Consider the following 112132-nt stretch of genomic DNA (forward strand, 5'->3'; position numbering starts at 1 on the left):
GGGGCGCCGCGGCTCAGGCCTACTGGCCTACCTCGCCGTATGCGGCCAGCAGCACCGCCGGGTCCGGGCCCTCCAGGACCGTCGGCTTCGCCAGGCCGTCGAGGACGATGAAGCGCAGCAGGTCGCCGCGGGACTTCTTGTCGACCTTCATCGTCTCCACCAGCTTGGGCCACTGGTCGTAGCGGTAGTGCAGCGGCAGCCCGACGGACTCCAGGATGGTCCGGTGGCGGTCCGCCGTCGCGTCGTCCAACCGGCCCGCGACACGCCCGAGTTCGGCCGCGAAGTGCATGCCGACCGCGACCGCGGCACCGTGCCGCCACTTGTAGCGCTCGTTCTTCTCGATGGCATGGCCCAGCGTGTGGCCGTAGTTGAGGATCTCGCGCAGCCCGGACTCCTTGAGGTCCGCGGAGACGACCTCCGCCTTCACCCGGATCGAGCGCTCGATCAGCTCCGCGGTGTGCGGGCCCGCCGGCGTGCGCGCGGCCTGCGGGTCGGCCTCGATGAGGTCCAGGATCACCGGGTCGGCGATGAAGCCGGCCTTGATGATCTCGGCGAGCCCGGACACGTAGTCGTTGACCGGCAGCGAGTCCAGCGCGGCCAGGTCGCACAGCACACCCGCGGGCGGGTGGAAGGCGCCGACCAGGTTCTTGCCCTCGGCGGTGTTGATGCCGGTCTTGCCGCCGACGGCCGCGTCCACCATCGCGAGCACGGTGGTCGGCACGGCGATCCAGCGCACCCCGCGCAGCCAGCTGGCGGCCACGAAACCGGCCAGGTCGGTCGTGGAGCCGCCGCCGACGCCGACGACGGCGTCGGAGCGGGTGAAGCCGGACTGACCGAGCGCCTTCCAGCAGTAGGCGGCGACCTCGGCGGTCTTGGCCTCCTCGGCGTTGGGCACCTGGATGGCGACGGCCTCGAAGCCCTGCTCCGCCAGGTCCGCGCGCAGCGCGTCACCCGTCTCGGCGAGCGCCTCGGGGTGGACGACGGCGACCCGCTTGGCCTTCGGCCCGATCAACGTGCCCAGCTCACCGAGGAGCTGACGGCCGATCAGGACCTCGTACGGCTCGCTCCCGGCCGAACCGCCGACCTGAATTCTTGTCACCTGGTTCGCCATGGTGTCCTCCGGCCGGGGGTCCGGGGGTTGGCCCCCGGGAATTACGGTCTTCAACTCCAGTGCGTCCAGGACGGCTTCGGTGACCTCTTCGGGCTCGCGGCCGTCGGTGGACACCACGGCGGTGGCCACCGACTCGTACAGGTTCCGCCGCGCGTCCATCAGTTCACGCCACTGCTTGCGCGGGTTGACGGCCAGCAGCGGGCGCGCGACGTTCAGGCCGGTGCGCTGGACGGCCGACTCCACGTCCATGGACAGATAGACCACACGGTGCCCGTCGAGCAGTGCGCGGGTGTCGTCGTCGAGGATCGCGCCGCCGCCCAGCGCCAGGACACCCTCGTGCCCGGCGAGCGCCCGCCGCACGAACTCCTTCTCCAGGGCGCGGAAGGCGGGCTCTCCCTCGTCGACGAAGATCTCCGCGATCGCACGGCCCTCGGCCACCACGATGTCCTCGTCGGTGTCCCGGAACCCGGTCCCGAGCCGCTCGGCGAGCCGCTGCCCGACGGTGGACTTGCCCACGCCCATCGGGCCGACCAGCACGACCACGGGGCGGGCGGTCACCGGATCTCCAGGTGGTCCAGGAAGGAACGGACATTGCGCCGCGTCTCCGGCACGCTGTCGCCACCGAACTTCTCCGCCACCGCGTCCGCCAGCACCAGCGCCACCATCGCCTCGGCGACGATCCCGGCCGCCGGCACCGCACACACGTCCGAGCGCTGGTGGTGGGCCTGGGCCTCCTCGCCCGTGACCACATCCACCGTGCGCAGCGCCCGCGGCACCGTCGCGATCGGCTTCATCGCGGCACGGACCCGCAGCAGCTCACCCGTGGTCAGACCACCCTCGGTGCCGCCCGAGCGGCCCGAGGAGCGCCGGATGCCCTCGTCGGTGGCGAGGATCTCGTCATGGGCCTTGGAGCCCGGCACCCGCGCCAGATCGAAGCCGTCACCGACCTCCACGCCCTTGATCGCCTGGATGCCCATCAGCGCCGCGGCCAGACGCGCGTCCAGACGCCGGTCCCAGTGCACGTGCGAGCCCAGACCCACCGGCACCCCGTACGCGAGCACCTCGACCACACCGCCGAGGGTGTCGCCGTCCTTGTGGGCCTGGTCGATCTCCGCGACCATCGCCTTCGACGCGTCCGCGTCCAGACAGCGCACCGGGTCGGCGTCCAGCCGCTCCACGTCCGCCGGGGTGGGGTAGACGCCGTAGGGCGCCTTCGCCGACGCCAGCTCCACCACGTGCGAGACGATCTCGATCCCCGCGGTCTCCTTCAGGTACGACCGCGCCACCGCGCCCAGCGCCACCCGGGCCGCCGTCTCGCGGGCGCTCGCGCGCTCAAGGATCGGCCGTGCCTCGTCGAAGCCGTACTTCTGCATCCCCGCGAGGTCGGCGTGGCCGGGGCGGGGACGGGTCAGCGGGGCGTTGCGGGCCAGTCCGGCGAGGATCTCGGGGTCGACCGGGTCGGCCGCCATCACCTGCTCCCACTTCGGCCACTCGGTGTTGCCCACCATGACCGCCACCGGGGAGCCGAGGGTCAGACCGTGCCGGACACCGCCCAGGAAGGTGACCTCGTCCCGCTCGAACTTCATCCGCGCACCGCGGCCGTAACCGAGCCGCCGCCTGGCCAGATGGTCCGCCACCATGTCCGTGGTGATCGGCACACCCGCGGGAAGACCCTCCAGTGTCGCCACCAGTGCGGGTCCGTGGGACTCCCCCGCCGTCAGCCAACGCAACCTGCTCAACGGTGCTCCTCGTGCTCGCGCCTCTACCTGCATCGGGCGCGACCGGGTGCGCGGCTCCGGCCCGCCACCTCCGATCCTCCCACGTCCGCGCCGCCGACCCGTCCGAGGTCCAGCAGACGGACGCGAAACCCGTGGTCAGCGCCGCGAGGGTCGGGCCCGGGCTCAGCGCTCCGCGAGCGCCCGCTCGCCGGCCCGGCGCATGACGTCGACGGGGGCGTGCGCACTGCCGGTCATCTGCTCGACCTGCAGGACGGCCTGGTGCACCAGCAGGTCGAGACCGCTGACGACAGCGCCGCCGAACATCGACCAGCGGGCCGCGAGCTCGGTCGGCCAGGGCTCGTAGAGCACGTCGAAGAGGGTGGTGGGACGCTCCGGCACGGCGGCCGCGAGGGCGTCCGTGGTGCCGGCCGGGGTGGTCGCGATCACCAGGGGCGCGCGCAGCGCCTCGGCCGCGTCGGCCCAGTCGGCCGTGCGCAGCTCGACGTCGAGGCGCTCGCCCCACTGGCGCATCTCGGCGGCCCGCTCCGCGCTGCGCACATAGGCGACGACCTCGCCGGTGCAGATGCGGGCGAGGGCGGCGAGGGCGGAGGAGGCGGTGGCGCCGGCCCCGAGGACGGCGGCCGATTCGACCTGCTCGATGCCGTGCTCGCGCAGGGCGGCGACCATGCCGGGGATGTCGGTGTTGTCGCCGAGGCGGCGGCCGTCCTCGGTGAAGACCACGGTGTTGACCGTGTCGACGGAGGCGGCCGTCTCGCTGATCTCGTCGACCAGGGGGATGACGGCCCGCTTCAGCGGCATGGTCAGCGACAGGCCCGCCCACTCGGGCCCCAGCCCGTCGAAGAAGGCGGGCAGCCCGCTCTCGTCGACGTCGAAGCGGTCGTACGTCCAGCCGGTCAGCCCGAGCTCCGTGTAGGCGGCGCGATGCAGCACCGGGGACAGCGAGTGGGCGATGGGCGAACCGAGGACGGCCGCCCGGCGGGCGTCAGTTGCCCGAGCTGTCATTGAACTTTTCCTTGAGCTTCTGGAAATCCGCGTAGGTCTTGGCGAACTCGGTCTTGTTCTGGCCGTCGGTCGCCACGAAGTAGATCCAGCCGTCGTGGGTCGGATTCAATGCCGCCGCCATCGCCTCTTCGCCGGGGTTGCCGATCGGCCCGGGCGGCAGGCCCTTCTGGGTGTAGGTGTTGTACGGGTCCTTGTTGCTGTTGATCTCGGACTCGCTGATGTTGATGCTGCTCTGGCCCTTCAGGTAATTGAAGGTCGAGTCGAACTGCAGCAACTGGTTGGTCTCGTGGTTGGTGGGTTTGAGACGGTTGTAGACGACCTCCGCCATCTTGCGGAAGTCGTCGTGGGTCTTGCCCTCGGCCTGCACCAGGCTCGCCACGGTCAGCAGTTGGAGCGGGGTGTCGAGCCCGAGCGTCTTCGCCTTCGCGGTCAGATCGTTCTTGTCGTACGCCGCCTTCGCGCGGCCCACCATCTGCTTCAGGATCTCCGCGGGCTTCTGGTTCTTCGCCGCGGGGTAGGTGCCCGGGTAGAGGAATCCTTCCAGCGGATCCTTTATGTCCTTGTCGGCGTTGGCCCAGCTGGGCAGCCCGAGGCTCTTGTACTCCTTCTTGGCGATCTTCTTCGTGCTGCCCGCGGACAGGTCGAGCCGTTTGTCGAGCGCCGCGTAGACGGCCGCGTTGCGCTCGCCGGGCGTGACGATCACGTTCGCCTGGCTCTTGGGGTCGAGCATCATCTCGACGGCGCTCGCCGCGGACATCTGCTTCTTCAGTACGTACGCGCCGGCCTGGATCTTCTTGCCGTCGGGGTTCTCCTGCTGGGCGGCGACGAACGCGTCGACGCTCTTGACCACGCCCGCGTCCTTGAGCCGGCGGCCGATGTCGTAGCCGCCCGCGCCCTTGGGGATCTCGACGCTCACGGTCTGCGAGATGCCGCCGCCCGCGTAGTCCGGCGCGGCGCCGTAACGATTTTGGTAGTACTTCCAGCCGACATAGCCGACCCCGCCGAGGCCGCCGCCGAACACCAGGACCACGACCAGGCAGGCGCAGCCGTTGCGGCGCTTCTTCTTGCCCTTGCCGCCGGCCGCCTTGCCGCCCTTGTCACCGCGGTCCCGGCGGGCCTTGGGGTCGTCGTACTCGTCGTCCTCGTCGTCGTCGCCGCCGTCCTTGAAGAAGGCGTGCTCCTCCTCGCCCTCCTCCGGGTCCGGGTCCCAGTCGGTCCGGGGCGCGGGCTCGGGTTCGGTGCGCCGGCGCTGCGGCGGCTCGGGCGGCGGATAGGCCTCGGGCGTCTGGTAGAGGTCGGGCTGCTCGGCTCCGTACCCGTTGGTCGCTCCGCCGTACGGGTCACCCTGTCCGGTCCCGTAGGAGGCGGGCATGGGCGTGCCCTGGCCGTCCCAGCCACCCTGCTGGTACTGCTGGGGCTGGGCGTGGCCCACGTAGTGCTGCTGGTCGTACTGCTGCTGACCCTGGGGATGCCCGTACTGCTGCTGGTCGTACGCCTGCTGGCCCTGGGGGTGTCCGTAGTGCTGCTGGTCGTACTGCTGCCGGCCCTGGGGATGCCCGTACTGCTGGGGGTACTGCTGCTGCCCGTACTGCTGCTGGTCATGACCGGCCTGCTGGCCCCAGTCGCCGTAGCCGTTCTGCTGCTGCGGCTGCTGCGGCTGGTGCTGCTGGTGGCCGCCGTAGGAGGACTGCTGGCCCGCCTGGGCCTGCTGTCCTGCCCATCCGCCGTCCCCGTACAACGGGTCCTCCGGATGCCACGGTTCGGAGCCTGGGCCCCGGCCATACTCAGTCATCGATCCCCTAGAGCCGCGAGGCGGCGCTCTGCCGACGTGCGGACCGGCTGCCGTTCCGCCTCTTACTGTGCGGCGGCTGTTCGAACACCGACGCTCGCGCGAGACGTTACCGTATCGCGATCAGATGACCACTTCGACGCCCTCGCCGGGTGCTTTACCTGACACCCGTTCGGATTCCAGGGCCTGCTGCAGAATGATGACTGCCGCCGCCTGGTCGACCACGGAGCGTCCCTTCTTCGACTTCACGCCGGAGGCGCGCAGTCCCTGATGGGCCGTCACCGTGGTCATGCGCTCGTCGACCAGGCGTACCGGTACCGGCTTGATGCCCTCCGCGAGCTCCTGGGCGAACGCCCGGACCTTCACCGCGGCCGGGCCCTCGCTCCCCTTCAGCGAGCGGGGCAGCCCGACCACGACCTCGATCGGCTCGTACTCCTCGACCAGCTGTTTGAGCCTGCGGTGGGCGGCCGGGACGTCCCGTCCCGGCACGGTCTCCACCGGTGTGGCGAGGATCCCGTCGGGGTCGCACGAGGCGACCCCGATCCGGGCGTCCCCGACGTCGACGGCGAGCCGTCGTCCTCTGCGCATGTCCGGCTGTCCTACTTCGCCGTCTCGTCGACCAGACGCGTGACGGCGTCCACGGCCTCGCCGACGGCGGCCGGGTTCTGTCCGCCGCCCTGGGCGACGTCCGGCTTGCCGCCACCGCCGCCGCCGAGCGTCTTGGCCGCGGTGCGGACCAGGTCACCGGCCTTCAGACCCCGCTCGCGGGCGGCGTCGTTGGTGGCGATGACCGTGAAGGGCTTGCCGTTGTTGACCGCGAACAGCGCGACCACGGCGGCCCGGCCGCCCTGGATGCGGCCCCGCACGTCGAGGACCAGCTTGCGCAGGTCGTCCGGCGTGGTGCCGTCCGGCACCTGACCGGTGACAAGTGCGACGCCCCGCACGTCCTTGGCGGAGTCGGCGAGCCCGGCGGCGGCCTGGAGCACCTTCTCGGCGCGGAACTTCTCGATCTCCTTCTCGGCGTCCTTCAGCTTGCCGAGCATGGCGGAGACCTTCTCGGGGAGCTCCTCCGAGCGGCCCTTGAGCAGCTCGGTCAGCTGGTTGACGACCGTGTGCTCGCGGGCGAGGAAGTTGTAGGCGTCCACGCCGACGAGGGCCTCGATCCGGCGCACGCCGGAACCGATGGAGGACTCGCCGAGCAGCTTCACGAGGCCCAGCTGGGCGGTGTTGTGCACGTGCGTGCCGCCGCACAGCTCCTTGGAGAAGTCGCCGATGGTCACCACGCGCACCCGGTCGCCGTACTTCTCGCCGAACTCGGCGATGGCGCCCTGCTTCTTGGCCTCGTCGATGCCCATGACCTCGGCGCGCACGTCCAGGTCGCGGGAGAGCACCTCGTTGATCTTCTGCTCGACGTCGGTCATCACGGCCGTGGGCACGGCGGACGGGGAGCCGAAGTCGAAGCGGAAGCGGCCGGGCTGGTTCTCCGAACCGGCCTGGGCGGCCGTCGGGCCGAGCGCGTCACGCAGGGCCTGGTGGGTGAGGTGGGTGGCCGAGTGGGCGCGGGCGATGGCCGTACGGCGGCGCTGGTCGATCGAGGCGTGGGCCTTGGCGCCCACGGTGATCTCGCCGACCTGGACGACGCCCTTGTGCACGTAGACGCCGGGGACCGGCTTCTGGGTGTCGCGGATCTCGATGACGGCACCGGAGTCGGACTTGATCCGGCCGGTGTCGCCGATCTGGCCGCCGCCCTCGGCGTAGAACGGGGTGCGGTCGAGGACGATCTCGACCTCGTCGCCCTCGGTGGCGGCCGGCGAGGAGACGCCGTCGACCAGGATGCCGACGACCGTGGACTCGCCCTCGGTGCCGTCGTAGCCGATGAAGTCGGTGGGGCCGGCGGCGTCGGCGATCTCGCGGTAGGCGCCGAGGTCGGCGTGGCCGGTCTTCTTCGCCCGGGCGTCGGCCTTGGCGCGCTCGCGCTGGTCCTGCATCAGGCGGCGGAAGCCGTCCTCGTCCACGGACAGCCCCTGCTCGGCGGCCATCTCCAGGGTGAGGTCGATCGGGAAGCCCCAGGTGTCGTGGAGCAGGAACGCCTTGTCGCCGGGGAGCACGGCGGAACCGGAGGCCTTGACGTCGGCCACGGCGCCGTCGAGCACGTTGGTGCCGGCGTTGAGCGTCTTGAGGAAGCGGGCCTCCTCGGCGAGGGCCACCTTCTCGATCCGGTCGCGGTCGGTGACCAGCTCGGTGTACTGCTGGCCCATCATCGCGATCACGACGTCGATGAGGTCCTTGACGACCGGGCCGGTGGCGCCGAGCAGGCGCATGTTGCGAATGGCGCGGCGCATGATGCGGCGCAGCACGTAGCCGCGTCCCTCGTTGCCCGGCGTGACGCCGTCGCCGATGAGCATCACGGCGGTGCGGATGTGGTCGGTGACCACGCGCAGGGAGACGTCCGAGTCGTGGGCGTCGCCGTAGGCCACGCCGGTCAGCTCGGTGGCCTTCTTGATGACGGCCATCGAGGTGTCGATCTCGTACATGTTCTGCACGCCCTGCAGGATCATGGCGAGCCGTTCGAGACCGAGACCGGTGTCGATGTTCTTGCTCGGCAGGTCGCCGAGGATCTCGAAGTCCTCCTTCGAGGTGCCCTCGCCCCGCTCGTACTGCATGAAGACCAGGTTCCAGATCTCCACGTAGCGCTCGTCGTTGACGGCCGGGCCGCCCTCGACGCCGAACTCCGGGCCGCGGTCGTAGTTGATCTCGGAGCAGGGGCCGCAGGGTCCGGGCACGCCCATGGACCAGAAGTTGTCCTTCTTGCCGAGACGCTGGATGCGCTCCTTCGGCACGCCGACGACCTGGTGCCAGATCTGCTCGGCCTCGTCGTCGTCCTGGTAGACCGTGATCCACAGACGGTCGGCCTCCAGGCCGTAGCCGCCCTTGTCCTGGGGCGCGGTGAGCAGCTCCCAGGCGAGCTTGATGGCGCCTTCCTTGAAGTAGTCGCCGAAGGAGAAGTTGCCGCACATCTGGAAGAACGTGCCGTGGCGGGTGGTCTTGCCGACCTCTTCGATGTCGGGGGTGCGCACGCACTTCTGCACGCTGGTGGCGCGCGGGAAGGACGGCTTGACCTCACCGAGGAAGTACGGCTTGAAGGGCACCATGCCCGCGTTGACCAGGAGCAGAGTCGGGTCGTCCGCGATGAGCGACGCCGAAGGGACGACGGTGTGCCCGCGCTCCTCGAAGAAGCTCAGCCAGCGGCGGCGGATCTCGGCCGACTCCATCAGTGGTCCTCATTCCGGTTGTACGAGTACGTCGTGTCGTCGATGACGTACGTCTTGGGCTTCGTGCGGTTCTCGATGGCGGCGTAGCGCCGGGGTGCGGGCAGCTCGGGGTCGGCGTCGATGCCCAGCGCGTTCTCCAGCTCGGCCTCGCGCCGGGCCATGTTCTCGCGGACGTCGAGCGCGAAGCCCACGGCCCGGTCCTTGAGCCGGTGACCCGCCTCGAGCGCCTTGTTCGCCGCACCCACGGCGAGGTTCTCGGGGGTCAGCTGCTTCAGCTTGCGATTGACCTTGGTGGTGGCCCAGACGCCGGCGGCGACGCCGGTCGTGAACCAGAACGTACGGCGGAACATCGCTAGGTCTCAGTCCCTCTTTCCGCGGAGGTTGCGCTTCTCGCGCCGCGTGGCCGGGACCGTGCGGCCCACGATCACGGTACGCCGGGGCGCCTTTGCGGGCCCGTCCTCCTTGCGGCCGCCGATGGCCCGGCGCACGCCGTAGCCGAAGGCCGCGACCTTGACCAGGGGGCCGCCGAAGGTGGAGGCGACGGTGGTCGACAGCGCGGAGGCGTTCGACGTGACCTCCTGGACGTCGGAGGCGATCGCGTCGACCCGGTCGATCTGGGTCTGCGCGGAGCGGACGGCCGTGGAGGCGTCGGCGAGGAGCGGGACGGCCTGGTCGGTCACGTCCGCGACAAGCTTGGTGGTCGCCTTGAGCGTCTGGGCCAGCCTCGCCAGCGCCACGGCGAGGAAGGACACCAGGATCGCCCAGAAGACGGCCACCAGGATCCCGGCCACCTCTCCACCGGACACTGTGTGCACCCGCTCCCTCGGACGTGCGGCCGCCGTGGCGGCCACGAAAAATCAGTGCACCGAGCCTATCGCGCCGACGATGGCGCTCCGTACCGGATTACCGGCGGCGGCGGGTGGTATTCCACCGGACTTCAGCGAAGCGATTGTACGGACTGATTACGGTTCAGTACGCTCCGTGTCCTATGCGAGGTTCACAGCCCCCCGACGCCGACGGCGGCGGCAATCTGCCCCTGGAACTCGACCCCTTCGTGGGCCGGGCCGCCGAGCTGGACGAGCTGCGGCGGGCGCTCGGCGCCGCGCGCCTGGTGACCGTCACCGGCCCCGGCGGCATCGGCAAGTCGCGGCTCGCGGCCCGGGCCGCGGTCCGCCACGCGCCCCGCGACGGCGTGTGGACGGTGGACCTGGCGCCGGTGCGCGACCCCGAACTCGTCGAGTACGCCGTCGTGGAGGCCCTGGGGCTGCGCGACCACACCACCCGCGCGCCGCGCGAGGCGCTGCTCGGGCATCTGGCCGGCCGCGAGCTGCTGCTGGTCCTCGACGGCTTCGAGCACCTGGTCGAGGCCACCGCGGCCCTGGTCCTGCGGCTGCTGCGGCGACTGCCGGGGCTCGCCGTGCTGGCCGTGGGCCGCAGGCCGCTGGGCGTCCCCGGCGAACGTCTTTTCCCGCTCGGGCCGCTGGCCGAGGACGAGGCGGTGGAGCTGTTCGCCGACCGGGCGGCCCGGCTCGGCGTGTCCGTCACGGACGGCCACGACGTGCGGGAGCTGTGCCGGCGCCTGGAGGGCATCCCGCTGGCGGTCGAGCTGGCCGCGGGACGGCTGCGCGCCCTTGCCCCCGCCCAGCTGCTCGAACGGCTCGACGACCGGTTCCGGCTGCTGACCGGCGGCCGGGAGCGGACCCTGCCCCGCCACCAGACGCTGCGTACGGCGATCGGCTGGAGCCACGAACTGGCCACGCCGACGGAGCGGCTGCTGTGGGCGCGGCTGACGGTGTTCGCGGGCTCCTTCGAACTGGAGGCCGCCGAGTACGTGTGCAGCGGCGACGGCCTGGAGGCCGCCCGGGTCCTGGAGGTGCTGGAGGAGCTGCTCGCCCAGTCGGTGGTGGCGCGCGAGGAGTCGGCGCGCGGGGTGCGCTACCGGATGCTGGAGACGGTCCGGGAGTACGGCGCCGACTGGCTGGCCGGCGCGGGGGACGCGGTCCGGCTCAGGCGCCGGCACCGGGACTGGTATCTGGGCCTCGCGACCTGGTGCGAGCTGGACTGGTTCTCCCCGCGGCAGCGGGAGGTCGCGGCCCGGATCGAGGCGGAGCTGCCGAACCTGCGCTGCGCCCTGGAGCACAGCCTGACCGAGCCGGACGAGGCCCATCTGGGCCAGTGCCTGGCGGGGTCGCTGTGGTTCTACTGGGCGGGCTGCGGACGCCTCACGGAGGGCAGGCACTGGCTGAACCGGGCCGTCGAGCTGGACTCCGGGCACGACGGGCCCCGGCTCAAGGCGCTGTGGGTGCTCGGCTATGTGGCGATCCTCCAGGGCGACTCGGTGCCGGCGCTGACCGCGCTGCTGGAGTGCCGGGAGGGCGCCGAGCGGACCGCGAGCGCGACCGCGGTGGCGTACGCGGAGCACCGCACCGGCTGCCTGGCGCTGGTCACCGACGACATGCCGCGCGCGGAGACGCTGCTGCGCTCGGCGCTGGAGCGGTACCGGGAGATCGGCGAGCTCAACAGCAATGTGCTGATGGCGCAGGTGGAGCTGGCGATGGCGCGCGCGTTCCAGGGCGATCTGGTGGACGCGGTGAACCTCTGCGACGACGTGCGCCAGGTCGCCGAGGACCACGGCGAGCGGTGGGCGCGGTCGTACGCGCTGTACGTGCTGGCGTACGCCGCCTGGCGCGAGGGCGAGCCGGCGCGGGCGCGCGCGCTGCTCGCGGACTGCCTGGGCCATGCGCACGCCTTCCACGACCTGCTCGGGTCGGTGCTGGCGGTGGAGCTGCTGGCCCTGGTCACGGTCACCGAGGGGGACGCGGCGGAAGCGGCGGTGCTCCAGGGCGCGGCGGCCGGGATGTGGCCGTCGGTGGGGCTGCCGCTGTTCGGTTCGGCGTACTACAACGCGCCGCACGCGCTGTGCGAGGCGACGGCGCGGGAGCTGCTCGGCGACGAGGTGTACGCGGCGCGGGTGCGCGACGGCGAGCGCCTCGGCCGGGAGGCGGGCGTCGCGCGGGCGCTCGGACGGGCCCGGACATGCGAGAGCCCGCCGCCCCGCCCGCCCGAAAGGGCGGGGAGACGGCGGGCCGACGCGGTACTAGTGCACCCGGCTGGTGATCAGCGGGCGTAGTACTCGACGACGAGCTGCTCGTCGCAGATGACCGGAACTTCCTTGCGGTTCGGCTCGCGGTCCAGGCGGAACGCCAGGGCCTTGAGGTTCACCTGAAGGTAGCGCGGGGTCTCGCCGTCGGGGGCGAAGCCACCCTCGCGGGCGACCTGGAAGAGCGTCTTGTCCTTGCTGCGGTCACGGACCTGGACGACGTCGTCCGGACGCACACGGAAGGACGGCTTGTCGACCTTCTGGCCGTTGACCTGGAGGTGGCCGTGGACGACCATCTGACGGGCCTGGTAGATCGTGCGGGCGATGCCCGAACGCAGCACCAGGGCGTCGAGACGGCGCTCGAGCTCCACGATCAGGGCCTCACCGGTCTTGCCCTGCACCTTGGAGGCACGCTCGTAGGCGCGGACCAGCTGGCGCTCGGAGATGTCGTACTGCGCGCGCAGACGCTGCTTCTCCAGCAGACGGACCTTGTAGTCCGAGTTCTGCTTGCGGCCACGGCCGTGCTCACCCGGCGGGTAGGGACGGGCCTCGAAGTACTTGACGGCCTTCGGGGTCAGCGCGATGCCGAGGGCACGCGACTTCTTGACCTTGGGGCGGGACTGGTTCGCCACTGTCCTATCTCATTTCCTTGATTCGGCTTGTCAGGGTGTGAGGGAGGTCGCATCCGCAGCCGGGGAAACCCTCCTGGTCCGTTGCCGGGCCGGGCGGGCAGCCGCTCCCCTGGTCTGGGCACATACGTGCAGCACGCGAGTGGCCCACCGACCGTGTCCGGAGATCCGGGTGGTGGTGGGCTGCCCGCGACACCATCGACGGTGCGCGACGCTCCTGGAGCCGGTCCGGGGACCGGACTCCGGCTGGTTGTCCCGCTCTGACGGCACGGGACTCAGCACTTCGGGCGATTCTACAGGCTGCTCAGGACCGCTTGCGACCGAGCCGGCCGCGGGTCCACTCCACCGCGTCCGCGTACCGCGCCTCGGCGCCGTGGCGGGTCGGCGTGTAGTACTCGCGGTCCTTGAGGGCGTCCGGCGCGTACTGCTGCTCCGCGATGCCCTCGGCCAGGTCGTGCGGGTAGACGTAGCCCTGCGCGTGGCCCAGCTTGGCGGCGCCCTTGTAGTGCCCGTCGCGCAGGTGCGGCGGGACGGTGCCCGCGTGCCCCTTGCGTACGTCCTCCAGGGCGGCGCCGATCGCGGTGGTCGCGGAGTTGGACTTGGGGGCCAGGGCGAGCGCGATGGTGGCGTGGCTGAGGGTCAGGGCGGCCTCGGGGAAGCCGATCATGGCGACGGCCTGCGCTGCGGCCACCGCGATCGGCAGGGCGTTCGGGTCGGCCAGCCCGATGTCCTCGCTCGCGGAGATCATCAGCCGGCGGGCGATGAAGCGGGGGTCCTCGCCGGCGTCGATCATGCGGGCCAGATAGTGCAGGGCCGCGTCGACGTCGGAGCCACGGATGGACTTGATCAGGGCGCTGGCGACGTCGTAGTGCTGGTCGCCGTCGCGGTCGTAGGTCACCGCGGCGCGGTCGACCGTCTCCTCCAGCGTGGCGAGCGCGATCTCCGTCCCGCCCTTGTCGAGGGCGGCGCCCGCGGCGGCCTCCAGCGCGGTCAGCGCACGGCGCGCGTCGCCGCCCGCGATGCGCAGCAGGTGGTCCTCGGTGTCCCGCGGGAGCGTGACCGCGCCCTTCAGACCCCGCTCGTCGGCGACGGCCCGCCCGAGCAGTCCGCGCAGGTCGTCGTCCGTGAGCGGTTCGAGGGTGAGCAGCAGGGAGCGGGAGAGCAGCGGGGAGATCACCGAGAAGTACGGGTTCTCGGTGGTCGCGGCGATCAGCGTCACCCAGCGGTTCTCCACCGCCGGCAGCAGGGAGTCCTGCTGCGCCTTGCTGAAGCGGTGGATCTCGTCGAGGAAGAGGACGGTCTCCTTGCCGTATCCCCCGGTGGCGCGGCGGGCGCCCTCGATGACCGCGCGGACCTCCTTGACGCCCGCGGTGATCGCCGACAGCTCCACGAACCGCTTGTCGGTGGCCTTGGAGACGACGTAGGCGAGCGTCGTCTTGCCGGTGCCGGGAGGGCCCCACAGGATCACCGAGGACGGGCCCGCGGGGCCGCCCGAGCCCTCGCCGACCAGGCGGCGCAGCGGGGAGCCGGGCTTGAGCAGATGCTGCTGGCCCACGACCTCGTCGAGCGCGCGCGGGCGCATCCGCACCGCCAGGGGGCTGCCGGCCGGGTCCTTCTCCTGGCGTTCTTCCGCGGCTGCGGTGAAAAGGTCGGGTTCCACGCTGAAACCCTAAATCACCGCACCGACAGCGCGGCCGGCGCCGTCGGCGCGGAGCCGACGGCCGCCCGCGGCGTCAGCTGGTCCAGAAGTCCCACCAGCGGGTCATGATCAGGACGCCGATGACGCCGATGTGCAGGACCGGCAGCACCCAGGTGAACTCCGACAGGAACCCCTTCACCCAGCGCGGGGCGGGCAGCAGGTCGTTGCGGACGTTGAACGAGGTCAGGAACCAGAACATGGTGATCGTGGCGACCCAGGCCAGGGAGCACCACAGGCACAGCGCGCCGATCCGGTACAGGGACTGGAACTGGAGCCAGGTGCAGAACCCGACGCCGAAGAGGGTGCCGAAGTTGAAGGTCAGCCAGTACCAGCGCGGGAAGCGGGCCCGGGTCAGCAGGCTCACGCCGACGCAGATCACGATGCCGTAGCAGACCAGGCCGAGCATCGGGTTCGGGAACCCGAAGGCGGCGGCCTGCTTGCTCTGCATGACGCTGCCGCAGGAGACGACCGGGTTGAGGCTGCACCCCGGGGTGTAGCTGGTGCCGTCGATCTTGGCCTGGAGAAGCTTGAACTTGTCGATCGTGATGACCCACGCGGCGAGCAGACCGGCCGCGCCGGTGATCACCAGCAGCAGGGCGAAGGCGCGGCTGCCGCCCACCGTCCGGGGCGCCGCATCGGCGCTTCGCGGCTCGGGGTCGGTGGAGACGTCCTTGACTGTCGTCTTGCTCATCACGCCGATTCCGTCACTTGAGAGTTGGACCATCTTCGGGCACGGGTCATTGTGCCGCACGCGCGGCAGTGTCCACCGTTCGGTGGACATAAGGAAGTACGCACGGTCGTCCCTGAACGTTCGGTTCCGGCCGACCCTCGGTACATGACGACAGACGGACTCGCGGTCGACGTACGGGGACTGCGCAAGCGGTACGGCGATGTGACGGCCGTGGACGGCCTCGACCTCACCATCGCGAAAGGCGAGGTCCTGGGGCTGCTGGGACCCAACGGCGCCGGCAAGAGCACCACGGTGGAGATCCTCCAGGGCAACCGCTCGCGGGACGCCGGCGAGGTGCGCGTGCTGGGGTCGGACCCGCAGACGGGCACGCGCGCGTGGCGCTCCCGCGTCGGGATCGTCTGGCAGGACGAATCGGCGCCCGCCGAGTTGACGGTCGAGGAGACCGTACGGCACTTCGCCCGCTACTACCCCGCCCCGCGCGACCCCGACGAGGTCATCGGCCTGGTCGGGCTCACGGCGAAGGCGGGCAGCCGCATCAAGGCGCTCTCCGGCGGCCAGCGCCGCCGCCTCGACGTGGCGCTCGGCGTGATCGGCGGCCCCGAACTGCTGCTCCTGGACGAGCCGACGACCGGCTTCGACCCGGCGGCCCGCCGCCAGTTCTGGGACCTCATCCGCAGCCTCGCCGACGAGGGCACCACCATCCTGCTGACCACGCACTACCTGGAGGAGGCGGAGGCGCTCGCGGACCGGCTCGCGATCGTCGCCCGCGGCCGGGTCGTCGCCGAGGGCGAGCCCGCCGCCCTGCGGGAGCTGCACGGCGGCGGCGCCACCGTGGAGTGGACCGAGCAGGACGGCACCCCGCGCGCGGAGCGCACGGACACCCCCACACGGACCGTCGTCGAGCTCACGCGCCGCTTCGACGGCGAGATACCCGGGCTGCTGGTGACCCGCCCCACCCTGGAGGACGTCTACCTCCGGCTGACCGGACAGGAGGAGGCGCGATGACCACGACCGCCGTACGGACCCGGACCGCGGCGCCCGCCGGACGGCTGCCGGGGGCCTGGACGCTGGGGCTGCGCCGGGGCGTGCTGGAGCTGCGGCAGTTCTTCCGCCAGCGCGACCAGGTCGTGTTCACCTTCGCCTTCCCGGTCGTCTTCCTGTTCCTGTTCGCGTCGATCTTCCACGACACCGTGCAGGGCACCGGGATCACCTCCTCGCAGCTCTACGTACCCGCGATGATGGCCTCCGGGATCATGTCCACGAGCTTCCAGTCGCTGGGCATCTCGATCGCCGTGGAACGCGACGAGAAGGTGCTGCGCCGGCTGCGCGGGACGCCGATGCCCCCGGCCGCCTACTTCCTCGGCAAGATCTGGCTGGTTCTGGTCACGGGCGTCCTGGAGACGGCGATCCTCCTGGCCGTCGGCACCACCGTCTACGGCGTCGACCTGCCGAGGGACGCGGCGCACTGGTTCGACTTCGCGTGGATCTTCGTGCTGGGCCTGACCGGGTGTGCGCTGCTCGGCATCGCCGTCAGCTCGGTGCCGAAGTCCGCGAAGAGCGCCAGCTCGGTCGTCGTGCTGCCGTTCCTCGTCCTCCAGTTCGTCTCCGGGGTGTACATCAACGTCAGCTCCATCCCCGACTGGATGCTGGACCTCGGCGCGCTGTTCCCGCTGAAGTGGCTGTGCCAGGGTCTGCGCGGGGTGTTCCTGCCCGACTCGGCACGCGTCCTGGAGCAGGCGGGCAGCTGGGAGTTCGGCAAGGTCGCCCTGGTGCTCGCCGCCTGGTGCGCCGGAGGATTGGTGCTGTGTCTGCTGACCTTCCGCTGGAAGACCCGGCGCGACGGGTGACCACCGTGCCGCGGGACCCCGTGCGCGCCGGGACCGGCCGGGACGGATCGCCCTCCCGGGACGGCGTGACCGGCCGGGACGCGGCGCCCGGCGCCCACGCCTGGGACCGGTCGATCCGGCTCTGGGACGCGTACTTCACGGTCGCCTGGGCGGCGACCGTGGTGTTCGTGCTGACCGCCGCGCACCCCGGATGGCCCGTACGGGCGCTCGCGGCCGGACTGCTGCTGCCGCTGGTGCCCTGGTACGCGGCGGTGGGCCGCGCCCTGGTGCAGGAGGACCCGCCCGCGCAGGGGCGGGCGCTGCGCTACCTCGCCGTCGCCACGCTGCTGTTCCTCTCGGCGTCCGTCCTGGTCGGCGAGACCCGGCTGATGGCGTTCGCGCTCGTCCCGCAGTGCTACATGACGCTGCGGCTGGGCTGGGCGCTGCCGGTGGTGACCGTCATCAACGTGGCGCCCGTGGTGGGCTGGGGGCTCGCCTGGCGCCCGGACGCCGAGGACCTGTTCGACCAGTCGCTGTTCGCCCTGGTGACCCTGGTGTTCTCGCTGGCCGTCGGCAGCTGGATCATCCGGATCATCGAACAGAGCCTGGAGCGCGCCGAGTTGATCGCGGAGCTGGAGGCCAGCCGGCACGAGGTGGCCCGGCTGTCGGCGGCGCACGGCGCGCTCGCCGAACGCGAGCGCATGGCACGGGAGATCCACGACACCCTCGCCCAGGGCTTCACCAGCCTGCTGATGCTGGTCCAGGCCGTCGAGGCGGAGATCGACCACGACCTGCCCGAGGCCCGCCGCCATCTGGCCCTGATGGGCGAGACGGCCCGCCAGAACCTCGCCGAGGCCCGCGCCCTCGTCGCGGGGGCCGCGCCCGCCGACCTGGACGGCGCGAGCCTGCCGCAGGCCCTCGCCCGGCTGGCCGCCCGGCACGGCGCGGCCCTGGAGGTGACCGGCCCGGCGCGGACGCTGCCCCCCGCGGCCGAGGTGGTGGCACTGCGCGCCTGCCAGGAGGCCCTGGCCAACGCGCGCAGGCACGCCGGCGACGGGGCGACGGCCGGCGTCACGCTCGCGTACACCCGGGACACCCTGACGGTGTGCGTGCGGGACGACGGCTCCGGATTCGACACGGGCGCGGCGCACGGCGGTTACGGCCTGGCGGGCCTGCGGGCGCGGGCGCGCGAGGCGGGCGGCACGGCGCTGGTGCGCAGCGCCCCGGGCGGCGGCACGACGGTGACCGTGTGCCTGCCGACGCCACTGGGAAGTGAGGTCTCGTGATCCGGATCGTGCTGGCCGACGACCACCCCGTCGTACGGGAGGGCCTGCGCGCCATGCTGAGCGCGGAGCCGGACCTGGACGTGGTCGCCGACGCCGCGAGCGGCCCGCAGGCCGAGGCCCTGGCCGCCGAACTGCGGCCGGACATCGTGCTGATGGACCTGCGGATGCCCGGCGGGGGCGGTGTCGACGCGATCGAGCGGATGACGGCGGCCGGACTGGCGTGCCGGGTGATCGTGCTCACGACGTACGAGACGGACCGCGACATCCTGCGCGCGGTCGAGGCGGGCGCGGCGGGCTATCTGCTCAAGGACCTGCCACGGGCCGAACTCGCCGACGCCGTACGGGCGGCGGCGCGCGGCGAGACCGTGCTCGCGCCGACCGTGGCGGCGCGCCTGGTGGACCGGCTGCGCGCGCGGCCCGAGCGGCCCCGGCTGTCCGAGCGGGAGACGGCGGTGCTGCGTCTGGTGGCCGAGGGCTGCACCAACGCGGAGATCGGCCGCCGGCTGTTCATCGGGGAGTCCACGGTGAAGACCCATCTGCTGCGCGTCTTCGGCAAGTTGGGCGTGGACGACCGGACGGCGGCGGTGACGTGCGCGATGCGGTTCGGGCTGCTCGACCCGTGACGAAGGGCGCCGCACACCGTCCGGGTGTAGGGCGCCCTTCGCTTCGGGCCGGGCCGGCTCAGACCACCCGGGTGAGCCGCGACTCCAGTTCCGCCACGATCTCGTTCACACCGATCGCGCTCTGCTCGCCGGACTCCATGTCCTTGAGCTGGACGACGCCCTCGGCGAGGTCGCGGTCACCGGCGATGACCGCGTAGCGGGCACCGCTGCGGTTGGCGTCCTTCATCGCACCTTTCAGCCCCTTGGAGCCGTAGGAGAGGTCCGCCGCGACCCCGATCCGGCGCAGCTCGGTGACCTTCGCGAACAGCAGCCGCCGGGCCTCGTCGCCCACCGGTACCGCGAACACCGAGGTGGCCGAAGGGAGTTCCAGCTCGACGCCCTCCGCCTCCAGGGCGAGGACCGTGCGGTCGACGCCGAGCGCCCAGCCCACCGACGGCAGCGCGGGGCCGCCGATCATCTCGGAGAGGCCGTCGTAGCGCCCGCCGCCGCCCACCGCGGACTGCGAGCCCAGACCGTCGTGGACGAACTCGAAGGTCGTACGGGTGTAGTAGTCCAGGCCGCGGACCAGCTTGGCGTCGTCCTCGAAGGCGACGCCGGCGGCCGTGATCAGGTCACGGACCTCCTCGTGGTACGCCTTGCACGCGTCGCACAGGTAGTCGCGCAGCAGCGGGGCGTCGCCGAGCTGCTTCTGCACGGACTCGCGCTTGTCGTCCAGGACGCGCAGCGGGTTGATCTCCGCGCGCCGCAGGGTGTCCTCGTCGAGGTTCAGGCCGCGCAGGAACTCCTGGAGGGCGGCCCGGTAGACGGGACGGCACTCCTTGTCGCCCAGGCTGTTGAGCAGGATGCGGAACTGGCGCAGTCCCAGCGAGCGGTAGGCCTGGTCGGCCAGGATGATCAGCTCGGCGTCGAGGGCCGGGTCCTCGGCGCCGATCGCCTCGGCGCCCACCTGGGAGAAGTGGCGGTAGCGGCCCTTCTGGGGGCGTTCGTAGCGGTAGTACGAGCCCGAGTACCAGAGCTTGACCGGGAGGTTGCCCGCGCGGTGCAGGTTGGCCTCCAGCGCCGCGCGCAGCACGGACGCGGTGCCCTCGGGGCGCAGGGCGAGCCGGTCGCCGCCCTTGGTCTCGAAGGCGTACATCTCCTTGGTCACGATGTCGGTGGACTCGCCGACGCCGCGTGCGAACAGCTCGACGTTCTCGAAGCCGGGCGTCTCGACGTAGCCGTAGCCGGAGTTGCGCAGCGGCGCGGCGATCGCCTCACGGACGGCGAGGTACTTGGCGGAGTCGGGCGGCAGCAGGTCGTAGGTGCCCTTGGGGGCCTTGAAGGTGCTCACGGAAGTACTCGTCACATTCCTCGTCGGGGGGCCGGGGAGGCTCCCTGGCCGGCGCCCACCTGCCGCAGATACGGGTTGGTGGCGCGCTCCTGGCCGATGGTCGTCTGGGGGCCGTGGCCGGACAGCACCACGGTCGAGTCCTCGAGCGGCAGGCACACGCGGGCCAGCGAGTCGAGCATCTCGGCCATGTCACCGCCGGGCAGGTCGGTGCGTCCGATGGAGCCGGCGAACAGCAGGTCGCCCGAGAAGAGGATCGGCGGGATGTCCGCCGCCTCGGGCAGGCCGAAGGTCACCGACCCCTTGGTATGGCCGGGCGCGTGCGCGACGGTGAGCTCCATCCCGGCCAGCTCCAGCCGCGCGCCGTCGGTCAGCTCCTTGACGTCGTCGGGCTCCCCCACGGTCAGCTCGCCCATGAGCGGCATCCCGATGGAACGGCCGAGCGCCTTCTCCGGGTCGCTCATCATGTACCGGTCCCGGGGGTGGATCCAGGCCGGTACGTCGTGCGCGCCGCACACCGGGACGACCGAGGCCACATGGTCGATGTGGCCGTGGGTGAGGACGACGGCGACGGGCTTCAGCCGATGCTTCCTGAGCGCGTCCTCGACTCCCTCGGTGGCCTGGTGGCCCGGGTCGATGATGACGCACTCCTCTCCGGCGGCGGGGGCGACGAGGTAGCAGTTCGTCCCCCAGGCCCCGGCGGGGAAACCGGCAATGAGCACGATCGTCCTTGGTTGTGTCGATACGGGCGGGCTTAAGACTGCTTCGGCAGTGGTCAGAGCCTACCGGCGGTGCCGTTTACTCAGCCAACCCATATACGGTACGGGGCTACACGCAGCGATCGGCTCACAGGACGCACGCGTACCGTTCGGCCAAACGACACGCATGAGGAGAGAACCCGGTGGTCACCCAGGAGCAGCGGCGGCGTCAGCTCGCCCGGGAGAAGTTCTTGCGGCAGCAGCAGCGGCGCACCGCCGCGCGGCGCAAGACACACGTGCGCAACTCGGTGGTCGCCGGCGTCCTGGGGGTGGTGGTCCTCGGCAGCGTCGCGCTGTACACGACCGGTGTCCTCAAGAACGACGACAGCAAGGCGAACGCCAGCGCGGACACCACGCCGAGCGCGTCGGCCACCAGCAAGGCGCCGGACCCCTGCGACAAGGCCGCCAAGGGGTCGGTGAAGAAGCTGAGCTGGAAGAAGGAGCCGGCGATCACGATCGACAAGTCGGCGAAGTACACCCTGAAGCTGGACACGACGTGCGGCGAGATAGACATCGCCATGAAGACGTCGGCCGCGCCGCACACGGTGAACTCGTTCGACTTCCTGTCGACGAAGGGCTTCTTCGACCACACGAAGTGCCACCGCCTGACCACGAGCGGGATCTACGTCCTGCAGTGCGGCGACCCGACCGGCCAGGGCAGCGGCGGACCGGGCTACACCATCCCGGACGAGAACCTGAAGGACAAGAGCCTCAAGAACAACACCTACCCGGCGGGCACCGTCGCGATGGCGAACACCGGGCAGAAGCACACCGGCGGCAGCCAGTTCTTCCTCGTGTACCAGGACAGCCAGCTCTCGCCGAACTACACGCCGTTCGGCACGATCTCGTCCGCGGGCATGAAGGTGCTGAAGAAGATCGCCGCCGCCGGCGACAACAGCGGTGGTCAGGGCGACGGCGCGCCGAACGCCACCGTGGTGATCAACAAGGCGACCGTCACCAAGGGCTGACGCCCCGGGCGGCCGGTCGGGATAATTTCGGTGTCGCTGCATGCGGACAGGAAACCCGCCGGTCGCCTATGTTGGCGGTGACGAAACTGTGGACGATGCCCGGGGGCGCAAAGGCCCCTCGCAGGCATCATGTGGAGGAGGCGCTGTGAGCAGCGACCCGTGGGGCCGCGTCGACGAGACGGGGACCGTGTACGTGCGTACGGCCGACGGCGAGCAGGTCGTCGGATCCTGGCAGGCCGGCACGCCTGATGAGGCGTTGGCCTACTTCGAGCGCAAGTACGAGGGCCTGGTTGTCGAGATCGGCCTCCTCGAGAAGCGAGTACAGACCACCGACCTGTCCGCCAAGGACGCGCAGGTCGCGATCGACCACATCAGGGAGCAGGTCGACGCGCACCACGCCGTCGGTGATCTCCAGGCGCTGAAGGCCCGCCTCGACCACCTGGTGGCGACCGTCGAGTCGCGCCGCGAGGAGCGCAAGCAGCAGCGCGCCAAGCAGTCCGAGGAGGCCCGGCACTCCAAGGAGGCGCTGGTCGTCGAGGCGGAGGAGCTGGCGCAGTCGGACCAGTGGCGGGCGGCCGGTGAGCGGCTGCGGGCCCTGGTGGACACGTGGAAGGGCCTGCCGCGGCTCGACCGCAAGTCGGACGACGAGCTGTGGCACCGCTTCTCGCACGCCCGTTCGGCGTTCTCCAAGCGTCGCAAGGCCCACTTCGCGCAGCTGGACGCGCAGCGCGAGGAGGCCCGCCGGACGAAGGAGCGGCTGGTCGCGGAGGCCGAGGCGCTGTCGGGTTCGGCGGACTGGGGTCCGACGGCGGCCCGCTACCGCGAGCTGATGGCGGAGTGGAAGGCCGCAGGCCGCGCCCAGCGCGAGCACGAGGACGACCTGTGGAACCGCTTCCGCGGCGCCCAGGACGTGTTCTTCGCCGCCCGCAGCTCGGTCTTCGCCGAGCGGGACGCGGAGCAGACGGAGAACCTGAAGCTGAAGGAGGAGCTGGCCGAGGAGGCCGAGCGGCTCCTGCCCATCACGGACCTCAAGGCCGCGCGGGCCGCCTTCCGCTCGATCAACGAGCGCTGGGAGGCCATCGGTCACGTGCCGCGCGACGCCCGTCCGCGGGTCGAGGGCCGGATGCACACGGTCGACCGGGCGCTCCAGGACGCCGAGGAGACCGAGTGGCGCCGGACCAACCCGGAGGCGCGTGCGCGTGCCGCGGGTCTGACCGGGCAGCTCCAGGCGGCCGTGGACAAGCTCCAGGGCCAGATCGAGACCGCGCGCACCCAGGGCAACACCGCGCGTGCCGACAAGCTCCAGAAGGAGCTGGAGGGCCGCCAGGCCCTTCTGGACCAGGCCCTGAAGGGTCTCCAGGAGTTCGGCGGCTGACCGCTGGCTCCCCGTCTGACGACCACGACCCCGTCGCCCTCCGCGGGCGACGGGGTCGTGTGCTTCCGTCATGACGTGCGGATGCTGCGTTCCAGCGTGTCGAGGGCGTGCCGGAGCACCTCGCACGCCTGACTGTGGTTGCCTGCGGACTGAAGCAGTTCGGCCAGGCGCCTGCACACGGTGATCGCCTCGGGGCCGAACCGTTTGTGGGTCAGCTGGAAGGCGCTCTCCAGCACTTCGATGGCCTGCCGGTCCTGGCCCGATTCGGTGAGCAGTTCGGCCAGTTCGAGATGGACGATGACGCTGTCGCCGTCGGCGTCCCGGGTGCCGCTCTGAAGGATCATGCGCAGCACGGGAAGCGCGTCGCGGGTGCGGCCGGCGGATCTGAGCAGCCGGGCCAGCTGAAGCCCGGAGGAGATCATCGCGGCCTCGACGTCGGCGTCCATCACCGGGCCTGCCGGGGCGCGCCGGGAGGCGCGGGCCCGGTTGCGCACGAGGGGCAGCCGGCCCACGTCGTTCTCCTGGCTGCGCTGTGGCCGGGGCCGGTTGCGGGCGCCGAGCCGGGCGTCCACGGCCCGGTAGAGGGTCTCCAGGTCCAGGGTCTCGGGCGCTTCGGCCACGCCCTGACGCAGGACGTGCAGCAGTTCTCCGGTGAACGCGGTGTGCCGCTCGCCCTCGGGGGCGAGAGCCACATGGTCCTTGGGGGACGCGGTGAGCACGTAGGCGCCCTGGATGCCGGCCTGGGCGGCGAGCGCGTTGGGTCCCGCGAGGGTCCGCGCGGCGCGGCCGCTGAAGCAGCAGTCCAGGACGACGACCTTGCGGCGGGCCGGGGACGCCAGGATGGCACTGCGCAGATGCCGGTACTCGACCGCGGTGTATCCGGCGCCCTCGCGCGAGCCGGTGAGGGCGAGATACAGGTCGGCCGATTCCGAGTCCCTGAGCCCGTGCCCGCAGTAGTAGACGATGAATGTGTCGAGGGCTCGTTCCCCGGCCGCGTAGACGGGGTCGAGCAGCGCGGCGGCGCCCGCCGGGTCGGTCACCGTGAGGCTGTGCGCCTCCGGCAGCCCCCAGACCGTGGCGTCCTGGAGGACCGTGGCGAGTTCGGCGAGGTTCGTCTCCACCGCCGGCAGCTGGGCGAGGTGGGCGTAGCGCGAGGTCCCGATCAGCACGGCGGCGGAGGCCGAGGGGTCAGGCAGCCCCGCCGTCATCGGCCGGCTCCTCGCTCTCCAGCAGTTCGGCGACCGTGCGCAGGATCCTTTCGTCGCGGCCGTCCACCTCGATCTCCGTGTCACCGCGGCGCAGGGTCACCCGGGGCGAGCCGCGGCGCTGGGTGCGCCACTGGTCGATGGCGAGGGCCAGCTGCGCCGCCGAGAGCCCGCCGCCCACCGCCAGCGAGATCAGGTCGAGCAACGTGCCCATGTGGTCGGGGCGGGCGGGTGCGGAGGCGGCGAGGGTGCCGTGCACGGCGGGGCCGACCTCCTCGTCCGCGGTCAGCCAGCGCAGCAGTGAGCGCAGTTCCGTCTCCGGGTCCACGGAGCCGCGCACCCTCACCTCGACCGTGATCACGGTTGTCCCCTCCGCGCCGCTCCAGCGCCGGTTCTCACGTCTGTTCCTGGAGTACGTCGGCCACGGTGGTCGTGACCTCGGCGAACCTGGCGACCGCCTCGCCGCCGGCGCCGAGCCGGGCGAGGCAGACGCCCTGCCAGTAGTGGCAGGTCAGGGTCACCGGATGGTGGCTGCCGAACGAGGTGCGGCAGACCTCGGCGACCATGCTGAGCAGTTCCACCGCCTCGCCCAGTGATCCGCGCAGCACCAGGTCGACGGCCTCGCGCTGGCGGGCCTCGGCCATCTCCGGTGAGATGCCGCGGCGGATCTGGTGGAGCGTGGCGCTGCTCAGCCCGAGCCCGCCGGAGCGGCGCTGGTCGGTGACGGCGCGCGCGGACGCCTCGGCGTCCGGTGCGGGCCGGACGTCGGGCGGCGGCGGGTGGTAGGTGTGCTCGTCGCCGGTGTCCGTCTCCCGGTCGGGACCTGCGAAGTCGCGTACGGCCCGGTCGCGCAGTTCGCCCGTGACCACCTCGGTGATCAGTTCGGGTGTGTTCGGCGGGGGACGCAGCACATCCCGCACCTCGGCTCCGTCGGGTCGGGCCGCCGGGTCCTTGGCGAGCAGCCGCGCCACCAGGGCGGCGAGGTCGTCGGGGACGCCCGGGGTGCCGGCCAGCGGCGGTGCCTCTCCCTGCACGACGCGGTAGAGCGTGGTGATCGCGGAGCCGCCGTCGAAGGGGCGCTTGCCCGTGAGCATCTCGTACAGGCAGATGCCGAGGCTGTAGAAGTCGGAGTAGGGGCCGATCTGCTCGCCGGTGACGACCTCGGGTGCCATGTAGAGCGGGGTGCCGATGACCTCGCCGGTGCGCGTCAGCCGGGACTGGGCGGCGCCGACCAGGTGGGAGATGCCGAAGTCCTGGAGCACGACCCGGCCCTCGCGGGTGAGGTGGACGTTGCTCGGCTTGACGTCGCGGTGCAGCATCCCCGCGTGGTGAACGGCGGAGAGACCGGCGCACATGCCCGCGCCGATGCCCCGCACCAAGGCGTGCGGCAGGGCACCGCGCAGGCCCAGCAGGCGGGCCAGGTCGACACCCTCCAGCATCTCCATGACGAGATAGGGCGTGTCCTCGTGGAGCGCGAAGTCGTGCACGATCACGGCGTTCGGGTGGCTGATCCGCGCGAGGGCGCGGGCCTCTCGCATGAACCGCTCGCTCAGGTCCCGCTCGAAGCCAGGGCCGAGCATCTTGAGCGCGACGCGGCGCCCCAGCCTGAGGTCACGGGCCTCGTAGACCTGGCCCATGCCGCCCGCGCCGAGTTTTCGTACGACCTCGTAACGGCCGCCGACCACCCGTAATTCGGCCATATCGCCCCCCGTCGCGTGTGTGCCCGATCATCCGGCCTTCACCGGTTCGCGGCAACCCCTTTGCGTGAAGGGCGAGTTGAGAGTCCGGTGGCCGAGAAGGGGACGGGCTCCTCCCCGCGCGAAAGGGTGGTGCCCCTTCCCGCGCGGGGAGGGGGCACCACCCTGCGGGCGCGCCCGGACCGGAGCCGGTCAGCGCTGACGCGCGGATGTCACGCGGTAGACGTCGTAGACGCCCTCCACTCCCCGGACCGCCTTCAGGACGTGGCCGAGGTGCTTGGGGTCGCCCATCTCGAAGGTGAAGCGGGATGTGGCGACGCGGTCGCGGGAGGTCTGTACGGCCGCGGAGAGGATGTTGACGTGCTGGTCGGACAGGACGCGGGTGACGTCCGAGAGCAGCCGGGAGCGGTCCAGCGCCTCGACCTGGATGGCGACCAGGAAGACCGAGGACTGGGTGGGCGCCCACTCGACCTCGAGGATGCGCTCCGGCTCGCGGGACAGGGAGTCCACGTTGACGCAGTCGCTGCGGTGGACGGACACGCCGCTGCCGCGGGTGACGAAGCCGATGATCGGGTCGCCGGGCACGGGGGTGCAGCACCGGGCCAGCTTGACCCAGACGTCGTCGACGCCCTTGACCACGACACCGGGGTCCTGGCTGCTGCGCCGCTTGCGGCCGCGGGTGCGGGACGGCGGGACCGCCTCGTGGATCTCCTCGCTGGCCGCCTCCTCCCCGCCGAGGGCCTGCACCAGCTTCTGTACGACGTTCTGCGCGGCCACGTGGCCCTCGCCGATCGCCGCGTACAGCGAGGAGATGTCGGGGTAGCGCATCTCGTGCGCGAGGGTGACCAGGGAGTCGCCGGTGAGGATGCGCTGGATCGGCAGGTTCTGCTTGCGCATGGCCCGCGCGATGGCGTCCTTGCCCTGCTCGATGGCCTCGTCGCGGCGCTCCTTGGAGAACCAGGCGCGGATCTTGTTGCGGGCGCGGGGCGACTTGACGAAGCCCAGCCAGTCGCGGGACGGGCCGGCGCCGGGTGCCTTGGAGGTGAAGACCTCGACCAGGTCGCCGTTGTCGAGGGTCGACTCCAGCGGTACGAGGCGGCCGTTGACCCGTGCTCCTATGGTGCGGTGGCCGACCTCGGTGTGGACGGCGTACGCGAAGTCGACCGGGGTGGCGCCCGCCGGGAGCGCTATGACGTCGCCCTTCGGGGTGAAGACGAAGACCTCGTTGCGGGAGAGGTCGAAGCGCAGGGACTCCAGGAACTCGCCCGGGTCCTCGGTCTCCTTCTGCCAGTCGAGGAGCTGGCGCAGCCACGCCATGTCGTTGAGGTGGTCGTCCTTGCCCTTGCCGGACGACTTGGGCGCGTCGGTGCGCACCTTGGAGGCGCCTGCGACGGCCTCCTGCTTGTACTTCCAGTGCGCGGCGATGCCGTACTCGGCGCGGCGGTGCATGTCGAACGTGCGGATCTGGAGTTCGACCGGCTTGCCGTTGGGTCCGATGACCGTCGTGTGCAGCGACTGGTACATGTTGAACTTGGGCATCGCGATGTAGTCCTTGAACCGCCCCGGAACCGGGTTCCAGCGGGCGTGGACGGTGCCCAGCGCCGCGTAGCAGTCGCGGACGGTGTCCACCAGGACGCGGATGCCCACCAGGTCGTAGATCTCCGCGAAGTCGCGGCCGCGGACGATCATCTTCTGGTAGACGCTGTAGTAGTGCTTGGGGCGGCCGGTGACGGTCGCCTTGATGCGGGCGGCGCGCAGGTCGGCCTGGACCTCGTCGGTCACTATGGCCAGGTACTCGTCACGCTTCGGTGCCCGCTCGGCCACCAGCCGTACGATCTCGTCGTACATCTTGGGGTAGAGGATCGCGAACGCGAGGTCCTCCAGCTCCCACTTGATGGTGTTCATGCCGAGGCGGTGGGCGAGCGGCGCGTAGATCTCCAGCGTCTCGCGCGCCTTCTTCTCCTGCTTCTCGCGCTTGAGATAGCGCATGGTGCGCATGTTGTGCAGGCGGTCGGCGAGCTTGATGACCAGGACGCGGGGGTCCTTGGCCATGGCGACGACCATCTTGCGCACGGTCTCGGCCTGCGCGGCCTCGCCGAACTTGACCTTGTCCAGCTTGGTGACGCCGTCGACGAGCAGGGCGACCACGTCGCCGAAGTCGCGGCGCAGGTCGTCGAGGCCGTACTCGGTGTCCTCGACCGTGTCGTGCAGCAGGCCCGCCATCAGGGTCGCCGGGTCCATGCCCAGCTCGGCGAGGATCGTGGTGACCGCGAGCGGGTGCGTGATGTACGGGTCGCCGCTCTTGCGCTTCTGGCCGCGGTGCCAGCGCTCCGCGACCTGGTAGGCGCGCTCGATCTGGCGCAGCGTCGCCGTCTCGATCTTGGCGTCGTTGCTGCGCACTATCCGCAGCAGGGGCTCCAGGACCGGGTTGTACGGGTTGGCGCGCTGCACGCCGAGGCGCGCGAGCCGGGCGCGGACGCGGTTGGAGGAGCCGGAGCGGGCGGGCTGGCCCGCCGCGGGCCGGGGCGCCGCGGTGGTCTCGGCGCGGGCGGGGTCGACGGGGGGTTTGGGACGCGGCTGCTCGGCCGGGGACTCCGCGGGCGCCGACTGGGCGTGCTCCGCCGACCCGCGGGTGGTGTGCTGCGGGTGCGCGGCGGGCTCGGCCGCGGGCGCCGAGGCGGACTCGGGCTTGGCGGCGGTCAGGTGCTGGGCCTCGTCTGGCAAGAGGGCTCCTCGTGCGCGTTCCGGGTCCCCCGGTCAGGCTCCGGAGACCCCATGGTAGCGAGCCCGCGCCCGCGGCTCGCCTTCAGTCCGAAGTGCGGCCCTGCTCAGGCCGGTGCGGGGACGGCCGCGGGGCGGCCTGCCGGACCTGGCCGGGACGGTGTTCGGCCCGGCTCGGGGCGGTGCACGGCGGGCGCCGGGCGGCCGTCGTGGGCGATCCGGTCGTACGCCGGTGTGCGGGACCTGCTCGGGCCCCTGCGGGTGATCTGCTCGGGGCCGGTACCTCTGAAACACGGAAGGCGGGCGCCGGATTCCTCCGGGCCCGCCTCCGCGGTGTCGAGCGAGGGCCGGCCGGCCCTGGGGCCGCCGATCGCTCAGATCTGGAGCAGCGCCTCCAGGGGCGCTCCGGACAGGGCCGGCTCCAGGCGGCCGCGGCCGCCCAGGAAGCCCAGCTCCATCAGGACGGCGACGCCCGCGACCTGCGCGCCCGCGCGCCGGATCAGCTGGATCGACGCCTCGGCGGTGCCTCCGGTGGCGAGGACGTCGTCGACGACCAGGATGCGGTCCTCGGAGCTGAGGTCCTCGGCGTGCACCTCGATCTCGGCGCTGCCGTACTCCAGGTCGTACGTCTGGGCGAGGGTGGCTCCGGGGAGCTTGCCCGCCTTGCGCACGGGGATGAAGCCGAGGCCGGCGCGGACGGCGACCGGGGCGCCCAGGATGAAGCCGCGGGCCTCCAGGCCGACGACCTTGGTGGCCCCGTGCCGGGTGGCGATCTCGGCCAGGGCGTCGGTGAGCACCGTGAAGGCGGCCGGGTCCGCGAGCAGCGGGGTGATGTCCTTGAACATCACGCCCGGCTCGGGGTAGTCGGCGACGTCGCGGATGCGGCTGAGCAGCAGCTCGCGGATCTCCGTCATCGACGCTTCCCCGAGGCCCGGCCGCGGCTGCGGCCGCGGGCGCCGCCCTGGCCGCGCGGTCCGACGACCGCCGCGGCGTCGTCGCCCTCGTCGCCCTCGTCGGCCGGGACGGTGGCGCGGGTCTCGGCCATCTCGTCCTCGGCGGCCGCCTGGGCGCGCTTGGCGAGGACGCGCTTCCTGAGCGCCTTCATCTGCGGCTCGCGCTCCTTGAGGTCGGCGACGAGCGGCGTGGCGATGAAGATCGAGGAGTACGCACCGGCCGCGAGGCCGACGAACAGCGACAGCGAGATGTCGTTGAGCATGCCCGCGCCGAGGAAGCCGCCGCCGATGAACAGCAGGCCGGCGACCGGGAGCAGGGCGACCACCGTGGTGTTGATGGACCGCATCAGCGTGCCGTTGATGGAACGGTTGGCGATGTCGCTGTAGGTCCAGCGGGTCTGCTTGGTGATGTCCTTCGTCTGCTCCTTGAGGCTGTCGAAGACGACGACCGTGTCGTAGAGCGAGTAACCGAGGATGGTGAGCAGACCGATCACCGTGCCGGGCGTGACCTCGAAGCCGACGAGGGCGTAGATGCCGGTGGTGATGGTGATGTCGTGGATCAGGGCGACGAGCGCGGCGACGGCCATCCGCCACTCGAAGGCGATCGCCAGGTAGATCACGACCAGCACCATGAAGATCGCCAGGCCCTCCCAGGCCTTGTCGGCGATCTGCTGGCCCCAGCTGGGGCCGACCAGGTCGGCGTTGATGTTCTCGGCGTTGATCTTCAGGTCGTCGGCCAGGTCCTTCTTGATGGCGTCGGACTTGTCGGTGTCGATGCCGGCGATCTGGATGCGCAGGCTGCCGTTGCCGAGCTTCTGGACGGTGGCGTCCTGGCCGGAGGCGCTGCGTGCGGCGTCCTCGGCCTGGGTCACGGAGACCGTCATGTGCTTCGGGGTGGTGAAGACCGCGCCGCCCTGGAACTCGATGCCCATGTTCAGGCCGCGCACCGCCAGGCCGAGGATGGCCGTGATGGTGATCAGGATGGAGACGCCGTACCAGATCTTGCGCTTGCCGATGAAGTCGTAGGCGACCTCACCGCGGTGCAGTCGGGCGCCGAGGGTGCCGAGCTTCGACATCTCACGCCTCCTTCGGGTCGACAGGGCCACCGGAGTTGCCGGCGGGACGGCGGGTACGGCGCAGCGGAGGCTTCGCGCCCAGGGCCTTCGGGTCGAGGCCGGACCACTTGTGGCCGTTCGCGAAGAACTTGCGGCGGGCGAGGATCGTCATCAGCGGCTTGGTGAAGAGGAAGACGACGACCACGTCCAGCACCGTGGTGAGACCGAGCGTGAAGGCGAAGCCCTGGACCTTGCCGACGGTGACGATGAAGAGCACCGCGGCGGCGAGGAACGACACGAAGTCGGAGACCAGGATCGTGCGGCGGGCGCGCGGCCAGGCGCGCTCGACGGCGGGGCGCAGCGAGCGGCCCTCGCGGATCTCGTCCCGGATGCGTTCGAAGAACACGATGAACGAGTCCGCTGTGATACCGATCGCGACGATCGCTCCGCAGACGGCGGGCAGGTTCAGCGCGAAGCCGATCGCCGGGCCGAGCAGCGTCATGATCACGTACGCCAGGATCGCCGAGACCAGCAGCGAGGGGATCGCGATGATCGACAGGCCGCGGTAGAAGATCAGCAGGTAGATGACGACCAGGCCGAGCCCGATCGCGCCCGCGATCAGACCGGCGTGCAGCTGCTCGCCACCGAGGGCGGCGGTCACCGTGGTGACGCTGTCCTCGTGGAAGGTCAGCGGCAGGGCGCCGTAGGACAGCATGTTGGCGAGGCTCTGCGCCGACTCCTGGTCGAAGTTGCCGGAGATCTCCGCGCTGCCGCCGGTGAGCGCCTCCTGGACGTACGGGTCGGAGACGACCTCGCCGTCGAGGACGATCGCGAACTGGTTCTGCGGCGACTGGTTCTTCGCGAGCTGGCCGGTGACGTCGGCGAACTCCTTGGTGCCCTTGCCGGTGAACTCCATCGTGACGGTCCAGCCGGAGGCGTTCTGCGTGTTGAAGACGGCCTGGGCCTTCTTCACCTCGGTGCCGTCGACGGACGCGGCGCCCAGGATGTACTTCTGCCACTGGCCCGAGGAGTTCTTGCCACAGGCGACCGTGGACTCGGTGGGCTTGGCGTCCTTGCCGGCCGTCGCGCGGTCGGAGGCCTTGGAGCAGTCGAGGGCGGTGTACTCGGCCTCGAGCTTCTCGGTCGACGCCGAGGCGGACGACGACGCGGACGCGGAGGCGGACGCGCTGCTGCTCGCGGACGGGGACGCGCTGGAGGACGCGCTGGCGGAGGCCGTGGCGTCGGCCTTCAGGGCGTCGGAGACCGGGCGGCCCTGCGTGGTGGAGCTCGCGGACGGGCTCGCGCTGCTCGACGGGGACGAGGAGGACGTCGAGGACGCCTTGTCGGTCGCCTTGCTGGAGGAGCTCGCGGAGGAGCTGGAGGAGGCGCTCGGCGAGGGGCTGGCGGAGCTGCCGGCCGAGACCTCGGTGGCGAGCACCGGGCGGAAGTAGAGCTTGGCGGTGGTGCCGACCTGCTGCCGGGCCTGCTCGGAGTTCGTGCCCTTGGGGATGTTGACGATGATGTTGTCGTTGCCCTGGGTCTGAACCTCGGCCTCCGAGACACCAAGACCGTTGACGCGGCGCTCCATGATGTCGACCGCGGTGTCCATGTTGGTCTTGTTGATCGCGGATTCCTGGCCGGCCTCGGGGACCGCCCGGAGCGTGATGCTCGTACCGCCGGCAAGGTCGATGCCGAGACGCGGGGTCTTGTGACCGGAGGCGAACATGCCTGCGGTGAGCGCCACGATGGCGATCAGGATGAGGGCCAGCGAGCGCCCTGGCTTGCTCTGGGCGCTCGCGCTCCGGCCCTTCTTAGGTGCTGCCACCTTCTCGTACTCCCTCTCGGGCCGCCGTGCGCGGGGTGCGCGGAGCGGCGGCCATGACTGGTGTGGGGGTCGCGTGCGAGATCGGCACGTCCCGGGGGCGCGGACTGGGCCCGCGTTCCCGGGAGGCGATCACTTCGCGCCGGAGTCCCCGTCGGTCTTCTTCGGCTCTGCATCCGTCTTCGCCTCGGCGGGCTCGTCGGCCTCGGCGTCGGCGGCCGGCTCCTCAGCGGTGTCCTTCTTGCCGAGGTCGACGGCCGGGTCCGCGGAGGCGGCGGCAGCGTCGGAGGGCTCGTCGGTCTCGGAGAGGGAGGAGGCGTCGTCGGGGACGACGTCGGCGTCGTCCTTCAGGTCGTGCTCGACGCCGTGCACGATGCGGTTGTACTCGTCGTCGGTGAGGACGGCGCCGATCGCGTTCTTGGCGAAGATCAGCTCGACACCCGGGCCCGCGTCGAGGAGGACGGTCTCCTCGCTGACCTCCTTCACCGTGGCGTACATGCCCCCGATGGTGCGGACACCGCTGCCGGGCTGCATCTCGTTGCGCATGCTGGCGGCCTGCTGCTGCTTCTTCTTCGCCGAGCGGGTCATCAGGACCATGGCACCGATGAGCACGATGAAGGGGAGGAGGGTGAAGATATTCACGGGACGGAATTTCCTTCGCACAACCGCGACGGTGAGCGGCCTGATGGTTGGGGGTGGTCGGCGCTGCCCACAAGGGCGGCATCGGCGGAGTCTAAGCGAGTCCGCGCGCAGGGAACAACGCTCAGCATCGCACCAGGGTTCCTGGTCCTGGCAAACCCCGCGCCGTCACGATGCGGTCACGCCCCGAACAGGTCCCCTTGTCCGTTTCCCCCGGTACCCCCGCCTCGCGGGCCCGGCGGCGTGAGGCCGAGGTGCGCCCACGCGGCGGGGGTGGCGACCCGGCCGCGCGGGGTCCGGGCGAGCAGACCCTCCCGTACGAGGAACGGTTCGGCGACCTCCTCCACCGTCTCGCGCTCCTCCCCCACGGCGACCGCGAGGGTGGACAGGCCGACCGGTCCGCCGCCGAACAGCTTCAGCAGGGCCGTCAGGACGGCCCGGTCGAGGCGGTCGAGGCCGCGGGGGTCGACCTCGTACACGGCGAGGGCGGCCCCCGCGATGTCGCGGGTGATCAGGCCGTCCGCCTTGACCTGCGCGTAGTCCCGCACCCGGCGCAGCAGGCGGTTGGCGATGCGGGGCGTGCCGCGGGAGCGGCCGGCGATCTCGGCCGCGCCGTCGGCCTCGATCTCGACGTCCAGCAGCTGGGCGGAGCGGTGCACCACCCTCTCCAGTTCGGCGGGCTCGTAGAACTCCATGTGGGCGGTGAAGCCGAAGCGGTCGCGCAGCGGGGGCGGCAGCAGGCCCGCCCGGGTGGTGGCGCCGACCAGGGTGAAGGGCGGGAGTTCGAGCGGGATGGCGGTGGCGCCGGGGCCCTTGCCGACGATGACGTCGACACGGAAGTCCTCCATCGCCATGTAGAGCATCTCCTCGGCGGGCCGGGACATGCGGTGGATCTCGTCGAGGAAGAGGACCTCGCCCTCCTGGAGGGAGGAGAGGATCGCGGCCAGGTCACCGGCGTGCTGGATGGCGGGGCCGCTGGTGATGCGGATCGGGGCGCCCATCTCGGCCGCGATGATCATGGAGAGGGTGGTCTTGCCGAGGCCCGGGGCGCCGGAGAGCAGGACGTGGTCGGCGGTGGCGCCGCGGGCGCGGGCGGCGCGCAGCACGAGGTCGAGCTGTTCGCGGACCTTCTCCTGGCCGATGAACTCGCCCAGGTCCTTGGGGCGCAGGGCGGCCTCGACGGCCTGGTCCTCGCGGTCGGCGACGGAGCCCACCAGCCGCTCCGCGCCGGCGGCGGGGCTGTCGGTCGTCTCGTCCCAGTTCATGGAGTGTGCCTCGGGTCTCGGAGTCGGGCGGGTGCCGCGGGCCGCTGGCCGCGGTCGGCGGGGGGGGCGGCGGGGTCGGTGTCTTGGGGGCCTACGGGAGCCGGTGTCCGCAGGAGCCGGTGTCCACGGGAGCCGGCATCCGCGGACGCGGAGCCTGGGTCCGCCGGACCCGGCGGCCGCGGAAGCCGACGCCCGCCGGAGCCGACGTCCGCGGAAGTCGGCACCCGCGAGCCGCCGGACAGATGGCTGCCCGCGGCACGCCGTCAGCGGGCTCTGTTGAGGGTCTGGAGGGCCGCCCGCAGCAGCTGGCCGACCTGGGGTGCCTCGGCGGCCTCCGCCTGCGGGGCCACGGCGGCGACCGCCTCGTCGGCCTCGCGGGTCGCGTAACCGAGGCCGATCAGGGCGGCGTGCAACTGGTCGCGCCAGCCCTGGGTGACCGGTGCGCCGACGACGGGGGCCCCGATCGGCTCGCCGAGCCGGTCCTTGAGTTCGAGCAGCAGCTTCTGGGCGCCCCGCTTGCCGATGCCGGGCACCGCGATCAGGGCCTTCTCGTCGCCGGTGGCGACGGCGCGGCGCAGGGCGTCCGGGCGGTGCACGGCGAGCATCGCCTGGGCGAGCCGGGGCCCGACCCCGCTGGCGGTCTGGAGCAGGACGAACACCTGGCGCTCGTCGTCGTCCGCGAAGCCGTAGAGCGTGAGGGAGTCCTCGCGCACGACCAGGGAGGTGGCGAGGCGGGCGGGCTGTCCGACGCGGAGCGTGGAGAGCGTGTCGGGCGTGCACTGCACGGCCATGCCGACGCCGCCGACCTCGATCACCGCGGCGTCGGGGGCGAGGGCGGCGACCGTGCCGCTGACGAAGGCGATCATGCCGTACGGCCTTTCGTTGCGTTGGCTGCGTGCAGGGCGACGGCCTGCTGGAGTCGGTTCTGGGCGGGGGCGCGCCAGATGTGGCAGATGGCCAGGGCCAGGGCGTCGGCGGCGTCGGCCGGCTTCGGGGGCGCGTCCAGCCGCAGCAGCCGGGTGACCATGGCGCCGACCTGGGCCTTGTCGGCTCGGCCGCTGCCGGTGACGGCGGCCTTGACCTCGCTCGGGGTGTGCAGGGCGACGGGGATGCCGCGGCGGGCCGCGCAGAGCATGGCGACGGCGCTGGCCTGGGCCGTGCCCATCACCGTGCGCACGTTGTGCTGGCTGAAGACGCGCTCCACGGCGACGAACTCCGGCCGGTACTCGTCGAGCCAGGACTCGATGCCCTGTTCCACGGCGACCAGGCGATGGCCCAGCTCCGCGTCGGCGGGGGTGCGCACGACACCGACGCCGACCATGGTCAGCGGCCGTCCCGCGACCCCCTCGACCACACCGACGCCGCACCGCGTCAGTCCGGGGTCCACCCCGAGCACCCGCACGCGCCCTCCCTCGATCTCACCCGGCCACCGCCGGCCGGTACCCCCGGTTCGTGCAGGCTATCCGGTGCCACTGACAACGGCGGCGGGCCGGTGGGGTGTGTCCCACCGGCCCGCCGCCGTACACCTGCCTCACGGCAGCGTCACGCGTCGACCTTCTCCATGACCTCGTCGCTGACGTCGAAGTTGGCGAAGACGTTCTGCACGTCGTCGCTGTCCTCGAGCGCGTCGATCAGCTTGAAGATCTTCTTCGCGCCCTCCTCGTCGAGCTCGACCTGCATGGTCGGGACGAAGTTGGCGTCGGCGGAGTCGTAGTCGATGCCGGCCTCCTGGAGCGCGGTGCGCACCGCGACCAGGTCGGTGGCCTCGGAGAGGACCTCGAAGCTCTCGCCGAGGTCGTTGACCTCCTCGGCGCCCGCGTCGAGCACGGCGCCGAGGACGTCGTCCTCGCTCAGCTCACCCTTGGGGACGACGATGACGCCCTTGCGGTTGAAGAGGTACGACACGGAGCCGGGGTCGGCCATGTTCCCGCCGTTGCGGGTCATGGCCACGCGCACGTCCGAGGCCGCACGGTTGCGGTTGTCGGTGAGGCACTCGATGAGCACCGCGACACCGTTCGGGCCGTAGCCCTCGTACATGATCGTCTCGTAGTCGGCGCCACCGGCTTCGAGCCCGGCGCCGCGCTTGACCGCGGAGTCGATGTTCTTGTTCGGGACCGAGCTCTTCTTCGCCTTCTGGATGGCGTCGAAGAGGGTCGGGTTGCCGGACACGTCGGCGCCGCCGGCACGGGCCGCGACCTCGATGTTCTTGATCAGCTTCGCGAAGAGCTTGCCGCGCTTGGCGTCGATCACGGCCTTCTTGTGCTTCGTCGTAGCCCATTTAGAGTGGCCGGACATCTGCCTGTCTCCTTCGCGTAACCCATCTCTGCAACGAACGCCCCGAGAGTCGAAGATCCTGGGGTACCCCAGATCCTACAAGGACTCCCGCGTCCGGTTGGCGCGCACCATGTCGACGAAAAGGGAGTGCACCCGGTGGTCGCCCGTCAGCTCCGGGTGGAACGACGTGGCCAGCGCGTTGCCCTGACGGACCGCGACGATGTGACCCTCGTGCTCGGCGAGCACCTCGGCCTCGGCGCCGACCGACTCCACCCAGGGGGCGCGGATGAAGACGCCCTCCACAGGATCGCCGTCGACCCCGCGGACCGCGACCGCGGCCTCGAAGGACTCGTTCTGCCGTCCGAAGGCGTTTCGGCGCACGATCATGTCGATGCCGCCGATCGTCTCCTGCCCGGAGCGCGGGTCGAGGATCTTGTCGGCGAGCATGATCATGCCCGCGCAGGTGCCGTAGACCGGCAGACCGGCCCGCACGCGCGCGCGGAGCGGCTCCATCACTCCGAAGAGGACGGCCAGCTTGGAGATGGTGGTGGACTCGCCGCCGGGGATGACCAGACCGTCGATCTCGGCGAGCTCCTCGGGGCGCCGCACCGGCCTGGCCACGGCGTCCGCCGCGGCCAGGGCGATGAGGTGCTCCCGTACGTCGCCCTGGAGCGCCAGGACGCCGATGACGGGGGTTTCGCTGCTCATAGGGGCTTACCAGCCGCGGTTGGCGTAGCGCTCGGTCTCGGGGAGGGTGTCGCAGTTGATGCCGACCATGGCCTCGCCGAGGTTGCGGGACGCGTCCGCGATGATCTTCGGGTCGTCGTAGAAGGTGGTGGCCTTCACGATGGCGGCGGCGCGCTTGGCGGGGTCGCCGGACTTGAAGATGCCGGAGCCGACGAAGACGCCCTCGGCGCCGAGTTGGCGCATGAGCGCGGCGTCGGCGGGGGTGGCCACACCACCGGCGGAGAACAGCACGACCGGCAGCTTGCCGAGCTCGGCGACCTCCTTGACGAGCTCGTAGGGGGCGCGCAGGTCCTTGGCGGCGGCGTACAGCTCGTTGTTGTCGAAGCCGCGCAGGCGGGCGATCTCGTTCTTGATCTGGCGCAGGTGGCGGACGGCCTCGACGACGTTGCCGGTGCCGGCCTCGCCCTTGGAGCGGATCATGGCGGCGCCCTCGGCGATCCGGCGCAGGGCCTCGCCCAGGTTGGTCGCACCGCAGACGAAGGGGGTCGTGAAGGCCCACTTGTCGGAGTGGTTGACCTCGTCGGCCGGGGTGAGGACCTCGGACTCGTCGATGTAGTCGACGCCGAGGGACTGGAGGACCTGGGCCTCGACGAAGTGGCCGATGCGGGCTTTGGCCATGACCGGGATGGAGACCGCCTCGATGATCTCTTCGATCATGTTCGGGTCGGACATCCGGGCCACGCCGCCGTCCTTGCGGATGTCGGCGGGCACCCGCTCCAGGGCCATGACGGCCACGGCGCCGGCGTCCTCGGCGATCTTCGCCTGCTCGGCGTTGACCACGTCCATGATCACGCCGCCCTTGAGCTGCTCGGCCATGCCACGCTTCACGCGGGCGGTGCCGGTCTCGGGGTTCTGGTTTTCGGAAAGCGTGCTGGACACGGGTGACCTCACTCGTGGAACTCGTGGACGACGGCTCTTGCAGCTTCCGAGGAAACGCGAGTGGACCAGGCCACAGCAAGGGCCAATGAGTACCCGGTGGATCGTTTTCGCCCACGGCGGCCCAGGTCGGGTCCTCGGACCAGCTCGCGGACGCGCCCTAGGCCGCCCGTTCCACCAGGGCCGACGGCGGCTCGTCGTCCATCTCGAAGGCGAGCGGGAAGGGCGCGTGGCCGGCCAGCCGGAACCAGCGGACCTTGCGGTGCATGCGCAGTCTGCGGGCCGCGCCGACCGCGTCGTTGTGGAAGCGCCGGGCCATCGGGACCCGCCGTACCGCCTCCCCCAGTTCCTGGGCGGCGGCCTCGCCCCCGGGCGCCTCGCGGACGATCTCCACCTGCCCGCTGTCCGCGAACACCGCGCGCAGGGCCTGGCTCAGCTCGCTCTCGGCGACCTCCCGCTGCTCCTCCTCGGACTGCCGGGCGGCGTGCGCGGCCTCGTACAGGACGATCGAGGCGGCCGGGTCGAGCACTCCCGAGGTGGCCAGTTCCTGCGCGACGGAGGCCCGCCGCAGCAGTTGCGCGTCCAGCGCGGCGCGGGCGGCGTCGATGCGGGCGTGCAGCCGGTCCAGCCGTCCCGCGGTCCAGCTCAGATAGAGGCCGATCGCGACGAGGACGACGAGGATCCAGATCAGGGTTGCGGTCACGGGCGGCAAGATTACGCCCCGCGACGAGCCATCCCCCGCGCAGCCGCAGTCGGGCGTCGTCCCGAGGCCCGGCCCCTCCCGGCCGGGCCCGCGGCCCGCTCAGTCCCGGGCGGGCCCGCGGGCCGCTCAGTCCCGGGCCAGTCCCAGCCGGGCCCGCAGTCCCGAGGCGCGCTCGTCCGCGGCGACGGCCGCCGCGCCCGCCGTCACCGTCTCGTAGACCGACAGGATGTCCGCGCCGACCGTCGACCAGTCGAAGCGCCGCACGTGGGCGCTGCCGCGGGCGCTCAGCTCCGCGCGGCGCTCCGGGTCGCCCAGCAGGCGTACGGCGGCCTCGGCGAGGGCGTCGGCGTCCTCGTTGGCGAACAGCTCGCCCGCCGCGCCCTGGTCCAGCACCTGGGCGAAGGCGTCCAGGTCGGCGGCGAGGACGGGCGCGCCCGCCGACATCGCCTCGACCAGGATGATGCCGAAGCTCTCGCCGCCGGTGTTGGGCGCGACGTACAGGTCGACGCTGCGCAGGAAGCGGGCCTTGTCCTCGTCGCTGACCATGCCGAGGAACTCCACGCGCGCGTGCAGTTCCTTCGGCAGGCTCTGCACGGCCTCCTTCTCGTCGCCGCGCCCGGCGACCAGCAGCCGGGCCCCCGGGCGCTCGGCGAAGATCCTCGGCAGCGCCCGCATCAGCACGGGCAGGCCCTTGCGGGGCTCGTCGATGCGGCCGACGAAGCCGATCGTCTCGCCCTGCCACTCGGGGTTCGGCTCGGCCTTGGCGAAGAAGTCGACGTCGACGCCGTTGGGGATGACCACCGCGTCGCCGCCGAGGTGCTCGACCAGCGTCCGGCGGGCGTACTCGCTGACCGCGATGCGCGCGCTGATCTTCTCCAGGGCGGCCTGGAGGATCGAGTACGCGGCGATCATCGCCTTGGAGCGCGGGTTGGAGGTGTGGAAGGTCGCCACGATCGGGCCCTGGGCCGCCCAGCAGGTGAGCAGGCCGAGCGAGGGCGAGGTGGGCTCGTGGATGTGCACCACGTCGAAGTGCCCGTCGTGCAGCCAGCGCCGCACCCGGGCCGCCGACAGGAAGCCGAAGTTCAGCCGGGCCACCGAGCCGTTGTACGGCACCGGGACGGCGCGGCCGGCCGAGACGACGTAGGGCGGCAGCGGGGTGTCGTCGTCGGCCGGGGCCAGCACGGACACCTCGTGGCCGAGGCGGATGAAGTACTCCGCGAGGTCGCGGATGTGGAACTGGACGCCGCCCGGCACGTCCCACGAGTAGGGGCAGACGATGCCGATCCTCACGTGCCCTCCCCGGTGCCGCCCGGCCCCTTCGCGGGGTCCAGGTCGGCGAGCCACAGCCGCTGGAGCATGTGCCAGTCCTCCGGATGTTCGGCGATCCCCGAGGCGAAGGCGTCGGCCAGCGCCTGTGTCATGACAGACGTCTTCTCGGCCCGCGTACCTGACTCGGGGACCTCGACCGGCGGATGGACCCGGCCCTGCATGACGGGTGACTCGTCGTACCAGAGGGTGACCGGCAGCAGCAGCGCGCCGGTCTGCTGCGCGAGCAGGGCGGGGCCGGCCGGCATCCGGGTGGCCTCGCCGAAGAAGTCCACCTCGACGCCCGAGCTGGACAGGTCGCGTTCGGCGACCAGGCAGACCAGGCCGCCGTCGCGCAGCCGCCGGGCCAGCGTGCCGAACGCCGAGCCGCCGCTGTGCGGGAGGACCTCCATGCCGAGGCCCTCGCGGTAGGCGACGAAGCGGTCGTACAGGGTCTCCGGCTTCAGCCGCTCGGCGACCGTGGTGAACGGGGTCTCCAGCGCCGTGGTGACCCAGGCGCCCGCGAGGTCCCAGTTGCCCATGTGCGGCAGCGCCAGTATGACGCCCTGGTCGGAGGCGATGCCGTCGGTCAGGAAGTGCACGTCCTTGGGGTCGAAGCCGTTCCTGACCCGGTCGGCGCTCCAGGCGGGCAGCCGGAAGGACTCCATCCAGTAGCGCAGGTACGAGCGCATCCCCGCGCGGGACAGCTCAGCGAGCCGCTCGGGGCTCGCGTCCGGCACCACGCGCGCGAGGTTGCCCTCCAGCCGCTGGACGCCCTTGCCGCGGCGCTTCCAGGCGAGGTCGGCGACGCTCCGGCCGAGGCGCACCGCGACCGGCTCGGGCAGCTTCTTGACCGTGCCCCAGCCGGCGCCGTACAGGGCGTCCGTCAGCCGTTCCCGGAGGCTCACTTCGCGGCCTCGCTCCCCCGGGCGGACCGGTTCTGGCCGGCCGCGCCGCCAGTCTGCGCCTCGGCCTCCGCGTCGGCCTCGGCGGACTCCCGGCGCACGGTGACCACGCGCTGGATCAGCGTGACCAGGCTGCCCACGGCGACGATCCACAGCGCGACGGGCAGCAGGTACTGGATGCCGGGCACACCGAACTTGTGCAGGCCGGCGAAGCCCGCCGCCACCAGGGAGATGACCAGGCGCTCCGCGCGCTCCACCAGTCCGTTGACGGCGACCGGCAGGCCGATCGACTCGCCGCGGGCCTTGGTGTACGACACCACCTGGCCGCTGGCGAGGCAGAAGATCGACACCGCGCAGAGCACGTTGTCGTCGCCGTTGCCGGCGTACCAGAGGGCGAGGCCGCCGAAGATCGCGCCGTCGGCGACCCGGTCGAGGGTGGAGTCCAGGAAGGCGCCCCAGCGGCTGGACCGGCCGAGCTGGCGCGCCATGTTTCCGTCGACGAGGTCGGAGAAGACGAAGAGGGTGATCACCACCGTGCCCCAGAAGAACTCGCCCCTGGGGTAGAAGACCAGCGCTCCGGCGACCACGCCGGCGGTGCCGAGGAGCGTGACCGTGTCGGGGCTGACCCCCCGCCGGATGAGAAACGCGGCGAACGGCGTGAGGACACGCGTGAAGAATGCACGCGCGTACTTGTTCAGCATGGCCTTCCCGACGGTCGGATGGCCGGGCGGCCCCTGCTGGCCTCCGGCTGGCCCATCGTAGTCACGCGCGTCGTCCGGCGAGGCCGGGCACCCACAGACGTGTCATGTCCCGGCGGCATGAGGGCCATCTGGGCGACGCGCCCGGGGAATCGGCCCGACCCCCGCCGGGTGGCACGATCGCGTCCGTCGTATGGACGCACCGTGACCGGAGTGGAAAGCTCGAAGGACCGCGGGCGTCATCGGAGCCGCCACCGCACGCGGCCCGGTATGTCCCGCGCCCACAGAGACCTCACCGTGCACGGGAGGCAAGGCCATGGGCGACAAGGCACACTCACACCCCGGGGCCGCCGGCAGGGCTACGGCGGCCGACCATCCCGCGTCCGTACGGAATGTGGTGCTGGTCGGCCACTCCGGCTCGGGCAAGACGACCTTGGTGGAGGCTCTCGCGCTGACCGCGGGAGCCGTGAACAGGGCGGGCCGCGTGGAGGACGGCGGCACCGTCTCCGACTACGACGAGATCGAGCACCGGCAGCAGCGATCGGTGCAGCTCTCCCTGGTGCCCGTCGAATGGGACGGACACAAGATCAATCTTCTGGACACCCCCGGATACGCCGACTTCGTCGGGGAACTCAGGGCCGGTCTGCGAGCGGCGGACGCGGCCCTTTTCGTCGTCTCCGCGTCGGACGGCGTGGACGGCTCGACCCGCATGGTGTGGGAGGAGTGCGCGGCCGTCGGCATGCCGCGGGCCATCGTCGTGACGCATCTGGAGGCCGCCCGCGCGGACTTCGACGAGATGACACGGATCTGCGCCGAGGCGTTCGGCGCGGACGACCCCGACGCCGTACTGCCGCTGTATCTGCCGCTGCACGGCCCGCAGGGGCCCGACGGGCACGCGCCCGTGACCGGTCTGACCGGGCTGCTGTCGCAGAGGCTGTACGACTACGCCTCCGGGGAGCGCAAGGAGTCCGAGCCGGAGGGCGAGCAGCTGGAGCGGATCGCGCAGGCCCGCGACCGGCTCATCGAGGGGATCATCTCGGAGAGCGAGGACGAGACCCTCATGGACCGCTATCTCGGCGGTGAGCAGGTCGACATCAAAACACTCGTCGAGGACCTGGAACGGGCCGTGGCACGCGGGGTCTTCTTCCCGGTGCTGGCCGCCGCGCCCGCGACCGACGGCGGCAGGCAGGGCCTGGGCACGGTGGAGCTGCTGGAGCTGATCACCGGCGGCTTCCCGACCCCGCTGGAGCGCGAGGCGCCGCGGGTCACCACGGTCTCCGGGCAGCCGCGCGAGCTGAAGCCGTGCGATCCGGACGGGCCGATGGTCGCCGAGGTCGTCAAGACCTCCTCGGACCCGTACGTCGGCCGGATCTCCCTGGTGCGGGTCTTCTCCGGCACCCTGCGCCCGGACGAGACGGTGCACGTCTCCGGGCACGGGATGACCGACCGGGGGCACGAGGACCACGACGTCGACGAGCGCATCGGCGCCCTGTCGACCCCGTTCGGCAAGCAGCAGCGGCCGGTCAGCCATGTCATCGCGGGCGACCTGGCGTGCGTGGCCAAGCTCGGCCGGGCGGAGACCGGGGACACCCTCTCGGCCAAGGACGACCCGCTGCTGATGGAGCCGTGGGACATGCCCGACCCGCTGCTCCCGCTGGCCATCCAGGCACACAGCAAGGCCGACGAGGACAAGCTCTCGCAGGGCCTCGCCCGGCTGGTGGCCGAGGACCCGACCATGCGGCTGGAGCAGAACCAGGACACCCACCAGGTGGTGCTGTGGTGCCTGGGCGAGGCGCACGCCGACGTCGCCCTGGAACGGCTGCGCAACCGCTACGGCGTCCAGGTCGACACCGTGCCCTACCGGGTCTCGCTGCGGGAGACGTTCGCGGCGAAGGCGGCCGGGCGCGGGCGCCACGTCAAGCAGTCCGGCGGCCACGGGCAGTACGCCATCTGCGAGATCGAGGTGGAGCCGCTGCCGAACGGCTCGGGCATCGAGTTCGTGGACAAGGTCGTCGGCGGCGCGGTGCCGCGGCAGTTCATCCCCTCGGTGGAGAAGGGCGTGCGCGCGCAGGCCCTCAAGGGGGTCGCCGCCGGACATCCGCTGATCGACGTGCGGATCACCCTGCTCGACGGCAAGGCGCACTCCGTGGACTCCTCCGACGCCGCGTTCCAGACGGCCGGGGCGCTGGCGCTGCGCGAGGCGGCGGCCGACGCGAGGATCCATCTGCTGGAGCCGGTGGCCGAGGTGACCGTCCTGGTCGGCGACGACTACGTGGGCGCCGTGATGAGCGACCTCTCCGGGCGGCGCGGCCGGGTGATCGGCACCGAGCAGACCAACGGCGGCCGCACGCTCGTACGGGCCGAGGTGCCCGAGATCGAGATCGGCCGGTACGCCGTCGACCTGCGCTCGCTGTCGCACGGCACCGCCCGCTTCAACCGCGCGTACGCCCGGCACGAACCGATGCCGCCGCAGATCGCGGAACGACTGCGCGAGGAGGCCAAGGAGGCGTCGTAGGGCCGGTGGCGCGGGACCTCTCCTCGCGACCGGCGCACAACTGCCCGGGGGCGCACGCCGGTTGCACCCCACCCGTCGGCGGGCGGCTTCTGCCGTCCGCCGACGAACTGTCAGCGCCGGAAGTTACGCTGTTGCCCTGATCAACAGGTGTGCGGAGCAAGGAAGTCGGGAAGGCCGCAGAAGCGGGGCAGGCGGCGATCGGGGGCGGTATGACCGTTGGGGACATCTTCGGGCCACAGGTGCCACTCACCGGCGGCGAGGCGCAGACGGCGACCTTCGCGCTGGCGTCGGCCGCCTACCGTGACAACCCGATCGAGGAGATCAAGAAGGCCGACAACGAATGGCACCAGTCGGAGGTCAAGCCCGGCCGCGGCTGGGCCTCGATCTTCCGGCCCAACCTGGGTGAGGCGTTCGCGCGCGCGGTGGTCGACCGGATGCTGGGCAGCGGCCGCGCGCCGCTGATCCAGTCGTTCGGCGCCGAGCCCCAGGTGGTCGTCGAGCACTGCCTCGCCGCGAACAACATCCGCCGCGCCCGGGACAACAAGCTCGCCGCCGTGATGACGGTCTGCGGCCTGCTGTTCCTGCCCGGTCTCGTCGTCTGGCTGATGATCTTCCAGATCCGGTCCGTCATCGAGAAGGGCACCGACAAGCGGACGTCGGCGCTCGCCACCGCGCTGCTGGTCGCGGCCGGTGCCCTCGCCGTCCTCTTCCTGATCAAGATGCCGTTCACCGGCTTCTGGGCCTGGTACGCGCGGGCGGCGGTCGTGATGCCCGTCGTCGGCTGGTTCTGGGCGAAGCAGATCTGCGAGAAGACCGCGACGGACCTGCGGGAGCGCTGGAACAGCCTGCTGGCGGGCAGCAGCATCGGCGCGAAGGTGCCCGAGGCGGTGCCGAGCAGCCCCGGCGAGACCGCCGCGGAGCAGCTGCGCCAGGCCCTCGCCAAGCTGAGCGCGGAGCAGCAGTCCAACTCCGTCTTCTACGCCGGCCCCAAGGGCATACTCGGCATGGGCACCCGCTGGGGCAGCTGGCAGCTGGCCGAGGAGCTGCTGCCCGCCGACCCGACCCGGGAGATCCACCCCTTCCGCAGCTGGGACGTCGTCCGCGCGATCCACGACCAGCTGAAGATGCTCACCCGCGGTCCGCTGCACACCGGCGGCTTCCCCGCCCCCTCGATACGCCACTGGATCGTCACGCCGGTCGGCGAGGGCGCCAAGGCGGTGTCCCGGCCCGAGGGCACGGACGTGGAGGCGTTCCAGGTCAGGCTCCACGCCGTGCAGGACATATGCAACAAGCAGCAGTTCGGCGCCGGCGACCGGCACTACCTCGGCGTGCAGTGGACCCTGTGGGACGGCCAGCTGATCATCACCATGATGATCACCGTGACCGTGCTGCACGAGACGCTCCGCATCGAGGTGACCGGACACGCGCTCGGCCCGGTGAACGGGCTGTTCACCACCAAGCCGACGGCCCCCACCAAGAGCGTGCAGAAGACGCTCAAGCCGTGGGAGACACGGTCGGTGAAGCTGCCGCTGGTCACCAGCGACGAGGTGGTGCGGCTCGCCGTCCGCGCGCCGATCACCTGGTATCCGCCGCTGCTGAACTGGCTCGGCGGCACGATAGGGCTGCCGGAGCCGTTCGGACTGCGGCACGCCTGGGCGGACCAGCCGTGGCGGCACCGCTTCATGGCCGACGACGCGCTGCGCGCGGCCACGCCGGTGCTGCGCGTGGTGCACTCGGCGGCGATCCGGGTGCTCAAGGAGAACGGCGTGGACACGGACAAGTTCGGGTCGCGGTCGGCGTTCCTGAGCACGGCGGTGCAGGATCCTACGCCGAAGAAGGCGGACCTCTACGACGCGTGAGGCCTCCGGCGGTTCGGGAGGGGTTGGTGCGGGGGGTTCCGGGGGCTGCCGCCCCCGGGCCCCCGCTTCGGCCTGGACGGCCTTGTCCTCAAGCGCCGGACGGGCTGAGGGGGTGGCGGTACGGCCCTGTGTTCAAGCGTCGGGCGGCGGTCTACGCCTTCGGCCAGGAGTCCGCCAGCATCGTGCGGGTGTCTGCCAGGAGTTGCGGCAGCACCTTCGTGTGGCCGACCACCGGCATGAAGTTCGTGTCGCCGCCCCAGCGCGGGACGATGTGCTGGTGGAGGTGGGCGGCGATGCCCGCGCCCGCCACCGTGCCCTGGTTCATGCCGATGTTGAAGCCGTGCGCGCCGGACGCCGTGCGCAGCGCCGTCATGGCCTGCTTGGTGAGCTCGGCGAGCTCCGCGGTCTCCGCGTCGGTGAGATCGGTGTAGTCGGCGACATGCCGGTACGGCACGGTCATGAGGTGACCGCCGTTGTACGGGTAGAGGTTGAGCACCGCGTACACCTGCTCGCCGCGCCGGACGATCAGCCCGTCCTCGTCCGACTTGGCCGGGATGGAGCAGAAGGGACAGCCGTCGTCGGCCCCCGGACCGCTCGGCTTGTTCTCGCCCTGGATGTAGGCCATCCGGTGGGGCGTCCACAGACGCTGGAAGGCGTCCTGCGTCCCCACTCCGATCTGCTGCTCCGGCTCACGCGTCATGCAAGGCAGCATATTGCTTCGCCCGTTCGCGGCGTGTCGGCGGGGTTGCGGCGCAGGGCCCCCGGTCCAAGCTGGACGGGTGGACGACGACAAGGGCAACGCGGCACGGACGGCCCGCTGGGAGGAGCGGATGGAGGTACCGCTCGGGATCGCCTCGGGGCTGTTCCTCGCCGGGTACGCGGTGCATGTCCTCGCCCGGCAGCCGAGCGGCGTGGTGGACGTCTCCCTGATCGTGGTGTTCGCCTCCTGGGCGCTCTTCCTGGTCGACTACGCGGTCCGCTGGCGGCTCAGCGGGCTGGGACTGAGCTTCGTCCACAAACACCTGCTGGACACGGTGGTCGTGGTGCTGCCGCTGCTCCGCCCGGTCAGGATCGTGAAGGTGTACGACCGGCAGCTGCGCCGGCACGGGGAGCCGCGGCTGTCGTTGTACGGCCGGGTGATCGTCTACTCGGGGCTGTCGACGAGCCTCCTGGGGTTCACCGGCGCGCTCGCGGTCTACCAGCAGGAGCGCGGGGCGCCGGGCACGACGATGAAGACCTTCGGCGACGCCGTGTGGTGGGCGTGCGCGACCCTGACGACCGTGGGCTACGGCGATGTCACGCCCGTGACGCCGGGAGGGCGGACGATCGCGGTGGGCATGATGGCCTGCGGGCTGGCCCTGCTGGGCGCGGTCACCGGTTCGTTCTCGTCGTGGATGATCGAGATCTTCTCGCGCGGGGAGGGCCAGAAGCCGCCGGAGGACACGAAACCCCCGGGATCATGAGACCCCGGGGGCTCGAAACCCCGCCGCGGCGGGGACCGGATCACACCTGCACGCGACGCTCCACCACGTCGACGAGCTTGGCGAGCGCCTGGTCACGCGGGATGCCGTTCTCCTGCGAGCCGTCGCGGTAGCGGAACGACACCGTGCCCCCGTGCATGTCCTCGTCACCGACGATGACCATGAACGGGACCTTCAGCTTCTGCTGCGTACGGATCTTCTTCTGCATCCGGTCCGAAGAGGCGTCCACCTCGAAGCGCAGGCCCTTCCTCCGTGCCTCCGCCGCGAACTCCTGGAGGTACTCGACATGCGTGTCGCCCACGGGGATGCCGACCGCCTGGACCGGGGCCAGCCACGCCGGGAACGCGCCCGCGTAGTGCTCCAGGAGCACCGCGAAGAACCGCTCGATGGAGCCGAACAGCGCGCGGTGGATCATGACCGGGCGCTGCTTGGTGCCGTCGGCCCCGGTGTACTCCAGGTCGAAGCGCTCGGGCAGGTTGAAGTCGAGCTGGATCGTCGACATCTGCCAGGTGCGGCCGATGGCGTCCTTGGTCTGGACGGAGATCTTCGGGCCGTAGAAGGCGGCGCCGCCCGGGTCGGGCACGAGGGGCAGGCCCTGCTTCTCGGCGACCTGGCGGAGCGTCTCCGTGGCCTCCTCCCAGACCTCGTCGGAGCCGACGAACTTCTCCGGGTCCTTGGTGGACAGCTCCAGGTAGAAGTCGGTGAGGCCGTAGTCGCGCAGCAGGCCGAGGACGAAGGTGAGCGTCTTGTCGAGCTCCTCCGACATCTGCTCACGGGTGCAGTAGATGTGCGCGTCGTCCTGCGTGAAGCCCCGGGCGCGGGTCAGGCCGTGCACGACGCCCGACTTCTCGTACCGGTACACGGTGCCGAACTCGAACAGGCGCAGCGGCAGTTCGCGGTAGGAGCGGCCGCGCGCGTCGAAGATCAGGTTGTGCATCGGGCAGTTCATGGGCTTGAGGTAGTAGTCCACGCCCTCGTCGAGCTGCATGGGCGGGTACATGCCGTCGGCGTACCAGTCCAGGTGGCCCGAGGTCTCGAAGAGCTTCCCCTTCGTCGCGTGCGGGGTGTAGACGAACTCGTAGCCCTCCTCCTCGTGCCGGCGGCGCGAGTAGTCCTCCATCACGCGGCGGATGACGCCGCCCTTGGGGTGGAAGACGGCGAGGCCGGAGCCGATCTGCTCCGGGATGGAGAACAGGTCGAGCTCGCTGCCGAGCTTGCGGTGGTCGCGCTTCTCGGCCTCGACGAGGAACTCCAGGTATGCCTTCAGCTCGTCGCGGGAGGGCCAGGCGGTGCCGTAGATGCGCTGGAGCATGGGGTTCTTCTCGCTGCCGCGCCAGTAGGCGGCCGCGTTGCGCATCAGCTTGAACGCCGGGATGAGGCGGGTGGAGGGCAGGTGGGGACCGCGGCAGAGGTCCTTCCAGCACAGCTCGCCGGTCTTGGCGTCGAGGTTGTCGTAGATCGTCAGCTCGCCGGCGCCGACCTCGACGTCCGCGCCGTCGTCGTGCGACGCGGAGCCCTTGAGGCCGATCAGCTCCAGCTTGTACGGCTCGTCGGCGAGCTCCTCGCGGGCCTGCTCGTCGGTGACGACGCGGCGCGAGAAGCGCTGGCCGCGCTTCTGGATCTCCTGCATCTTCTTCTCGACGGCCTTGAGGTCCTCGGGGGTGAACGGCTTCTCGACGTCGAAGTCGTAGTAGAAGCCGTCCTTGACCGGCGGGCCGATGCCGAGCTTGGCCTCGGGGAAGATCTCCTGCACGGCCTGCGCCATGACGTGCGCGGTGGAGTGGCGCAGGATGTTCAGGCCGTCCTCGGAGGTGATGTCGACACCCTCGACGGTCTCGCCGTCGCGCAGCTCGACGTGCAGGTCCTTCAGCTCGCCGTCCACCCGCGCGGCGATGATCGAGCGCTCGCCGGCGAAGAGATCGGCGGCCGTAGTCCCCGTCGTCACCACGCGTTCTTCCCGCTCGGAATCGCGCTGGATGATCACACGGACGTCTGACACCGGTCTCTCCTGACTGCTGGTGGGTGCGGCGCCGTACGATGAGCGCGCGCAAAGGGGATCGTACCGACCCGAGCCCACCCTTCGCGAAGTCAGTCCCCGTCGCAGGGGTCCCCGAAGCAGTCCGGGTTCTCCTGGAGCGACTTCATCAGCCGGTCCCGCTCCGCCTCGTCGACCTCCACCGGTACGACCCCGAAGGCGCCGCTCAGCCTGCGGAACCCGCCCCGGCTCTCCAGCCGCCCCTGCACCAGGACGGGCACCCCGGCCAGATGGGCGTGGCCGGCGATCCGGTAGTCCTCCTCGTCCAGCGTCACCCGGACATGCGCAATGGCCGCGCCGTCGAGGACGCGCAGCCGTACGTTGCCCTCGCCGTTCGGCCCCGACCTGCGCAGCCGTACGACCGCGCCGGTGATCCGGACCGGGACGGACGGCTCGTCGCGCAGGAAGCGCGCCCCGGCCTCGCGCAGCACCGGCAGGTCGCCGGGCGAGAACTCCACGGGTTCGGCCGCGGACGCGCAGTTCTCGGGGACCCCGGCCGCCGGGGCCCACTCGACGGCGATCCTCGCGCCCTCCGTGCCGCGCACCAGGACGGTCAGCGCCTCGGTCAGCTCGCGGCTGACGCCCGCCTCCACGGCGGCGTCGAAGGCGTCCATGCCGCCGGTGGCCCGCTGGTAGTCGATGGCCTCGCGGGTGGCGCGCAGCGCCTGGTGCAGCCGTACGGCGAGCGGGCGGGCGGTGGCGACGGGCACGAAGGCGGTCAGATGGCGGCCGTCGGTGGTGGAGCCGATCAGGGTGTTCTCCAGTAACGCGGTGGCCGGCCTGCGGTGCCGGGCCCCGTAGTACCCGGCCCGCGCACGGGTGGCGAGGGCGGCCGCGAACAGGGTCTGGCGGGCGCCCGCGCGCAGCTGTTCCTCGACGTTCCAGGGGGTGGTGCCGACGGGCCCGGGGGGCGTGTCCCGCCACCAGCGGACCTCGTCGCTGGGCAGGGCGAGCCCGATCAGCACCTCGCGGGCGGAGGGGGTGCCGCTGCGGGCGAGCGCGACGAGCGCCTCGCCGAGCAGGTCGTCGCTGTCGGGGAAGGCGCGGCTCTCGGGGACCAGCAGGCTGGTGCCGGAGCCGCCGGGACCCGGCGGGGTCCAGCGGCCGTAGCGGCCGGCGGCCCCGCCGCGCCGCTGCCAGCCGTGCCGCCGCAGCAGCGCGGCCAGTACGGCCGGGTCGACCTCGTCCGGCTCGGGCGGGCTGCTCCAGGCGGGCACGTCGACGGGGTGCGGGCGGACCTGGCGCAGGGATTCGTGCAGCGGGCGGTGGGTCATGGTCTGCCTCCCGTCCCGACCCGCGTCATGATCTCGCACAGCGCGCGGTCGTCGAAGATGCGTGAGGTCGGTATCCGTACGGTCGACCGGGTCCGGCCGGTGATCGGGTGCCCGGCCAGATTGACCCAGTAGCAGCAGTGCCGCAGGTCGAGTCGGTCGTGGCTGGCGCGCAGCCAGTCGTCCTGGGATCTGGGCACCAGCATCACCACGAGGATCTTGTGCACCGAGACGGGGGTGCGGGCGAGCTTGCGCAGATGGTCGTTGTCGAGCGTGAAGGAGAAGAAGCGGCCCGGCGGGTTCGGCGGCACCTGGTAGGTGCATTTGAGCTGGACCTTGATGGTCACCTCGTCGTCGACGGTGTGACCCGGTGCGCTGTGGCTGACGTGCCAGTCGATGCCGTTGTCCGGGAAGGGCTGGGACAGCGAGCAGCCGGCCGCGGCGGCGACCGCGTGCAGATAACCCACCTGCAGTGTCTCCATGCAGGCGGTGGTGGCGAGTGTGCCGCGATGGGGGCCCGTACGTTCGGGCAGCAGCCCGCCCCGCTCGGGCTGCGCTATCGCCATGACCAACAGCCTTCCAACCCAGGTGAATCCCCACGACGGGCCGCTGAACTGCAAAGACCCGTACTCCTGTTGTGTCCGGGCGGCGTACGGCGCAAACAGGCCGGGTATCACCAAACAGGCAGAAGACGGGACGTCAGCTGCCGCGGGTGAACAAGGAGTTGTGTTGGCATGACGTGCTGGTACGAGGGGCCCCTGGCCGCCTTCGACACGGAGACCACGGGCGTGGACGTCGAGACCGACCGGATCGTGTCGGCCGCCATAGTCGTCCAGGACGCCCCGGGCACCCGGCCCCGGGTGACCCGCTGGCTGGTGAATCCCGGCGTGCCGGTGCCCGAGGGGGCGACGGCGGTGCACGGGCTGACGGACGAGCATCTTCAGCGCAACGGCCGCTGGCCGGCGCCGGTGGTGTTCGAGATAGCGGAGCTGCTGGCCGAACAGGCGGCGATGGCGCGCCCGTTGGTGGTGATGAACGCTCCGTTCGACCTGACCCTGCTCGATCGCGAGCTGCGCCGGCATCGCGCCTCGGCGCTGGACCGCTGGTTCGAGTCGACTCCGCTGCGGGTGCTCGATCCCCGGGTGCTCGACAAGCACCTGGACCGCTACCGCAAGGGCCGTCGTACGCTGACCGATCTGTGCGCGCTCTACGGCGTCGAGCTGGACGGGGCGCATGACGCGGCGGCCGACGCGGTGGCGGCGCTGGATGTCGTCCGGGCGGTGGGGCGCCGGTTCGCGGCCCGGTTGGAGCGCCTGACCCCGACCGAGCTGCACGCGCTCCAGGTGGGCTGGCACGCGGCCCAGGCGCGTGGCCTCCAGGCGTGGTTCGCGCGCAGCGGCAGCGAGGAGGCGGTGGACCCGTCGTGGCCGCTGCGTCCGGAACTGCCGGCGGCGGCGTGACCGGGAGCGGCTCCTGAGACACGGCCATGACGCCGGACACGCGCCCACGGCCCCCGGACGTACGACCGCGGCCCGCCTGCTGGAGCAGACGGGCCGTGGTGTCCGGGTGGGCGATACTGGGTTCGAACCAGTGACCTCTTCGGTGTGAACGAAGCGCTCTCCCACTGAGCTAATCGCCCGGGAACGCACTGAACAATACAGGGCGCCGCGGCCTTCCTTCAAACCGCTTCCAGCCGGGCGAGCAGTCCCCGGCGTCCGCCGCGCATCATCAGCCGGTGGTTGGCGCGGAACAACGGCCGGGCGGGGAGGGCGAGCCGCCGCAGCAGCGGCTTGTTCACCTCGACCTCCTGGTCGTAGCGGACCAGGGTGCCGGCGCCCTGCGGGGTGAGCGTCCAGCGCGCCCAGCCCTCCAGATCCCCGGACAGGGCGACCTCCAGCACGCCCGCCGCCGGGTCGCGGCGCACCTCGCGCGCGGTGAAGGAGAGGTCGTACGGGAGGAAGGAGCGGGCCCGGATCACGCCGGCGGTGTCGTCCAGGCGGCGCACCTCGCGCACCTGGGGCCACCAGAGCGGGTAGTCGTCGGCCTGTTCGAGGACGGCGAAGACGCGGGCGGGCTCGGCGGGCAGGGACCACAGGGTGCGAAAGCGGTAGCGGTTCCAGTCCATGGGCCGAGTCTGCCCGCTCCCGCCCGCCCGCGCGACGGCGCTGCGCCGAGGTGATCCGGGATCAGATGACGCCGGGGTCCGGGGAGTTCAGCACGAGGAGAATCCCGCTCTTGTCGTACTTGATAAGAAATCCGAGGGCATTCTGGAAAAAGCGGTGGGGATTTCCGCGGGGAGGCTGTCCGGAAGTCGGCCTCGGGCCGGTCCCCGAACACTTCCACTTCCGGAACGAGATGGTCCGATTGATCTTTTTCGGCGCGGTCCGCGGCGGCCGCCACAGGTAACGGACCGTCACCGTCCGCCGGACGCACAGGGGTCGGCGCGGTGCGGCGCACGGGGGTCGGGGCCCCGGACACACGACCGCGGCCCGCCTGCTGGAGCAGACGGGCCGCGGTGTCCGGGTGGGCGATACTGGGTTCGAACCAGTGACCTCTTCGGTGTGAACGAAGCGCTCTCCCACTGAGCTAATCGCCCCGGTGCAGGAAGAACATTACCCCATGTCAGCGGGTGCTCAGGACCACGGTCCGGCGGCGGGCGGACACCGGGGCGGCCACGAGGGGCCCGACAGCCGGCCCGGCAGGTCACGGGCCCGCGTCACTGGTCCGTGACGTTCCACGGCATCACGAAGCCGAACTTCCACAGGTAGATCCCGACGATCACGGCGACGATCAGCAGGCCGACCGTGGTCAGGACGATGTTGCGGCGCCGCACCCTGGGGTCGAGCGCCTTCTGCGCGGCCTCGGTGACCTTGCGCTTGGTCCAGCGCAGCACCAGCTGGGCCCAGACGAACTCGGTCGCCCAGATCGCCATGCCCGCGAAGATCACGACCCAGCCGGGTCCGGGGAGCGGCAGCAGGACGACGCCCAGGGCAACCACCGCGAGCCCGATGACGAAGACCCCGACCTGCCAGCTCAGGTGCAGCGCGCGCCGCGCCTTGACGAACTCGGGCGCCCGTGAGCCGAGCCCCTCGCGCCCGCCCTCGGGGTCACCCTCCGTCCGCGCTCCGTCGGCCGTCGCGGCGACCTCACCGTGATCGTCACTCCCCGTATTCATACGGCCAGACTTTACCCGATCGAAACCAGTCACCGGAATGGTCGTACTCGGCGGCTCGGCGTCGGCCGGAAGGGTTACGTAAAGGCACGCAAAACACGCAGAGGGGTTTACAACGGCACCGTAGGTGGCATGTCGATTTCGCCGACGTGCGAATCCCCGAGCGCACACTGAGCGAAAGGCCCTGGCGCTTATGAACACCACGGTCAGCTGCGAGCTGCACCTGCGCCTCGTTGTGTCGAGCGAGTCCTCCCTGCCTGTCCCCGCAGGCCTGCGGTACGACACGGCCGACCCCTACGCCGTGCACGCCACCTTCCACACCGGAGCCGAGGAGACCGTCGAGTGGGTGTTCGCCCGCGACCTCCTCGCCGAGGGGCTTCACCGACCGACCGGCACCGGCGACGTCCGCGTCTGGCCGTCGCGCAGCCATGGTCAGGGCGTGGTGTGCATCGCCCTGAGCTCTCCGGAGGGCGAGGCACTGCTCGAGGCCCCGGCGCGGGCCCTCGAGTCCTTCCTGAAGCGGACGGATGCCGCGGTGCCCCCGGGCACCGAGCACCGGCACTTCGATCTTGATCAGGAGCTGTCGCACATCCTGGCGGAAAGCTAGGACAAGGCGACCCGAAACCGCCCGGCGCCGTCGACTCGGGGAGACGGCTCGGGCTCGGACAACCGCATACGGACCGTGACCGGCGTTGCCCACCAGGGCGGCGCCGGTCCGCGTGCGTGGAGCGCACCGTGGCCCGGAACGGCGACGGCCCCGTGGATCCCGGCCGGGGAAGCATTACCATCGGCCACCATCCGCGGGCGTCCGCCCGACCTTCAGGCCAGGGAGCGAAACGTGCTGATCACCCACGACACCCGGTGCGCGCTCGACACCGTGGTGGATCTGGTGAACACCGCGCCGGAGGACACCGCGACACCGGACGGACTGCCGGACGTCGCGGCCCTCGGGGATTTCGTGCGCGGTCACGACATCAGCGACGTCGGCGTGCTGTCGGACTTCGACCTGTCGACGGTGCGCAAGGTGCGCGGGCGGTTCGCCGCGGTCTTCGCGGCCCCGGACGCCCGCGCGGCGGCCGTGCTGATCAACGAGCTGGTGGCCGCGGCCGGCACCACCCCCCGGCTCACCGACCACGACGGCTACGACTGGCATGTGCACTACTTCGCGCCGGGTGCCTCCGTCGCGGACCATCTGGCGGCCGACTGCGGGATGGCGCTGGCCTTCTTCGTGGTGGCCGGGGAGCAGGAGCGGCTGCGGCGCTGCGAGGCCCCCGACTGCCGGCGCGCCTTCGTCGACCTCTCCCGCAATCGCTCGCGCCGGTACTGCGACAGCCGTACCTGCGGCAACCGGCTGCATGTGGCCGCGTACCGGGCGCGCCGCAAGGAGGCGGCGGGCTGACGCGTGAGGCGCGGACTGACGCGTGAGGCGGCGGACTGACGCGTGAGGGGCGGGTCGGCCCCGGGGCCGACGCCAGCCCGGCGGGTGACGCCGGGGCTGACGTGTAAGGCTCACAGCAACAGCAGGTCGTGCAGCGCAGCCATGAGCAGCAGACTCCCGATCACCGCAAGGAAGATCATCAGCGGCGGTTGGGACAGGGCGAAAAGGCACCCGCGCGGCTCGTCCTTCGGAGGGGCCGCGTCGCTGCGTGTCGTGTCCACCATCTCGCGGCGATGATGTCCCAGCGCTCCCCGTGCGCGCGATCAACACGCCCGATAGATCCGGGAGTTCGCCGATATCCGTGATGTCCGGACCGGATTCGGCCAGAACCTGAACACTTTCCGGCCATCCCAGGGACACCCTGTGTCACTTCAGCCCCGGCCGGGACGGCGGGCCGGGCCGGAACCGGGGCGGCAGACCGCCGGGGCGGGTCAGGAGAACTGCCGGCGATTCATATGCCGTGCTTCTTGAGGATGGCCTCGATGTCGCTGAAGTCCTCCGAGGCCTCCCCGCGCGCTGCCGGACGGTTCGCCGGCCGGGCCGTCGGGCGCAGGGCGGGCGCCGACGAGGCCGGGGCCACCGGCTCGCGCGCCGCGGACCGGGCCGCCTTGCGCTCCTGCCGGGTCCCGCCGCGGCGGCGCTCCACGGCGCGGGTGGTCGCGAACAGCGCCCAGGACCCGCCGAGCAGGATGAAGCCCGCCCAGGCCGTGGGGCTGAAGGCGGTGTCCGCGGCCCAGCCGACCACACCGGTCATCACCAGGGCGACGGGGATCAGCGAGTAGGCGGCGATGCGGGCGGCCGCCAGGTAGCGCTTGCGGTACGCCGTCACCACCGCGATGCCCAGCCCGGCCGCGGAGACGGCGGAACAGACGGTCTCGGCAATCATCCGGTCCTCCAGGCAGGCTCGGCACACGGGCGGTTCGTCCCCTCCATCGTGCACCGCCCGACCCCCGGGATGCCACGTTCCGGCCCGACATCAGGGACATCTCCGGGTCGTCTCCTCCGCGGGTCTCCGGGTGATCTCCTCCGCAGGTCTCCGGGTGATCCCCTACGGGGGTGCCGGCCGGGCCGTACGCCCCCGTGCGGGCCCGGCGTCCCGATTGGGCCGCACCCCCCGCGGCCTGGAAGACTGACGGCCATGAGCGACTCCTCCCCCGCGTCCGTCCCCGCCGTCGTCCTGGACGTGTGGTGCGAACTCCAGTGCCCCGACTGCCGCACCGCCCTGGCCGACCTGCGCGCGCTGCGCGCCCGCTACGGCGACCGGCTGGAGCTGCGGCTGCGGCACTTCCCGCTGGAGAAGCACAAGCACGCCTTCGCCGCCGCACAGGCCGCCGAGGAGGCGCTGGAGCAGGGGCAGGGCTGGCCGTACGTGGAGGCGGTGCTCGGCAGGGTCGAGGAGCTGGACCGCTCGGGAGAGGCCTTCCTGATCGAGGTCGCCCGCGAACTGGGGCTGGACGCGGAGGAGTTCGACACCGCGCTGATCGACGGCCGGCACATCCTCACGGTCGACGCCGACCAGGCCGAGGGCAAGGCGATCGGCGTGACCGGCACGCCCACGTACGAGATCGGCGGCGAGCGTCTCGACGGCGGCACGAGCCAGGACGGGCTGCGCGAACGCATCGAGGAGATCGCGGACCGGCTGCTGGCGGACGGCGGCGCGAGCGGCGCCTGAGGCGGGACGGCTACCGGAGGCGGAACGGCTGCCTGAGGCGGGCGGGGCGCCTGGGGCGCGAGAGGCCGCCCGCCCCGCTCGCGCTCACAACGGCTTGTAGAGGTGGTACGACTCCGCCCGGTACCCCAGTGACTCGTAGAGCCGCTCGGCCGGGACGTTGCCCTCGAAGACGTTGAGGCCGATGCGCTCCTCGCCGTGCTCCGCGGCCTGCGCCTCGGCCAGCAGCATCAGGGTGCGGCCGTGGCCCCGCCCCCGCCGCTCCGGGGCGGTCTCCACGTCGAGGACGTAGGCGGTCTCCGGCCACAGGCCGAGCCACAGCGTGCCGACCGGCGTCCCCTCGTGCTCCAGGACGCTCAGGCGCGCCTCGCGGGAGGCGGCCCCGTCCGGCAGGAAGCGGGCGTGGCCCTCGTCCGTCTTCGCGTAGGCCTGCGCCTCCGGCACGCCGGCCGCCATCAGGTGGCGGGCGAACCGCTCCCTGCCTCCCGCGAGCCACGGGCCGAACTCGGCCGCGGTCAGCGGCCGGGCGGTGCTGCCCGCCGGCAGCACCGGCCGCGCACCCTTCAGGGGCTTGGCCAGGGTCCGGCTGCGCAGCACGTAGCCGAGGGCCGTGGCGAGCCGGAGCGCGGTCCCGGCGTCGTACGGCACGGAGATCTCGATCCGGCGGCAGCCCCAGCCGCGCACGACCTCCTCGGCCGCGAGCGCGGCGACGGTGCCGCGGCCCCTGCGGCGGTCGCGCTCGTCGATCCGCAGGTCCTGGAAGCGGGCGACGGACGGGCCGTACTCGGGATGGGTGGAGAGCCGGATCCCGCCGACGGGGCGGCCGTTCACACACACCTGGTAGCGCCGCGAACGGACGCCGTCCGCGCCGTGCTGAAGCGGCTCGACCGGCCGCAGGGTGGTGGTCATCAGGGGTGTTCTCTTCCCGCGCGGGCCGCCCGTCATCCGGCCCGCGTCCGACTCCGCGCCGAGGAGGCCCGCCTCCGTCCGGTCGCGCGCCGCATCCGGCTCCCGTCCGGACCCTTCCGGCCGAGGTCCGTCGGTCCGGCCGATGCTCACCCCCGTGAGCGGCACCGGCCGGTGGCACGGCCTACGGGTCGAGGTCCTGCCCCGCGCGCTCGTCGAAGATCCGCATGGCCTTCGCGGTCACCGGGCCGGGCGCGCCGGCGAGTTCGCGGTCGTCGACGCGGTGCACGGCCTGCACGTCGCGCAGGGTGGAGGTGAGGAAGATCTCGTCGGCGCGGGCCAGCACGTCCAGCGGGAGGTCGGTCTCCTTCGCGCCGGTCCACTCCACGGTCAGCGCGCGGGTGATGCCCGCGAGACAGCCGGAGGCGAGCGGCGGGGTGAGGATCTCGCCGTCGAGGACGACGAAGACGTTGGAGCCCGTGCCCTCGCAGAGCTGCCCGACCGTGTTGCCGAACAGCGCCTCGGAGCCGCCCTCGTGGTGGGCGCGGGCGAGCGCGACGACGTTCTCGGCGTACGAGGTGGTCTTGAGGCCGGTGAGGGCGCCGCGTTCGTTGCGCGGCCAGGGCACCGTGATCACGGCGGTGGCGTCGGGGCGGCGGGTGGTCTCGCCGAGGGCGACCACGAGGGTCGGCCCGTGCTCGCCGCGGTCGGAGCCGAGCGGGCCGTGGCCGCCGGTGTAGGTGATGCGCAGCCGGCCGAGCGGCATCGGGTTGGCCTCCAGCACGGCCGCGCAGGCGCGGCGCACCTCGTCGAGGTCGGGATCGGGCAGGCCGAGCCCGCGCGCCGAGGTCGTGAGCCGGTCCAGGTGCCGGGTCAGCGCGAAGGGCCTGCCGTCCACCGCCTTCACCGTCTCGAAGATGCCGTCGCCCACGGTGAGCCCGTGGTCGAAGACCGAGACGCGGGCGGTCTCCAGGTCCCGCAGTCCGCCGTCGAGCCAGATCCTCATGACAGTGCCTCTCCACTCTCCTCGTACGTTCCCGACGCTACCGCCAGCAGCCGGGACGCCTTCAGTTCGGTCTCCCGCCACTCGTCCTCGGCGTCGGAGCCCCAGGTGATGCCGGCGCCGCTGCCGAACCGGAGCGCGCCCGCCGCCCGGTCGATCCAGAAGGTGCGGATGCCGACGGCCAGCCCGCCCGTGCCCCGGTCGGCGTCGACCCAGCCGATGCCGCCGCAGTAGGGGCCGCGCGGCGCCGTCTCCAGGGCGTCGATGATCCGCATGGCGCTCGACTTGGGCGCACCGGTGATCGAACCGGGCGGGAAGGCCGCGTCGAGCAGCTCGGGCCAGCCGGCGTCCTCGCGCAGCTCGCCGCGGACGGTGGAGACGAGGTGGACGAGGCCCGGGTGCTTCTCGACCGCGCACAGGTCGGGGACGGTGACGCTGCCGGTGTCGCAGACCCGTCCGAGGTCGTTACGGACCAGGTCCACGATCATCACGTTCTCGGCGTGGTCCTTCTCCAGCAGGTCCGCCTCGGTGCGGCCGGTGCCCTTGATCGGCCCGGACTCGACGGTGCGGCCGTCGCGGCGCAGGAACAGCTCGGGGGAGGCGGTGGCCACCTCGACCCCGTGCTCCGGCAGCCGAATCGTTCCGGCGTACGGCGCCGGGTTGCCGCGGGCCAGCAGCGCGGTGAGCGCGTCCACGTCGGCGCCGGGCGGGAGGGGCGCGGAGAGGACCCGGCAGAGGTTGACCTGGTAGACCTCGCCGGCGGCTATGTGCTCGCGGATCCGGCGGACGCCCGCGGTGTAGGCGGCGTGGTCGAGGGAGGAGATCCAGTCCCCGGCCGCGGGACCCCGCCAGGCGCCGGGGACCGGCCGGGGCACGGGTTCCGTCCGTACGTCGCGGAAGCGGGCGCAGGTCAGCCGGCCCTCGTAGTCGGCGCAGACCGCCCAGAAGCCGCTGGAGTCGAGGGCCGCCGGATCGTCGGTGACATCGGCGAGACCGGTGGCGACACGATCACCGAAACGGGCGAGAGGAGCGAGGTGGAGCACGTCGCCGAGTCTATGGCGGGTGTCCCCCGGGTGGCTCCGCGATGTCCTCACGGGGGCCCTGACCACGTGTTCCGCCGGGGGCGGCGCAGCACGCTGCGCAAACGCGTTTTTGTGCTGGCCCGGGAATCCGCTAGAGTTCAACACGTCGCCGGGACGCGCAAGCGGAACGGAAACGACAAGCGGACGTAGCTCAGTTGGTAGAGCGCAACCTTGCCAAGGTTGAGGTCGCGAGTTCGAGCCTCGTCGTCCGCTCGCAGGAAGAGGGGGCTCCCGGCCCCCTTACTCCTGGTGGAGTGGCCGAGAGGCGAGGCAACGGCCTGCAAAGCCGTCTACACGGGTTCAAATCCCGTCTCCACCTCCAAGGACGATTAGCTCAGCGGGAGAGCGCTTCCCTGACACGGAAGAGGTCACTGGTTCAATCCCAGTATCGTCCACTGAAGCCCCAGGCTTCGATCCCGCGCGATTAGCTCAGCGGGAGAGCGCTTCCCTGACACGGAAGAGGTCACTGGTTCAATCCCAGTATCGCGCACGCAGTGCCCGTGATCCTCGGATCGTCGCACGATCACGGTCCCGAGGACGATTAGCTCAGCGGGAGAGCGCTTCCCTGACACGGAAGAGGTCACTGGTTCAATCCCAGTATCGTCCACACTCCGAAGCCCCGGCCGTCTCGAACGGCCGGGGCTTCGTCGTGCTCCGGCACGCCGCCTCGGGCCGCGGCGGCGGTGGCGTCCGCCGCGGCTGCCGGTGGCTCAGCTGGAGAACAGCATGTGCCCGAAGCTCTTGTGGTGACCGTGGTGGCCGCCGTGGTGGCCACCGTAGTGACCGCCCCCGTGGCCGCCGCCGTGACCACCCTGCGGGGCGCCCCAGGCGGGCGCGGGCGGCGCCGGGTACGCCTGCGGCGGGGGCGCGGGCTGGGACCACTGCGACTCCAGGCGGGCCAGTGCCTCCAGCTCGCCGTAGTCGAGGAAGATGCCGCGGCAGCCGCTGCACTGCTCGATCTGGACGCCGTTGCGGTTGTAGGTGTGCATCGGCGCATGACACTTCGGACACTGCATGCTCGGCTCAACTCCTCGCCGGTCGGTACTGCTTCGTGCTTCTCCAGGACAGACTCGAGGCGGCCCCGGTCGGTTGCACCCTACGACGGGAAAGCGCCGTCCAACTCCGGCGGGAGGCCGCTCATTCGGTCACAGGCGTCGATCACACAGCTCTCGACCTCGTCCAGCGGGCGGCCGGCGGCCACCGCCTTCGCGACGGCCAGGGCGGCGGTCTGCACGGTGAGGGCGCGGGCGGGCACGTCGAGGGCGGGCCAGGGATCGCCCGCGGCGGGCACGGCCGGTCCGCCGGCCGCGCGGTAGGCGTCCAGGAAGCGGGTCCAGGCGTCCGGCGGCAGCAGCCCGCAGGCGTACCAGGCGGCGGGCCGCGCGAGGTCCCACGCGGCGACCCCCACGCCGAGGTCGTCGACGTCGATGAGCCGCCAGGGCCCCTCGGCCGCGGGGTGCCGGACCAGCTGGCCGAGGTGCAGGTCGCCGTGGCAGAGGGTGGTGGCGTCGGGCATCGGGGCCCGGTCGCGCGCCCAGCCGGGCAGCCCGGCCCAGGCGCGCAGGACGACGGGGGCGGCGGGATGCGGCCCGGCCGCCGCCATCCGCCGGATCGCCCGCACCGCCTTCACCGGTCCGCGCATCGGGGGCAGCGGACGGCCGCCGGACGGGTCCGGCCCGGCGGGGGCGCGGTGCAGCCGGGCGAGCAGGCCCGCCGCGGCCTCCCAGGGCGCCGCGTCGGGATCGTCCGGATCCACGGGGGTGCCGTACGGCCAGAGTGTGACGAGGCGGTCGTGCAGGGGCGCCGGAGCGGGGTCCAGCGGCGCGAGCAGCACGCCGTCCAGGCGCGCGGCCACGGCGAGGCGGGCCGCGAGCCCCGCGCGGTCGGTGTCCGGGGCGTGGGCCTTGGCGACGACCCCGCCGTGCCGGACGACGGTCCCGTCGGGGCGGTCGGCGAGGGTGCGCGCGTCGGAGATCTCCGCGGGGGTGTCGACGAGGGCCGGGGCGGAGGTGCCGGCGGGGGTCCGCGCGGAGCCGTCGTCGGGGCAGGTGCAGGGCTCGTCCGCGCGGTGGGCCGCGGCGCGTGCCGCGGCGGCCAGCCCGCGCAGCAGGTCGGCGGTCATGTCTCCCCCAGGTCGTACGGCGTTCCCCGGCGCGAGCGTACGCGGTGCGCGCGGGCAGCCCGGAAGGCGGGACGGCGGGAACAGGGCAGGGACAACGGGCGTGGGGCACGGGCGCGGGGGGCACGGGCAGAGGACGCACGGGCAGGGGACGCGCGGGAAAAAAGCAATGCCGGCGCAGCTCCCCAGCTGCGCCGGCATTTGTGCCGTCCGCCGCACCCCCGTCCCCACGGGGTTTCATGGGTGGATGTCCCCGCCCGGACCGCTCTTCCGGGCCTGGGGTCGCCGCTCAGCGCCCCAGCATCACGCCCACGGACGACGCCTGTGTGGCCACTGTCTCCCAGCCGTCGAAGACGACGAGGAGCAGGACCGCCAGGGGAAGGGCCATCAGCGTCGCCACCAAGGGGTGGCGGCGGCCCTCACGGCGAGGGCGGAACGCCGTACGTCCCTGTGTGCGGAGCGATGTCCGCGGTGCCGTGAGAGCCATGGTCCCTCTCCTGACCGTTCTCCGGTGTCGTTGGCAGCGGCGGGTGTCTGACCTCGGGGGACGAGTGCTGCACCCGCCGCTTGACCTCAAATCTAGGCCGGTGACGGGCGCCGGACGTCATGCCCTCGTACCGATTGCCGGGCCTCCCGGAGGATGAGCGGTCCGCCGGCGCGTACTCCCCTGGGTGGAGACGCGGCGCTATGTCTCGGGGTCTTCCCTGAGGGGCTGTCCGGTCCTGCCCTGCTTCTCCGAACTGTCCTCGCGCGGCACCGGCTGCTCGACCAGGGCCAGGACCCGGTTCGCCATGAATCGGGCGGTGCGCACCACGGTGCCGCTTCGGGTGACTTCGCTCACTTCGACCACCCCGCGGCGCACCGCCGTCTCCACCCGGCGGCCCGCTCTGCTGGCCACCACCTCATAGGTCCGTGTCGTGTCCCCGGCGTCCACGACTATCTCCACGCGGTCACCTTTCACGCGTCCAATCCCCCTTCTTCGAACGGCGGTTGGGCGAGCCGACAGGTCAAAGCCCTGTTGCCGGCAAGCCCCCTGACCACCTTTCAATTCTCCCACCCGGCACTGACAATCCGTCGGGACGAGAGGGCGCGGCCTCTGCGCGCGGGCGGCCGGGGAAACGTAAGCTGTGCCACGTCACACGGACCGGGCAGCGGGGATGAACATGGCGATGATGCGCCTGAGGCGCGAGGACCCGCGCGTCGTCGGCTCGTTCAGGCTTCACAGACGGCTCGGCGCGGGCGGGATGGGCGTCGTCTACCTCGGCTCCGACAAGAAGGGGCAGCGGGTCGCGCTGAAGGTCATCCGGCCGGATCTCGCGGAGGACCAGGAGTTCCGGTCGCGGTTCGCGCGCGAGGTCTCGGCGGCCCGGCGGATCCGCGGCGGCTGCACGGCCCGGCTGGTGGCGGCCGATCTGGAGGCGGACCGGCCGTGGTTCGCGACCCAGTACGTACCGGGTCCCTCGCTGCACGACAGGGTCAACGACGACGGCTCGCTCGGCGCGGCCGAGGTCGCCTCGATCGGGGCCGCGCTCTCCGAGGGTCTGGTCGCCGTCCACGAGGCCGGGGTGGTGCACCGCGACCTGAAGCCGTCGAACATCCTGCTGTCCCCGAAGGGACCGCGGATCATCGACTTCGGCATCGCCTGGGCCACCGGCGCCTCGACCCTCACCCATGTCGGTACGGCCGTCGGCTCGCCCGGCTTCCTCGCGCCCGAGCAGGTGCGCGGCGCCGCGGTCACCCCGGCCACCGACGTCTTCGCGCTCGGCGCGACGCTGGCGTACGCGTGCTCCGGCGACTCGCCCTTCGGGCACGGCAGTTCCGAGGTGATGCTCTACCGCGTGGTGCACGAGGAGCCGCAGCTGTACGGCGTCCCGGACGCGCTCGCACCGCTGGTGCGGGCGTGCCTGGCGAAGGACCCCGAGGACCGGCCGAGCACGCTCCAACTGTCGTTGCGGCTCAAGGAGATCGCGGCGCGCGAGACGCAGGACCTGGCCGACGTGCGGCCGCCCGCGCCGCGTTCCGCCGAGGCCGACCGGCCCACCGGGCGGCTGGCCGACAGCTACCCCTCCTCGGGCGGTCACCCCTCCTCCGGTGGTCACCCCTCTTCCGGTGGTCATCCGTCCTCCGGTGGTCATCCGTCCTCCGGCGGCCGCACCTCGTCCGGTGGTTACCCCTCTTCCGGCGGACACCCGGACCAGCAGCGCGCGCAGCGGCGGCCGCAGGGCACTCCGGCACCCCGTGATCCGGGTGTCTCCTCCCGGGGCGGTGCGGCGCAGCGCGGCGGCACCCCCTCGCGCGGTGGCGGCGCGCCTTCGCGCGGTGGGGGTACGCCCTCGCGGGGCGGCGGCACGGCTTCCCGGGACGGCGGCACCCCGTCGCGGGGCGGCAGCGCCTCGCGCGGCGGGACCGGCTCCCGGGGCGGCGGTGTGCCGTCCCGGCCGGGTGCGCCGCGGCCGACGCCCGCGGGCTCGCGCGGCGGTTCGCGTTCCGGCACGGGGAGCCGCCCCGGGGTCCGCAGCACGGGCGGGCGTCCGGCGCCGCGCGGCACGGGTACGGGACGGCGGCCCGCCAACCCGCGCCTGCTGCGTCAACGGCTGTTCGTCTTCGTCGTGGTGACGCTGCTCGTGGCGCTCGGCATCGCGGTCGCGCAGGGCTGTTCGGGGCCGTCCCGCGGGCTCGGCACCACGCCGGGGCGGCAGGTGCGGGCGGCGGCCCCGCCGGTGGCGTACTCGGACCCGACGGGCACCCCGATCGCCCAGGGCGCATAGGACGCCCAAGGCGCCGAGGGCGCTCAGGGCTCCCATGGCGCCGAGGCGCTCAGGGCGCTCAGGACCCCCAAGGTGTTCAGGGCGCTTGGCGCGCCCAGGAACCCCCCGGTTCAGACCTGGGGTCGTCCCGTCGCCACCGCGTAGAAGGCGACCGCCGCCGCCGCGCCCACGTTGAGCGAGTCGACGCCGTGGGACATGGGGATGCGGACCCACTCGTCGGCCGCGACCAGGGCCTGGGTGGACAGCCCGTCCCCCTCGGCGCCCAGCATCAGCGCCACCCGGTCCATCGTGTGCGGGGCGACCTCGTCGAGCGGCTTCGCCTTCTCGTCGGGGGTGAGCGCCAGCAGGCTGAAGCCCGCCTCCCGCACCGACTCCAGGCCCCTCGGCCAGCGGTCGAGCCGGGCGTACGGCACGGAGAAGACCGCGCCCATGGAGACCTTGACGCTGCGCCGGTAGAGCGGGTCGGCGCAGTCCGGCGAGAGCAGCACGGCGTCCATGCCGAGCGCGGCGGCCGACCGGAAGATCGCCCCGATGTTCGTGTGGTCGTTGACGGACTCCATGACGACGACCCGGCGGGCGTCGCCGGCCAGCAGCTCGTCCGCCGTGGGCAGCGGCTTGCGCTGCATCGAGGCGAGCGCGCCCCGGTGCACGTGGTAGCCGGTGACCTGCTCGGCGAGTTCGGGGCTGACGGCGTAGACCGGCGCGGGCAGTTCGTCGATGACGTCGCGCATGACGTCGATCCACTTGGCCGAGAGCAGCATGGAGCGCATCTCGTAGCCGGCTTCCTTGGCCCGCCTGATGACCTTCTCGCCCTCGGCGATGAACAGGCCCTCGGCCGGCTCGCGCTTGCGCCGGAGTTCGACGTCGGTCAGGCCGGTGTAGTCGCGCAGGCGCGGGTCGGCGGGGTCCTCGACGGTGATGAGATCGGCCACAGGGTGATACTGCCTCGAACTGGGTGCGGTGCCAACGGCTGGGAACGGGCATGTTACCCGCGGTTACTGAAATCCGGCGACCCGGACGCGGTCAGGGGGCCGGGGCCGGGCCCACGGTCACCACCTCGCCGATGACGATGACCGCCGGCGGCTTCACGTCCTCGGCACGGACGGTCTCCGCGACCGTCGCGAGCGTCGCGTCGACCCGGCGCTGCGCGGCCGTGGTGCCCTCCTGGACCAGGGCGACGGGGGTGTCCGGGGACTTCCCGTGCGCGACGAGGGTCTCGGCGATCCGGCCGATCTTGTCGACGCCCATCAGGACCACGAGAGTGCCGGTCAGCCGGGCCAGCGCCGGCCAGTCGACCAGCGAGCGCTCGTCGTCCGGCGCGACATGGCCGCTGACCACGGTGAACTCGTGCGCCACGCCCCGATGGGTGACGGGGATGCAGGCCGCGCCGGGCACGGAGATCGAGCTGGAGATGCCCGGGACCACGGTGCACGCGATTCCCGCCTCGGCGAGCGCCTGGAGCTCCTCCATGCCGCGGCCGAACACGTAGGGGTCGCCGCCCTTGAGGCGGACCACCGACTTGCCCTGCTTGGCGTGCTCGATCAGCGCGTTGTTGATCGCCTCCTGGGCCATGAAGCGGCCGTAGGGGATCTTCGCCGCGTCGATGACCTCGACGTGCGGGGGCAGTTCGGCGAGCAGGTCGCGCGGGCCGAGCCGGTCCGCGATGACGACGTCGGCCTCGGCGAGCAGCCGGCGGCCGCGGACGGTGATCAGGTCGGGGTCGCCGGGTCCGCCGCCGACCAGGGCCACGCCCGGGGTGCGGGTGCGGTGGTGGGGGGCGACCAGGGTGCCGTCGCGCAGGCCCTCGACGACCGCGTCCCGGATGGCGGCGGTGTGGCGCGGGTCGCGGCCGCGCGCCTCGGTGGTGAGCACGGCGACGGTGACGCCCTCGCTGTGGCCGGTGGCCGGGGTCCACGCGGTGGCCTGGTCGGCGTCGTCGGCGCGGACGCACCACACGCGGCCGCGCTCGGCCTCGGCGGAGGCGGCGGCGTTCGCGGCCGGGTCACTGCTCGCGATCAGGGCGTACCAGGCGTCGGCGAGGTCGCCGTCCGCGTACGGCCGCCGCTGCCAGGCGATCTCGCCCGCGTCCGCCATGGCCTCCACGGAGGGGGTGGCCTCGGGCGAGACGAGCAGGACGTCGGCGCCCGCCGCGATCAGCGCCGGCAGGCGCCGCTGGGCGACCGTGCCGCCGCCGACGACGACCACGCGGCGGCCGGAGAGACGGAGGCCCACGGGGTAGGCGGGGTGTTCGGCCATGTCGGTGCGGCTCCTCGTACGGGCGGCGCCCCCGGGCGCGACGGCGGTGGGGCGGTGGGCGCGCCGCGTCGGTGGGGCGGTGGACGGGTGGGCGCGCCGCGGGATGGGGCGGTGGGCGCGCCACGACGGTGGGGCTTCGGGCCACGGCACCTGACCGTGGTCCCGGTCTTGCGACGCCGGGCTGTTCAGGTTCGCTGCGACGACGGGCTGGTGCGGCTCGTTGGGGTGACGGGCTGGTTCGACTCGTAGCCGCGGCGGGCTGGTGCGGCTCGTTGCGGTGACGGGCTGCCGCCACGGGTGCGGTGGCAGTCCGGTCCGGCGGGTGGGGTACCGGGGTGCGGTGCCGCTCCGGCGTCGGGCGTCGGCGCCGGGACGGCTTCCCGGCGGCCTCGCCGCGGCGGTGTCCGGCGGGGCGCGCCGCGCCGCTGGAACGGCCCCGACGTGCGGATCCTACGGCGGCGGCCGCGGCGGCGACGCGACGGTCCGGTGGGTGGGCACCGGACCGTCGCACACCCGCGGCTACTTCTCGGTCACCCCCGCCGAGTCGAACGTGGCCACCTCGTGCATGGCGCGGGCCGTGCTCTGCACCAGGGGCAGCGCGAGCAGGGCGCCGGTGCCCTCGCCGAGGCGCAGGTCGAGGTCGACCAGGGGGCGCAGACCGAGCTTGTTCAGCGCGGCGACATGGCCGGGCTCGGCGCTGCGGTGGCCTGCGATGCAGGCCGCGAGCACCTCGGGCGCGATCGCGCGGGCGACCAGCGCGGCGGCACCGGCGCTGACCCCGTCCAGGATCACCGGGGTGCGCAGCGAGGCGCCGCCGAGCAGCAGGCCGACCATGGCCGCGTGCTCGAAGCCGCCGATCGCGGCGAGGACGCCGATCGGGTCGGCCGGGTCCGGCTGGTGCAGTTCGAGGGCGCGGCGGACGACCTCGGTCTTGCGGGCCAGCGTCTCGTCGTTGATGCCGGTGCCGCGGCCGGTGACCTCGGCCGGGTCGGCGCCGGTGAACACCGAGATCAGGGCCGCCGACGCGGTCGTGTTCGCGATGCCCATCTCACCGGTGAGCAGGGCCTTGTTGCCGGCCGCCACCAGGTCGCGGGCCGTCTCGATGCCGACCTCGATGGCCTGCCTGGCCTCCTCGCGGGTCATCGCGGGCCCGGTGGTCATGTCGGACGTGCCGGCCCGCACCTTGCGGGGCAGCAGGCCGGGCGTGGCGGGCAGGTCGGAGGCGACGCCCACGTCGATCACGCAGACCTCGGCGCCCACCTGTCCGGCGAAGGCGTTGCAGACCGCTCCCCCGCCGAGGAAGTTGGCCACCATCTGGGCGGTGACCTCCTGCGGCCACGGGGTGACGCCCTGGGCGTGCACGCCGTGGTCGCCGGCGAAGATCGCGACGGCCGCGGGCTCGGGGATCGGCGGCGGGCACTGCCGGGACAGGCCGGACAGCTGGGCGGAGATGATCTCCAGCATGCCGAGCGCGCCCGCGGGCTTCGTCATCCGCTTCTGCCGCTCCCACGCCTCGCCGAGCGCCTTGGCGTCCAGCGGGCGGATCCCGGCGACGGTCTCGCCGAGCAGGTCGTGCGGCTCCTCGCCGGGCAGCGCGCGACGGCCGTACGTCTCCTCGTGCACGACCCAGGACAGCGGGCGGCGCTTGGACCAGCCCGCCTGCATCAGCTCGGGCTCCTCCGGGAACTCGTCGACGTAGCCGACGCAGAGGTAGGCGACGGCCTCCAGGTGGTCGGGCAGGCCGAGGGCGCGGACCATCTCCCGCTCGTCGAAGAAGCTGACCCAGCCGACGCCGAGACCCTCGGCGCGGGCGGCGAGCCAGAGGTTCTCCACGGCGAGCGCGGAGGAGTACGGCGCCATCTGCGGCTGGGTGTGGCGGCCCAGGGTGTGCCGGCCGCCGCGGGTCGGGTCCGCGGTGACGAGGATGTTGACCGGGGTGTCGAGGATCGCCTCGATCTTCAGTTCCTTGAACTGCTTGGCGCGGCCCTTGGGGAGCGACTTGGCGTAGGCGTCGCGCTGGCGCATGGCCAGTTCGTGCATCGCGCGCCGGGTGTCGGCGGAGCGGATGACGACGAAGTCCCACGGCTGCGAGTGGCCGACGGAGGGCGCGGTGTGCGCGGCCTCCAGGACTCTCAGGAGCACCTCGTGCGGGATGGGGTCGCTGCGGAATCCGTTGCGGATGTCGCGGCGCTCCCTGATGACCTTCAGGACGGCCTCGCGCTCGGCGTCGTCGTAGGCGGGCGCGGCCGGCCCGGTGGACTGCTCTGCTTCCGCCACGGCGGCCGCGCTCTCCTCCTGGTCGGCGACCTGGGTCGTCAGGTCGTCCGCCTGCTGTACGACGTCGGGGTGCGGCCCCTCCGGGGTGACCGGCGCGGCGGCGAGGTCGCCGTCGCGGGGCGCGGGGACCATGAGCAGGGGTTCTCCCTGCGGGTCCGCCGCGTGACCCGGCCCGGCGTCCTGCACGTCCTGCACGTCCTGTGCGTCCTGCGCGGGGGCCGTCGGCGGGGGGTCCTGGTGGGTCGCCGTCGAGAGGTCCTGGTGGACCGCCGGCTGCGGGTCCTGTGCGTGCGGGCCGTCCGCGGGCAGGCGGAGGGCGTGCGGGGGCGTGGGCGCGAGGTGCGGGGTGGTGGGCACGGTGCCCTCCACCGGGACGAACTCGCCCAGCGGCGATGCCGTGCCGTCCGCCGGCTCGCCCGGCTGCGGGGCGGCCTGCTCGGCGGGAGCCCCCGTACCGGCTCCGGCCGGGAGGGGGGCGACGGGGTCCCCGAGGGGGAGGTGCGGGTCGGCGCCGTTCAGATCGGTCTCCGTGGGGTGGGACAGGTCGTGCTGACCGGCGGGGGCCTCCTCGGCCCCCTGCACGGCCTGGGGGGCGTCGGGGTCCTGCGGCCGGGCCAGGTCGCCGGGGGCGTCCGTCGCGGCCGGGACCGGCGGGGCGGCGACCGCGTCGGCGGCGGCCAGCGGCGCGGGACCGGGCTCGGCGGGCACGGCGGTGGGGGCGGTGGCCGCGGCGGGGTCGGCGAGATGCGGCTCGGCGGCGGGCGCGACGGGGAACCCGGCGGCGGGCGTGGCCCCGGCGGGGGCCGCGAAGGCGTCGGCACCGATCGAGGGGTCGGCACCAGCGAAGGCGTCGGCACCGATCGAGGGGTCGGCACCAGCGAAGGCGTCGGCACCGGTCGAGGGGGCGGCGTTGGGCGCCCCCTGCGGGTCGAAGGGGGTCTCAGGGCCGGTCTGCGCGGGCTCGGGCGCGAAGGCCGCGTCGGGCCCCTGGGCCGGGTCCGGGACAGCCGCGACGGCAACGGCAACGGCAGGGGTCTGCTCGGCCGGGGGGACCGCCGCGTCGGCGGGCGCGGGCCCGTCCGCGCTCTCCCCGGCGTCGGCGGCCTGCGGCGCGTCGCCGGGTGCCGCCCAGCCCTCGCCCGCGGTGAACGCCTCGAGGAACGAGACGTTGTCGCCGGGCACGGGACCGGGCACGACCGGGGCGGCGTCGACGGGCGGGACGTCCGACGCGGCCGAGACATCCTGCCGGGCAGGGGCGTCCTGGGCCGCCGGGACGTCCTGCGCGACCGGGCCCCCGAGGACCCGCTGCTCTCCGGTGGCCGGGTCGTGCGCCGCGTCGGGGCCGGCCGCGGACGCCTCGGGAGCGTCCGCGCCGGTGTCGGGAGCGTCCGTCGACGGCGCGCCCTGGGCCGCTTCGCCGCCGGGGATCCCGTGCTCGGTCCCGTGGCCCGGCGCGGCCGGGTCCGGGCCGGCGGGGCTGCCGTACGCCACCTCGGCCGGGCTGCCGAACACCGCGGCGGGACCCGCCTCGGGCGTGGTCTCGGCGGCCGGGGCGCCGTAACCGGGCGCGGGGGTGTGGCCGGTGGCCACGGTCGTCAGCCGGGCCACGGCGGCGAGGGCGGCGTCCGCCGCGCCCACGGCCTGCGCGGGGGTGGCGGTCGCGGTGTCGCCGTCCGGAGCAACCGTTTCCGCGGCCGGGGCCACGGAGCCGACCGGCACCACGGGGGCGGCCTGGCCGGTCCAGGCGGTACCGCCGGGCGGGGTGGCCGTCGGCGGCAGGTCCAGGTACTCGGGGCCGGCCGTGGCGACGGGGGCGGGCTGGCGCAGCGGCGCGTGCGCGGGACCGCGGTCGGCGAGGGAGCGGACCGGGCTGGCGGAGGCGTCGGGGATCGGCGGGCCCAGGTGGAGCGGGCGGCGCGGGGTGACGGGCGGGATCGGCGCGGCCGGGGCCGCCTGGGCGGGGCTCGGCAGCCGGACGGCGCCGAGGTCCACCGAGCCGGTGTCGCGGCCGGCCGTCTCGTGCGGGCCGGGCTCGTGGACGGTCTCGACGACCGGTTCGGGCATCGGTGGCGGCACCTCGTTGCCCCAGGCGCCCTGGGCGCCGGGCAGGAGCAGCAGGTCTTCGTCCTCGGCGGTGGTCTCGGAGAGGTAGGTGTACGCGCCGTGCGCGGGGGCGCCCGGCTGCTCCACCATGCCTGCGCTCTCCGGCAGTCCCTCGCCCGGAACCTGGCCGGTGTCGGTCATGCGTACCCCTCGCCCATCGGTTAGTGCTCCTACGACCAGCTCACCCGGGAACGGCGCACCGACCGCCCCGTAGTGAAGAACGAGCGTGCGCGCCCAGCGGCACGAACGACCCGTCCGGAAAAGGCGACAAAGCCATTAGGTGGCATTGTCGCGGCCGTCCGGCCGTCGCGACAGGTTGATCCGCGACAGCCCGCTGTGGACTGCGCCACGTTGCGCGCCCACGGGTTTCTGCCGTACCACACTCAGCCCAAAACGGGCGGGTTTTCCGGACATTGACGAACGAAAGTTCCGGTCCACGCGTGCGGTACAACGATCGGCCAGCCTACCGCGCGCAGTACGACAAAGGGATCACGGGGCACGATCCGGCCCAGCCCGCCCGTCGCCCCGGCCACCGCCCGTCAACGAGGCGCTTCGCGCTCCGGCAGGTCCCCGGTGAGCAGGAACGCGACACTGCGTTCGGTCTCCGTCCAGGCCCGCGTGTCGAGTCCGACGGACTGGAGGAGGGCGCATTCGACGCGGTAGCCGTGCTCGGTCAGGTCCCGGCCGACGAGCTCGGCGGCATCGCGGGTCGCCGCGTGGGTGACGATGCGCCGGGGACGCCGGTCGGCGACCGCGGAGACCACGGCCACGCCTCCGCCGCCGACGCGGACCACGTCCGGTTCGGGCAGGTTCTCCATGACGTGCGGCGCGACGCCGCGCACGATCTGCGCCTGAACGCCCATCCGGCGGACGGAGGCCTCGGTGCGGGCGCAGGCTTCCGGGTCCCGGTCCACGGCGATGACGGCGGCACCGGCCCGCGCGGCCTCCGTGGTGAACGCGCCGCTGCCGCAGCCGATGTCCCAGACCAGGTCGCCGACGCGCGGGCCCAGCCGGGCGAGCTGGGCGGCGCGCAGCAGGTCGGTCTCGCCCTCGCCGAGCGCGTCGCCGTGGACCTCGGCGGGCAGCAGCCAGCCGCGCGGCCCGGCGCCGGGGTCGCGCCCGGCCGTCCAGGCGCCGTCCTCCGCCGCGCTCGCGGGTCCGCCGATGACGATGACCACGTTGGGGTCGCGCCAGGTGTGGTCGGGCGCCTTGTCCGAGGTCACGACGGTGACCTGTTCCCGGTCGGTGCCGAGTTCCTCGCAGATGACGAAGGTGCGGTGCACGCCGTCGAGCAGCAGGCCGAGTTCGGCGGGGCCGGCGCCGGGCGAGGTGAGCACGGCGACCTTGGGGTGGGCCCGGCACACGTTCACCGCGCGGCGCAGCGTGCGCCGGTGCGCGACGACCACCAGCGCGTCGTCCCAGGGCATCCCGGCGCGGGCGAACGCCGTGGCCACCGAGGACACGGCGGGGACGACCTCCACCTCCAGGCCGAACTCGGGTGCGCGCAGGGTGCGTACGACTCCGAAGTAGCCGGGGTCGCCGTCGGCCAGCACCACGGCGGTGCCGCGGTGGGCGGCGATGCGGCGGGCGGCGAGGGCGACGCTGCCGAGCCGGATCCGCTCGGCGGCGGGCGGGATGTCGGGGAGCGCCAGATGGTGGGCCGCGCCCGCGACGAGCGTGGCGGCGGCGAGGGCGGAGCGTGCCGCGGCGGTCAGCGGCGAGCCGTCCCAGCCGATCACCGTGACCCGGTCGGCCATCGTCGTCAGTCTCCAGGTTGCGCAGGTCGTCGGGGCGGTCCCGCGAACGTGCGGGCTTCGTGAGCGTACCTGGTCGCGGCGGTGGACGCGGTGACGGGTGGGCGTGGCCCGCTGGGTCAGTTCCAGTCGGTGTACAGCGTGAACCCGCCGGACTCGGCAAGTTGCTCGCCGATGCCGGCCAGGTCCTCCGGCAGCAGGCTCCAGACGATGATGTCGGTGCGGACGTCCGTCCAGGCGCCGTCGCCGCCGCGGGCACGGACTATCCACGCGTTGCGCAGCACGCCCTCGCTGATGCAGCCGATCTTCTGGGCGACCTGCTGGGAGGCGGTGTTGTCGGCGGCGGTGCGCAGTTCCAGCCGCTCGAACTTCTGGTCCTGGAAGAGCCACTGGGCGGCGGCGAGGGCCGCTTCGGTGGCGTATCCCTCGCCGCGGGCCCAGGGCGCGACGACGTAGGCGAGTTCGCTGGAGCGGATCCGCCAGTCGGTGTGCTGGAGATGGACGATGCCGACGATCCGCTGGGTGAGGAACTCGGTCACGGCGAAGACGATGCCGCGGCCCTCCACCCGTTCGGCCGGGGCGAGTTCGGTGATCCAGGCCCGCGCGTGGTCCTTGGTGTAGGGGTGGGGCACGGTGGACCAGGCGACGACGAGTTCGTCGTTCATCATCTCGGCGAGCGCGTCGAGGTCCGGCTCCTCGAAGGGGCGCAGCACCAACCGCTCCGTGCTGATGGAGATGTCGGGGAAGGTGCTCGTCATGCGCCGCTCCGTAACCTTCGGAAATTGTGCACGGACCGTCAGACCCGTTGAACTGCCCAGCATGCAGCATGAAACCACTGAATCGCACGACGGGGTCCACTCGTTGTGCATGAGTGGACCCCGTGCGTGGCGATACGCGTCATACGCCCCCGGGCGTCGGGGGCCGCGCGTGCCGGTCGCGGCGAGCGGTCAGAAGGACGCGATGACCGAGCCCTGGTACTTGTCCTCGATGAACTTCTTGACCTCGGGCGAGTTGAGGAGCTTGGCGAGCTTCTTGACCCGCGGGTCCTTCTCGTTGCCCTTCTTCACGGCGAGGACGTTCACGTACGGGTTGTTCTTCGCGGACTCCAGGACGAGGGCGTCCGTGGCGGGCTTGAGCTTCGCGGAGAGCGCGTAGTTGCCGTTGACGACCGCGGCGTCGACGTCGTCCAGGGAGCGCACCGTCTGGGCCGCCTCGACCTCGGCGAACTTCAGGCCCTTGGGGTTCTTGTCGATGCTCTGCGGGGTCTCCTGGCCCTTGCCGCCGTCCTTGAAGGTGATCAGGCCGTTGGCGGCGAGCAGCTTGAGGGCGCGGGACTCGTTGTCGGCGTCGTTGGGGACCGCGACGGTGGCGCCGTTCTTCAGGGCGCCGACGCTCTTGACCTTGTGGGAGTACAGGCCGAGCGGCTCCAGGTGGACGTCGGCGACGGACACGAGGTGGGTGCCGCGCTTGGCGTTGAAGTCCGCGAGGTAGGGCTTGCTCTGGAAGTAGTTGGCGCCCACCGAGCCGTCCTCGGTCGCCGTGTTGGGCGTGATGTAGTCGGTGACCTCCTTGACCTGGAGGTCGAGACCGGCCTTCTTCGCCAGGTTGTCCTTGATGTAGTCGAGGATCTCCGCGTGCGGGGTGGCGGTGGCGGCGACGACCAGCGGTCCGCTGTAGTCGGCCGAGCCGGAGGCGGAGTCCTTGTCGGAACCGCAGGCGGTGAGCCCGAGGGTGAGGGCTCCCGCGGCGAGGACGGCGGAGGTGAACTTGGTGGTGTTACGCACGAAAAGTGCCTTTCCTTAAGGGTGGAGCAACCCCGCGGTGGGTGCTGCGGGGAAATCTGTGGGGTGGTGCCGGGGGGGTCGGCCGGGTCAGCCCGTCTTGCCGGTCGCCGCGGCGGGCTTGAGCAGCCGCAGCCTCGGGGCCGGCCCGGAGCGGCCGCCGCGGCGGTGCAGCGAGCGGGCGGCCCAGTCGCCGGCGAACTGGATGACCGAGATCACGACGGCGAGGACGGCCACGGTGATCCACATCAGCTGGGTCTCGAACCGCTGGTAGCCGTAGCGGATCGCGATGTCGCCGAGGCCGCCCGCGCCGACGGTGCCGGCCATGGCGGAGTAGCCGATGAGGGCGACGACGGTGGTCGTGGTGCTGGAGATCAGGGAGGGCAGCGCCTCCGGTACGAGCACCTTGCGCACGACGGTCCAGGTGGTGCCGCCCATCGACTGCACGGCCTCGACCAGTCCGCCGTCGACCTCGCGGATCGCGGTCTCCACCAGGCGCGCGAAGAACGGGATGGCGCCGATGGCCAGCGGCACGATCGCGGCCTCGCGGCCGATGGTGGTGCCGGTGACCCAGCGGGTGAAGCTCATCAGCGCGACCATCAGGATGATGAACGGCATGGAGCGGGCGACGTTCACGATCTGCCCGGTCACCTTGTTCGCCACGAGGTTCTGGAGCAGTCCGCCCCGGTCGGTGAGGACGAGCAGGACACCGAGCGGAAGCCCGCCCGCCACGGCGATGGCCGTGGACCAGCCGACCATGTAGAGGGTGTCCCAACACGCCTGGGACAGCAGCGGCTGCATCTCGGACCAGGTCACTTGGCACCATCCTTCACCAGCGCGGAGTCCTGGGCCGGGGCGCCCACGGTGTCGATCTGGAGGCCCTGTTCGCGCAGGAAGCCGATCGGCACGACGTTGTCCTCGTAGCGGCCGGGCAGTTCGATGCGCATCCGGCCGACCTGGAGCCCGCCGACGGTGTCGATGGCGGCGCCGAGGATCGAGATGTCGATGTTGTAGGTGCGCGAGAGCTGCGAGATGACGGGCTGGGTGGCGGCGTCGCCGTGGAAGGTGACGTCCAGGACGGTGCGGTCGCTGCCGGTGGCTTCGCCGCCGACCGGGAAGAGCTGGGCGGCCAGTTCGGAGCCGGGGGTGGCGAGCAGCTCGCCGACGGTGCCGGACTCGACGACGCGGCCGCGCTCCATGAGGGCGGCGGAGTCGCACACCGACTTCACGACGTCCATCTCGTGGGTGATGAGCAGGACGGTGAGGCCGAGGCGGCGGTTGAGGTCGCGCAGCAGCTGGAGGATGGAGCGGGTGGTCTCCGGGTCGAGGGCGCTGGTGGCCTCGTCGGAGAGGAGCACCTTGGGGTCGCCGGCGAGGGCGCGGGCGATGCCGACGCGCTGCTTCTGGCCGCCGGAGAGCTGGGCCGGGTAGGACTTCGCCTTGTCGCCGAGGCCGACGAGGTCGAGCAGTTCCAGCGCCTTGCGGGAGCGCTCGCGGCCGGAGACGCCGAGGATCTCCAGGGGCAGCTCGACGTTGTCCTGGACGGTCCGCGTGGACAGCAGGTTGAAGTGCTGGAAGACCATGCCGATCCGGCTGCGGGCACGGCGCAGCTCCTTGCCGGCGCGGGCGCCGCGGCCGACGAGGGCGGTAAGGTCCTGGCCGTCGACGCTGACCGTGCCCGCGGTGGGGCGCTCCAGCAGGTTGACGCAGCGGATGAGCGAGGACTTGCCGGCGCCGGACTGGCCGATGACGCCGAACACCTCGCCTTCGCGGACATGGAGATCGACGCCGTCGAGGGCGGTGATCTCACGGCCGCCGGAGCGGTAGACCTTGGTCAGGCCCGTGGTGGTGATCACGTGGGTTTCCGTCACTGTCGAGTGCGCGGGCGTGGGTGGGCCCGGACACGGGTGCATGCGGTGAGACAGGGCACGGCGCTGCGCTGCGTACGGCGTGGGGCGTACGGGTGCGCCGCGGCCTCGCTTCGGGGCGCGAGACGCTCAGGTGGTGCGGGGGCCCTCTAGAAGGCGCACATTCGGCGCTGGGGGCAGCACATTCGGCGCCGGGGACACAGACAACGAGCACCGGGCGGCGTGGTCGCCCCGGTCGCGGATACGCGTCGGCTCGTCGTGGTCATGCGAGCAGTAAACCAGACGTACGGTCCTGACCACGGACGGCTGTCCGCATGACGGACAGTCGTGGACACTCCGTGGACACCCTCCGGACCTGCGACGACACCGCCGACGGCCGGTGTGGGCTGGGGTGTTGCGGGGTGCGCGCGGGGGCCTCCCGGGGTGCGGCCCGCGGGCCGGCTGTGGCCGATGCCACGTCCGGGGCGGCCGCTCCCGGGGCGGCGACGGCGGGCGGCGGCGGCCGTAATAAAGTCGCCTTCATGCTTGATGCCCTGACGCTGGCGACCGGTGTCGCCGCGCTGCTGCTCGCCGCCTGGTGCGGCTGGGCCGCCTACCGTGACCAGCCCACGAAGGACTGGCACTTCATCGGTATGGCCGTGGTCTCCGTGCTGGCGCTGGTCCAGCTGGTGGTGGGGATCGTGCAGCTGGCGCGGGGCGAGAAGCCGGAACAGGGCACGGCGATCTTCGTGGCGTATCTGCTGGGCGCGTTCGCCTGCGTGCCGGCGGCGGGCTTCATGTCGCTCGCGGAGCGCACCCGCTGGGGCTCGGTGACCGTCGCCGCGGGCGGCGTGGTCCTCGCCGTCCTCGAAGTGCGGCTCTACGACATCTGGGGAGGCTGAGATGACCGCCACACAGGACGGCCCGCAGACGCAGGGGACGCCCGGGGAGTCGCCGAAGCCGGCCCGCACGCGGCTGATCGGCGGACCGGGCATGCTGCTGGTCTGGTTCTACGGCGTGATGGTGGTCGGCGCGGTGTCGCGCTCGGTCTACCAGATCGCGACGGACTTCGACCGGGCGCCGCTCGCGTACACGCTGTCGGCGATCGCGGGCGTGGTGTACGGCTTCATCACGTACTCGCTGGTGCGCGGCGGCGAGGGGGCGCGGCGGGCGGCACTGGTGTGCTGCGCCGCCGAGCTCGCGGGCGTGCTGATCGTCGGCACCTGGACGATGGTCGAGCCGTCGGCGTTCCCCGACTCGACCGTCTGGTCCGACTACGGCATGGGGTACGTCTTCATCCCCGTGCTGCTGCCGCTGACCGCGCTGTACTGGCTGCGCAGGTCGCGGACGGCGGCGGTCACGCCGTAGGGGCGTAGGGCCTCCTGACGGCGTGGACCCCTCACGCCGTGGTGGCGTAGACCCCGGCCGGCTTCTCCAGGACGATCATCGGTACGCCGTCGTCGCCCTGCGAGGTGCCGACCGTCTCGTAGCCGACGCGGCGGTACAGGCGCAGGTTGCCCTCGCTGCGGTGGCCGGCCTGGAGCCGGAAGCGCTTGGCGCCGCGCTCCTCGACGAGCGCCGCCTCGGCCGCGCGCAGCAGGCGCGCGCCGATGCCGTGGCCCTGGAGCCGGGGGTGGACGCAGAGCTTGCCGATCGAGGCGGCGCCGTCCTCGGTGACGCGGCCGCGCACCGAACCGACCACCTCCTCGCCGAGCCGGGCCACGAAGACGCAGTCCGCGGCCACCTCCTCGCGCACCGAGTCCAGGCTCTGGATCAGCGGGTCGATGCGGTAGTTGCCGTACAGCGCCGCCTCGCTCTGGAAGCACAGGTACTGCAACCTGAAGATCTGCTCCGCGTCCTGCTCGGTCGCCACCGAGATGGTCACGCTCATGCCCATGTGCGCACGCCTCCCGCTCACCTGATCGCCTGTCGTTCCCCACTCCTATCCCCGCGCTTCGCGGGCCGCAACCTCCGGCGCCAGCAATCGGCGCAGACATCCCAGACATCTGGAACGTTCCGGTCCGAGGCTGCCCTGTGAGATACCCAACTCCCCCGCGATCTCCCGGTATGTCAGGTCTTTCGCCGAGAGCAGCGCGGCGAGCAGACCGGGGCAGCGGCCGGGCAGCCGGCGCACGGCGTCGTGCAGGGTGTGGCGGTGGGCGGCGTCGAGGGCGCGTCCCTCGGGGTCGGAGCCGAACGCGTCGGCGGGGGCGGCGGGCCCCTCCGCACGGGTGGCGCCGTCGGCGTCCGCGGGCTCGCCGCCGTAGGGCCGTTCCCGGCGGGCCGCGCGGCGGCCGCGGCGGGCCTCGGAGCGGACCGCCCGGCGCAGCCAGGCGGGCGGGTCGGCGGGCGGACCGCCCGCGCGGAGGTGTTCCAGCAGGCGCAGCCAGACGGCCTGTTCGAGGTCGCCGGGGTCCGCTCCGGCGGCGGGCGCCTCGGCACCGGCCTCGGCGGCGAGCAGCGGGCGCAGGGCGGTGAACAGGTCGTGGGTCATGTGCGGCACGACGCGGCCGCCCCGGCAGGGGTTGCCGGGGCGGCCGGGAATCCGTCGAACGAGCGGCACGGGCTCGGCCGTTGACGGCGTCCTCCCGTACGGGTTCAGCGGCCGAGGTAGTCCTCGCGGGCGAGGACGGCGGTGTCGGCGTTGTCGGTGAAGACGCCGTCGATGCCCGTGGCGAAGTAGGTGGCGAAGGCGCCGAACGCGTCGCCGTAGGCGTCGGCGGCGGTGCCCTTGCGGTACTCCGTCGGCAGGAAGGGGTTCTCGTTGCGCATGGTGTAGGGGTGCAGGACCAGGCCCGCCGCGTGGGCGTCGCGCACCAGGGTGCTGGGCGCGGCCAGGGTCCCGTCGGCGTTCTTCGGGATGACCAGGTCCAGGGTCGGGCCGATGCCCTGGGCGTAGCCGGCGATCTCGGCGAGGCCCGCGGGGGTGACGAGGTCGGCGACGGTGCGCGGGTCGCCGGTGGCCACGAAGTCCCACGGGCGGCTGGCGGCGGTGGAGAGCAGCACCACGAGCGGGTTGCCCACGAGCTTGTTCAGCCGCTGGATGCTGGTCGGCTCGAAGGACTGGAGGATGACCGGGGAGTTCCGGCCGTCCTTGCCGTACTTGCGCAGCAGCCCCGCGACCCGCTCCTCCAGGCCGAGGCCGAGGCCGCGGAAGTAGGTGGGGTGCTTGGTCTCGGGGTAGATCCACACCTGCCTGCCCCGCTTGCGGGACTGCGCGTCCTGCCACTGGAGCACCTCTTCGAAGGTGGGGATCTCCCAGCGGCCGTTGTAGAGGGTGTTGTGCGGGCGGTTGGCGGGGATGCGCTCGACCGCGCGCAGGGTCTTCAGCTCGGCGAGGGTGAAATCCTCGGTGAACCAGCCGGTGGTGGAGACGCCGTCGACGACCTTGGTGGTGCGGCGGGCGGCGAACTCGGGGTGGTCGGCGACGTTCGTGGTGCCGCCGATCTCCGGCTCGTGGCGGCAGACGAGATGGCCGTCCCTGGTGGGGACGAGGTCGCCGGCCTCGACGACGTCGGCGCCGAGGTCGAGTGCGAGCTGATAGGAGCCGAAGGTGTGCTCGGGGCGGTAGCCGCTCGAGCCGCGGTGCCCGATGATCGTCGGCACCGGCAGACCTCTCAGGCCGCCGCCGCGGCTCGCGCCGGCCGCCTCGGCCGCTCCGGCGGTGCCGCCGAGTCCGAGGACGGCTCCGCCGAGCACCGCGGCGCCGAGAAGGGCGCGGCGTCCGGTGACGCCGGTCCGTTCGTGCGCGCCGTTCGCCCTGTTCGCGTTCTGGTGGTCCATGCGCGTTCTCCTGCCGTCGAGCCGGCCTGTGTGTGCGGGCGGGCCGATGGTACGGGCGTGTACATGACGTACGGGAGACCCGGAAGGGAACGGCACATGTCGTACGAGGGGCGGCGGATGACGGTCCGTCGGCCGGTCCGCCGACCGGGTCCGCCGGCTTGGTGCGGGGCGTCGCGGGTAGGCGTACGGCAGGCGCCCGCGCGATGTCCGTCACATCGTCGCGGGGAGGTTACACGCGGCCCCCGGGACGCCACCGCAGGTAAACGTGCGTCAACAGTGCGTAAGACCTCGGTGAACGCGGCTCACCCGATGTGCGCGATCCCCCGGCCCGCGAGTATCGTCCTCACCTGCACAGACTCATACAGATCCGCTCGACTTCCACTTGACACCGGAGGGCCCGTTGTCCCGCTTCGCGCTCATCAAGGCAGTGCTCGGACCGATCATGCGCCTGATGTTCCGCCTCAAGGCGGAGGGCGTCGAGCACATCCCGGGCGAGGGTCCGGTCATCCTGGCCGGCAACCATCTGACCTTCATCGACTCGATGATCCTTCCGCTGGTCTGCGACCGTCAGGTCTTCTTCATCGGCAAGGACGAGTACGTCACCGGCAAGGGCTTCAAGGGCCGCCTGATGGCGTGGTTCTTCACCGGCGTCGGCATGATCCCGGTGGACCGCGACGGGGCCAACGGCGGCGTCGCGGCGCTGATGACCGGGCGCCGGGTGCTGGAGGAGGGCAAGGTCTTCGGCATCTACCCCGAGGGCACCCGCTCCCCCGACGGCCGGCTGTACCGGGGCCGCACGGGCATCGCGCGGCTCACCCTGATGACCGGCGCCCCGGTCGTCCCGTTCGCGATGATCGGCACGGACAAGCTCCAGCCGGGCGGCGCGGGCATCCCGCGGCCGGGCAAGGTCACCGTCCGCTTCGGCCCCGCGATGGAGTTCTCCCGCTACGAGGGCATGGACCGCGACCGCTATGTGCTGCGGGCCGTGACCGACTCGGTGATGTCCGAGGTCATGCGGCTGTCGGGGCAGGAGTACGTGGACATGTACGCCACGAAGGCGAAGGCGGCGTAGCGCCCTACCGGCGGTTCGGCGGATTTCGGCGGGGCCGGCCTGCCCCTTCTCGGGTGCGGGCGCGTCGTGGTCGCTCGCGCAGTTCCCCGCGCCCCTTTGAGGTGCGGGTGCGTCGTGCCCATTCGCGCAGGTCCCCGCGCCCCTTACGGGGGCTCGGCCCCGCACCCCAGGGGCGCGGGGAACTGCGCGATCAGCCCCCACCGGGCCGCGGTCGCAGGATTCGGGATCTGCCCCCGTGCGGGTGCGTCGTGGTTGCTCGCGCAGTTCCCCGCGCCCCTGCGGGGCGCGGTCGCCGAGACCGGGAAGGCGCTACGCGTTCTCCAGGCGTTGGCCTCGGAGGAGGAACCAGGCTGTGGCGGACGTGGCCAGCAGGACCAGGGCTCCCGCTCCCGTCGCGATCGTCATGCCGCTGACGAAGGACTCGCGGGCCGCGGACAGGAGTTCCGCCGAGCGGTCGGCCGGCAGGCCGGCCGCCGCCTCCACCGCGCCGCCCAGTGACTCGTGCGCACCGGACGGGGTGCCCGCCGGGGCGGTGAAGCCGCGGTACACGCCCGTCACGATCGTGCCGAGCAGCGCAATGCCGAGCGCCGCGCCGAGTTCGTACGCCGTCTCCGAGACCGCCGAGGCCGCGCCCGCCTGCTCCTTGGGGACGCTGGACAGGATCACGTCCGCGGTCACCGTGAAGGAGAAGCCGGCGCCGACGCCCACCACCAGCAGGGCCGCGCCGAGCACCGGATAGCCCGTGGACTGCGTGAGCAGCGTGAGGGAGGCCAGCGCCAGCCCCACCGCGGCCAGTCCGCCGGACACCACCGAGCGCACCGAGAAGCGGCGCGCGGTGCGGCCCGCGATCAGGCCGGCCCCCACCGCGCCCACCGCCGCGGGCACTTCGGCCAGCCCCGCCTCGAACGGGCTTCTGCCTTGCACGAGTTGCAGGTACTGGGAGAGGAAGAACACCAGGCCCGACATGCCGAGCACGGTCAGCAGATCGGCGAGGACGGCCCCGCTGAAGCCGCGGTTGCGGAACAGCCGCATGTCCAGCAGGGGCTTGGGCAGGGTGAGTTGGCGCCGTACGAAGCCGTGAAGGGCCGCCGCGCCGAGCACTCCGGTGACGGGCACCGCCCAGGTGAGGCCGTGCGCCGCGGCCTCCTTGACCGCGTAGACCACGCCGATCACACCGACCAGCGACAGCGCCACACTGACCAGGTCCCACGGGCCGGGGTCGGGGTTGCGGGACTCCGGCAGCAGCTTGAGGCCGACGAGCACCAGCACCGCCATCACGGGCAGGTTGATCAGGAACACCGAGCCCCACCAGAAGTGGCCGAGCAGGAAGCCGCCGAGGACCGGGCCGACGGCGGTGCCCGCGGAGGCGGTGGCGCCCCAGATGCCGACGGCGAGGCTGCGCTCGCGCGGGTCGTGGAAGAGGTTGCGGATCAGCGCGAGCGTCGCGGGCATCAGGGTCGCGCCCGCGACACCGAGCAGCGCGCGGGCCGCGATCATCGACTCGGGAGTCGTGGCGTAGGCGTTGAGCACGGATATCGCGCCGAACGCCGTGGCGCCGCCCAGCAGGATCCGCTTGCGGCCGATGCGGTCGCCGAGGCTGCCCATGGAGACGAGCAGTCCGGCGATGACGAAGGAGTAGACGTCCCCGATCCACAGCAGCTGGGTGCCGGTCGGGTTCAGGTCCTCGCTGATGTAGGGGGTCGCGAGACCGAGCACGGTCGCGTCGACGGCCACCAGCAGCACGGCGAGCACGAGGACGCCGAGCGCGAGCCAGCGGCCGGGCCGCCGTACCGCCTCGGTCGTACGTGCCGGCCGCAGGGTGCTGGTCATGGTTCCTCTCTCCGTAGCGCACCGCCGAGCAGCAGCTCGACGATCATGTGGGTGAAGTCCTTCGGTGCCATCCGGCCCTCGGCCACCGCCCAGGCCCCGGAGGCGAGCAGGCCGTACAGCGCCTCGGTGAGCCAGGCCGGAGTGAGGTCGATGCGGAACTCGCCGGCCGCCTGGCCGCGGCGGAACAGGGCCGCGATGCGGTCGTCGATCCGGGTCCAGCCCGCGTTCTGCTCCTCGCCCTCGAACAGCTGGTTCTCGGTGTAGAGGAAGGCCAGCAGCCCGGCGGAGGGCTCGATCGCGCGCACGAGCCGGCGTACGGCGTCGGTCGCGGGGCCCTCGTCCGGCCGGGCCAGGTCCAGCGCGGCCTCGCACTCGGCGATGCCGAGCGCCTCCAGGGCGCGGACCAGCGCGTCCCGTCCCGCGAACTGCCGGTGCAGGGTGGCGCGGCTGATCCCGGCCGCCTTGGCGACCTCGTCCATGGTCGCGGTGGATTTGCGGGTCAGCAGGGCTGCGGCGGTGCGCAGCACGTGGTCACGGTCGACGGCCATGAGACAAGGGTAGACCATATGAGACAGCAATGTCTCACGAGAAACGTGCGCGCCTCATGGCGAGGTGGGTCGGCCGTGGAGCCGGAGGGCGGGGCTCAGTGCCAGGGCAGCCGGCCGCGCGTGTCCCAGTACGCGCCCGGTTCCTCCGCGAGCGCGGCCAGCCGGTGCTCCTGGTCCTCGTCCAGGTCGACCGCGGCGGCGTGCAGGTTGGAGAAGAGCTGGGCCGTGGTGGCCGCTCCGGACAGGACGACCCCGGCCCAGGGCCGGCGCAGCACGAACGCGAGGGCCACCGCGTCGGGGCCCAGACCGGTCTCCTCCGCCACCGCGCGCAGCGCCTGCGGCGCGTCCGGCCCGGCGAGGCGGCCGTTGGCCATGCCCTCCTTGACGATCACCGTCAGCCCGGCGTCGTGCGCCTCGGCCAGCGCGGGGGCGGCCGAGGTCTCCAGCGCGTTGTACGTCGACTGGACGGTACGGAAGAGGGGCTCGCCGTCGACGGTCACGGCGAGGGCCGCCCGGACGGCGTCGGCCTGGGCGGGGCCGCTGGTGGAGAAGCCGATGGTGGTGCCCCGCGCGGCGGCCTCCGCCAGCTTCGCGTGGAGCTCCTTGTCGGTGAGGGCCGGGCTGTCCGGGGTCACCGAGTGGATCTGGTACAGGTCCAGATGCGTGCCGAGCAGCGCGTCGGTCTCCGCGCGCTGGCGTGCGTACGTCGCCGGGCCGTGGTCCTTGACCTCGTGCCGCTCGGCGTCGGTGGTCCAGTCGGCGGTGTAGGTGTAGCCCCACTTGCTGCCCACGACGATGTCGTCGAGGCCGGGGCGGGTGTTCAGCCAGTCGGCGAGGAACTCCTCGGAGCGGCCGTAGGAGCGGGCCGCGTCGAAGTAGCGGACGCCCTGGGCGTAGGCGGCGTCGAGGAGTTCGTGGGTGCGGGCGCGCAGCGACTCGACGCTGCGGTCGGCGCCCAGGTCGCGGTCCCGGCCGAGGTTGATGTAGCCGGGGCGGCCCACCGCGGCGAGGCCGAGTCCGATGTGGCAGGTGGGGGTGGTGGCCGCGGCCAGCCGGGCGAAGGGCATCACGGGTTCCGTTCGGTCGGGTCCGTCCCCGCCCAAGTTACCTGCGGTGGCCTCGGCGGAGGGCTCAGCGGCACCGGGCTGGGGTGAATCGACGGGTGCGGGCACGTCATGGCTGGCCGCGCAGTTCCCCGCGCCCCTGAAGGGGCGCTGGGCCCGACGTGCCCCGACAGGGGCGCGGGGAACTGCGCGAACGGGCCCCACCGGGCCGCAGACGGACTTCCTTCAGGGGCGCGGGGAACTGCGCAAAAGGTGCCATCGGCCCGCGGCCGGGGACCGGCCCCTCAGGGGGCTACTTCTTCGCCGTCGCCCACGCGTGCTGGACCGTCAGGTCCGTCTTCAGTTCGGTCAGCTGGACCGCGACCGCGCTCGGCGCCGTACCCCCGCGCCCGTTGCGGGACGCCAGCGCGCCGGGAACGTCGAGCACCGTGCGGACCTCCGGCGTGAGATGCGCGCTGATCTTGGCGAACTGCTCGTCCGTCAGCTCGTCCAGCTCCTTGCCCTCCGCCTCCGCGGCCTTCACGCACTCGCCGGCCACCTCGTGCGCGACCCGGAAGGGCACGCCCTGGCGGACCAGCCACTCCGCGATGTCGGTGGCGAGCGAGAAGCCGGCCGGGGCCAGCTCCTCCATCCGCTCGCGGTTCACCGTCAGGGTGGCGACCATGCCGGTGAAGGCGGGCAGCAGCACCTCCAGCTGGTCGCAGGAGTCGAAGACCGGCTCCTTGTCCTCCTGGAGGTCGCGGTTGTAGGCGAGCGGCAGCGCCTTCAGCGTGGCCATGAGCCCGGTGAGGTTGCCGATGAGCCGCCCGGACTTGCCGCGCGCCAGCTCCGCGATGTCCGGGTTCTTCTTCTGCGGCATGATCGAGGAGCCGGTGGAGAACGCGTCGTGCAGGGTCACGAAGGAGAACTCCTTCGTGTTCCAGATGATGATCTCCTCGGCGATCCGGGAGAGGTTCACCCCGATCATCGCGGTGACGAAGGCGAACTCGGCGACGAAGTCGCGCGACGCCGTGCCGTCGATGGAGTTGCCGACGCTGCCCCGCTCGAAGCCGAGGTCCGCGGCGACCGCCTCGGGGTCCAGGCCCAGCGAGGACCCGGCCAGCGCGCCGGAGCCGTAGGGCGACACGGCCGTGCGCTCGTCCCACTGCCGCAGCCGTTCGGCGTCCCGGGACAGGGACTGCACATGCGCGAGGACATGGTGGGCGAAGAGCACCGGCTGCGCGTGCTGGAGGTGGGTGCGGCCCGGCATCGCCACGTCGGGGTGGGCCTCGGCCTGGCCGATCAGCGCGTCCTGGAGCTCGGCGATCAGGCCGCCGATGATCCGGGCGTGGTCGCGCAGGTACATGCGGAACAGGGTGGCGATCTGGTCGTTGCGGGAGCGGCCGGCGCGCAGCTTGCCGCCGAGGTCGGGGCCGAGGCGCTCCAGCAGGCCGCGCTCCAGGGCGGTGTGCACGTCCTCGTCGGCGATGGTGCCCACGAAGGAGCCGTCGGCGACGTCCGCCTCCAGCCGGTCGAGGCCGGCGATCATCCGGGTCAGCTCGTCCTCGGTGAGCAGGCCCGCCTTGTGCAGCACGCGCGCGTGGGCGCGGGAGCCGGCGATGTCGTAGGGGGCGAGCCGCCAGTCGAAGTGGACGGACGCGGACAGCTTGGCCAGGGCCTCGGCGGGACCGTCGGCGAAACGGCCGCCCCAGAGCCGGACGTCACCGCTGTTGCTGCTCACTTGCGCTGCTCCTCGATGGTGTGGCTGCATCCTCGTCATGCATGAGTATGCAGGGTTATGCATGAATCGTCAATGCGGATCGGTCCGGAACGGCCGCCGAACCCGCGAGTCCGCCAACAGGCCCTTCCTCCAAGGTTTTTGAAGACCCTTTGAACAAGGGCAATCGCTTTCCCGTACTCCTCCCCGAACGCCAGGCGCCCCAGCGGTCACCGCACGTCACTTCTCGTCGTCCACTCCAGACCCTAGTGAGGCATTCGGCATGTCCAGGGCTCTTCCGAAGTACAACAAGCGCCGTGTGGCGATCATCGGCGGCGCCGCCGCGGCAGTGCTCTCGGGCGCGGTCATCGCGGGCTCCGCGCTCGCCGGGACGCCCGGCGACAGCAGCGGCACCCAGAACGCCCGCACCCTGGCCGACCCGGGCACCATCACCTGCCCGGACGTGAAGTCCCAGCTCCCCGCCGTGCCCGCCTCCGCGCAGGCCGAGGTCGACCGCAACCTCGCCCTCCTCGACACCCAGATCCAGGAGGCCAACACCCGCCTCCAGAACACCGTCGGACAAGGCGGGGAGAACTTCGTCCAGAACGCCATCCTCGGCCCGCTCAAGGACAAGCGCGTCTCCACCATCGACCGGATCGCCATCGCCATCGGCCGCCAGGGCACCAAGCCCACCGGCCTCGACTCCCTGGCCGCCTGCGCCCTGAACACGGGCGGCGCCGCGGCGTCCGGAGCCGCCTCGGCCACGCCCGGCGACACCGCCACCGCATCGGCCACGGCGAGCAGCGGCGCGGACACCGGCACCGGCGACACCGGGTCGGGCTCCGCCGACGCCAGCGATGTCGGCACCATCACCTGCCCGGACGTGAAGTCCCAGCTCCCCGCCGTGCCCGCCTCCGCGCAGGCCGAGGTCGACCGCAACCTCGCCCTCCTCGACACCCAGATCCAGGAGGCCAACACCCGCCTCCAGAACACCGTCGGACAAGGCGGGGAGAACTTCGTCCAGAACGCCATCCTCGGCCCGCTCAAGGACAAGCGCGTCTCCACCATCGACCGGATCGCCATCGCCATCGGCCGCCAGGGCACCAAGCCCACCGGCCTCGACTCCCTGGCCGCCTGCACGCTCACCAAGTGACGTGACAGGCAGCCGTGGCCGCCCCGCACGAGCGCCGGCCGGGGCGGCCACGGTGAACGCGGCCGCGGCGATGCCATGGTGGACACGGGCGCTGCCCCCGAGAGGCGGCCGCGCCCGGTCCCGCCCTCCCGTCGCCCCCTTGCCCCGTTCCCCCGACAACCCCTTAGACAGCCGAACGAATCGGCCGGATAATCGGTGGACATGGGAAAGACCTATGAACGCATCGACGGCAGGCTCCGGACGTTCATCGAGGCCCAGCCGGTCTTCTTCACCGCGACCGCCCCGCTGTCCGGAGACGGCACGGTCAACCTCTCCCCCAAGGGCCTCACCGGCTCCTTCGCGGTGCTGGACGAACTGACGGTGGCGTACCTCGACTTCGCCGGGTCCAACGCCGAGACCATCGCCCATCTGCGGGAGAACGGGCGGATCACCCTGATGTGGTGCGCCTTCCAGGGGCCGCCGAACATCGTGCGGGTGCACGGCCGGGGCGAGCCGGTCTTCCGCGACGATCCCCGCTTCCCCGGGCTGCTCGCCCGCTTCCCCGGCATCGACCCCACCCCGCACGGGCTGCGCGCGGTCATCGTCGTGACGGCCGACCTCATCCGCGACACCTGCGGCTACGCGGTCCCCTTCATGACCTACGACACCGACCGCGACCTGCACGCCAAGCGCTTCGCGCGCGAGGACGACGCCTCGCTGAACGACTACTTCCACAAGAAGGAGCACGTGGCGACCAGCCTGGACGGCCTACCCGGGCTGCCGTTGCCGCTGCCGCCCTCTACGGTCTGAGACATGCGCCCCGGTGTCGTCGCCGCCCTCGTGTCCGCGTCCCTCCTCGTGCTCGGCGCCGCCCCGCCCGCCGCGGGCGGCGCGCCGCGCGCGAAGCGGCCGACCGGTCCGGGGCCCGCGGCACTGGCCGACACCGGCGGCGGCACGCAGCTGATCCTCGCTCAGGCGCCGGGCACCGGCGCCACGTCCGGCACCCTCACCTGGTGGGACCTGACGGACGGGCGGTGGGTGCGGGCCGGTTCGGCACCGGCCCGGTTCGGCGCGCGGGGGCTCGTCGAGGGCGCCGCACGGGTGCAGGGCGGTTACACCACCCCGACCGGGCTGTACGACCTGCCGTACGCCTTCGGCATCGAGGCGGCGCCGCCGGGCACGAGGGTCGCCTACCGGCGCGTCCGGCAGGGCTCGTGGTGGTGCGAGGACACGCGGTCGGCGTCGTACAACCGGTGGAGCGAGCCGCTCGCGGCCGACTGCCGCGGGTCGGAGTCGGAGCGTCTGATCTCCTACGCCACCCAGTACGCGTACGGCCTCGTCATCGGGTTCAACTACCGCGAGCCGGTGCGGGGGCGCGGCGCGGGCATCTTCCTGCATGTGAACGGGCGGGGGGCGACGGCGGGGTGCGTGTCCGTGCCGCGGGACGCGATGCGTCGCCTCCTCGCCTGGACCGACCCGCGGCGCCGGCCGCACATCGCGATCGGCACGGCGAGCGGCGCGACGGCGCTGAGCCGCTATTGAGCTCCGCTGCAGTCACCCCGTCATCCCGCCTGCGGCACCGAAGTGGCCGTTCGCGCAGTTCCCCGCGCCCCTGAGGGGCGCTGAGCCCGACGTGCCCCGTCAGGGGCGCGGGGAACTGCGCGACTGGCCACGATGGGCCCGCAGGCGGACGACGCCGAGGTCCCTACCCGTCCGCCCCGCCCAGCGGCAGCCGTACCGTGAACGTCGTCGCGCCCGGGTTGCTCTCCAGGGAGACCGTGCCGCCGTGCGCCTCCGCCACCGCCGCGACGATCGCGAGGCCGAGGCCCGCGCCGCCGCCCGCGGCCTCGGTGCGGCGGCGGTCGGCGCGGGTGAAGCGCTCGAAGACGCCGGGCTGGACGTCCTCGGGCACGCCGGGGCCGTCGTCGCGGACCTGGAGGACGGCCCGGTCCCCGTCGGTGTCCAGCGAGACCGTGACCTTGGTGCCGGCCGGCGTGTGGAGCCGCGCGTTGGCGAGCAGGTTGGCGAGCACCTGGTGCAGGCGGTGGGCGTCGCCGGTGACGGTGACCGGCTCCTCCGCCAGCTCCAGCGCCCACCGGTGCCCGGGGCCCGCGGCCCGCGCGTCGGTGACCGCGTCGAGGACCAGGCGGGTCAGGTCGACCGGCTTCCGTTCCAGCGGGCGGCCCGCGTCCAGCCGCGCGAGGAGCAGCATCTCGTCGACCATCTCCCCCATCCGGGAGGACTCCGCGGTGATCCGCTCCAGGGCGCGGGTGACCTCCGGGGGCACCGGCCCGGGGTGCAGCAGGGCGAGTTCGGCGTGGCCGCGGACGGAGGCGACCGGGGTGCGCAGCTCGTGGCTGGCGTCGGCGGCGAAGCTGCGCAGCCGTTCCTCGCTGGCGTGACGCTTGGTGAGGGCGTCCTCGACATGGCCGAGCATCCGGTTGAAGGCGGCGGCCATCTGGCCGACCTCGCCGCGCGGGTCGGCCTCGGGGGCCCGGGAGGGCAGCGCGACCTCACCGCTGGCCAGGGGCAGTTCGCTGACCCGGGTGGCGGTCGCGGCGACGCGGTCGAGCGGGCGCAGCGACCAGCGCACCCAGAACGCGCCCGCGACGCCGGTGACGGCGAGCGCGAGCCCGAAGACGATCGCGGCCACCAGTTCCAGCCGGTGGACGCTCGCCTCCACGGGTTCCAGCGGCAGCCCGACGATCAGCACGTCGCCGTCCTGACCCTCGCTCGCCACCACCCGGTAGTCGCCGAGCGCGGACAGCTCGACAGTGTGCGCCCGCCCGTCGGTGGGGACGTCGGCGAGCTGTCGCTCGTCCGCGGCGGTCAGGTCGACGGCGAGGTCCGCGGTGAGGTCGCCGGAGCGGACGACTCCCTTGTTGGTGACGACGCCGTTGAGCAGCCGGGCGCCGAAGGTGCCGGTGGCCTGGCGCCGGGTGTCGCCGCGCTCGTCGCCGTCGTGGTCGTCGGGCAGCTGCCCGTTGTGCTCCAGGCTGGCGGGGAAGCGGGTGCCGACCTGGCTCACCTGTTCGTCGAGGCGCTGGGTGAGGAAGCCGTTGAGCGAGAACACCGCGGCGAGGCCCACGGCGGCGCAGCTGACCGCGAGCAGCACCACGAGACCGGCGGTGAGGCGGGCCCGCAGGGTGCGCGGCCGGGGCAGCCGCCGGAGCGCGCGGGCCGCCCGGCGCGGCAGGGCCCGTGCCCCGGAGCCCGCCCCGGCCGGCCGCGCGGGGGTCATCGCTGCACCGGTTTCAGCACGTAGCCCGCCCCGCGCACGGTGTGGATCATGGGTTCGCGGCCGGCGTCGACCTTCTTGCGCAGGTAGGAGATGTACAGCTCGACCACGTGGGCCTGGCCGCCGAAGTCGTAGGACCAGACCCGGTCGAGTATCTGGGCCTTGCTGAGCACGCGGCGCGGGTTGCGCATCAGGAAGCGCAGCAGCTCGAACTCGGTCGGGGACAGCTCGATCAGCTCCCCGCCGCGGGTGACCTCGCGGGCCTCCTCGTCCATGACGAGGTCGCCGACGGTCATCCGCGGACCTTCCTCCTGCTGCCGGGCCATGCCCGCGCGGCGCAGCAGTCCGCGCAGCCGGGCGACGACCTCCTCCAGGCTGAAGGGCTTGGTGACGTAGTCGTCGCCACCCGCGGTGATCCCGGCGATCCGGTCCTCCACCGCGTCGCGCGCGGTGAGGAAGAGGACGCACACGTCCGGCTTGACGGTGTGCAGGGTGCGCAGCACGGCGAAGCCGTCGGTGTCGGGGAGCATCACGTCGAGGACGACCGCGTCGGGCAGCAGCTCGCGGGCCTCGGCGACCGCGGAGGCGCCGTCGCCCGCCGAGCGGACCTGCCAGCCCTCGTAGCGCAGCGCGCCGGAGAGGACCTCGGCGAGGTCGGGGTCGTCGTCGACGACGAGGACGCGCAACGGCGAGCCGTCGGGGCGGGTGAGGGCCGGGCGGCCGGAGCGGGTGGTGTTCATCTCCTTACCAGCATCACCCCAAAGCGGCCGCCGGAACGCCGTGGGGCCTCTGAGTTTCCTCTGAGTCCGCTGCGCGGGACCGCTGCTCAGAGAGCTCTCAGAGGTTTCCGCTACACAGTTGGGTGGAGGACGAAGGAAGGAACCGATCATGACCGCCGTGTACGAACGGACGACGGCACCGCCGGTGGCCCCGCCGCCGCGCGCCTCGTCGCCCGCGGGCGTGCTGCTCGCCCTGCTGTGGGCCGGTGCGGCGGCCGTGGTCGCCCTGTGGTGGGCGGACACCGGCTCCGTGGTCGGTGCCGCCGGCTGGCTGACCGGCGCGGGCCGGATCGCCGGGCTGCTGTGCGGGTACTCCTGCGCGGTGCTGGTCGCGCTGATGGCCCGGGTGCCGCTGCTGGAGCGCGGGATCGGCTCGGACCGGGTGGCGCGCTGGCACGCGATGGCGGGCCGGTACACGATCTGTCTGCTGCTCGCGCACATCGTGCTGATCCTGCTCGGTTACGCCGCCCAGGACCACGCCTCGCTCTGGCACGAGACCACGTCCGTCGTCCTCGACTACCCGGACATGCTGAAGGCGACCGCCGGCACGGTGATCATGTTCGCGGTCGGCATCACCTCGGTGCGGGCCGTGCGCCGCCGCACCAGCTACGAGTTCTGGTACTACGTCCACGTCCTGACCTACGCCGCCGTCTTCCTGGTCTTCTGGCACCAGCTGGCGCTGGGCAACGACTTCAACGGACACCCGGTGGCGACCGCCGCCTGGTACGTCCTGTACGGCGGCGCCGCGGCCCTGGTGCTGTGGTTCCGGGTCCTCGCCCCGGTGCGGCTGAACCGGCGTCACCGGCTGCGGGTGGAGTCGGTGCACCGGGAGTCCCCCGGCGTGTACTCGGTCGTGATGCGCGGCCGGCGGCTGGACGAGATGGGCGCGGAGGCCGGGCAGTTCTTCCGCTGGCGGTTCCTCGGCGAGGGGCTCGGCTGGACGTCGACGCCGTACTCGCTGTCCGCGCCGCCCCGCCGGGACCTGCTGCGGATCACGGTCAAGGCGCTCGGCGACCACAGCGCGGCGCTGCCGCTGCTGCGTCCGGGCACCCGGGTGTGGGCGGAGGGCCCCTACGGCGCGATGACCGCGCGGCGCGGCACGTCCGGCAAGTCCCTGCTGATCGGCGCGGGGGTCGGCATCACCCCGCTGCGGGCGCTGTTCGAGACCCTGCCGGGCGATGTCACCCTGCTCTACCGGGCGCGCACCGCCGAGGATCTCGCGCTCGGTGCGGAGCTGGACGCGGTGGCGCGCTGGCGCGGCGCACGGGTGCTGTACGCGCTCAACGGCCCGCACGGCGAGCGCCCGGACCTGTCCGCCGCGGCGCTGCGCTCCGCCGTACCCGATCTGGCCGGGCGCGACGTGTACATCTGCGGCCCGCACGCCTTCGCCCAGGCCCTGTACCGGCAGCTGCACACCGCCGGCGTCCCGGACGGCCGGATCCACCACGAATCGTTCGAGCTGTGAGCATCCCGGAAGTTGTGAGGCCGTCGTGCACTCTCTGAAGAAGAACCGCCCGCTGCGCCGGATCGTGCTGGCGAGCGCGGCCACCGTGTCCGGGTTCGTGCTGCTGCTGTCCCTGAAGCCGCACTCCAGCGAGGGCATAGCCGTGGGGTCGAGCGCTCCCGCGCCGGCTAGCACCTCGGCCGCCTCGCCCGCGCCGTCGGGCGGTTCGTCCTCCTCATCGGGGTCGTCGAGCAGCGGCAGCAAGACCGTCACCGGCGACTCGGTCGACACCCGCTGGGGCCCCGTCCAGGTGCGGATCACGGTCAAGAGCGGCAAGCTCACCGATGTGACCGCGGTCGTGTATCCGACGGAGAACCCGCGCGATCAGGAGATCAACGCCTACGCCATTCCGGAGCTGCGGCGCGAGGCGCTCTCGGCCCAGAGCGCGGACATCACCTCGGTCTCCGGGGCGACGTACACGAGCGACGGCTACAAGCAGTCCCTCCAGTCCGCACTCGACTCGGCAGGCTTCTGAACACTCGGGAGTTTCGGCACGTATCTGTGGGCCAAGGGTCAAGTCCCCACGGAGGAACCGTGACCACCACGATCGCAGGCGGACGTGCCGCCCGCCGCCAGACGATGCGCCGCATCCGCCCGCGCCGCTCCCCGGCCGTCCCGCTGCTGCTCGCCGTCTGGGCGGGCGCGGCGGCCGTGCTGTGGCTGTGGTGGCACAACACACCGTCCATCGCCGACACCGACGGGAAGATCCTCAACGCGGGCCGGATCACCGGACTGCTGGCGGGCTATCTGATGGCGCTGGTCGTCCTGCAGATGGCCCGGGTGCCCGCCCTCGAGCGGCGGGTCGGCTCGGACCGCGTCGCCCGCTGGCACGCGATGAGCGGCCGCTACACGCTCAGCCTGGTCTTCGCGCACGTCTTCCTCATCATGTGGGGATACGCGCTCCAGGCCGGCAAGTCGCTCGGCGACATCGTCCAGCAGACGATCGACTCCATCAACCAGCTGCCGGACATGGGCAAGGCGGCCATCGGCACCGGCCTGTTCGTGCTGATCGGCCTGTCGTCCATCGGCGCGGTGCGCCGCCGGATGCCGTACGACACGTGGTACCACGTGCACCTGATGACGTACGGCGCGGTGTTCCTGACGTTCTGGCACCAGATCACCACCGGCAACGACTTCGCCCTCGAACCGATCGCGAAGACCTTCTGGTACGGCCTCTACGGCGCCGTCACCGCCCTGGTCGTCTGGTACCGCATCCTCACCCCGATCCGGCTGAACATGCGTCACCGGATGCGTGTCGAGGCGGTCATCGAGGAGACGCCGGGCATCGTGTCGGTGCTGATCGGCGGGCGCAAGCTGCACCGGATGGGCGCGGAGGCCGGGCAGTTCTTCCGCTGGCGGTTCCTGGCCCCCGGGATGCGCTTCAGCTCGCACCCCTACTCGCTGTCCGCGGCGCCCCGCCCGGACATGCTGCGGATCACCGTCAAGGCGATCGGCGACCACAGCGCCCGGCTGCGCGAGCTGCGCCCCGGCACGCGGGTGTGGGCCGAGGGCCCCTACGGCGCGATGACCGCCTCGCGGCGCAGCCGCGGCAAGGTGCTGCTGGTCGCCGGCGGCGTCGGCATCACCCCGATGCGGGCGCTGTTCGAGACGCTGCCCGGCGCGGCCGGCGATCTGACCCTGCTCTACCGGGCCAACACCACGCAGGACCTGGCGCTGTGGGACGAGCTGGCCGCCATCGCCAAGGAGCGCGGGGCCCGGCTGATGTACGCGGTCAACAGCCCCGACGGCGAGCGCCCGGACATCTCCGCGGAGAGCCTGCGGCGCAAGATCCCCGACATAGAGCGGCACGACGTCTTCATGTGCGGGCCGAACGGGTTCGCCCAGGGGGTCTACGAGGCCCTGCGCGGCGCGGGGGTGCCCGCTCGCCGTATCCACCACGAGTCGTTCGAGATGTGAGCGACGGGCGGGCGCCCGGGTCCCTGACTTCGGGGGCCCCGGCGCGGCACACCGGACCATCCGCACCACACGGGAAACCAGGAGCTCACAAGCGATGAGGAAGAGCCACCCCATACGGCGCGTCGTGCTGGCCACCGCCGCCACCGTCTCCGGTGTCGTGCTGCTGCTGTCCTTGAAGCCGGCGTCCGACCCCACCTCCGCGGCCGCGGCCGGCGGGGCGGCGGCGCAGGCCTCCTCGGCGGCGCAGGACACGCCGCAGGGCGGCGCCGCGGCGGCCGGGAGCGGCACCTTCACCGGCGCCGTGGCCCAGACCGAGTACGGGCCGGTCCAGGTCCGCCTCACCGTCGCCGACGGCAAGATCACCAAGGCCGAGGCGGTGCAGGCACCCAAGGGCGGCACCAGCGACCAGAAGACGGCACTGTCCGTGCCCAAGCTCAACCAGGAGACGGTCACCGCGCAGAACGCGAAGATCGACTCGGTGTCGGGCGCGACGTACACCAGCAACGGCTACAAGCAGTCGCTCCAGTCCGCCCTGGACAAGATGAAGGCGAGCGCGGGTTCGGGCGCCTCGTCCGGCGGCTCGGCGTCCGCCTCCGCCTCGGCGTCCGCCGGGTCGGGAGCGGCCTCCGGTTCGGGGTCGGGGTCCACGGCCACGCAGGCCAGGACCGTCACCGGCAAGGTCTCCCAGACCGAGTACGGGCCGGTGCAGGTCCGCATCACCGTCTCCAACGGCAAGATCACCAAGGCCGACGCGGTACAGGCACCCAGCGGCGGGCTGAGCGACCAGAAGACCGCGCTCGCGGTGCCCAAGCTGAACCAGGAGGCGGTGGCCGCGGGAACGGCGAAGATCGACTCGGTCTCGGGCGCGACCTACACCAGCAACGGCTACAAGCAGTCGCTCCAGTCCGCGCTGGACCAGGCCGGTGGCTGACACGATGGCCGCGCAGGAGACGCCCGCCGTCGTACGGCACGCCGAGGAGGTCATGGGGACCGTCTTCTCCTTCGACGTGCGCGGCGGGGAGGGCGCGGTCGTACGGGCGGCGCTCACCGAGGCGGTCGCCTCCCTGCACCGGGTGAACGAGGTGTTCAGCACCTACCGCGAGAACAGCCAGGTCAGCCGCCTGGCGCGCGGCGAGCTGACGGTCGCGGAGTGCGACCCCGAGGTGGCCGAGGTCCTCGACCTGGCCGCCGAGGCCGAGCGGGTCAGCGACGGCTGGTTCAGCGCCCGCTACCAGGGCCGCACCGATCCGACCGGCATCGTCAAGGGCTGGGCGGCCGAGCGCGCGGCCCGGCTGATCGCGGCGGCCGGGGTGCACGGGGTCAGCGTCAACGGCGGCGGCGACGTGCAGATGATCGGCGCGCCCGAGCCGCTCAGGCCCTGGCGGGTGGGCGTGTCCGACCCGCTGCGCCCCGGCGGCCTGGCGGCGGTGGTCTCCTCGGCCGGGGCGGACGAACTGGCCGTGGCCACCTCGGGCACGGCGGAGCGCGGCGCGCACATCGTGGACCCGCGGACCGGGAAGTCGGCGGTGACCGACCTGGTGTCCGTGACGGTCATCGGGCCGCGCCTGACGTTCGTGGACTGCTGGGCCACGGCGGCGTTCGCGATGGGTTCCCGGGCGGGACTGGACTGGCTGGAGTCCCTGCCCGGGGTGGAAGGCCTGCTGATCACGGCAGGCGACGAGGTGCGGTGCACGGGCGGGCTGGCGTCCCGGCTGGGCTGACCAGGCGGCCCGGCGGCCATGCGGACGCCACCACCCGGACGCACCGGCGCCGACGACCGGGACGACTCCCGGTCCGCGACTGCGGGCAGCTTCTCCCGAGCTGCCCGCAGTCCGCATGTCGGCTTCGTACCGGGCGGGTCGGCGGCGCGACGCCGTGACATCCGCTTCCGGGCCGTGACACCCGCTTCCGGCGCGGTCGTTCAGTGCCCGTTCTGGGCCAGCCGCAGCAGGTGGTCGGCGAGCGCCTGCCCGCCGGTGGGGTCCCGGCTGATCAGCATCAGGGTGTCGTCTCCCGCGATCGTGCCCAGGATGTCCTGGAGTTCGGCCTGGTCGATCGCGGAGGCGAGGAACTGGGCCGCGCCGGGCGGGGTGCGCAGCACCACGAGGTTCGCGGACGCCTCGGCGGAGATCAGCAGCTCCTGCGAGAGCCGCCGCATCCGCTCCTCCTTCGCCGACTCCCCGAGCGGCGCGCGCGGGGTGCGGAACCCGCCCTCGCTCGGCACCGCGTAGATCAGGTCGCCGTCGTTGTTGCGGATCTTGACCGCGTTCAGCTCGTCGAGGTCCCGGGAGAGCGTCGCCTGGGTGACGCTCAGCCCGTCGTCGGCGAGCAGCTTCGCCAACTGGCTCTGCGAGCGCACGGGTTGCCGGTTGAGGATGTCCACGATCCGGCGGTGGCGGGCGGTACGGGTCTGCGGCACGGCGGGGCCGCCCGCCCCGCCGTCCGTCGTCCGCCCGTGGTCTGGCGCGTGGCTCATCGTCGTCTCATTCTCCGGATCGTCCGTCCCCGCTCGCTGCGTCGAGGATGCCGGGCAGCGCCCCGAGGAACGCCGCCACCTCGTCGTCGCCGAGGTTCAGCGGCGGCATCAGCCGTACGACGTCGGGGGCGGGCGCGTTCACCAGGAACCCGGCCTCCTGGGCCGCCTGTTGCACCCGGGGTGCCAGTGGCCCGGTGAGCACGATACCGAGGAGCAGTCCCGCGCCCCGGACGTGGTCGACCGCGGGGTGCCCGAGCGACTCGACGCCCTCCCACAGCCGGGCGCTCTGCCGCTTGGTGTTCTCCAGCAGGCCCTCGCCCGCGATGGTGTCGAGGACGGCGAGGCCGGCCGCGCAGGCGACGGGGTTGCCCCCGAAGGTGGTGCCGTGCTGACCGGGCTTCAGCAGCTCCGCGGCGCGCCCGAAGGCGACGGTCGCGCCGAGCGGGAGCCCGCCGCCGAGGCCCTTGGCGAGGGTGACCACGTCGGGCAGGACACCCTCGTGGGCCTGGTACTCGAACCAGTGGCCGGTACGGCCGACGCCGGTCTGCACCTCGTCGAGCACGAGCAGCGCGCCGGCCGCGGCGGTGATGGCGCGGGCCGCCTTCAGATAGCCGGGGGGCGGCACGACCACGCCGTTCTCGCCCTGGATCGGCTCGATGATCACCAGCGCGGTCTCCTCGGTGACCGCGGCGGCCAGGGCCTGCGCGTCGCCGTAGGGGACATGCGTGACGTCGCCGGGCAGCGGCAGGAACGGCTCCTGCTTGCCGGGCTGGCCGGTGAGGGCGAGGGCGCCCATCGTGCGGCCGTGGAAGCCGCCCTGGGTGGCGACCATGTGGCGGCGGCCGGTCAGCCGCCCGATCTTGAAGGCGCCCTCGTTGGCCTCCGCGCCGGAGTTGCAGAAGTAGACCTTGCCGTCCCGGCCGAACAGCTGGAGCAGCCGCTCGGCGAGGGCTACGGGCGGCTCGGCGATGAACAGGTTGGAGACATGGCCGAGGGACGCGATCTGGCGGCTGACGGCCTCGACGACCGCGGGGTGCGCGTGGCCGAGCGCGTTGACCGCGATGCCGCCGACGAAGTCGACGTACTCGTTGCCGTCGGCGTCCCACAGCCGGGCGCCCGCGCCGCGCGCGAGCGGCAGCCGCGGGGTGCCGTAGTTGTTCATGAGCGCGCCCTGCCAGCGGCCGGTCAGCTCCTCGTTGGCGGTCATGCGTCCTCCCCCTCCTGCCCGTCGGGCACGACCATCGTGCCGATTCCCTCGTCCGTGAAGATCTCCAGCAGGATGGAGTGCTGAACCCGGCCGTCGATGACGCGCGCGGTGTTCACGCCGTTGCGTACGGCGTGCAGGCAGCCCTCCATCTTCGGGACCATGCCGGCCGACAACTCCGGCAGCAGCTTCTCCAGTTGGGCGGCGGTCAGCCGGCTGATCACCTCGTCGGAGTGGGGCCAGTCCTCGTAGAGGCCCTCGACGTCGGTGAGGACCATGAGGGTCTCGGCCCCCAGTGCCGCAGCGAGTGCCGCAGCCGCCGTATCAGCATTGACGTTGTAGACATGTCCGTCGTCCTGGCTCCGGGCGATCGACGAGACGACCGGGATGCGGCCGTCGGCGAGCAGGGCCTCGATCGCCCCCGTGTCGATGGCGGTGATCTCGCCGACCCGCCCGATGTCGACCAACTCGCCGTCGATCTCGGGCTGGTGCTTGGTGGCGGTGATGGTGTGCGCGTCCTCGCCGGTCAGGCCGACGGCGAGCGGTCCGTGCTGGTTGAGCAGGCCGACCAGCTCCCGCTGCACCTGCCCGGCCAGCACCATCCGTACGACGTCCATGGCGTCCTCGGTGGTGACGCGCAGGCCCGCCTTGAACTCGCTGACGATGCCGTGCCGGTCGAGGGCGGCGCTGATCTGCGGGCCGCCGCCGTGCACGACGACCGGCTTGAGGCCGGCGTGCCGCAGGAAGACCACGTCCTGGGCGAACGCGGCCTTCAACTCCTCGTTCACCATGGCGTTTCCGCCGAACTTGATGACGACGGTCCTGCCGTGGTGGCGAGTCAGCCAGGGCAGCGCCTCGATGAGGATCTGGGCCTTGGGGAGCGCGGTGTGCTTGCGCGCGGGTGCGTTGCTCATGACGAGTACGCGCTGTTCTCGTGGACGTAGTCCGCGGTGAGGTCGTTGGTCCAGACGGTCGCCGTGGCGGAGCCGGCGGCCAGGTCGGCGACGATGTGCACCTCGCGGTAGCGCATGTCGACCAGGTCGCGGTCCTCGCCGACGCCGCCGTTCTTGCACACCCACACGCCGTTGATGGCGACGTTCAGCTGGTCCGGCTCGAAGGCGGCGGACGTGGTGCCGATGGCGGAGAGCACCCGGCCCCAGTTGGGGTCCTCGCCGTGGATGGCGCACTTGAGGAGGTTGTTGCGGGCGATCGAGCGGCCCACCTCCACGGCGTCGTCCTCGGTCGCCGCGTTCACGACCTCGATCCTGATGTCCTTGCTCGCGCCCTCGGCGTCCCGGATCAGCTGCTGGCCGAGGTCGTCGCAGACCTGCCGCACGGCCTCGGCGAACTCCGCCTCGTCCGGGGTGACTTCGGAGGCGCCGGAGGCGAGCAGCAGCACGGTGTCGTTGGTGGACATGCAGCCGTCGGAGTCGACCCGGTCGAAGGTGACCCGGGTGGCGGCGCGCAGCGCCCGGTCCAGGGCGTCGGCGGGCAGGTCGGCGTCGGTGGTGAGGACGACGAGCATGGTCGCGAGGCCCGGGGCGAGCATGCCCGCGCCCTTCGCCATGCCGCCGACGGTCCAGCCGGCGCCGGTCGCCACGGACGTCTTGTGGACGGTGTCGGTGGTCTTGATGGCGATGGCGGCCTTCTCGCCGCCGTGCTCGGAGAGTTGGGCGGCGGCCGTCTCCACACCCGGCAGCAGCTTGTCCATGGGCAGCAGCACGCCGATCAGGCCGGTCGAGCAGACGGCGACCTCGCCCGCGTTGTGGCCGTCGAGGACCTCGGCGACCTTCTCGGCGGTGGCGTGCGTGTCCTGGAAGCCCTTGGGGCCCGTACAGGCGTTGGCGCCACCGGAGTTGAGGATCACGGCGGAGACCTCGCCGCCCCTGAGGACCTGCTCGGACCAGAGCACCGGCGCGGCCTTCACGCGGTTGGAGGTGAAGACGCCCGCGGCGGCGCGGCTCGGCCCCTGGTTGACCACGAGGGCCAGGTCGGGGTTGCCGTTCTGCTTGATCCCGGCGGCGATGCCCGCCGCCGTGAATCCCTTGGCTGCCGTGACGCTCACGGTGCGACTCCGATCGTGGAAAGTCCGGTGGTCTCGTCGAGACCGAGCGCGATGTTCATGCTCTGGACGGCACCGCCCGCGGTGCCCTTGGTCAGGTTGTCGATGGCGCTGATCGCGATGATGCGGCCCGCCGCCGCGTCGTGGGCGACCTGGACCTGAACGGCGTTGGAACCGTGGACGGAGGAGGTCGCGGGCCACTGGCCCTCGGGCAGCAGGTGGACGAAGGGCTCGTCGGCGTACGCCTTCTCGTAGGCGGCGCGGACCGAGTCGGCCGTCACGCCCGCCACGGCCTTGGCGCTGCACGTGGCGAGGATGCCGCGGGGCATCGGGGCGAGCGTCGGCGTGAAGGACACCGAGATCCGCCGCCCGGCGGCCCCGCTGAGGTTCTGGATCATCTCGGGGGTGTGCCGGTGGCCGCCGCCGACGCCGTACGGCGACATCGAGCCCATGACCTCGCTGCCGAGCAGGTGCGCCTTGGGCGCCTTGCCCGCGCCGGAGGTGCCGGACGCGGCGACGATCACCGCCTCGTCCTCGGCGAGACCGGCCGCGTACGCCGGGAAGAGCGCGAGGGAGACGGCGGTGGGGTAGCAACCGGGCACCGCGACGCGCTTGGACCCCTCCAGCGCGGAGCGGGCACCCGGCAGTTCGGGCAGGCCGTAGGGCCAGGTGCCGGCGTGCGGGGAGCCGTAGAAGCGCTCCCAGTCGGCCGGGTCCCTCAGCCGGAAGTCGGCGCCCATGTCGACGACGAGGACGTCCGGGCCGAGCTGCTCGGCGACGGCGGCGGACTGCCCGTGGGGCAGCGCGAGGAACACGACGTCGTGGCCTGCCAGCGCCTCGGGGGTGGTCTCCAGGAGGACGCGGTCCGCCAGCGGCAGCAGGTGCGGCTGGAGCGCGCCGAGCCGCTGTCCGGCGTTGGAGTTGCCGGTCAGGGCCCCGATCTCGACCTCGGGGTGCGCCAGGAGCAGACGCAGCAGCTCTCCGCCCGCGTATCCGCTCGCCCCGGCCACTGCCGCGCGTACGACCATGGAAACCTCCTCCTTGAAGGCATGACTATACGTATCGCTGCACTTTTATGCAAGGTAAAGGTCCACTCCCTCCATCATCGGCGGGGTCCGCCCCGCGGGTCCACGGGAGCCGCCTTGCCTTGGAGCGCGCTCCAGCTCCTACGGTCGTCCCATGACCAACGGCAGGAACGACGCACAGTCCGGCGGGGCGGCAGGCACCACCCGTGAGGAGCGCTTCGCGCACGGCCTGGAGGTGCTGCGGAGCGTGGACGGGGAGGCCGGGCAGCGGGTCATCGACTCGCTCGCGGACATCAGCCCCGAGCTGGCGCACCAGATCGTCGCGTGGGGCTTCGGGGAGATCTACGCCCGGCCGGGCCTGGCACCCCGGGACCGGCAGCTGGTGACGCTCGGCATGCTCACCGCGCTGGGCGGCTGCGAGCCGCAGCTGGAGGTGCATGTCAACGCGGCCCTCAACGTGGGTCTCACACCGCAGCAGATCGTCGAGGCGCTGCTGCACTCGGCGGGCTACTGCGGCTTCCCCAAGGCGCTGAACGCGACCTTCGTGGCGAAGAGGGTGTTCGGGGAGCGCGGGCTGCTGCCGCTCGGGGAGGGGGTCGACGCGGAGGCCGGGGGCACCGCCACCGGGGAGTCGGTCGACGGGGAAGGGGACGGCGGGGCGTGACCGGCAGAGAGACCACCGGCGGGGGGTCGGTAGGCAAGGAGGCGGCCGCCGGGGACGCGGCGGCCCGGGACTAGGCTCCCGGGAGGAGCGGCCGAGGAAGGGGCGACGATGGGCGAGTGGTGGCCCGTGCCGGACGTACTGGCGCATCTGGCCGGGAGCTGGCGCGTGGAGCGCGCGGTGCGGGACCTCGCGGGCGGGGACGAGGGGCGCTTCGAGGGCGTCACCGTCTTCGCTCCGTTGCCCGAGGGCGGGCTGCTGCACACCGAGTCGGGCACGTTCACCTGGCGGGGCACGGCCCGGCCGGCCGAGCGGACCCTGCGCTTCCTGCCCGGCCCGACGCCCGGCACGGCCGACGTGCGGTTCGCCGACGGGCGGCCCTTCCACGACCTCGACCTCGGCTCGGGGCGCCACGTCGCCACCCACCCGTGCGCCGCCGACCTCTACCGGGGCGAGTTCACCGTCCGGGACGCCGACCACTGGCGCACGGTGTGGCGGGTCGGCGGCCCCGCGAAGGACCTCGTCCTGACGACGGACTACGCCCGCGCCGGCTGACCCGGGGCGCCGTCGAAGCGCAGGTTCCAGCGGCGGGCCTGGCCGGTCAGGGTCGTCGTGGACAGGGGCCGTACGTCGATGTTCCAGTACGTCGACGGCGGCGCCTTCAGCGCGTACACCAGGGCCGCGCGGATCACCGCCGGCTCGGCCACCGCGACCACGCGGCCGCCGTCCTCCACCGGCCGGGTGTCGAGCCAGCCGCCCACGCGGGAGATGAACTCCATCATCGACTCGCCGCCGTGCGGGCTGGAGCGCGGATCGGCGAGCCAGGCGTCCACCGCCTGCGGCTCCCGGGCCATCGCCTCCCCCAGGGTGAGGCCGCGCCACCGCCCCATCCCGCAGTCCCGCAGGGCGGGTTGCACCAGCGGGGTGTAGCCGAGGGCGTCCCCGGTGGCCCGGCTGCGCGGGGTGGGCGAGCAGAAGCGCAGATCGGCGGCCGCGAGCGGCAGCAGGACCGCCGCGACGCGCTGCACCTCGTCCCAGCCCCCCTGATCCAGCGGGCGGTCGTCCTCGAAGCGCTCGGCCAGCAGCGGGGAACTGCGCGCGGCGGCGACGAACGTGACGCGAAGCGACATGCCGTGATGCTGCGCCGCCCGGGAACGCTGGTCAAGAGCTGCCGGGTGGGCGTCACTGACCGTGCGCACGGACTCACCCGCAGGTCAGGACGGGTTCGGGCAACTCACTCGAAAAGGTGCACCATCCACTGACCAGGCTCGGCCAGTGGCGCGAAACCGACCTTTTCATAGACTCCGTGGGCGTCGTGCGTGGCGAGCAGGATCCGGCGCAGGCCGTACGGCCGCAGGTCCTCCCGCACGGCCGCGACCATCGCGGTGCCGACACCCTTGCCGCGCACGGACCGGTCCACGTACACGTCGCACAGCCAGGCGAAGGTGGCGCGATCGGTGATCACTCGGGCATAAGCCACCTGAGTACCTGAAATCGTCTCGTACACCCCGTAGTTCAGCGACCCGGCGACGGCCCGCTCGTGCTTCTCGCGGGGGCGGCCCTCGGCCCAGTAGGCGTCGGTGGACAGCCAGCGGTGCACCCGCTCGACGTCGACGCGGGCGGGGTCGGTGGAGAGTTCGTAGCCCTCGGGCAGGCCGGGCAGGCTCGGGGTGTCGGTCATGGCGCGATCCTCACAAGCCCGGCCGACGGCTGTCGAACGGATTCCGGGATGCGGGCGCCGCCCCGGGCGGGAGCGGGGCGGGCAGCACCTCGTCACAGGCCGCGCGCAGCCGTCGTACGCCCTCGGTGATCTCCTGTGCCCCCGCGACCGCCGCGAAGCTCAACCGGACGTGGGCGGCGGGGGGTTCGGCGCTGAAGTACGGCCGCCCCGGGGTGAGGGCGACCCCCGCGCGCAGGGCGGCGGCGGTCAGTGCGGCCTCGTCGGTGCCGTCCGGCAGCCGCAGCCACAGGTGGTAGCCGCCCGACGGCACGTGCGGCAGGGCGAGTTCGGGCAGCCGCAGCCGCAGCGCGGCCGTCATGGTGTCGCGGCGCGCCTTCAACTGCCCGGACAGCGTCCGCAGATGGCGGGTCCAGGCGGGCGAGCCGACGAGTTCGAGGGCCGCCTCCTGGAGCGGGCGCGGCACGAAGAAGGTGTCCACCACCTGGATGGCACGCAGGCGTTCGAGCACCGGGCCGCGGGCGACGAGGGCGCTGACCCGGAAGCTCGGCGAGGTGGCCTTGGTGAGCGAACCGACGTGCACCACCACGCCGTCGGGGTCGTCGGCGACGAGCGGCGGCGGCAGCGGGCCCGCGTCCTCGTGCACCAGGCGCCGTACGAAGTCGTCCTCCACGACGAAGGCGCCTGCGGCCCGCGCGATCCGCAGCACCTCGGGCCGCCGGGCGGGGCCGAGCACCGCGCCGGTCGGGTTCTGGAAGAGCGGCTGGCAGACGACGACCCGGGCCCCGCTCGCGCGGAACGCGGCGGCCAGCAGGTCAGGCCGTACGCCGTCCGCGTCGACCGGGACCGGCACCGGGCGCAGCCCGGCCGAGCGGGCGATGGCCAGCATCCCGGGATAGGTCGGGGACTCCACGAGAACCGGGGCGCCGGGCGGGGCGAGCGCGCGCAGGGCGGTGGTCAGGGCGGCCTGGCCGCCCGCGGTGACCAGCACCTCGGCGGCGGTGACGGTGTCGCCGAGGCCGCGCGCGAACCACTCCCGCAGCTCCGGCAGTCCCTCCAGGGGCGGCCGCCCCCAGGCGCCGGGGCGGCGGCCCGCGCGGGAGAGGGCGGCGGCCATGGCCCGTTCGGGCTGGAGCGAGGGGTGCAGATAGCCGCCGTTGAACTCGACGACGCCGGGCGGCGGGGCGGCCAGGGACACGGTGACCCCGGAGGCGTCGACCGTGCGGGGCACGAGGTCGCCGGCGGCGTCGGCGCTCAGCGCGACCTCCTGCCAGGAGGTGTCCCCGGCGGGCGGCGGGCCGGTACGGGGCTCCGCGCGGTAGGCGCCGGCGCCGGGCCGGGTGACGACCAGGCCCTCGGCGGCCAGCTGCGCGAGGGCGCGGGAGACCGTCACCGGGCTCACCCGGAACCGCTCGACCAGGGCGCGACTCGCCGGGAGCTTCTCACCGGGAGAGTAGCGGTTCAGCTCCTTGCGCAGCTCGTCCGCCAGCTCACCCACACTGCTACGCTGTTGCATGAGAGCACAGAGTAGCGCTACCGCACCGGCCTCGGTAGCGGTCACCGCCCCGGCGACCTCCCCGGGCGCCACGGCCTCCCCCGGCGGCGCCACGGCCGCCCCCGCCGGATACGGCACCCTGCAGGCCGTCCTCGGTGTCGTCGCCTTCTCCCTCACCTTCCCCGCCACCGCCTGGGGCCTGGAGGGCTTCGGTCCCTGGTCGCTGGTCGCGGTGCGCAGCGTGCTGGCGGCGCTGATCGCGGGCGGCTGCATCCTGGCGCTGCGCGTGACACTGCCCGCGCGCCGCCACTGGGCGGGCCTGGCCGTCGTCGCCGCAGGAGTGGTGATCGGGTTCCCGCTGCTGACCACGCTCGCCCTGCGGACGTCCACCACCTCCCACGCCGCCGTGGTGGTGGGGCTGCTGCCGCTGACCACGGCGGCGTTCTCCGCGCTGCGCACCGGCACCCGCCCGTCGCGCACCTTCTGGGCGGCGGCGCTCGCGGGCGCGGCGGCGGTCGTCGCCTTCACCGTGCAGCAGAGCGGCGGCGCGCTCACGGCGGCCGACGGCTTTCTCTTCGGGGCGCTGCTGGTGTGCGCGGCCGGGTACACCGAGGGCGGCCGGCTGGCCCGGGTGATGCCCGGCTGGCAGGTCATCGGCTGGGCGCTGGTGCTCTGCCTGCCGCTGACGCTGCCCGCGGCGGCGCTCGCCCTGACGCACGAGCCCGTGCATCCGACGGCGCACGCGGTGGCCGGGCTGCTGTGGGTCGCGGCGGGCTCGCAGTTCCTCGGCCTGGTCGTCTGGTACCGGGGCATGGCGGCCATCGGGATACCCAGGGCCAGCCAGTTGCAGTTGGCGCAGCCGCTGCTCACACTGGTGTGGTCGGTGCTGCTGCTGGGCGAGCACCTGACGGTGGCCGCTCCGCTGACCGCCGCCGCGGTGCTCGTGTGCATCGCCGTCACCCAACGAACTCGTTCGTGAGGAGGCCCCGCAGATGCACGCATCCGTGGGCGACCGTCTTGTCCAGCACGGCAGGGTGGTCGGCCAGCACGACCAGGTATCGGAAGTCGTCGAGGTGATGGGCACGGAGGGCAACCCGCCCTACCGGGTCCGGTTCGAGGACGGGCACGAGGCCGTGATGTCTCCCGGCCCCGACTGCGAGGTCCGCCACAGGGAGATGCGGCACTGAGACCCGCGCGGGGAGTGCACCGGTCCCGTTCACCGGCAGGCGCCCCGCCGACGAGAGCAGGGCGACGGCCGCGCACCGATCATCGGTGCGCGGCCGATCCGCCGTTCGGCCGTGCGCGGCCGATCCGCCGTTCGGCACGGCACCGGCGACCGATCGGTGATCCCGGTCGCGAGCGTGCTGTGGGATGTCCCACCCCGGTGATCGATCATCGATACTTGGGGGTAACGTGCACGGGCGGAGCAGGGCGGCACCGGAACCCGGGCGGGCCTGCCGCAGTCTCACTCTCAGGATCGGCGAAGGGAACGTTGTGGCCGGCAGCTTTGGAGACATCGAGCGCGTCGGAGTGGTCGGCTGCGGCCAGATGGGAGCGGGCATCGCCGAAGTGTGCGCCCGCGCCGGCCTGGACGTGCGGGTTGCCGAGACCACCGGCGAGGCACTGGAGTTCGGCCGGACCCGGCTGTTCAACTCCCTGGCCAAGGCGGCCGAGCGCGGCAAGATCAGCGAGGAGGAGCGGGACGCGACGCTGGCGCGGCTGAGCTTCACCACCGATCTCGGCGAGTTCGCCGACCGCGATCTGGTGATCGAGGCCGTCGTGGAGAACGAGCAGGTCAAGACCGAGATCTTCCAGGTCCTCGACCAGGTGGTGACCCGCAAGGACGCCATCCTCGCCTCCAACACCTCCTCCATCCCGCTGGTCAAGCTGGCCGTCGCGACCTCGCGGCCCGACCAGGTCATCGGCATCCACTTCTTCAACCCGGCCCCGGTGCAGCGCCTGGTCGAGCTGATCCCCGCGCTCACCACGTCCGAGGGCACGCTCAGCCGCGCCCAGCTGTTCACCGAGAAGGTGCTGGAGAAGCACGCGATCCGCGCCCAGGACCGCTCGGGCTTCGTGGTCAACGCGCTGCTGATCCCCTATCTGCTCTCCGCGATCCGGATGTTCGAGTCGGGCATCGCCAGCCGCGAGGACATCGACAACGGCATGGAGCTCGGCTGCGCCCACCCGATGGGCCCGTTGAAGCTGTCCGACCTGATCGGCCTCGACACCGTCGCCTCGGTGGCGCAGAGCATGTACGACGAGTACAAGGAGCCGCTGTACGCCGCTCCCCCGCTGCTCCAGCGCATGGTGGACGCGGGCCGCCTCGGCCGGAAGTCCGGCTCGGGTTTCTACCCGTACGCCTGACCCGTCGTTCCGTAGGCCCGACCCGACCTCCCGTACGCCTGACCCGTCGTCCCGTACGCCGGACCGGTCGTCCGCGGGCGACCGGTCCGGTCTCCTGGACACGCAGCGCGACATCCGTGGGCCCGGCATCCGAAAGGGTGCCGGGCCCGCGGCATTCGCACGCCGTGTGCGCGCCGGGCCCGCATATGCCGCCCGCACACTCTCCCCGCGCGCCCACCAGGCGAGTTGACTCTTCCTGCGCATGTACATGAGGTGATGCGACTACGGAAAGGAGCGGTTCGTGACCGCCGACCCCGAGCATCCCGTCGTCCAGGGAGAACTCGCAGAGTTACGACGCCGGCTCGACGTGGCGTACGCCCGCGTCGAAGGCGGACTGGCGTTGCTCACCCATCGCACCGAGGAGACCTCCAAGGAGCTGGACGCGGTGAACGCGCGTCTGGTCACCCTGGAGCACGCCCGCTGGCCGCTGCCCTCGATCGCGGCGGTCACGGGGGTGGCTGCCCTCGTCGTCACGGTCTGGCAGGCGCTCGGACGGTGACGGTCAGGCCACCAGGTCCTGTCCGAGCCTGAGGTGATGCAGCATCAGCAGCGCGGCCGCCATGTTGCAGGCCGGGATCTCACCGCGCGCGATCATGTCGGGGACGAGTTTGAGCGGGACCCATTCCCTGCGGTCCGACTCGAAGTCGTCGACGGGGTGTCCGACGTACTCGCCCTCGGCCGACCAGTAGATGTGGTGGCGGGCGTCCGTGAGCCCGTTGCACGGTTCCACGCTCATCAGGTGGTGCAGGGGCCCCGGCCGCCAGCCGGTCTCCTCCTCCAGTTCCCTGGCGGCCGCGCGGGCGATGTCCTCACCGTCCTCGACCACTCCCGCCGCGAGTTCCCAGCCCCAGCTGTCGGTGATGAAGCGGTGCCGCCACAGCAGCAGGACCTCGTTGGCCTCGTTGACGACCGTGGCCACGGCCACCGGCCGCAGCCGTATCAGGAAGTGGTCGAGGTGCCTGCCGTTCGGCAGTCCGACATCCGCCAGATTGACACGGAACCAGCGGTTTGAGTACACAGTTTGTTCGTTCTGTTTCGTCCACTGCATGGTTCTGCCACCTTCCGTCGAGTAAGTGGCAATATCGCAGCAGGGACGATGACGTGTCCGTGGCGCCGTCCGGGCCATGGGGGCGCAGCCCGGATCGCGAGGGGCGCGACCCGGATCACGGGGGCGCAGTCCGCGGCACAGGGGGCGCGGGCCGGACCAGGAGAGCGCCGTCCGTCTACAGCGGCACGCGGAGGGCTCCGTCGATGAGCTCGGCCGCCTCGGCGGTGCCCGCGCAGCCGCTGCGCACCAGGTGCTCGCGCACCGCCTTGAGTCTGTCGCGCAGCCGCTGGGACTCCATTCCGCGGGCCTGCTCGGCCATCTGCATCGCCGTGGCCACCGCCTTGTCCGCGTGGCCCTGCCGGAGCTCGATGGTGCTCAGCATCGCCAGCCGGTGCACCCGCCCCCGGTCGTGCGCGGGGTTGTCCACGGCGGCGGCCGCGTGCTCGGCCGCCGCAGCGAGTTCACCGAGACTCAGCAGCGCCTCCGCCACCTGAACATTCACCAGGCCCGGCTGGACATAGCCCGTCTCGTCCGGCTCGTAGCCCCGGCGGATGCGTTCGGCGGCGGTCTCGGCACGCCGGATGCAGGACAGCGCGCTCGTACCGTCGCCCAGGTGTGCGTACGCCTTGGCCTGCATCGCGTACAGGTCCGAGGCGAGGGCGGGGGTGATGTGCTTGCCCGCGGCCCGCAGCGCGGCCTCCGCGAAGGCGACGGCCTGCCGGTACTCCCGCATGAACAGCGCCTGGTTGACCAGGAGGGCGATCACATAGGCGCCGAGTCCCCGGTCGTTGCTCGCCTTTGCCAGCCTGAGCGCCTGGTGGAAGTAGCGCTGGGCGAGGCCGTGCGCGTCGGAGTCGTAGGCGCAGATCCCGGCGATCGCCACCAACCCGCCGGTGGCTCTGTGCAGGTGACGGCCGGTCGCGTCGGTGTAGGAGCCGCGCAGTAAGGGCGCCGCCTCGGCGTTGAGGAAGCCGACGATCCTGCTGCGGGTCGCGATGCCCCCGGTCTTGCGGTACATCTGCTCGTAGTGCGCGCGGGCGGCGCGCAGCATCTCCAGGTCGGCCGGGGTGACCCGGTGCCGGCCGCCGCGGGAGACGTCCACGTCGTCCGGCGGGTTCTCCCACTCCCACACCGGCATCACGGCGGGGGTGCCGGTGACCGCGGGGGCGCCCAGTATGTGCGGGCGCTGCTGTTCGTCGGAGCGCCACAGCGCGGTGGCCCGCTCGACGAAGCCGGAGAGCGAGGTGCCGTGCGGGACGGCGGGCTCGCCCGGCACGCCGAGACCGATGTCGTCGAGGGTGACGGGCCGGTGCAGCCGTCCCGCCAGCACCTCGCAGATCAGGTCGGGCACCTGGCCGCGCGGCCGCTGGCCCTTCAACCACCGGGCCACGGCGGTGTGTTCGTAGCGCAGGGCGAGTCCGCGCGCCCGTCCGGCCTGGTTGACGTGGGCCGCGAGCCCGGCGTGCGAGATCCCCGCCTCGTCCAGGATCGCGTCTAGCAGAGTGTTGGGCTGCATGGGTGCCCCCCGGTGGCTCGGTGCCGACAGAAGACTAGCGCCCGGGCAGGAAACATTTGTCCTGTCGAACGAACCCGCCGCGGCCCGGACGCCGGGGGCCTTCACACGGGGTGTGAACGGAGTGCTCGCATCCGGGCTGTGTGCACACTGTCGCGGAGAGTGCACAGCAGGTTGACTGAAACGCCTCGCCAAAGAGGCCGGCCGGGCCGCCGGCTCCCCCTCGTACAGTGCGGTGGCCCGATCCCGCGCCGTCCGCCCAGCTGCCTGCCCGACACTCCGTGGCAGGGCGGACGGCGCAGCCGACCCGGCGTGCCGGAGCATGCTCCGGGCGGGACTCCGGGCGCATCGCTCGGGAGGGCGTGACACCTCTCCCCCACAACGTCACGTCACGCGATGCGCCCGGTGCCCAGCCGGCTCGGTCGCCGGCGGGGCCGGGGACCGAGCGTTCCGGATGCGGTCGTTGTGCAGGACGACCGCGGCCATGTCGTCGTCGGGGGCCGGCCCGGTGTGCCGCAGCAACCGGGGGAAGACCACGCGCAGCACGGCCTGCGGGGAGAGGATCCCCCCGCGCACGGCCTCGCCGAGGACCTCCGGCAGGGGAA

General features: G+C 72.5%; 104 protein-coding genes, 7 tRNA genes and 2 pseudogenes (1 of these 113 cut by a window edge). 37 read left to right on the plus strand and 76 right to left on the minus strand.

Annotated features, from left to right (window positions below):
* Positions 1-19: 19 nt before the first annotated feature.
* The 8 genes from aroB to WN71_RS16865 all read right to left on the minus strand — a co-directional run bounded on the left by aroB (position 20) and on the right by WN71_RS16865 (position 9719).
* Positions 20-1633, minus strand: a complete 1614-nt coding sequence (gene aroB / locus WN71_RS16830) for a 3-dehydroquinate synthase (protein WP_079177921.1) — start codon at positions 1631-1633, stop codon at positions 20-22.
* 32 nt (positions 1634-1665) lie between these two features.
* Positions 1666-2850 carry a chorismate synthase gene (gene aroC, locus WN71_RS16835; RefSeq protein WP_046592280.1) on the minus strand — a complete coding sequence of 395 codons (1185 nt, stop codon included), beginning with the start codon at positions 2848-2850 and terminating at the stop codon, positions 1666-1668.
* Between the two features lie 162 nt (positions 2851-3012).
* Positions 3013-3852, minus strand: coding sequence for a shikimate dehydrogenase (locus WN71_RS16840; protein WP_046592281.1), 840 nt, complete (start codon positions 3850-3852; stop codon positions 3013-3015).
* On the minus strand, positions 3833-5644 hold the full coding sequence (mltG, locus tag WN71_RS16845) for an endolytic transglycosylase MltG (protein ID WP_079177910.1): 1812 nt from the start codon (positions 5642-5644) through the stop codon (positions 3833-3835). Before mltG ends, WN71_RS16840 begins: the two co-directional genes overlap by 20 nt.
* A gap of 120 nt (positions 5645-5764) precedes the next feature.
* Complete coding sequence (gene ruvX, locus WN71_RS16850) at positions 5765-6229, minus strand: Holliday junction resolvase RuvX (RefSeq protein WP_046592283.1); 465 nt, start codon at positions 6227-6229, stop codon at positions 5765-5767.
* Between the two features lie 11 nt (positions 6230-6240).
* Positions 6241-8913 carry an alanine--tRNA ligase gene (gene alaS / locus WN71_RS16855; RefSeq protein WP_046592284.1) on the minus strand — a complete coding sequence of 891 codons (2673 nt, stop codon included), beginning with the start codon at positions 8911-8913 and terminating at the stop codon, positions 6241-6243.
* The gene (locus tag WN71_RS16860; RefSeq protein ID WP_046592285.1) at positions 8913-9263 is read right to left on the minus strand and encodes a hypothetical protein; all 351 of its coding nucleotides are present in this window, start codon (positions 9261-9263) and stop codon (positions 8913-8915) included. The genes alaS and WN71_RS16860 overlap by 1 nt, the downstream gene beginning before the upstream one ends.
* 9 nt (positions 9264-9272) lie before the next feature.
* A complete protein-coding gene (locus tag WN71_RS16865; protein ID WP_046592286.1) occupies positions 9273-9719 on the minus strand; it encodes a DUF948 domain-containing protein in 447 nt (148 codons plus the stop codon).
* Between the two features lie 182 nt (positions 9720-9901).
* Between WN71_RS16865 and WN71_RS16870 the strand changes: the two are divergent.
* Positions 9902-12030 (plus strand): annotated as a pseudogene (locus tag WN71_RS16870) (ATP-binding protein).
* On the opposite strand, the gene rpsD reads toward WN71_RS16870, so the two are convergent.
* The 3 genes from rpsD to WN71_RS16885 form a co-directional block, all read right to left on the minus strand.
* The gene (gene rpsD, locus WN71_RS16875) at positions 12031-12645 is read right to left on the minus strand and encodes a 30S ribosomal protein S4 (protein WP_046592287.1); all 615 of its coding nucleotides are present in this window, start codon (positions 12643-12645) and stop codon (positions 12031-12033) included.
* Positions 12646-12946: 301 nt separating this feature from the next.
* Entirely contained in the window at positions 12947-14302 is a 1356-nt protein-coding gene (locus WN71_RS16880; protein WP_046592288.1) for a replication-associated recombination protein A, read from the minus strand.
* A gap of 73 nt (positions 14303-14375) precedes the next feature.
* Positions 14376-15032, minus strand: coding sequence for a vitamin K epoxide reductase family protein (locus WN71_RS16885; protein ID WP_046592289.1), 657 nt, complete (start codon positions 15030-15032; stop codon positions 14376-14378).
* A gap of 144 nt (positions 15033-15176) precedes the next feature.
* Between WN71_RS16885 and WN71_RS16890 the strand changes: the two genes are divergently transcribed.
* From WN71_RS16890 to WN71_RS16905, 4 genes are all read left to right on the plus strand, one after another.
* Entirely contained in the window at positions 15177-16037 is an 861-nt protein-coding gene (locus WN71_RS16890) for an ABC transporter ATP-binding protein (protein ID WP_046592290.1), read from the plus strand.
* On the plus strand, positions 16034-16879 hold the full coding sequence (locus WN71_RS16895; protein WP_046592291.1) for an ABC transporter permease: 846 nt from the start codon (positions 16034-16036) through the stop codon (positions 16877-16879). The genes WN71_RS16890 and WN71_RS16895 overlap by 4 nt, the downstream gene beginning before the upstream one ends.
* Positions 16880-16944: 65 nt before the next feature.
* Positions 16945-18144, plus strand: coding sequence for a sensor histidine kinase (locus WN71_RS16900; protein WP_046592307.1), 1200 nt, complete (start codon positions 16945-16947; stop codon positions 18142-18144).
* The gene (locus WN71_RS16905; protein WP_046592292.1) at positions 18141-18767 is read left to right on the plus strand and encodes a response regulator; all 627 of its coding nucleotides are present in this window, start codon (positions 18141-18143) and stop codon (positions 18765-18767) included. The genes WN71_RS16900 and WN71_RS16905 overlap by 4 nt, the downstream gene beginning before the upstream one ends.
* A gap of 58 nt (positions 18768-18825) precedes the next feature.
* Here WN71_RS16905 and hisS read toward each other — a convergent pair whose 3' ends face one another.
* Both hisS and WN71_RS16915 read right to left on the minus strand, forming a co-directional pair.
* Positions 18826-20097: a histidine--tRNA ligase gene (hisS, locus tag WN71_RS16910; RefSeq protein WP_046592293.1), complete on the minus strand. Its 1272-nt coding sequence runs from the start codon at positions 20095-20097 to the stop codon at positions 18826-18828.
* Positions 20098-20108: 11 nt separating this feature from the next.
* Positions 20109-20816 carry an MBL fold metallo-hydrolase gene (locus WN71_RS16915; protein WP_046592294.1) on the minus strand — a complete coding sequence of 236 codons (708 nt, stop codon included), beginning with the start codon at positions 20814-20816 and terminating at the stop codon, positions 20109-20111.
* Positions 20817-20995: 179 nt separating this feature from the next.
* Between WN71_RS16915 and WN71_RS16920 the strand changes: the two genes are divergently transcribed.
* On the plus strand, positions 20996-21820 hold the full coding sequence (locus tag WN71_RS16920; RefSeq protein WP_046592295.1) for a peptidylprolyl isomerase: 825 nt from the start codon (positions 20996-20998) through the stop codon (positions 21818-21820).
* 145 nt (positions 21821-21965) lie between these two features.
* The gene (locus WN71_RS16925) at positions 21966-23195 is read left to right on the plus strand and encodes a DUF349 domain-containing protein (protein ID WP_046592296.1); all 1230 of its coding nucleotides are present in this window, start codon (positions 21966-21968) and stop codon (positions 23193-23195) included.
* A gap of 68 nt (positions 23196-23263) precedes the next feature.
* Here the strand turns inward: WN71_RS16925 and WN71_RS16930 are convergent, their stop codons facing one another.
* From WN71_RS16930 to pgsA, 18 genes and pseudogenes are all read right to left on the minus strand, one after another.
* On the minus strand, positions 23264-24403 hold the full coding sequence (locus WN71_RS16930) for a caspase, EACC1-associated type (RefSeq protein WP_052743229.1): 1140 nt from the start codon (positions 24401-24403) through the stop codon (positions 23264-23266).
* Entirely contained in the window at positions 24384-24761 is a 378-nt protein-coding gene (locus tag WN71_RS16935) for an effector-associated constant component EACC1 (protein ID WP_052743230.1), read from the minus strand. The genes WN71_RS16930 and WN71_RS16935 overlap by 20 nt, the downstream gene beginning before the upstream one ends.
* Before the next feature lie 34 nt (positions 24762-24795).
* Positions 24796-26100 carry a serine/threonine-protein kinase gene (locus WN71_RS16940; protein ID WP_079177912.1) on the minus strand — a complete coding sequence of 435 codons (1305 nt, stop codon included), beginning with the start codon at positions 26098-26100 and terminating at the stop codon, positions 24796-24798.
* A 189-nt stretch (positions 26101-26289) separates the two neighbouring features.
* The gene (locus tag WN71_RS16945) at positions 26290-28821 is read right to left on the minus strand and encodes a RelA/SpoT family protein (protein WP_046592297.1); all 2532 of its coding nucleotides are present in this window, start codon (positions 28819-28821) and stop codon (positions 26290-26292) included.
* 371 nt (positions 28822-29192) lie between these two features.
* Positions 29193-29732 carry an adenine phosphoribosyltransferase gene (locus tag WN71_RS16950; RefSeq protein WP_046592298.1) on the minus strand — a complete coding sequence of 180 codons (540 nt, stop codon included), beginning with the start codon at positions 29730-29732 and terminating at the stop codon, positions 29193-29195.
* Positions 29729-30847, minus strand: coding sequence for a protein translocase subunit SecF (secF, locus tag WN71_RS16955; RefSeq protein WP_046592299.1), 1119 nt, complete (start codon positions 30845-30847; stop codon positions 29729-29731). Before secF ends, WN71_RS16950 begins: the two co-directional genes overlap by 4 nt.
* Position 30848: 1 nt before the next feature.
* Positions 30849-32651: a protein translocase subunit SecD gene (gene secD, locus WN71_RS16960; protein WP_046592300.1), complete on the minus strand. Its 1803-nt coding sequence runs from the start codon at positions 32649-32651 to the stop codon at positions 30849-30851.
* 129 nt (positions 32652-32780) lie between these two features.
* Positions 32781-33290 carry a preprotein translocase subunit YajC gene (yajC, locus tag WN71_RS16965; RefSeq protein WP_046592301.1) on the minus strand — a complete coding sequence of 170 codons (510 nt, stop codon included), beginning with the start codon at positions 33288-33290 and terminating at the stop codon, positions 32781-32783.
* A 176-nt stretch (positions 33291-33466) separates the two neighbouring features.
* Positions 33467-34552 carry a Holliday junction branch migration DNA helicase RuvB gene (ruvB, locus tag WN71_RS16970; RefSeq protein ID WP_046592302.1) on the minus strand — a complete coding sequence of 362 codons (1086 nt, stop codon included), beginning with the start codon at positions 34550-34552 and terminating at the stop codon, positions 33467-33469.
* Between the two features lie 263 nt (positions 34553-34815).
* On the minus strand, positions 34816-35418 hold the full coding sequence (ruvA, locus tag WN71_RS16975; protein ID WP_046592303.1) for a Holliday junction branch migration protein RuvA: 603 nt from the start codon (positions 35416-35418) through the stop codon (positions 34816-34818).
* Complete coding sequence (gene ruvC / locus WN71_RS16980; protein ID WP_046592304.1) at positions 35415-35954, minus strand: crossover junction endodeoxyribonuclease RuvC; 540 nt, start codon at positions 35952-35954, stop codon at positions 35415-35417. The genes ruvA and ruvC overlap by 4 nt, the downstream gene beginning before the upstream one ends.
* 140 nt (positions 35955-36094) lie before the next feature.
* Positions 36095-36847 (minus strand): YebC/PmpR family DNA-binding transcriptional regulator, encoded by a 753-nt coding sequence (locus WN71_RS16985; protein WP_046584438.1) that lies wholly within the window; start codon positions 36845-36847, stop codon positions 36095-36097.
* A 75-nt stretch (positions 36848-36922) separates the two neighbouring features.
* Complete coding sequence (gene pdxT / locus WN71_RS16990; protein WP_046584439.1) at positions 36923-37534, minus strand: pyridoxal 5'-phosphate synthase glutaminase subunit PdxT; 612 nt, start codon at positions 37532-37534, stop codon at positions 36923-36925.
* Positions 37535-37540: 6 nt separating this feature from the next.
* On the minus strand, positions 37541-38452 hold the full coding sequence (pdxS, locus tag WN71_RS16995; protein WP_046584440.1) for a pyridoxal 5'-phosphate synthase lyase subunit PdxS: 912 nt from the start codon (positions 38450-38452) through the stop codon (positions 37541-37543).
* A gap of 157 nt (positions 38453-38609) precedes the next feature.
* Positions 38610-39152: a LemA family protein gene (locus tag WN71_RS17000; protein ID WP_046584441.1), complete on the minus strand. Its 543-nt coding sequence runs from the start codon at positions 39150-39152 to the stop codon at positions 38610-38612.
* Between the two features lie 126 nt (positions 39153-39278).
* Positions 39279-40442 carry a glycosyltransferase family 4 protein gene (locus tag WN71_RS17005; RefSeq protein WP_046584442.1) on the minus strand — a complete coding sequence of 388 codons (1164 nt, stop codon included), beginning with the start codon at positions 40440-40442 and terminating at the stop codon, positions 39279-39281.
* Positions 40439-41365, minus strand: a complete 927-nt coding sequence (locus WN71_RS17010) for a phosphatidylinositol mannoside acyltransferase (RefSeq protein WP_046584443.1) — start codon at positions 41363-41365, stop codon at positions 40439-40441. Before WN71_RS17010 ends, WN71_RS17005 begins: the two co-directional genes overlap by 4 nt.
* Positions 41362-42119 (minus strand): annotated as a pseudogene (gene pgsA / locus WN71_RS17015) (phosphatidylinositol phosphate synthase). The gene WN71_RS17010 and the pseudogene pgsA overlap by 4 nt, the downstream one beginning before the upstream one ends.
* Positions 42120-42376: 257 nt before the next feature.
* Here pgsA and WN71_RS17020 point away from each other — a divergent pair.
* On the plus strand, positions 42377-44575 hold the full coding sequence (locus WN71_RS17020; protein ID WP_046584445.1) for an elongation factor G-like protein EF-G2: 2199 nt from the start codon (positions 42377-42379) through the stop codon (positions 44573-44575).
* 209 nt (positions 44576-44784) lie between these two features.
* The gene (locus WN71_RS17025; protein ID WP_046584446.1) at positions 44785-46434 is read left to right on the plus strand and encodes a hypothetical protein; all 1650 of its coding nucleotides are present in this window, start codon (positions 44785-44787) and stop codon (positions 46432-46434) included.
* A 151-nt stretch (positions 46435-46585) separates the two neighbouring features.
* Here WN71_RS17025 and WN71_RS17030 read toward each other — a convergent pair whose 3' ends face one another.
* Positions 46586-47146 (minus strand): HIT family protein, encoded by a 561-nt coding sequence (locus WN71_RS17030; protein WP_046584447.1) that lies wholly within the window; start codon positions 47144-47146, stop codon positions 46586-46588.
* A 67-nt stretch (positions 47147-47213) separates the two neighbouring features.
* On the opposite strand from WN71_RS17030, the gene WN71_RS17035 reads away from it, so the two are divergent.
* A complete protein-coding gene (locus WN71_RS17035) occupies positions 47214-47897 on the plus strand; it encodes a potassium channel family protein (protein ID WP_046584448.1) in 684 nt (227 codons plus the stop codon).
* Between the two features lie 40 nt (positions 47898-47937).
* On the opposite strand, the gene thrS is transcribed toward WN71_RS17035, so the two are convergent.
* The 3 genes from thrS to WN71_RS17050 form a co-directional block, all read right to left on the minus strand.
* Complete coding sequence (gene thrS, locus WN71_RS17040) at positions 47938-49914, minus strand: threonine--tRNA ligase (RefSeq protein WP_046584449.1); 1977 nt, start codon at positions 49912-49914, stop codon at positions 47938-47940.
* Between the two features lie 89 nt (positions 49915-50003).
* Entirely contained in the window at positions 50004-51224 is a 1221-nt protein-coding gene (locus WN71_RS17045) for a hypothetical protein (RefSeq protein ID WP_046584450.1), read from the minus strand.
* Positions 51221-51787 carry a DUF4365 domain-containing protein gene (locus tag WN71_RS17050; protein ID WP_046584451.1) on the minus strand — a complete coding sequence of 189 codons (567 nt, stop codon included), beginning with the start codon at positions 51785-51787 and terminating at the stop codon, positions 51221-51223. Before WN71_RS17050 ends, WN71_RS17045 begins: the two co-directional genes overlap by 4 nt.
* 168 nt (positions 51788-51955) lie before the next feature.
* Between WN71_RS17050 and WN71_RS17055 the strand changes: the two genes are divergently transcribed.
* The gene (locus tag WN71_RS17055) at positions 51956-52681 is read left to right on the plus strand and encodes a 3'-5' exonuclease (RefSeq protein ID WP_046584452.1); all 726 of its coding nucleotides are present in this window, start codon (positions 51956-51958) and stop codon (positions 52679-52681) included.
* A 107-nt stretch (positions 52682-52788) separates the two neighbouring features.
* On the opposite strand, the gene WN71_RS17060 is transcribed toward WN71_RS17055, so the two are convergent.
* From WN71_RS17060 to WN71_RS17075, 4 genes are all read right to left on the minus strand, one after another.
* Positions 52789-52860: transfer RNA gene (locus WN71_RS17060), tRNA-Val, on the minus strand.
* Between the two features lie 39 nt (positions 52861-52899).
* Entirely contained in the window at positions 52900-53346 is a 447-nt protein-coding gene (locus tag WN71_RS17065; RefSeq protein ID WP_046584453.1) for an SRPBCC family protein, read from the minus strand.
* Positions 53347-53745: 399 nt separating this feature from the next.
* Positions 53746-53817: transfer RNA gene (locus WN71_RS17070), tRNA-Val, on the minus strand.
* 120 nt (positions 53818-53937) lie between these two features.
* Positions 53938-54396, minus strand: a complete 459-nt coding sequence (locus WN71_RS17075) for a TIGR02611 family protein (RefSeq protein ID WP_046584454.1) — start codon at positions 54394-54396, stop codon at positions 53938-53940.
* Between the two features lie 190 nt (positions 54397-54586).
* Here WN71_RS17075 and WN71_RS17080 point away from each other — a divergent pair, with 190 nt between their 5' ends.
* Both WN71_RS17080 and WN71_RS17085 read left to right on the plus strand, forming a co-directional pair.
* Positions 54587-55000: an SsgA family sporulation/cell division regulator gene (locus WN71_RS17080; protein ID WP_004002642.1), complete on the plus strand. Its 414-nt coding sequence runs from the start codon at positions 54587-54589 to the stop codon at positions 54998-55000.
* 231 nt (positions 55001-55231) lie between these two features.
* Complete coding sequence (locus WN71_RS17085; RefSeq protein ID WP_046584455.1) at positions 55232-55792, plus strand: CGNR zinc finger domain-containing protein; 561 nt, start codon at positions 55232-55234, stop codon at positions 55790-55792.
* Positions 55793-55902: 110 nt separating this feature from the next.
* Here WN71_RS17085 and WN71_RS41940 read toward each other — a convergent pair whose 3' ends face one another.
* Both WN71_RS41940 and WN71_RS17090 read right to left on the minus strand, forming a co-directional pair.
* On the minus strand, positions 55903-56055 hold the full coding sequence (locus WN71_RS41940; protein WP_167382932.1) for a hypothetical protein: 153 nt from the start codon (positions 56053-56055) through the stop codon (positions 55903-55905).
* 227 nt (positions 56056-56282) lie between these two features.
* Entirely contained in the window at positions 56283-56717 is a 435-nt protein-coding gene (locus tag WN71_RS17090; protein ID WP_046584456.1) for a hypothetical protein, read from the minus strand.
* Positions 56718-56969: 252 nt separating this feature from the next.
* Here WN71_RS17090 and WN71_RS17095 point away from each other — a divergent pair, with 252 nt between their 5' ends.
* Positions 56970-57503, plus strand: coding sequence for a DsbA family protein (locus tag WN71_RS17095; RefSeq protein WP_046584457.1), 534 nt, complete (start codon positions 56970-56972; stop codon positions 57501-57503).
* 84 nt (positions 57504-57587) lie between these two features.
* Here the strand turns inward: WN71_RS17095 and WN71_RS17100 are convergent, their stop codons facing one another.
* From WN71_RS17100 to WN71_RS17110, 3 genes are all read right to left on the minus strand, one after another.
* Positions 57588-58409 (minus strand): GNAT family N-acetyltransferase, encoded by an 822-nt coding sequence (locus WN71_RS17100; RefSeq protein ID WP_046584511.1) that lies wholly within the window; start codon positions 58407-58409, stop codon positions 57588-57590.
* 181 nt (positions 58410-58590) lie between these two features.
* Positions 58591-59412, minus strand: coding sequence for an aminotransferase class IV (locus tag WN71_RS17105; protein WP_046584458.1), 822 nt, complete (start codon positions 59410-59412; stop codon positions 58591-58593).
* Positions 59409-60452: a chorismate-binding protein gene (locus WN71_RS17110; protein WP_046584459.1), complete on the minus strand. Its 1044-nt coding sequence runs from the start codon at positions 60450-60452 to the stop codon at positions 59409-59411. Before WN71_RS17110 ends, WN71_RS17105 begins: the two co-directional genes overlap by 4 nt.
* A gap of 179 nt (positions 60453-60631) precedes the next feature.
* Between WN71_RS17110 and WN71_RS17115 the strand changes: the two genes are divergently transcribed.
* From WN71_RS17115 to WN71_RS17135, 5 genes are all read left to right on the plus strand, one after another.
* Positions 60632-60704, plus strand: a tRNA-Gly gene (locus WN71_RS17115).
* Between the two features lie 35 nt (positions 60705-60739).
* A tRNA-Cys gene (locus tag WN71_RS17120) sits at positions 60740-60813 on the plus strand.
* 1 nt (position 60814) lies between these two features.
* Positions 60815-60886, plus strand: a tRNA-Val gene (locus tag WN71_RS17125).
* 23 nt (positions 60887-60909) lie between these two features.
* Positions 60910-60981 (plus strand) — tRNA-Val (locus tag WN71_RS17130).
* Positions 60982-61026: 45 nt separating this feature from the next.
* A tRNA-Val gene (locus WN71_RS17135) sits at positions 61027-61098 on the plus strand.
* 103 nt (positions 61099-61201) lie between these two features.
* Here WN71_RS17135 and WN71_RS17140 read toward each other — a convergent pair.
* From WN71_RS17140 to WN71_RS17155, 4 genes are all read right to left on the minus strand, one after another.
* Entirely contained in the window at positions 61202-61507 is a 306-nt protein-coding gene (locus WN71_RS17140) for a TFIIB-type zinc ribbon-containing protein (RefSeq protein ID WP_079177914.1), read from the minus strand.
* 80 nt (positions 61508-61587) lie between these two features.
* Complete coding sequence (locus tag WN71_RS17145; RefSeq protein ID WP_046584461.1) at positions 61588-62613, minus strand: phosphotransferase; 1026 nt, start codon at positions 62611-62613, stop codon at positions 61588-61590.
* A 286-nt stretch (positions 62614-62899) separates the two neighbouring features.
* The gene (locus tag WN71_RS17150; RefSeq protein WP_046584462.1) at positions 62900-63097 is read right to left on the minus strand and encodes a hypothetical protein; all 198 of its coding nucleotides are present in this window, start codon (positions 63095-63097) and stop codon (positions 62900-62902) included.
* A 198-nt stretch (positions 63098-63295) separates the two neighbouring features.
* Positions 63296-63571 (minus strand): hypothetical protein, encoded by a 276-nt coding sequence (locus WN71_RS17155; RefSeq protein ID WP_046584463.1) that lies wholly within the window; start codon positions 63569-63571, stop codon positions 63296-63298.
* Positions 63572-63767: 196 nt separating this feature from the next.
* Here WN71_RS17155 and WN71_RS17160 point away from each other — a divergent pair, with 196 nt between their 5' ends.
* Positions 63768-65378 (plus strand): serine/threonine-protein kinase, encoded by a 1611-nt coding sequence (locus WN71_RS17160; protein ID WP_046584464.1) that lies wholly within the window; start codon positions 63768-63770, stop codon positions 65376-65378.
* A 110-nt stretch (positions 65379-65488) separates the two neighbouring features.
* Here the strand turns inward: WN71_RS17160 and WN71_RS17165 are convergent, their stop codons facing one another.
* From WN71_RS17165 to WN71_RS17200, 8 genes are all read right to left on the minus strand, one after another.
* On the minus strand, positions 65489-66310 hold the full coding sequence (locus WN71_RS17165; RefSeq protein WP_046584465.1) for a TrmH family RNA methyltransferase: 822 nt from the start codon (positions 66308-66310) through the stop codon (positions 65489-65491).
* 91 nt (positions 66311-66401) lie between these two features.
* Complete coding sequence (gene cobA / locus WN71_RS17170; RefSeq protein ID WP_046584466.1) at positions 66402-67634, minus strand: uroporphyrinogen-III C-methyltransferase; 1233 nt, start codon at positions 67632-67634, stop codon at positions 66402-66404.
* Positions 67635-68153: 519 nt separating this feature from the next.
* The gene (gene cobT, locus WN71_RS17175) at positions 68154-72155 is read right to left on the minus strand and encodes a nicotinate-nucleotide--dimethylbenzimidazole phosphoribosyltransferase (RefSeq protein ID WP_046584467.1); all 4002 of its coding nucleotides are present in this window, start codon (positions 72153-72155) and stop codon (positions 68154-68156) included.
* A 398-nt stretch (positions 72156-72553) separates the two neighbouring features.
* Positions 72554-73771: a precorrin-6y C5,15-methyltransferase (decarboxylating) subunit CbiE gene (gene cbiE, locus WN71_RS17180; RefSeq protein WP_046584468.1), complete on the minus strand. Its 1218-nt coding sequence runs from the start codon at positions 73769-73771 to the stop codon at positions 72554-72556.
* Between the two features lie 116 nt (positions 73772-73887).
* Positions 73888-74526, minus strand: a complete 639-nt coding sequence (locus WN71_RS17185) for a GNAT family N-acetyltransferase (protein WP_046584469.1) — start codon at positions 74524-74526, stop codon at positions 73888-73890.
* A 189-nt stretch (positions 74527-74715) separates the two neighbouring features.
* Positions 74716-75552 carry a MetQ/NlpA family ABC transporter substrate-binding protein gene (locus WN71_RS17190; RefSeq protein ID WP_046584470.1) on the minus strand — a complete coding sequence of 279 codons (837 nt, stop codon included), beginning with the start codon at positions 75550-75552 and terminating at the stop codon, positions 74716-74718.
* An 87-nt stretch (positions 75553-75639) separates the two neighbouring features.
* Positions 75640-76365: a methionine ABC transporter permease gene (locus tag WN71_RS17195; RefSeq protein WP_046584471.1), complete on the minus strand. Its 726-nt coding sequence runs from the start codon at positions 76363-76365 to the stop codon at positions 75640-75642.
* Complete coding sequence (locus WN71_RS17200) at positions 76362-77405, minus strand: methionine ABC transporter ATP-binding protein (RefSeq protein ID WP_046584472.1); 1044 nt, start codon at positions 77403-77405, stop codon at positions 76362-76364. The genes WN71_RS17195 and WN71_RS17200 overlap by 4 nt, the downstream gene beginning before the upstream one ends.
* Before the next feature lie 533 nt (positions 77406-77938).
* Between WN71_RS17200 and WN71_RS17205 the strand changes: the two genes are divergently transcribed.
* Both WN71_RS17205 and WN71_RS17210 read left to right on the plus strand, forming a co-directional pair.
* Complete coding sequence (locus WN71_RS17205) at positions 77939-78298, plus strand: hypothetical protein (protein ID WP_046584473.1); 360 nt, start codon at positions 77939-77941, stop codon at positions 78296-78298.
* A gap of 1 nt (position 78299) precedes the next feature.
* The gene (locus tag WN71_RS17210) at positions 78300-78764 is read left to right on the plus strand and encodes a hypothetical protein (RefSeq protein ID WP_046584474.1); all 465 of its coding nucleotides are present in this window, start codon (positions 78300-78302) and stop codon (positions 78762-78764) included.
* Positions 78765-78795: 31 nt separating this feature from the next.
* Here the strand turns inward: WN71_RS17210 and WN71_RS17215 are convergent, their stop codons facing one another.
* From WN71_RS17215 to WN71_RS17225, 3 genes are all read right to left on the minus strand, one after another.
* The gene (locus WN71_RS17215; RefSeq protein WP_046584475.1) at positions 78796-79293 is read right to left on the minus strand and encodes a GNAT family N-acetyltransferase; all 498 of its coding nucleotides are present in this window, start codon (positions 79291-79293) and stop codon (positions 78796-78798) included.
* 45 nt (positions 79294-79338) lie between these two features.
* Positions 79339-79890, minus strand: coding sequence for a sigma-70 family RNA polymerase sigma factor (locus tag WN71_RS17220; protein ID WP_046584476.1), 552 nt, complete (start codon positions 79888-79890; stop codon positions 79339-79341).
* A 104-nt stretch (positions 79891-79994) separates the two neighbouring features.
* Entirely contained in the window at positions 79995-81179 is a 1185-nt protein-coding gene (locus WN71_RS17225) for a glycerophosphodiester phosphodiesterase (RefSeq protein WP_046584477.1), read from the minus strand.
* A gap of 382 nt (positions 81180-81561) precedes the next feature.
* Here WN71_RS17225 and WN71_RS17230 point away from each other — a divergent pair, with 382 nt between their 5' ends.
* Positions 81562-82251 carry a lysophospholipid acyltransferase family protein gene (locus tag WN71_RS17230; protein ID WP_079177915.1) on the plus strand — a complete coding sequence of 230 codons (690 nt, stop codon included), beginning with the start codon at positions 81562-81564 and terminating at the stop codon, positions 82249-82251.
* 309 nt (positions 82252-82560) lie between these two features.
* Here WN71_RS17230 and WN71_RS17235 read toward each other — a convergent pair whose 3' ends face one another.
* The 4 genes from WN71_RS17235 to argH all read right to left on the minus strand — a co-directional run bounded on the left by WN71_RS17235 (position 82561) and on the right by argH (position 87413).
* Positions 82561-84081, minus strand: coding sequence for an MFS transporter (locus tag WN71_RS17235; protein ID WP_046584479.1), 1521 nt, complete (start codon positions 84079-84081; stop codon positions 82561-82563).
* The gene (locus WN71_RS17240) at positions 84078-84629 is read right to left on the minus strand and encodes a TetR/AcrR family transcriptional regulator (protein WP_046584480.1); all 552 of its coding nucleotides are present in this window, start codon (positions 84627-84629) and stop codon (positions 84078-84080) included. Before WN71_RS17240 ends, WN71_RS17235 begins: the two co-directional genes overlap by 4 nt.
* Before the next feature lie 95 nt (positions 84630-84724).
* A complete protein-coding gene (locus WN71_RS17245; protein ID WP_046584481.1) occupies positions 84725-85696 on the minus strand; it encodes an aldo/keto reductase in 972 nt (323 codons plus the stop codon).
* 289 nt (positions 85697-85985) lie between these two features.
* Positions 85986-87413: an argininosuccinate lyase gene (gene argH, locus WN71_RS17250; protein ID WP_046584482.1), complete on the minus strand. Its 1428-nt coding sequence runs from the start codon at positions 87411-87413 to the stop codon at positions 85986-85988.
* A 259-nt stretch (positions 87414-87672) separates the two neighbouring features.
* Here argH and WN71_RS17255 point away from each other — a divergent pair, with 259 nt between their 5' ends.
* The 3 genes from WN71_RS17255 (at position 87673) to WN71_RS17265 (ending at position 90063) form a co-directional block, all read left to right on the plus strand.
* Positions 87673-88542: a hypothetical protein gene (locus tag WN71_RS17255; protein ID WP_206300093.1), complete on the plus strand. Its 870-nt coding sequence runs from the start codon at positions 87673-87675 to the stop codon at positions 88540-88542.
* A 201-nt stretch (positions 88543-88743) separates the two neighbouring features.
* Positions 88744-89331, plus strand: coding sequence for a pyridoxamine 5'-phosphate oxidase family protein (locus tag WN71_RS17260; protein ID WP_046584483.1), 588 nt, complete (start codon positions 88744-88746; stop codon positions 89329-89331).
* Positions 89332-89334: 3 nt separating this feature from the next.
* Positions 89335-90063, plus strand: a complete 729-nt coding sequence (locus tag WN71_RS17265; RefSeq protein WP_046584484.1) for a L,D-transpeptidase family protein — start codon at positions 89335-89337, stop codon at positions 90061-90063.
* A gap of 163 nt (positions 90064-90226) precedes the next feature.
* On the opposite strand, the gene WN71_RS17270 is transcribed toward WN71_RS17265, so the two are convergent.
* Together WN71_RS17270 and WN71_RS17275 are read right to left on the minus strand one after the other, a co-directional pair.
* A complete protein-coding gene (locus tag WN71_RS17270) occupies positions 90227-91762 on the minus strand; it encodes a sensor histidine kinase (protein WP_079177916.1) in 1536 nt (511 codons plus the stop codon).
* Entirely contained in the window at positions 91759-92499 is a 741-nt protein-coding gene (locus WN71_RS17275) for a response regulator transcription factor (RefSeq protein WP_046584485.1), read from the minus strand. The genes WN71_RS17270 and WN71_RS17275 overlap by 4 nt, the downstream gene beginning before the upstream one ends.
* A 148-nt stretch (positions 92500-92647) precedes the next feature.
* On the opposite strand from WN71_RS17275, the gene WN71_RS17280 reads away from it, so the two are divergent.
* The 5 genes from WN71_RS17280 to WN71_RS17300 all read left to right on the plus strand — a co-directional run bounded on the left by WN71_RS17280 (position 92648) and on the right by WN71_RS17300 (position 97680).
* A complete protein-coding gene (locus tag WN71_RS17280) occupies positions 92648-94003 on the plus strand; it encodes a ferredoxin reductase family protein (RefSeq protein WP_046584486.1) in 1356 nt (451 codons plus the stop codon).
* A 25-nt stretch (positions 94004-94028) separates the two neighbouring features.
* Positions 94029-94517: an FMN-binding protein gene (locus WN71_RS17285; protein WP_046584487.1), complete on the plus strand. Its 489-nt coding sequence runs from the start codon at positions 94029-94031 to the stop codon at positions 94515-94517.
* 59 nt (positions 94518-94576) lie between these two features.
* Entirely contained in the window at positions 94577-95959 is a 1383-nt protein-coding gene (locus tag WN71_RS17290; protein WP_046584488.1) for a ferredoxin reductase family protein, read from the plus strand.
* Between the two features lie 94 nt (positions 95960-96053).
* On the plus strand, positions 96054-96890 hold the full coding sequence (locus WN71_RS17295) for an FMN-binding protein (RefSeq protein WP_206300094.1): 837 nt from the start codon (positions 96054-96056) through the stop codon (positions 96888-96890).
* A 4-nt stretch (positions 96891-96894) separates the two neighbouring features.
* Positions 96895-97680: an FAD:protein FMN transferase gene (locus WN71_RS17300; protein ID WP_046584515.1), complete on the plus strand. Its 786-nt coding sequence runs from the start codon at positions 96895-96897 to the stop codon at positions 97678-97680.
* 200 nt (positions 97681-97880) lie between these two features.
* Here WN71_RS17300 and WN71_RS17305 read toward each other — a convergent pair whose 3' ends face one another.
* Genes WN71_RS17305 through argC form a run of 5 tightly spaced genes read right to left on the minus strand, consistent with a single transcriptional unit; the run spans position 97881 to position 102729 of the window.
* On the minus strand, positions 97881-98435 hold the full coding sequence (locus tag WN71_RS17305; RefSeq protein ID WP_046584489.1) for an arginine repressor: 555 nt from the start codon (positions 98433-98435) through the stop codon (positions 97881-97883).
* Between the two features lie 7 nt (positions 98436-98442).
* On the minus strand, positions 98443-99642 hold the full coding sequence (locus tag WN71_RS17310) for an acetylornithine transaminase (protein ID WP_046584490.1): 1200 nt from the start codon (positions 99640-99642) through the stop codon (positions 98443-98445).
* Positions 99639-100553: an acetylglutamate kinase gene (gene argB / locus WN71_RS17315; protein ID WP_046584491.1), complete on the minus strand. Its 915-nt coding sequence runs from the start codon at positions 100551-100553 to the stop codon at positions 99639-99641. The genes WN71_RS17310 and argB overlap by 4 nt, the downstream gene beginning before the upstream one ends.
* The gene (argJ, locus tag WN71_RS17320; RefSeq protein ID WP_046584492.1) at positions 100550-101704 is read right to left on the minus strand and encodes a bifunctional glutamate N-acetyltransferase/amino-acid acetyltransferase ArgJ; all 1155 of its coding nucleotides are present in this window, start codon (positions 101702-101704) and stop codon (positions 100550-100552) included. The genes argB and argJ overlap by 4 nt, the downstream gene beginning before the upstream one ends.
* On the minus strand, positions 101701-102729 hold the full coding sequence (argC, locus tag WN71_RS17325) for an N-acetyl-gamma-glutamyl-phosphate reductase (protein WP_046584493.1): 1029 nt from the start codon (positions 102727-102729) through the stop codon (positions 101701-101703). Before argC ends, argJ begins: the two co-directional genes overlap by 4 nt.
* A gap of 151 nt (positions 102730-102880) precedes the next feature.
* Here argC and WN71_RS17330 point away from each other — a divergent pair, with 151 nt between their 5' ends.
* Both WN71_RS17330 and WN71_RS17335 read left to right on the plus strand, forming a co-directional pair.
* Positions 102881-103390: a carboxymuconolactone decarboxylase family protein gene (locus tag WN71_RS17330; RefSeq protein WP_046584494.1), complete on the plus strand. Its 510-nt coding sequence runs from the start codon at positions 102881-102883 to the stop codon at positions 103388-103390.
* A gap of 108 nt (positions 103391-103498) precedes the next feature.
* A complete protein-coding gene (locus tag WN71_RS17335) occupies positions 103499-103942 on the plus strand; it encodes a DUF6314 family protein (protein ID WP_046584495.1) in 444 nt (147 codons plus the stop codon).
* Here the strand turns inward: WN71_RS17335 and WN71_RS17340 are convergent.
* The 3 genes from WN71_RS17340 to WN71_RS17350 form a co-directional block, all read right to left on the minus strand.
* A complete protein-coding gene (locus WN71_RS17340; RefSeq protein WP_046584496.1) occupies positions 103924-104517 on the minus strand; it encodes a histidine phosphatase family protein in 594 nt (197 codons plus the stop codon). The genes WN71_RS17335 and WN71_RS17340 overlap by 19 nt on opposite strands.
* 104 nt (positions 104518-104621) lie before the next feature.
* Positions 104622-105068: a GNAT family N-acetyltransferase gene (locus WN71_RS17345; RefSeq protein ID WP_046584497.1), complete on the minus strand. Its 447-nt coding sequence runs from the start codon at positions 105066-105068 to the stop codon at positions 104622-104624.
* 10 nt (positions 105069-105078) lie between these two features.
* On the minus strand, positions 105079-106581 hold the full coding sequence (locus WN71_RS17350; protein WP_206300095.1) for an aminotransferase-like domain-containing protein: 1503 nt from the start codon (positions 106579-106581) through the stop codon (positions 105079-105081).
* Between WN71_RS17350 and WN71_RS17355 the strand changes: the two genes are divergently transcribed.
* From WN71_RS17355 to WN71_RS17370, 4 genes are all read left to right on the plus strand, one after another.
* Entirely contained in the window at positions 106580-107539 is a 960-nt protein-coding gene (locus WN71_RS17355; protein ID WP_046584498.1) for a DMT family transporter, read from the plus strand. The two genes, WN71_RS17350 and WN71_RS17355, sit on opposite strands and share 2 nt — an antisense overlap.
* Positions 107540-107552: 13 nt before the next feature.
* Positions 107553-107747: a DUF1918 domain-containing protein gene (locus tag WN71_RS17360; protein ID WP_046584499.1), complete on the plus strand. Its 195-nt coding sequence runs from the start codon at positions 107553-107555 to the stop codon at positions 107745-107747.
* Positions 107748-108054: 307 nt separating this feature from the next.
* Positions 108055-108927, plus strand: a complete 873-nt coding sequence (locus tag WN71_RS17365) for a 3-hydroxybutyryl-CoA dehydrogenase (RefSeq protein ID WP_079177918.1) — start codon at positions 108055-108057, stop codon at positions 108925-108927.
* Positions 108928-109207: 280 nt separating this feature from the next.
* Positions 109208-109465, plus strand: coding sequence for a hypothetical protein (locus WN71_RS17370; RefSeq protein WP_046584500.1), 258 nt, complete (start codon positions 109208-109210; stop codon positions 109463-109465).
* A 3-nt stretch (positions 109466-109468) separates the two neighbouring features.
* Here WN71_RS17370 and WN71_RS17375 read toward each other — a convergent pair whose 3' ends face one another.
* The 3 genes from WN71_RS17375 to WN71_RS17385 form a co-directional block, all read right to left on the minus strand.
* A complete protein-coding gene (locus tag WN71_RS17375) occupies positions 109469-110014 on the minus strand; it encodes an NUDIX hydrolase (protein ID WP_079177919.1) in 546 nt (181 codons plus the stop codon).
* 175 nt (positions 110015-110189) lie between these two features.
* Entirely contained in the window at positions 110190-111530 is a 1341-nt protein-coding gene (locus WN71_RS17380; protein ID WP_046584502.1) for an NsdA family TPR-like regulatory protein, read from the minus strand.
* Positions 111531-111911: 381 nt separating this feature from the next.
* Positions 111912-112132 carry the final stretch of a PP2C family protein-serine/threonine phosphatase gene (locus tag WN71_RS17385; protein ID WP_079177920.1) on the minus strand. It continues 883 nt past the right edge of the window, so the window shows 221 of its 1104 coding nt (coding positions 884-1104); the start codon falls outside the window, past its right edge; its stop codon occupies positions 111912-111914.

The organism is Streptomyces mangrovisoli (assembly GCF_000974985.2).
GTDB lineage: Bacteria > Actinomycetota > Actinomycetes > Streptomycetales > Streptomycetaceae > Streptomyces > Streptomyces mangrovisoli.

Coding starts and splice junctions, on each gene's coding strand:
- WN71_RS17225 (WP_046584477.1), bottom strand. CDS start 81,179: ATGGACCACCAGAACGCGAACAGGGCGAACGGCGCGCACGAACGGACC.
- WN71_RS17330 (WP_046584494.1), top strand. CDS start 102,881: ATGACCAACGGCAGGAACGACGCACAGTCCGGCGGGGCGGCAGGCACC.
- WN71_RS17255 (WP_206300093.1), top strand. CDS start 87,673: ATGTCCAGGGCTCTTCCGAAGTACAACAAGCGCCGTGTGGCGATCATC.
- WN71_RS17075 (WP_046584454.1), bottom strand. CDS start 54,396: ATGAATACGGGGAGTGACGATCACGGTGAGGTCGCCGCGACGGCCGAC.
- secF (WP_046592299.1), bottom strand. CDS start 30,847: ATGTCGAAGCTCGGCACCCTCGGCGCCCGACTGCACCGCGGTGAGGTC.
- WN71_RS17335 (WP_046584495.1), top strand. CDS start 103,499: ATGGGCGAGTGGTGGCCCGTGCCGGACGTACTGGCGCATCTGGCCGGG.
- WN71_RS17210 (WP_046584474.1), top strand. CDS start 78,300: ATGACCGCCACACAGGACGGCCCGCAGACGCAGGGGACGCCCGGGGAG.
- WN71_RS17055 (WP_046584452.1), top strand. CDS start 51,956: ATGACGTGCTGGTACGAGGGGCCCCTGGCCGCCTTCGACACGGAGACC.
- WN71_RS17345 (WP_046584497.1), bottom strand. CDS start 105,068: ATGACCGACACCCCGAGCCTGCCCGGCCTGCCCGAGGGCTACGAACTC.
- cobA (WP_046584466.1), bottom strand. CDS start 67,634: ATGGCCGAACACCCCGCCTACCCCGTGGGCCTCCGTCTCTCCGGCCGC.
- WN71_RS16840 (WP_046592281.1), bottom strand. CDS start 3,852: ATGACAGCTCGGGCAACTGACGCCCGCCGGGCGGCCGTCCTCGGTTCG.
- pdxT (WP_046584439.1), bottom strand. CDS start 37,534: ATGAGCAGCGAAACCCCCGTCATCGGCGTCCTGGCGCTCCAGGGCGAC.
- WN71_RS17275 (WP_046584485.1), bottom strand. CDS start 92,499: ATGAACACCACCCGCTCCGGCCGCCCGGCCCTCACCCGCCCCGACGGC.
- WN71_RS17380 (WP_046584502.1), bottom strand. CDS start 111,530: ATGCAGCCCAACACTCTGCTAGACGCGATCCTGGACGAGGCGGGGATC.
- WN71_RS17245 (WP_046584481.1), bottom strand. CDS start 85,696: ATGCCCTTCGCCCGGCTGGCCGCGGCCACCACCCCCACCTGCCACATC.
- WN71_RS17375 (WP_079177919.1), bottom strand. CDS start 110,014: ATGCAGTGGACGAAACAGAACGAACAAACTGTGTACTCAAACCGCTGG.
- WN71_RS17310 (WP_046584490.1), bottom strand. CDS start 99,642: ATGACCGCCAACGAGGAGCTGACCGGCCGCTGGCAGGGCGCGCTCATG.
- WN71_RS41940 (WP_167382932.1), bottom strand. CDS start 56,055: ATGGTGGACACGACACGCAGCGACGCGGCCCCTCCGAAGGACGAGCCG.
- WN71_RS17235 (WP_046584479.1), bottom strand. CDS start 84,081: ATGACCAGCACCCTGCGGCCGGCACGTACGACCGAGGCGGTACGGCGG.
- WN71_RS17150 (WP_046584462.1), bottom strand. CDS start 63,097: ATGGCTCTCACGGCACCGCGGACATCGCTCCGCACACAGGGACGTACG.
- WN71_RS17215 (WP_046584475.1), bottom strand. CDS start 79,293: ATGGGCATGAGCGTGACCATCTCGGTGGCGACCGAGCAGGACGCGGAG.
- WN71_RS17305 (WP_046584489.1), bottom strand. CDS start 98,435: ATGAGCCACGCGCCAGACCACGGGCGGACGACGGACGGCGGGGCGGGC.
- WN71_RS16940 (WP_079177912.1), bottom strand. CDS start 26,100: ATGGCCGAATTACGGGTGGTCGGCGGCCGTTACGAGGTCGTACGAAAA.
- cobT (WP_046584467.1), bottom strand. CDS start 72,155: ATGACCGACACCGGCCAGGTTCCGGGCGAGGGACTGCCGGAGAGCGCA.
- WN71_RS17220 (WP_046584476.1), bottom strand. CDS start 79,890: ATGACCCACGACCTGTTCACCGCCCTGCGCCCGCTGCTCGCCGCCGAG.
- cbiE (WP_046584468.1), bottom strand. CDS start 73,771: ATGGCCGACCGGGTCACGGTGATCGGCTGGGACGGCTCGCCGCTGACC.
- WN71_RS16930 (WP_052743229.1), bottom strand. CDS start 24,403: ATGACGGCGGGGCTGCCTGACCCCTCGGCCTCCGCCGCCGTGCTGATC.
- mltG (WP_079177910.1), bottom strand. CDS start 5,644: ATGACTGAGTATGGCCGGGGCCCAGGCTCCGAACCGTGGCATCCGGAG.
- WN71_RS17050 (WP_046584451.1), bottom strand. CDS start 51,787: ATGGCGATAGCGCAGCCCGAGCGGGGCGGGCTGCTGCCCGAACGTACG.
- WN71_RS16985 (WP_046584438.1), bottom strand. CDS start 36,847: ATGTCCGGCCACTCTAAATGGGCTACGACGAAGCACAAGAAGGCCGTG.
- WN71_RS16895 (WP_046592291.1), top strand. CDS start 16,034: ATGACCACGACCGCCGTACGGACCCGGACCGCGGCGCCCGCCGGACGG.
- WN71_RS17295 (WP_206300094.1), top strand. CDS start 96,054: ATGAGGAAGAGCCACCCCATACGGCGCGTCGTGCTGGCCACCGCCGCC.
- WN71_RS17100 (WP_046584511.1), bottom strand. CDS start 58,409: ATGACCACCACCCTGCGGCCGGTCGAGCCGCTTCAGCACGGCGCGGAC.
- WN71_RS17160 (WP_046584464.1), top strand. CDS start 63,768: ATGAACATGGCGATGATGCGCCTGAGGCGCGAGGACCCGCGCGTCGTC.
- WN71_RS17030 (WP_046584447.1), bottom strand. CDS start 47,146: ATGCTGCCTTGCATGACGCGTGAGCCGGAGCAGCAGATCGGAGTGGGG.
- WN71_RS17260 (WP_046584483.1), top strand. CDS start 88,744: ATGGGAAAGACCTATGAACGCATCGACGGCAGGCTCCGGACGTTCATC.
- WN71_RS17350 (WP_206300095.1), bottom strand. CDS start 106,581: ATGCAACAGCGTAGCAGTGTGGGTGAGCTGGCGGACGAGCTGCGCAAG.
- WN71_RS17280 (WP_046584486.1), top strand. CDS start 92,648: ATGACCGCCGTGTACGAACGGACGACGGCACCGCCGGTGGCCCCGCCG.
- aroB (WP_079177921.1), bottom strand. CDS start 1,633: ATGGGCGTGGGCAAGTCCACCGTCGGGCAGCGGCTCGCCGAGCGGCTC.
- WN71_RS17145 (WP_046584461.1), bottom strand. CDS start 62,613: ATGACCGCCGACCTGCTGCGCGGGCTGGCCGCCGCGGCACGCGCCGCG.
- WN71_RS17300 (WP_046584515.1), top strand. CDS start 96,895: ATGGCCGCGCAGGAGACGCCCGCCGTCGTACGGCACGCCGAGGAGGTC.
- WN71_RS17185 (WP_046584469.1), bottom strand. CDS start 74,526: ATGACGAGCACCTTCCCCGACATCTCCATCAGCACGGAGCGGTTGGTG.
- WN71_RS17105 (WP_046584458.1), bottom strand. CDS start 59,412: ATGAGGATCTGGCTCGACGGCGGACTGCGGGACCTGGAGACCGCCCGC.
- WN71_RS17355 (WP_046584498.1), top strand. CDS start 106,580: ATGAGAGCACAGAGTAGCGCTACCGCACCGGCCTCGGTAGCGGTCACC.
- WN71_RS16860 (WP_046592285.1), bottom strand. CDS start 9,263: ATGTTCCGCCGTACGTTCTGGTTCACGACCGGCGTCGCCGCCGGCGTC.
- WN71_RS16890 (WP_046592290.1), top strand. CDS start 15,177: ATGACGACAGACGGACTCGCGGTCGACGTACGGGGACTGCGCAAGCGG.
- WN71_RS17045 (WP_046584450.1), bottom strand. CDS start 51,224: ATGACCCACCGCCCGCTGCACGAATCCCTGCGCCAGGTCCGCCCGCAC.
- WN71_RS17020 (WP_046584445.1), top strand. CDS start 42,377: ATGGGCGACAAGGCACACTCACACCCCGGGGCCGCCGGCAGGGCTACG.
- WN71_RS17205 (WP_046584473.1), top strand. CDS start 77,939: ATGCTTGATGCCCTGACGCTGGCGACCGGTGTCGCCGCGCTGCTGCTC.
- argC (WP_046584493.1), bottom strand. CDS start 102,729: ATGGTCGTACGCGCGGCAGTGGCCGGGGCGAGCGGATACGCGGGCGGA.
- WN71_RS17080 (WP_004002642.1), top strand. CDS start 54,587: ATGAACACCACGGTCAGCTGCGAGCTGCACCTGCGCCTCGTTGTGTCG.
- WN71_RS17340 (WP_046584496.1), bottom strand. CDS start 104,517: ATGTCGCTTCGCGTCACGTTCGTCGCCGCCGCGCGCAGTTCCCCGCTG.
- WN71_RS17065 (WP_046584453.1), bottom strand. CDS start 53,346: ATGGACTGGAACCGCTACCGCTTTCGCACCCTGTGGTCCCTGCCCGCC.
- alaS (WP_046592284.1), bottom strand. CDS start 8,913: ATGGAGTCGGCCGAGATCCGCCGCCGCTGGCTGAGCTTCTTCGAGGAG.
- ruvA (WP_046592303.1), bottom strand. CDS start 35,418: ATGATCGCCTTCGTCAGCGGCACGGTCGCCGCCCTCGCCCCCGACGCC.
- WN71_RS17025 (WP_046584446.1), top strand. CDS start 44,785: ATGACCGTTGGGGACATCTTCGGGCCACAGGTGCCACTCACCGGCGGC.
- WN71_RS17360 (WP_046584499.1), top strand. CDS start 107,553: ATGCACGCATCCGTGGGCGACCGTCTTGTCCAGCACGGCAGGGTGGTC.
- argB (WP_046584491.1), bottom strand. CDS start 100,553: ATGAGCAACGCACCCGCGCGCAAGCACACCGCGCTCCCCAAGGCCCAG.
- WN71_RS17140 (WP_079177914.1), bottom strand. CDS start 61,507: ATGCAGTGTCCGAAGTGTCATGCGCCGATGCACACCTACAACCGCAAC.
- WN71_RS17090 (WP_046584456.1), bottom strand. CDS start 56,717: ATGATTGCCGAGACCGTCTGTTCCGCCGTCTCCGCGGCCGGGCTGGGC.
- WN71_RS16950 (WP_046592298.1), bottom strand. CDS start 29,732: ATGACGGAGATCCGCGAGCTGCTGCTCAGCCGCATCCGCGACGTCGCC.
- ruvB (WP_046592302.1), bottom strand. CDS start 34,552: ATGAACTGGGACGAGACGACCGACAGCCCCGCCGCCGGCGCGGAGCGG.
- WN71_RS16885 (WP_046592289.1), bottom strand. CDS start 15,032: ATGAGCAAGACGACAGTCAAGGACGTCTCCACCGACCCCGAGCCGCGA.
- WN71_RS17095 (WP_046584457.1), top strand. CDS start 56,970: ATGAGCGACTCCTCCCCCGCGTCCGTCCCCGCCGTCGTCCTGGACGTG.
- WN71_RS17265 (WP_046584484.1), top strand. CDS start 89,335: ATGCGCCCCGGTGTCGTCGCCGCCCTCGTGTCCGCGTCCCTCCTCGTG.
- WN71_RS17240 (WP_046584480.1), bottom strand. CDS start 84,629: ATGGCCGTCGACCGTGACCACGTGCTGCGCACCGCCGCAGCCCTGCTG.
- ruvX (WP_046592283.1), bottom strand. CDS start 6,229: ATGCGCAGAGGACGACGGCTCGCCGTCGACGTCGGGGACGCCCGGATC.
- WN71_RS17270 (WP_079177916.1), bottom strand. CDS start 91,762: ATGACCCCCGCGCGGCCGGCCGGGGCGGGCTCCGGGGCACGGGCCCTG.